Raw genomic sequence first — 115343 nt, forward strand, 5'->3', positions numbered from 1 at the left:
ACACTTCAATGGTAAGGAGGTGATCCAACCGCAGGTTCCCCTACGGTTACCTTGTTACGACTTCACCCCAGTCATGAATCACAAAGTGGTAAGCGCCCTCCCGAAGGTTAAGCTACCTACTTCTTTTGCAACCCACTCCCATGGTGTGACGGGCGGTGTGTACAAGGCCCGGGAACGTATTCACCGTAGCATTCTGATCTACGATTACTAGCGATTCCGACTTCATGGAGTCGAGTTGCAGACTCCAATCCGGACTACGACGTACTTTATGAGTTCCGCTTGCTCTCGCGAGGTCGCTTCTCTTTGTATACGCCATTGTAGCACGTGTGTAGCCCTACTCGTAAGGGCCATGATGACTTGACGTCATCCCCACCTTCCTCCGGTTTATCACCGGCAGTCTCCTTTGAGTTCCCGACCGAATCGCTGGCAACAAAGGATAAGGGTTGCGCTCGTTGCGGGACTTAACCCAACATTTCACAACACGAGCTGACGACAGCCATGCAGCACCTGTCTCAGAGTTCCCGAAGGCACCAAAGCATCTCTGCTAAGTTCTCTGGATGTCAAGAGTAGGTAAGGTTCTTCGCGTTGCATCGAATTAAACCACATGCTCCACCGCTTGTGCGGGCCCCCGTCAATTCATTTGAGTTTTAACCTTGCGGCCGTACTCCCCAGGCGGTCGATTTAACGCGTTAGCTCCGGAAGCCACTCCTCAAGGGAACAACCTCCAAATCGACATCGTTTACAGCGTGGACTACCAGGGTATCTAATCCTGTTTGCTCCCCACGCTTTCGCACCTGAGCGTCAGTCTTTGTCCAGGGGGCCGCCTTCGCCACCGGTATTCCTCCACATCTCTACGCATTTCACCGCTACACATGGAATTCTACCCCCCTCTACAAGACTCTAGCTGACCAGTCTTAGATGCCATTCCCAGGTTAAGCCCGGGGATTTCACATCTAACTTAATCAACCGCCTGCGTGCGCTTTACGCCCAGTAATTCCGATTAACGCTTGCACCCTCCGTATTACCGCGGCTGCTGGCACGGAGTTAGCCGGTGCTTCTTCTGTTGGTAACGTCAATCGTTGATGATATTAGCATCAACGCCTTCCTCCCAACTGAAAGTACTTTACAACCCTAAGGCCTTCTTCATACACGCGGCATGGCTGCATCAGGCTTGCGCCCATTGTGCAATATTCCCCACTGCTGCCTCCCGTAGGAGTCTGGGCCGTGTCTCAGTCCCAGTGTGGCTGATCATCCTCTCAGACCAGCTAGGGATCGTCGCCTTGGTGAGCCATTACCTCACCAACTAGCTAATCCCATATGGGTTCATCCGATAGCGCAAGGACCGAAGTTCCCCTGCTTTGCTCCTAAGAGATTATGCGGTATTAGCTACCGTTTCCAGTAGTTATCCCCCTCTATCGGGCAGATCCCCATACATTACTCACCCGTCCGCCGCTCGTCAGCGAGAAGCAAGCTTCCCCTGTTACCGCTCGACTTGCATGTGTTAGGCCTGCCGCCAGCGTTCAATCTGAGCCATGATCAAACTCTTCAATTAAAAAGCTTGATGCTCAAAGAATGTTACTGTCGTTTGATTTCCGAAGAAACCAAATTACCTATTAGTTCATATATATGAATTAACGTGTTAGTCACTCTTCAAGACTTAAAATCAAATATTTTTTTGATAGTGTCCTGTGAGTGCCCACACAGATTGTCTGATAAATTGTTAAAGAGCGGTGCGACTTAATCTTTTGATTATCGACTTTAGGTCGTTGTCGCGAGGTGTCGTATACTACGTTTTTTATTTAGAAAGTCAAGCGATTATTTTCAACTATTTTCTTTCTTCACCTCTGTTATCACGGGGCTTCGAGGTTTTCTTCGAGCCGGTTTGTCGTGACAACGGATGCGCATTATAGGGAGCTCGAAAAATCTCGCAAGTGTTTTTTGAATATTTTTATTCAACCGTTTCCTTTTTAAACAAATCGTGCAAAACAACCACGATTCGTTTAAATATCGAGCTAGAGATTATCAAATTCAGTTGCGAAAGCCGCAACATTATCCCAATTGGTATATTCAATTTCTGTATTTGGGTCGGTTGGTCCGTCTGTCATTTTCATAATGAGCCGGATCATCACTCTATCAAACCATTTATAGCGAGGGTAAAACAGCGCGCCTGCAAAAACAGACTTCACGGTAGGCTGCCATGGACACTTCTCTAAGAACTTACGAGTATAGGCATTCGTCTCAACGGTATTCTTGCCTTCTTTTCTTGCTGTAAGGTTAACGGCAAAGAACCCCGTTTTCATCGAATTAAGCTGAGTCTGATGGGTTGTGGCAAAACGTACTAACTGCTTATTGAAATGTCCATAACGAATAGAAGCTCCCACTAGCACCTTTTCGTAAGCAAATAAGTTAAAGCTTTTATCTGAATTCAAATCACGAATATCACACTCACGCCCAGCGCGACGTAATTGATCTGCCATTTTAAGTATGATTTTTTTGGTTTGCCCATCGGTGCTTGAGTGCAAAAGTAGATAACTCATTTTTATTCCTAATCGTTACTATCTATATACGTTAGCGGCGCAGCTATATTACTCACGCCAGAAAGTAGGGGTCAGTAATACTAATAAAGTAAACACTTCCAAACGACCAAACAGCATCGTGACAACTAAAATCCATTTACCTGCAGGATTCATTGTCGTGAAGTTATCAGCAACAGTACCTAAGCCAGGGCCTAAGTTATTCAACGTTGTCGCAATCGCTGAGAATGCAGAAAACTCATCCACCCCAGTGGCGATTAAAAGCAGCAAGCTAACCACGAAAACTAAAGCATAAGCAGAGAAGAATCCCCAGACAGCTTCAATGATCCTTTCTGGCAGCGCCCTTTGTCCTAATTTAATGGTATAGACCGCATTAGGATGCACTAATCGTTTTAACTCTCGGGAACCTTGCAGGAACAGTAAAAGGATACGAATCACTTTTAATCCCCCACCCGTTGACCCTGCACAACCACCGACAAACGCCGCACATAGTAGAAGCATTGGCAAGAACAGCGGCCAGCCAGAAAAACTGTCAGTGGTGAAACCCGCAGTGGTCGCCATCGAGACCACTTGGAAAAAGGCTTGATCCAACGTTTGCCCAAAGCCAGCATATACGGAGTGATACATCAGCACCGCGGTACAGATCACGACTAGAACAAACTGGAAACTGATGAACATTCTAAATTCAGGGTCGCGCCAATAAATTCCGAGGCTTCTTCCCGTTAAAACCGCAAAGTGCAAGCCAAAGTTACAACCCGAGATAATTAGAAACACGCCAATAATGGTATTAATGGCAGGACTATTAAAGTAGCCTATGCTGGCATCATGAGTAGAAAACCCACCGATCGCGATGGTTGAAAAACTGTGTGATATCGCATCGAACACATCCATACCGGCGATCCATAATGCAATCGCACACGCGATAGTTAGCAACACATAAATAAGCCAAAGGGTTTTTGCCGTTTCCGCAATTCGCGGACGCATTTTGTTATCTTTTAATGGCCCCGGCATCTCTGCACGATAGAGCTGCATCCCCCCGACACCTAAGAGAGGCAAAATCGCGACGGCGAGTACAATGATCCCCATCCCTCCAAGCCATTGCAGCATCTGCCGATAGAATAAGATCGCTTTCGGAAGAGAGTCTAATCCCGTCAGAGTTGTTGCACCGGTGGTTGTTAGCCCAGAAAAGGACTCAAAGAAGGCATCTGTAACAGATAAATTGGGTTTTTCAGAGAAGATAAACGGCAGTGCCCCGACACTCCCTAGCACCGTCCAAAACAGAACAACAATTAAAAAACCTTCTTTTGCTTTTAATTCATGTCGACTATTTCGCGTAGGCAGCCATAAAAAAAGCCCAATCAGCAACGCCGTTATAAAAGTTTGACTGAATGCTCGTCCCGCACCATCGCGATATATCAGTGCGACAATACCAGGTATGACCATAGTAAAAGAGAAGATAATGACGAGTAACCCGACAATACGAGTTATTGCGCGAAAATGCATTCGGCCGGTTCCTTGCTATGCTGTTTGCTCTTGTGACGGTTCTAAGAGAGTAACTTCCCCACGACTGATATCACGTAATTTATCATTGACCTCCTGCTCACAAGTAGCAGGAATAGAAATTTGCAAAGATACAGACTCATTATAATCACTGAGCAATATAGTACCATTTACCTGAGCTAATAATTGCTCAACTCCATTGATAAGTGAGTAATCACATACCACATTGAAGATTTTTTGAGGGACTTTAGTTTGTGTTGGGAGCAACTTCAGCGCCTGCTGAACCCCACTGCCATAAGCACGGACTAACCCACCCGTACCTAGCTTTATTCCACCAAAATAACGCACAACAACGCAAGTGATCTCACCTAAGTTGCTACCTAATAGCTGCGCCATAATGGGTTTACCTGCCGTTCCCGTAGGCTCTCCATCATCGGAAAAACCTAATTGCTGGGAATCATCAGGTCGCCCCGCAACAAATGCCCAGCAATGGTGCCGGGCATCGGGGTATTGCGCTTTAATCGATTGAATATAATCTTTCGCAGCGTCAATACCCTCGGTATGAGCGATATAAGTAATAAAACGGCTTTTTTTGATCTCTTCCGAAAAAGAGATCGTTTCTGCCGGAATTGAGTACGCTTTCATTACGGTAAATGCAAATCTCGAGTCATATTTTCAATATGGTTATGATGGATAACGATATTATCTTCAATTCGAATACCACCGTAAGGTTTGAAGTGCTCGATTTTATCCCAATTAAAGTGCTGACTGAACTCCCCTGTACGCCAGGCAGAAAGCAAGGACTCAATAAAGTAAAGACCCGGTTCGATAGTTAACACCATTCTTGGTTCCAAAATACGAGTACAGCGTAAGAATGGATACATTTTCGGCGCTGCTAAATGAGTACCGTCTTCATCCTGCATAAAACCTGCTACATCATGAACTTGCAAACCTAATGGATGACCTAATCCGTGTGGTAAAAATGGTGTTGTTAAACCATTTTCAACCATAGCATCTTCGCTAATCCCTTTCACAATTCCATGCTTAGTAAGTAATTTCGCAATACGGTGATGCATATCTACATGGTAATCGGTATAACGCACGCCAGCTTTAATTGAAGCGATCAAAGCGAGTTGTTCTGTATTCAAATCTGCAACTAATTCTGCAAATTCACTTTTGTTCTTAGCGGCATAAGTACGAGTAATATCAGCGGCATAACCGTTATACTCAGCACCAGCATCAATCAAGAAGCTACGTAATTCACTCGGAGCCGTTTGCTGTAATTTAGTGTAGTGAAGCACGGCTGCATTTTCATTTAAAGCTACAATGTTACCGTAAGGCACATTCGTATCACGATGCCCTGTCGCTTCTAAATAGCTAATATTAATATCAAACTCACTTGCCCCAGCTTGAAAAGCTTCGAAAGCTGATAAGTGACCATTCACCGCCATTTTTTGGGCTTCGCGCATGCAGTACAGCTCATAGTCTGTCTTATATGAACGGTGATAGTGATAATAATCGAGTACAGGTTTTGGGTTGATATTGTGTGTCGAAATACCTAAAGATTCGGCTTTGTTTGCAGAGGAGCCGATATAAGCTAGATGCTCTTTCGGTAAATTCGCTAAAAAGCCTTTAATTTCATCCGCATTTTTCAGATGAATAAGCTCAACTTCTTTCGTCCAGAAGCTAGTTGGTAAAGGTTCAACGCTATGCCAATAATCAACTGGTGAGTAAAACCATAACTTCGGTTTATTCACTCCATCGACTAATAACCAAGAATGCGGGACGTCCGTCACTGGAACCCATGCTTTGAAATGTGGATTCACTTTAAATGGGTAGTCACTATCATCGAGGAAAATGCGAATTGGCTCTCCTGAATGAATCAAGATGGCATCTAATTTACTGCGTTGCAAAACTTGCTGAGTCGTTTTTTGTAGCGTTTTAATATGTTCTGCGTAGAGTCCAGCCAGTTTTTCCATTTTGTTCAACCTTTCAGTATTAGTTAGAAAAATCAAGCTTATCACGTTCTGCTAATAACGTGTATGCACTCAATGACAAGATAAGATTAATACATTGATTATTAATAGAAATATCATTTTCACCTTGTGTTATTTACCTTAATTCCTGTGAGCCGCCTTCCAGTTTTGTTATTAATCATTTGCATTTAATTAACATTATCGTCACACTGATTTTCATCTGGTCATACCAGATAAGACCGCCACATAAAGGAGAACAGCATGCTTTATCAAAGTGAGACAATCTCTATTCAATGGTTGAAAAAAGGTATTGCAGAACTGGTGTTTAACTCATCAGGACCAATCAATAAATTGGATACTCATACCGTCGCTTCACTTGATGAAGCAGTTGCAGTACTCGAACAACAAAGCGATTTACAAGGCGTTATTTTGCGCTCAGATAAACCCGCTTTTATTGTTGGCGCAGATATTAAAGAATTTTTATCTCTATTCGAAGCATCCAAAGAAACCCTCAGTGACTGGCTTGGTTACGCGAATAGTATATTTAATCGCCTTGAAGATCTCCCTGTTCCAACTATTAGCGCAATTAATGGTTATGCCCTAGGCGGTGGATGTGAGTGTGTACTCGCTACCGATTTTAGAATTGCGTCACCCGATGCCAGAATTGGCTTACCTGAAACAAAGTTAGGAATTATGCCTGGCTTTGGCGGATCAGTCCGTTTGCCTCGACTTATTGGTCTTGATAGCGCTCTGGAAATTATCACTGCGGGTAAAGATGTTAGTGGATCTCAAGCATTGAAACTCGGTTTAGTGGATGCGATTGTCGAAACTGAAAAATTACCACAGGCAGCCTTGCACATCATCGAACAAGCTATTTCTGGCGTATTAAATTGGCGTCAAGCACGGCAGCCAAAACTTGAGCCGCTAAAACTTAGCGCACTAGAGCAAGCAATGAGCTTTAACGTTGCTAAAGGTATGGTCTATCAAGTTGCTGGAAAACACTATCCAGCACCAATGAGTGCAGTCAATACTATCGAGAAAGCTGCAAACTGCACTCGAGATGAAGCACTGAAACATGAAACTGCTGCTTTCGTCCCGCTGGCTCATAGTGATGTTGCTCGTGCATTAGTTAGCGTTTTTCTGAATGATCAACAGGTTAAATCGACCAGTAAAAAAATCGCAGGTTCCTCTACTGCACCGGCACACGCAGCTGTACTGGGTGCAGGCATTATGGGTGGAGGTATTGCTTATCAATCTGCGAGCAAGGGTGTTCCCGTTCTGATGAAGGATATCAATGAGAAATCCTTAGATTTAGGTATTGATGAAGCTAGAAAGCTGCTTAATGGTCAATTTGAACGAGGAAAAATCACTGCAGATAATATGGCAACAACCTTAGCCTCTATCCATCCGTCTTTATCTTATGCTGGCATTGATAATTCTCAGGTGATCGTTGAAGCTGTCGTTGAAAACCCTAAAATAAAAGCCGCCGTGTTATCCGAAGTGGAATCACTAATCACATCAGAGACTATACTGGCTTCAAATACTTCAACTATTCCAATCACTGAACTAGCGAACTCTCTTAGACGCCCAGAAAACTTCTGTGGTATGCATTTTTTCAATCCTGTTCATCGCATGCCTTTGGTCGAAATTATTCGAGGTGAAAAAACCAGTGATGCCACCATCGCTAAAGTGGTTGCTTATGCGAATAAAATGGGAAAAACCCCTATTGTTGTAAATGACTGCCCTGGCTTTTTCGTTAACCGCGTTCTTTTCCCTTATTTCGCTGGGTTTAACTTATTACTTCAAGATGGCGCCGATTTTAGAGAAATCGATAAAGTCATGGAAAAAGAATTTGGTTGGCCAATGGGGCCGGCTTATCTACTTGATGTTGTCGGGATTGATACCGCATTTCATGCAGAGCAAGTCATGGCTCAAGGATTTCCGCAAAGAATGCAAAAAGTCGGTAAGAACGCCATCGATATTATGTTTGAACAACAACGTTTTGGTCAGAAAAATGGCAAAGGCTTTTATCAATATGAAAAAGATAAAAAAGGAAAACCAAAGAAAATTGATGACCCAAAAACCGATGAATTATTAAGTTCGATTCGCCAAAGTAAGCGTTCATTTACTAAAGATGAAATTATTGCTCGAATGATGGCGCCAATGGTGAACGAAGTGGTTCGCTGCCTTGAAGAAGGCATTATACACAGCCCTTCAGATGCCGATATTGCGCTAGTTTATGGACTTGGTTTCCCGCCATTCCGCGGAGGTGTTTTCTGCTATCTTGATACACTCGGTAGCCAGTCTTATGTCAAAACTGCGGAGTCCTACTCCCATTTAAGCCCGCTTTATCAAGTTCCAAATGGATTGAAAGAAAAAGCGGCCACTAACGCCAGATACTATCCGCAGCCACCGGTTGTGGCTATTGATGTTAAAAAAGTTGCGAGAGGTTAATCCTATGGAAAATGTCTTCATTATTGATGGTATACGCACACCAATGGGCCGTTCCAAAGGCGGTGTATTTCGTCATGTAAGAGCAGAAGACCTCTCTGCACACCTGATGAATGCAATTTTTGAACGCAATCCCAATGCGAAAAAGAAAGAGTTGGATGACATTATTTGGGGATGTGTTCAGCAAACCTTAGAGCAAGGTTTTAACATCGCAAAAAATGCCGCTTTATTGACTGATATTCCTCATACAGTTCCTGCGGTCACGGTCAATCGCCTATGTGGTTCTTCGATGCAAGCCATTCATGACGCAAGCCGTTTCATTATGACTGGAGATGCACATTCCGTTTTGATTGGAGGTGTTGAGCATATGGGTCATGTTCCAATGACTCACGGTATTGATTTCAATCCAAAGCTCACATTACGCGTAGCAAAAGCCTCTGGAGCCATGGGTTTAACTGCCGAAATGCTCGCCAAAATGTATAAAATCAGTCGCGAAGAACAAGATGCCTTTGCATTGAGATCTCACCAACGCGCGGCAGCGGCAACTAAGAATGGTAAATTTAGCCGTGAAATCGTTCCGATTTCAGGACATGACGCTGATGGCAATCTTATTTCAATCAACTATGACGAAGTCATCCGTTTTGATGCCAATTTGGAAGGACTTGCTGCATTAAGACCCGCTTTCGACCCTGTCAGTGGTACCGTGACCGCAGGTAATTCGTCAGCACTGTCCGATGGTGCTTCAGCCATGCTACTTGCCAGTGCGTCTTATGCCAAACTGCATGGATTGAAACCTCGTGCAAAAATTCGCGCCATGGCCGTGGTTGGTTGCGATCCTTCAATCATGGGTTTTGGGCCAGTTCCTGCCACTGAATTAGCATTAAAGCGTGCGGGGCTGACGTTGAATGATATTGATATTATTGAACTTAATGAAGCTTTCGCGGCTCAGTCTATTGCTTGCCTAAAAGGGCTGCAAATTTCAGAAAGCCAAGTGGATCAGAAAGTGAATTTAAGTGGTGGAGCAATCGCTTTAGGGCACCCTCTCGGTTGCTCTGGCGCAAGGATCACAACTGCGTTACTTAATCAGTTAGAACAACATGATAAGCAGTTTGGTTTAGCTACAATGTGTATTGGATTTGGGCAAGGCATCGCCACAATTATCGAAAGAGTCTAATTCATTTTGCCGTTACATTGTCGTATCTTGCAATGTTCCCGCCTAGTCAGGGGCGGGATTTTTTTATCCACGAACCAGCTCAGTGAAATCAATCAATCAACCAATCAACCAATCAACCAATCAACCAATCAACCAATCAACCAATCAACCAGAATATTGAATACAACTCAGTCCATCCCCTAAATAGTTCAGGTCACAGGTAGGCGGCAAGTAAAGCTATCCCTTGAGCATACTGGAGTATGTGATAGGGTAGCTTTATGAAGCTAACACCCCTGTGGCTTGAAATATGACGGGGATACTCAAATCACAAAAAGTCGAAGGCATCGCCGAACAACTGGGTGGACTTTGCCCCCCTCTCATTACAAAACCTATCCCGCGCAATCTTCGCCATCTCAAAACGACCCGCAATATAAATATCATGCCCAGATAAGTCACCGAAATCTTCTAGCACGGTACTCAAAACAGTTCCTGTTCTTCCACGCCAATTTTCATCCGGTTGCTCGACAACAGGAACCACTTTCAGATTAGGATAACGCTCACTAATAGCCTGCAATTCACCGAGGTCATACAAATGCTCTAACTGGCGACCGCCCCAATAGAAAGTAATATCCCGTTGAGGGTTTTCAGCCAAAGCAGCCAATAGAATAGAATGGGTATAAGAGAAGCCGGTACCGCCTGCGATCAAGATCATCGGGTTTTGGCTATTTTCGCGGAACCACGCTTTACCGTGAGGAATATCAATATCAATACGTTGCTGTTCTAAAATGCGATCCATCACCGCCATAGCGTATAAATTAAATTCCGACGCGCCAATATGCAGTTCGATAGATTGATTATTTTCGGGAGTAGAAGCCATAGAGAATGGTCGTTTGTCTCTTTCATCCATAACGACCATAAGATATTGACCCGCTTTAAAATGAAAAGGTCCGTCTGGCAACAAAATAACCCGATAAACTGTATCCGTGATAGATTCAACAGATGTGACTTTACAGCTCAAAGTTGCCATGATTTTCCTCTTACTTTTCAATAATATTTAACTGTTCCCAGATATCATCTACGCGGGATTTGACACTCTGCGTCATGACAATAGGGCGTCCCCATTCACGGTTGGTTTCTCCCGGCCATTTATTGGTCGCATCCATTCCCATTTTGGAACCAAGCCCAGAAATCGGTGATGCAAAATCGAGATAATCAATCGGCGTGTTTTCCATCATGACAGTATCACGAGCAGGATCCATACGTGTTGTGATGGCCCAAATAACATCTTTCCAATCACGAGCATTGATATCATCATCACAAACAATCACGAACTTCGTATACATAAATTGGCGCAGGTAAGACCAGACGCCCATCATTACTCTTTTTGCGTGTCCTGCATACTGTTTTTTCATGGTAACAACCGCCAGACGATAGGAACAACCTTCTGGTGGCAAATAGAAATCCACAATTTCAGGGAACTGCTTTTGCAAAATAGGCACTAAAACTTCGTTCAGCGCTTCCCCTAATACTGCAGGTTCATCTGGTGGACGGCCTGTATAGGTAGAGTGATAAATCGCATCGCGACGTTGAGTCACATGAGTCACAGTAAATACTGGGAAGTCATCAATCTCGTTATAATAACCAGTGTGGTCACCGTAAGGGCCTTCTGGTGCCATTTCGCCCGGTTCAATATATCCTTCAAGGATAATTTCCGCCCCTGCAGGAACCTCTAAGTCGTTAGAAATACACTTTACGACTTCCGTTTTATTGCCTCGGAGTAACCCAGCAAAAGCATATTCAGATAGCGTATCAGGAACTGGTGTCACTGCGCCTAAAATCGTTGCGGGGTCAGCACCTAGCGCCACAGCGACTGGGAATCGTTCACCTGGATGTGCCTGACACCACTCCTGGAAATCCAGCGCACCACCACGATGAGATAACCAACGCATAATAACTTTATTTTTGCCAAGGACTTGCTGGCGATAGATACCTAAATTTTGGCGTTCTTTATGGGGACCTTTAGTGACCGTTAAACCCCAAGTAATCAGTGGCGCAGCATCTTCCGGCCAGCAATGCATAACGGGGATCTTAGTCAGATCAACATCATCACCTGCCCAAATTTCTTCCTGACAAGGCGCTGAGCTTAAGCGTTTAGCTGGCATATTCAGCACTTGTTTGAATTTCGGCAACTTGTCCATTAAGTCACGAAAACCCTTAGGAGGATCCGGTTCTTTCAAGAAAGCGAGCAACTTACCCACATCATGTAAGGCTTTAATATCTTCTTGCCCCATTCCCATAGCAACGCGCTTGGTTGTACCAAACAAGTTACACAGAACGGGCATATTATAGCCTTTAGGGTTTTCGAATAGTAAGGCTGGTCCCCCTGCTCTTAGTGTACGATCTGCGATTTCAGTCATTTCCAAATAAGGGTCGACTTCCATCGTAATGCGTTTTAGTTCGCCTTGCTTTTCAAGCTGCGCGATGAAATCTCTAAGGTCACGGTATTTCATTATCTTCTTTTACTATTACAGGGGGAACCTCATTATAAGGTTCCCAGCCAAGGTTACAAGTTGCTGTTAAACATACTTAATAATCAATATCTTCAGATTAAGTATATCACTTTACTTGCAATCAAACGGAACATAATCCTTTAATGATACGGTATCAAATTGCTCAGGGAATGTTTTGTTGTGCTGAAACAGCTTGAAACCTTCATTTTTACCACTGAAGTAGCTTAATTCATTTCCTTTGATCTGTAATCCGCTACCTTCGCGTAACGCGACAACAACTTCATGAGGGTTAATAACACAGAATTCTTGTAAGCGCTCATCTCGTGTTTCACCCATATGCCCAGAAATATGCGCATCGATATAATGTGGGTTAATTTGCATTGGAAACAGCCCTAAAGACGGCATGATAACCGCATTGCTCACAGGCATATCATTCGTTGTACGAATACTTGGGGTCGCCACGTTACAACCCGCACTCCAACCAATGTAAGGTACACCGCGTTCACGTACTGCACGTTGGATAGCAACAATTAAGCCATTCTCATGCAAGCATTTGTTTGACCACCATGTATTACCGCCACTCACAAGAATACATTCTGCTTGTTCGATGGCTTCGACTGGGCTTTCAAAATGTTCAATCGAAGTTACCTTAATGCCTAAAGCATCGCTTAACTGCTCTGCACGCTCATCGTGAGAACCACGTAAAACAGCATAAGGCACTAATACTGCTGACTTAATCTGTTTACGTTCAATCATTTCGCTAATTCTTGGTAATGCGTAACTTAGCCATACAGGGTTGCCGGAAAGTTTGCCATTACTCAGTAAAAAGATATCCATGGTGTCTCCTACAAAAAGTGTATTAACTGCTATGTTTATTGTGTATCTAATTTCGTAACTATCGAATTAATCTATACTTGTGTAGATGAATAATATTGTGCAACTCATCATTAGTCACATTCTTATGCCTTAATTTGTTATCATGAGCATAAATTTGTTGGATGGGATCAAAAAATGGAAAAATGGTATTTGCTGTATTGCAAACGAGGGCAACTGGATAGAGCGGTTGAGCACTTAACTCGACAGCATGTGACTTGTATGACTCCAATGACTGAAATGGAGAAAGTCGTTCGAGGCAAGCGCACAGTTATTACTGAAGCGTTATTCCCCAATTACCTGTTTGTGAAATTCGACCATGAGCAAATTCATACAACCACCATCCAATCTACACGCGGTGTCAGCCACTTTATTCGCTTTGGCGCATTACCGGCTGAAGTTCCTGAAGAGATAATTGAACTCATACAACAAACGCCCGTCAGCCATACTCAATCACCGGATCTCCCCTCTCAGGGAGATAGTGTTGTCATTACTGAAGGTATTTTTGCCGGCGTTAAGGCCATCTTCAATGAACCAAATGGTGAGTCGCGCTCAATCCTCTTGCTTAACATCTTAAATACCACTGTCGCAAAAGTCATTGATAATACGCAATTTAGAAAAGAGTCTGAATAAGTTTTTCACGATATGTTTGCTTCAAACTGGCATAAAAAAAGCCCATCGATTGAATGGGCTTTTTATTTCACAATAATGTTGTCACCGTGATTATTCTTCAGGCTCTTCTTCTTCGTCATCACCTCTACGTCGACCTTTGCCAACATAGAAATTAGACAGTAATACCCCAAGCTCAAACAGCAAATACATCGGTACTGCAAGTAGAGTTTGTGATAAAACATCTGGCGGAGTCAGGAACATCCCGACAATAAACGCACCCACTAAGATATATGGACGTTTACGTCTAAGTGATTCTGGAGTCGTTACGCCAGTCCAGCATAGTAAAATAATCGCAATTGGTACTTCAAACGCAGCCCCGAATGCCATGAACAATGTCATGACAAAACTGAGGTATTTGCTGATATCAGGTATAAAGTTAACACTTTCTGGTGTTGTTTTTACAAAAAAACCAAAAGCTAACGGGAATACCACAAAGTAAGCAAAAGCCATTCCTAAATAAAATAGGAAGCTACTTGATACCAGTAACGGCAGCATTAATCGACGTTCATGCTTATACAGCGCAGGCGCGATAAATGCCCAGACCTGGTACAAAATGACGGGTATCGAAACAAATACAGATACCATCATGGTTAGTTTAATCGGAGTAAAAAACGTCGATGCTACGTCTGTCGCACTCATTTGAGAACCAACAGGCAGCTTATCAATCAAAGGCGCAGCAACAAGGCGATAAATATCATTTGAAAAATAAGCGAGCGCCGCAAAGACGATTAATACCGTAATCAAACAGTTTAGTAGCCGCTTTCTTAGTTCAATCAGGTGGCTAATAAGTGGTTGAGCATCATTGACAGCCATGTGTTATTTTTCACTTTCTGTTTGATTGGAGTTTGTTACTTTAGCATCGAGTGGCTTAGAGTCTGTTGGTGTTGCTGAAGCAGGTTTTTCTTCAACAACGGCAGCCATCTTAGCAGCATACTCAGGATCAGGATCTGACTCTTGAGTTTGCGAAGAACTAGCATGGGATTCCTTTACCGCAGCATCGTAGTTTTCTGTGATCTCTTTTGCTTTGTTCAACTCAGATTGGACATCATTGGTTGTTGCCTGATAACCACTTTGTAAAGACAAAGCAGCATGACGCAGGTCATCCATCGACTTTTTAAGTTCCGGAGAAAGAGTTTCCAAACCCGCCTTCTCTTCAACTTTTTTAAGAGTCTCTTGCAGTTCTTGCAATTTCAGTTCTTGTGATAGCTCATTCTGGACATTAGCAGCCATAGAGCGCATAGCACGAATCCAACCAGCAACAGTTCTCACTGCCACTGGTAGACGTTGGGGGCCTAATACCACAAGACCGATGATCGCAACTAGCAGTAGTTCACTAAAACCTATGTCAAACACGGTTTATCCCTGCTCTTTATTTTTGCTCTCAACTGGGCTGTCTTTTTTCTCAGGAGCCTGTTGTTCAGTGATGTTTTTCGGTGCAAAATCAGCATCTTGCTTCTCTTGCTCTGCTTTCGCTTTTGCAGCTTCATCATCGCTCATTGCTTTTTTGAAGCCCTTAAGTGATTCGCCCAGATCAGAACCTAAAGAACGTAATTTCTTGGTGCCGAAAATTAAAATGATAAGCAAAGCAATGATAATTAATTGCCAAGGACTACCGAAAGCAGCCATTGCAAAAGTTGATTCCATTGTTAATACCTCTATAGTTTTGGGATCAATTGTAACTAACTCTATTATATACAACCAACGCTAAATACGGAAATGATCACAGCCTTATAAACTTGTCGCAAAACAAAGTCTACTTAATTATCCTCTCCTTTACACCAACCTACAAGCCACGACAATGCACCTACAGCCATAAATGCTGCTGCAATTCGGGTTAAGTCAGAAATAAAGAATAAGCTACCACAAAGAATAAAGGTCGCCCCAATTCCTAATAGGTACTGTGATTTACGTTGTTTAGTGCGTTGGTGCTTTAACTCTTGTGTAAGCTGTTCAATATTGGACTGCAAGAAACGGTGCTGCTTTAATGCCCCATAGATCAAATCAGGGATTTCTGGCATTTTCTCTGCCCAATATGGCGCTTTTTCCTTTAACGCTTTGGTAATAGCCGGAATACCCACTTGGCTATGGATCCAATCCTCTAAGAATGGTTTTGCTGTTTTCCATAAATCCAACTGCGGGTATAACTGACGACCAAGACCTTCAACGTACAATAAGGTTTTCTGCAATAACACCAATTGCGGCTGAACTTCCATATTAAATCGACGAGCGGTATTGAACAGATTCAATAACACATGCCCAAATGAAATCTCAGCTAATGGCTTTTCAAAGATAGGCTCACAAACGGTGCGAATAGCAAACTCAAAATCTTCAACATTAGTATCTGGCGGAACCCAACCAGAATCCACATGCAATTCAGCGACTTTACGATAGTCACGATTAAAGAAGGCAATAAAGTTTTCAGCTAAATAGCGCTTATCTTCTTTGTTAAGCGAACCCACGATCCCACAATCAATACCAATGTAGAGCGGATCTTCTGGATGATCGTAACTAACAAAAATGTTGCCCGGGTGCATATCTGCGTGGAAGAAACTGTCACGAAATACTTGAGTAAAGAAGACTTTTACGCCCCGCTCTGCCAGTAATTTCATGTTCGTACCTTGCGCTTCTAATGCCGCAATATCCGAAACAGGAATACCGTAGATACGCTCCATGACCATCACGTTTTCACGGCAATAATCAGGGTAAACTTCTGGGATATACAGCATAGAGCTGTTTTCAAAGTTGCGTCTTAACTGGATAGCGTTAGCAGATTCGCGAAGAAGATTTAGCTCATCAATCAAGGTTTTCTCGTACTCGCGCACAACTTCTTTAGGACGTAAACGTCGTCCATCAGGAAGAAGAGGAACCCAATTGGCAATACGGTACATCAGCTTAATGTCCGCTTTGATGACAGGCAAAATATCAGGGCGAATAACTTTCAAAACAACATCTTTGCCATTTTCTTTCAATGTTGCAGTATGAACTTGGGCGATCGATGCAGAGGCAAGAGCCTGCTCATCAAAGTTATCAAACCACTGCTCTAATGGACCACCGAGTGACTCTTCAATATAACGACGGGCTAATTTACCATCGAAACTCGCCACTTTGTCTTGTAACAATGACAATTGATCAGCAATTGCAGGAGGGAATAAATCTCGGCGGGTCGAAAGCATTTGACCAAATTTTATCCAAACCGGTCCTAATTCTTGCAATGCTAAACGTAACCGTTCACCAAGATCTTTATCTTTGTGTTTATTTTTGATCCAGAAAAAACCTAACCGCCCGATTCTTAAAGGCAATGTCAGCTTAATTTTAGGGATCAGCTCATCTAGTCCATAAGAGAGAAATACCCGAATAATGAAGTAAAGACGTTTTATTTCACCGGGAGTCATTCTTCTCCTCCAACTGATTGAGTCGTTGTTCTAACTGACTCATTGAATTTGAAACCTGCTCAACTTCATCGCTAAAGTGCACTAATTCCAACTGACTTGGTGCCATTTTCCACTCTTCCAGAATAATGTCTTTAACGTATGTTTTTTGACGACTAACTAATCGAGAAGCGAGGCAAGCTCCTTTACCCAACACTTTACTGATGCCTTCTGCCGCAATATCACCAATATAAGGCGATAAATAATGAGCTGGGTTCCAGATAGCTAAATCCAGTAATGAAGACCAGTGTTGAACAATTTGCATATCGCCTTCAATCACAATGTCGCCATTATTGATAAGTTGTGAAAGCTGCTGCTTATCTTTCAACTTAATCAACGTAAACAGTGACGTTTTGATAGTGCAATCTGCAGGTTCCTGCCATTCACTTAATACATCTACATGATTTTCAGCAAAAATAAGTGTCAGAGTTTTATTCAGCTCTTTAAGCTCAATTCCCATCACTTTACCTGCTAAACGCATTCTTGCAGGTTGCAGGACTTTTTCCTTGAACAACATATGGTTCAAGGAGGTTTCCATTAATGCCGTCATCAAGGAATATAAAACAGTATTAGGATTTTCAATATGCGCTGATGGTGCTTCCATCTTAGAATTTAAACCCTTTATGTAATGCAACAATACCACCGGTCATATTGTCATAAGAGACTTGCTCAAAACCTGCGTTTTCCATCATCCCTTTCAAGGTTTCTTGATTTGGGTGCATACGGATAGATTCAGCGAGGTAACGATAGCTTTCAGGATCATTCACAATCACTTGACCGATACGCGGTAAAATATGGAATGAGTAAGCATCGTAAGCTTTGTTCAGTGGTTCAAGAATTGGTTTAGAGAACTCAAGCACTAACAGGCGTCCACCCGGCTTCAATACACGGAACATGGAGCGTAATGCTTTATCTTTATCGGTGACGTTACGTAAACCAAAAGAGATGGTAATACAGTCAAAATAGTTATCAGGGAATGGCAACTCTTCTGCGTTAGCTTGTACGTAATTAACATTACCAACAATGCCTAAATCGCGCAGTTTCTCGCGTCCCATTTTTAACATTGAATCGTTAATATCTGCGAGAACCACTTCACCTTTTTCACCCACAAGGCGAGAGAATTTTGCAGTGAGGTCACCAGTTCCACCAGCAAGGTCAAGTACGCGTTGATTACGACGCACACCACTCGCTTCGATTGTGAAACGTTTCCAGATACGATGAATACCAAAAGACATTAAGTCATTCATCAGGTCATATTTAGAGGCTACAGAGTGAAAAACATTTGCTACTAGGCCAGCTTTTTCTTCTTTCTCTACAGTACGGAAACCAAAATCGATGGTTTCTTTTGTTGGTTCGGTCATTTCTATTATGCCTGTTAATCGTTCAAACTTTTTTGTGAAGTGTACCAGCCTTTGAGTGAAAACCCTATTATAACTCTAAGATTCCGCACAATTAGACTTGTCAGCCCGCTCAGCTAGCTGAGGGTCTATAGATTGCTTAACTTCCACACCTAACTCTTTAAAACTTTCCGCTTGAGCAAGCAAATTACCTCGGCCTTCAGCAAGGCGCTTCATTGCTGAAGAATAAGTGTGATTTGCTTTCTCTAAACTCGAGCCCAATACCTGCATATCATCAATAAATAAACGCAGCTTATCGTACATTTTAGCGGCTCTATCTGCGATTTCTTGAGCATTTTGCTCTTGCCGTTCATAGCGCCATAAATTATTAATGGTACGCACTGCCACCAGCAAGGTGGATGGGCAAACCAACATGATATTCAGTTTTAATCCTTCATCAAGTAGTTCAGGCGCTTCTTTTAATGCTAATAAATACGCAGGCTCAATCGGAATAAACATGAGCACATAATCTAAAGAGCGAACTCCCGGTAATTGATGGTAGTCCTTGCGACTGAGCATTTTCATATGGTTACGAATGGAAGCCACATGCTCTTTTATGCCTTGCTGCTGCTGTTCTGGGTCATCACTATTAAAATAGTGTTCATAAGCCACCAGCGACATTTTCGCATCGACCACCACATCCTTGCCTTCAGGAAGATGGATAATCACATCGGGTTGGTATCGGCTATTGAAGCCGGTGTTGATACTCACCTGAGTTTCAAATTCACTGCCTTTTCGCAGCCCTGAAACTTCTAAAATCCGCGTTAAAATCGTTTCCCCCCAGTTCCCTTGGATTTTGTTATCTCCTTTTAGGGCTCGAGTTAAGTTGACCGCTTCTTTGGTCATTTGATTATTTAACTGCTGTAATTGGCGGATTTCATAAGTGAGTGTATGGCGCTCTTTGGCTTCTTCGCCATAGCTTTGCTGCACTTGTTGGCGAAACCCTTCAAGTTGCTCACGAAACGGTGACAGCATAGCCATTAAATTTTTCTGATGTTGTTCGGATGCTCGACGTTCGTTCTGCTCAAAAATACGATTAGCTAGATTTTCGAACTGAGCCGTAAGGCGCTGCTCGCTATTTTGTAAAATCCGTTGTTTTTCTTCATTGGCAAGTTGCGTCTGTTCAAAGCGGGTCATCACTTCCCGCAGCTCTGCTTCTTGTTCGCGGTTAATATCTCGCTGTGTACGTAGCTCCTGATCGAGCCTGTCACATTCCTCTTTCCACAGCGCTAAATGCACATTTTTTTCATCACTCGCCGCCAATTGGCGGTATACCTCTTGTAGCTCTCGCTCTTTTCCCGCTATTTTTTGGACAATAGAAAACCAGACCGCTAAACCGCCGACCAAAATGCCACTTAAGGCGCCAATAATTGCATATAAAAGAGAGGTATCCACGAATCAATCCTTACTTTTTAAAATCTAGAGTAAGGTAATGGGATACTGTATAAGTGTCCAGAGGTAAATCTCCCAACGGCTACTTTTTGCGAGCGGCTTCGCAGCTTATCCCATCCAGCTCGCAAACCAACGTAAACCAAGCGCACCGGGGGCTAAAATACCAAATGCCCAAATCATCGCAGAGGCTAAGTTAGCGACTTGGAAATGTCGTTGCCGCATTTCACAAATCCCTGCAACAAGCGGTACCACCGCGCGTAATGGTCCAAAGAATCGACCGAAGAATATTCCCCAAACGCCCCACTTCTCAAAGAATCGATGTCCTTTGTCGATCATTTCAGGATTGCGGGAAATTGGCCACATTTCACGAACTTTTTCTTTATAGTGAAAACCAAACCAATAAGAGACCCAATCCCCAAAAAATGCACCTAATGCAGCGGCTAACCAAATCGGGAAAAAGGCAATTTCACTTTCACCAATCAATGCGCCCAGACCAAGTAAAATAACGGTCGCAGGGAGTAATAACGATAAAAACGCGAGGGATTCACCAAACGCAAGAATGAAAACAATAGGGATCGCCCACACTTCATGAGCGCGAGTAAATTCTGTAATGGCCGTGACAATTTCATTAATACTCAAGGGCGAATTCCTACAGTTTAAGATTGATTTGTTAACTATAAGTCGACTAAGTAACTATTATTCAGCTAAGTAAACATATTATAGTTCTTGGAAGTAAATAAAGTTGCAACAAAACTGACGCGTTGCAACTTCAATTCCGCAGAGGTTTATTCGAGGAAGTAACTTTGAAGTACACCGCGCTGAGCGTTATCTAAACCAAAGTCTTTTTCTAGCCAGTTATCCACGCTTCCATAGTTATTTTCTATGCTTTTCAATGCAGTTTGTAAAAACTCTTCACGAACAGAAAATACATACTCGAATTTTTTCACCACATTTTCACTCATGGTCTTGGAAAATTCTTCGAGTAAATGGTTACGAAATGGCGCTAACGTCTCGTTCGTTAAAAGGTAATCATCCATCACAGTATTCACATCTGCGCCCAGCGCAAACAGCACGAGAGCCGAGCCAACCCCTGTCCGGTCTTTACCCACAGCACAGTGTTGCACAAGCCCACCTTTTTCTGGCTGCTTCAACATGTTCACTAATTGGTGATAAGCGGCATTGTTCAACGGAAGCAACTCATAGAGGCGGAACATAAAGGCTTGAGGATCAAACTGTTCCAGCACTTCAGGAGTGAGTTTATCAAGGTTTGCACTCACTTCTTTTGCCAGCGGGTTTGCAGGGGCATGCACATAATGAGCACCACTCCACACCACATCTGGTTTATCTAAAATTTCAGCTTCATCGCGATAATCGATAATTTGGAAAAGGTTTTGTGACTGTAAGACTTTTTCATCATCTTGGGTTAAGCGGTCGAGCGCCCCAGAACGAAATAAAACACCGGGCTTTATTTTTCCGCCATTGGACAGTTTTTTTCCCCCTAAATCACGAAAGTTAATTCCACCGGTTAAAGGCAGCACAGAGGGGTGAAGGTAAGGTTTGGTTGACATACGTTTTCCCTTTTTAGCTCTGTCATTGCTCAAACTAAAAATAAACGAAATCATCAATTACTTGTAATTTGAGTAACTTAAGAAGCTTCTATTAATTGTTTTAAATGACAATAACAGATTCATAGATGAAGGGAATAAGAAAAACGCGAGAAAATAAATTTAGCGCTGATCATTTAGAGATACAAGAATATTTAAGATACATGGGTATAAGGATGATAACTGAACCCGTTTACCGAAAATCCACAACCGAGTGAAATCAGTAAACGGGTCAGCTAATTAGGATTACAGCAGGCGGCGAGCAGCTTCGACAACGATGCTCAGAACATTACCTTCTGTTTTTTTCAGTAGCGCTTCATTTGGAATTTCTTGCTGAGTACGGTTTACGATAACCCCAGCCACCATACCCGCACGCAGGCCTTGGCTTGCACACATAGTTAACAGTGTTGCTGATTCCATTTCATAGTTCATCACGCCCATGTCTTGCCACTCTTTCATTGAGCCTCTGAAATGGCGCATTACGCGACCTGTGTAGGTGTCGTAACGTTCTTGACCTGGGTAGAAGGTATCGGAAGATGCGGTAATACCGACGTGTACGGTTGCACCCGCTTCTGTCGCCGCAGCATACAGCGCATTAGTACAAGTGAAGTCAGCGACTGCTGGGAATTCCAGTGGTGCAAAGTGCTGGCTTGCGCCATCTAAACGAACAGCACCTGTGGTGACAAGTACATCACCCACATTGATGTTTTCTTGGATTGCACCTGTTGTACCAATACGTAAGAAAGTACGGATACCTAACTGAGCCAGTTCTTCAACTGCGATAGAGGTTGATGGACCACCAATACCGGTTGAGCAGACAATCACAGCTTTGCCATCAAGCTCGCCACGCCATGAGGTGAATTCGCGTAATGAAGCCAGATGTACAGGGTTGTCCATCAGACGTGCAATTTTTTCAACACGGTTAGGATCCCCAGGAACAATAGCAACGGTTGCACCCTGTAAGTCACTCTTTTTTAAACCTAAGTGGAAAACGTCAGACATATCAAACTCCTTTACACAATGGCATCATTGAATTAGTACATTATTGTCAATATAGCGCTTAGCTTTGATTAATTTAGTGACCAATATCTACTTTAATGGAAACAGATTCACTTGAATTTCATTAAAACGAGATCACGATCACAAATAAGTCTTATTGAGATGAATGTGAATAATGAGATACACCCAGTATAGATGAATGTTTGTGATTATCGAAAGAAAGCGCCCGAATGGGCGCTTTTATTAGGCAGAAGAAAAAAACACTATAATATCAATATGCTAAATTTACAGCACGACATCAAGGATCAAGACCCCAACCAACCCGATAGCCCAAGCTATTGTTGTTGGAATAGACCAAACAATCATTTGTTGTTTAACGTCTTTGATCCCCATCATTCTGTTCACCACCCAGTAAAGGCTGTCGTTAAAGTAACCGAAGAACAGAGATCCCATCGTTGCCGCTTGGGCCGCAACTAATAAGTTGATATCAGGAATTTGGCTAATGATTGGCGCAGAAATCGAAGCTGCGGTGATCATTGCTACCGTTCCTGACCCTTGAATTAAACGCACTAATGTCGCGATAATAAACGGGATTAATACAGGTGTAATCGGTAAATTCGCGACATGCTCCGCAAGAATTGTTCCCGTTCCGCTGTCACGCAATACTGCGCCTAATGCTCCACCAGCACCGGTTACAAGCAAGATGATACCCGCCGCTTGCAAACCTTCTTCCATACGGTCGATAACTTCTTCTTTCGACGCTTTTGGCATTAACGTATAAACCGAAATCAGGACGCTAATGGATAAGGCGATAATCGGTGCCCCTAAGAATTGGAATGATTGGAAATACCAGTTATCATCCATGCCTTGGAATGCGGCAGTTTTCAGTAATAATCCGTTGATAGCATTAATAAAAATCAACAGAATTGGCGTGATGATTGGTAACAATGATAAGAATAAGCTTGGTAATGGTTTGTTGGCTTTTTCTTCCATGTAACGCGCATGCACTTCTTTTAAATCTTCGCTGCCCGTTTCATCTGGCATGAATTCAGGGTATTTAGTTCCCAACCATTTGGCGTAGAACACAATCCCGATGACACACGGCACTGCCAGCGTCATACCCGCTAAAATCATGGCACCAACGTCAACCCCGAAGATCCCGGCAACACCGAGAGGACCTGGAGTTGGCGGCACAGTATGATGGGTAACAACTAAACCACCCGCCAATGCAACACCAAGAGTTAAAATACTGCGTTTTCCATTCTTCGCTAACGCTTTTGCCAGCGGATACAAAATGACGAATGCAGAGTCTACAAAGATAGGAATACTGACAATATAACCGGTAATTGCCAGCGCCCACTCTTCGCGTTTTTTACCTAACCATTTGATAAAACTATAAGCTATCTGCTCAGCAGCACCGGACACTTCCAGCACCCTTCCCATCATTACCCCGAGACCGATAACAATACCAATGCTACCGAGGGTCGAACCAAAGCCCTTTGTAATAACGGTGACGGTTTCCGCCGCAGTTAATCCCCCTGATAACCCTGCGATTGCAGCCGCAATCAACATCGCTAACAAGGCGTGAACCCGCGTTCGCAATACTAAAAAGATAAGGACAAATATGGCCACCGCGAGGCCAATAATAGGAATATAGGACATTATTTAATCTCCTATTTTGCACAGCCGTGGTGCTTAATGAAGGAACGGATCGCATCGCTAAATGACCCATCAGCTTTAAAACCTAAATCCAGTGCACGGCGAATATCGAATTTACCCGGCCAGCTTGCCACAATGCGGTTGACGGCTTCATCAGGCTCAAAACGAATTAAATCAACCGCTTGTTGACCAGCGACATCACGCAGGGCATCAATCATCTCTTGCACTGTCACGGTGATCCCCGGCAGGTTCACAGTACGTGAAAGACCAAATTTCTCTGCTGGAATTGAAACCGCATGGATGAAGTTGTTGATCACCGTTTCTGGGCTAGATAACCATAACGCCAACTCTGGAGACACTGGGCAAACACTCTCAATCCCATTTAGAGGCTCTCGGATAATGCCGCTAGCAAAAGAAGATGCTGCTTTATTCGGGACTCCAGGGCGAATACTAATGGTAGGTAAGCGCATCACGCGTCCATCCACATAGCCTTTACGGGAATAGTCGTTCACCATCAATTCACACATGGCTTTTTGAGCACCATAAGAAGATTGCGGGTTAACAACACACAAGTCGGTGATCACATCGGGTAATTCACCGCCAAATACCGCAAGGGAGCTGGTGAATAAAAACTTGATGGCAGGGTTTTTCGCGCGAGCGACTTCAAGCAATTGGCGAGTCGCATCGAAATTCACTTTCATGCCTAAGTTAAAATCACTTTCAGCATGGCTACTGACAATCGCCGCAAGGTGGAATACCACGTCAGTTTGCGCATCAATCAGCTTATCTGCGGCTTCTGGCTGGGTTAAGTCTAATGCAACGCAACTCACACGAGGGTCTTCAATAGGCGATGTAGGGCATTGAATATCCGCTAAAACGAGCTGGTTAAATTTTAATCCTTGGTTGTTTTTAAGCAAAGCAGCGGCTAGCTGCTGGCCCAGAAAACCTGCGCCACCAGTAATAATAACTTTCATTGTCATTCTCCTTGCTATAACCCTGCCGGGTTATGCATCAGTAGGTAAGATGTTTTTTATGTATTTATTAAATGAAGTTTTATGTTTTTTTCGAGTATCCGTTGCACCACATCAGACGGTAAATGTTGGTCACAAATGATGTCGTGCAATTGATCTAATGGGCAGACACGGAACATACCGTATTTACCGAATTTACTGCTATCTGAAACCAGTACACACCGACGAGCGACATCCAATAACGTTTGTTTTATTTGGACTTTTTCCTCATGCGGTGTGGAAACCCCATGTTGCAAGTCCCATGAGCTGGTACTAATAAACGCAATATCCACGTTTAGTGTTTGCAACATAGCGGCCGCCGTATTGCCAACACAGGAATGGTTGCGTTTATCAACCTGCCCACCAGTGTGGTACAGGTTAAGTTGTGATTTATTCATCAAATACTGCATGATGGAAAAATCATTGGTCACGATAGTGAGATTAAAACGCTCACCCAATACGCGGGCAATTTCAAACGTGGTGGTGCCTGCATCGAGGTAAACCACCTGACCATCTTCAACTAGTGAACTGGCAAATTGACCGATTTCGCGTTTCGTTTGATGATGAAGTCTTGCCTTTTCGCTCCACGGTAGCTCTTGGCGTAACACATCATTTAACCGAACACCACCACTAATTCCGACAACCTTCCCTTCCTCTTCCAACATGCGAATATCACGTCGAACCGTCATATGAGAGACATTCATTAAACCCACTAAGTCATTGATAGACACAGTTTGGTGCTCATAGACATAGCGATAAATAAAATCACGACGTTCGGAAGGGATCATTCGGTTCTCCTAGGAATTAGCTTGCTTTAGCCAGCCTAAACCGTCTTCGGTGCGTCCTGCTGGGTGGTATTCACATCCCAGCCAGCCTTCATATCCCATTTCATCGAGTTGATTAAAAATCCATGGATAATTGACTTCACCGCTATCAGGTTCATGGCGAAAAGGTACTGATGCTATCTGAATATGACTAAATTTACCCCAAAGACGCTCAATTGTTTTCAATAAGTCACCTTCCATAATCTGGCAGTGATACAAGTCCAATTGAATAAACACGTTTTCGCGATTGATTTCAGGTAACAGCGCTTCAGCCTGCTTTTGGGTCGTTAAGAAATACCCTGGCATATCGCGGGTATTAATCGGCTCGATAAGCACACGAATTCCGTGCTCAGCCATCACATCCGCTGCATGCTGTATATTCTTAATAAAACACGTTTTTTGCTCTTCAGGTGTGAATTTCTCATCCACTTTACCCGCCATGGCATGCACTTGTTTACAGCCTAATGCTAAAGCGTATTTCAGGGCAGTTTGTACCCCTTGAGCGAACTCGGCTTCACGACCAGGAATAGACGCCATTCCACGCTCGCCAGCGCCCCAATTCCCCGCAGGCATATTAAATAATGCTTGGGTAAGTTGATGTTTTTTCAATTCACCCGCAATAACATCCGCATCTTCTTCATAAGGGAAAAGATACTCAACGCCCTTAAAACCAGCCTGAGCGGCACGTTCAAAGCGTTGAATAAACGGAACTTCGTTAAACATCATACTGAGATTTGCTGCAAATTTAGCCATGTCTATCGCCTCATTTCTGTGGATAACGGCTTTCGAGCTCATGAACCTGCTCTTGCGTTAACGTGGTGAAGCCGTGTGGGCGCAATGTAATGTATAGGCGCGCGGTATCTTCTAATTCTTCCGCATTGAAAAACGCCTGCCTTAAGGTTTTTCCGCCAACAACAGGGCCGTGGTTAGAGAGTAAAATCGCATTATGATGAGGTGCTAATTTTGCGATTTCTTCACCAATACGGTCATCACCCGGTGGTAAATATTCAATCAAAGGTAATTTGCCCACACGCATCACGTAATAAGGTGTGATCGGTGGTAAACAGTTTGCGGTATCTAAATTCGGCAAACAGGATAGAGCCGTTAGCCAAGGTGAATGCAGATGAACCACCGCTTGGCAATCTGGACGCTGCAAATACATTGCCATATGCATGGAAACTTCTTTTGTTGGTTTGTCACCATCAATCCAGTTACCTTGCGCATCGAGCTTGCTCAGGCGCTCAGGATCTAAATCGCCAAAGCTCGAGTTAGTCGGGGTGACAATAATACAGCCATCCGGCAAGCGTGCGCTGATATTGCCCGCACCACCGCTGCTGTATCCGCGATTAAACATTGACTTCGCCCAATCCACTAACTCTTGGCGTAGCGCCTTTTCATTACTCATTAACCATCTCCTGTGCTAACTGGAAGAAATTCTCTTGACCAAAATTGCCTGATTTCAGTGCTAACCAGTTACCGCTTGCTAAGTCTTGTACCCAAGGCACACCCGGCGCGATAGGTGAGCCAATACTTAATTGTTCAGTTCCAAGGCTTTGAACTACTTTTCCAGACGTTTCGCCGCCCGCGATAATAAAAGTGTTATAACCTTGCTGCTGAAGTAACGTCACTACTTGCCCAAACACATTTTCTACCGCGGTACTCGATAATGCGGCACCGTATTTTTCCTGCGTTTGCTTCAATAACTCTGGTGGTTGGGTGGCATATAACAAAGGCGCTAACCCAGTGATTTTCTGGTCTTTAACCCATTGTGCCAATACGGTTGCATAGTCTGAATTATTGATGCATTCACCCACATCTAGCGCTTTGCTAGGTGCAACTTGCTGATAGCTTTGTACTTGTTTGTTGGTCATTAGAGAGCAGCTTCCCGATAGAATGACCGTTTTTCTGTCTTTCCCTGTCGGCTTACTGCCACGGCTTTCCCCTTGTCCCCAAGCCACTTGGCTATCAATATTCGCAAGGGCAGCCCCCAATCCTGACCCGCCCGTTAATAAAGGCAGTGATTGCGAAGCCTGAGCAATAGGCAGTAAATCATCCATCGTGAAGCTATCCATAACCGCATAACTGATACCCTGCTGGCGTAGCTGTTCTAACTGTTCAGTGATGGCGGCGCTGCCCTTTTGCACTGTCGCAAGATTAATCAGCCCTGCTTTACCGGCTGACTGTTTTTCCATTAGACGCATTAGGTTGGCATCAGTCATTGGTGTGACTGGGTGGTGCTGCATTCCACTTTCATTGAGCAATTGACCATTAACAAACAGGTGCCCATGTACCACGGTTCGACCGTTAACGGGCAATGCAGGGCATACTAATGATAATGACGTACCCAGCTGCTTCATCAGTGCATCGGTTACTGGACCAATGTTGCCTTTCTCTGTTGAATCAAAGGTTGAGCAATATTTAAAGAAAATCTGCTGACATTTCGCTGATTCTTTCAGCCAGCGACATGCATTTACCGAGGCACTAATGGCTTCATCTACAGGACAAGAACGGCTTTTCAAGCTCACCACAATGGCATCCACATCTTGAGGGATTGGAGTGTTTTCATTCGGCTCATTCAGTAGCTGCACCACTTTCCAGCCGTTTTGCACCATAAAGCCTGCAATATCTGTCGCGCCGGTAAAATCATCAGCAATCACACCTAATTTCACTGTCATGCCTTTTTCTCCGGTAAAGTAATGCCCTTAAAGGTTTTGATAACGGCGCTATCATCCTGTAAACCAAAACCTTCATTGCTGGCTGAGATAAACATTTGATGCGCCGTTGCTGCCAATGGCAGTGGGAAATTCAGCGCTTTTCCGGTTTGCATCACCAAACCGAGATCTTTCACAAAAATATCGACTGACGATTTAGGGGTATAGTCTCCATCAAGCACATGCTGCATACGGTTCTCAAACATCCATGAGTTGCCAGCTGCATGGGTGACGATGTCATACATCACATCTAAATCGATGCCCGCTTTTGCCGCCAGCGCCATACTTTCCGCTGCAACCGCAATATGTACCCCCGCCAATAGCTGGTGGATAGTTTTCACTGTGGAGCCAAGACCGATTTCATCTCCGACACGATAGAGACGCTCTGAAATTGCATCAAACACCGTAGAAAGCTGAGCGAATAGCTTAGGGGAACCCGATGCCATAACGGTCAGTTTACCTTCTACCGCTTTAATCGCTCCGCCAGATATAGGCGCATCGACTAATGGAAGCTGGTATTCAGCAAGGCGCTGCGCGATCTGTTTTGTCTGCTCCGCAGCCAGTGTGCTGTGCAACACAATGACAGTATTTGGACGAAGCTTCTCTACCAGTGGCTTCTCACCACCAAATAAAATCGCCTCAACCTGCCGACCATTGACGACCACCATAAGTAGCGCGTCTAGCTGTTGTGCATACTGCGCGGCATCTTGCCCTGTGGCTTGCGCCCCATATTCGAGTAGCGCCTCGCATGCCTGTGGATTTAAATCAAACCCATAGGTTGGGATCTTATTTCTTATTAGTGATTGCGCGATCCCCATCCCCATCGAACCCAGACCAATAACGCCAACATGGTTAACGGTATTTTTCATCTAGCCCCCTGATGTTGTCAGTTCCAACAAATGATAAATTCTGGTGAATACGGTTAGTTTTGGTAAACACTGTGAATTCTGGTGAATATTGTGAATTTTCACATAACCAAATTCACAAACACATGACTACCATCACACTAAAGATAATATAAATTTTAAACAATTAATTATTAATGTATTGATATATATGAATTTTTATATTTAACATTCTTATACTAACCTTCACAAGAAAGTGTGATAAAAATTGTGACCGATTTGGTTGTTTTCTGATCTGCTGGTTTTTATACCTATTAAATTCCCTCTTTGTCTCTGATTTTCATTGACCTGTTGAGTAAATTCCCCAAAATAGCCGCCTATTATTTTTTGTAAAATGTTCCATACTTGGTATTGAACGCATCAATTACGTTATCGAGGAGTCAAAATGGGTCTGTTTGATCAAGTGTTAGGCATGGTTGCAGGCGATAAAATGCAACAGTTTCAATCTGTTATTGATTGGGTTGAAAATCAAGGCGGGCTCTCAGGTGTCGTCGATAAATTTAACACTGAAGGCTTAGGCGGGATCGTTTCATCATGGGTTGCTGAAGGTGAAAATTTGCCAGTTAATGCTAGCCAGTTAATGCAAGTTTTCGGTGATTCAGGGATCCAAGAACTCGCTCAACGCGTTGGTTTAGATCCACAGCAAGCAACAGATATGGTCGCTAAATATTTACCGACTATCGTAGATAGCGCGAGCCCGAATGGTGTGCTACCAGAAAATATCGATTTAGCCTCAATTGGCATGAACTTACTGAAACAAAAACTGTTCGGTTAAGCCCAGTCTTTGGCACAAATAAAAGCCCACTTTACTTTAAAGTGGGCTTTTTACTAAACTAACCCGTTACTAGCTTTGATACTCATTTCGCAGTTTTTTCGCCGCTTCCACCATGTTTGCCAGTGCTTGGCGAGTCTCCGTCCATCCGCGGGTTTTTAAACCGCAATCTGGATTCACCCATAAACGCTCCACTGGCACTCGCTGTGCAGCCTTACGTAATAGCGCTACAATCCACTCTACATTTGGAACGTTAGGCGAGTGAATATCATAAACCCCCGGACCAATTTCATTTGGGTAATCAAAATCTTCGAATGCATCTAATAAATCCATATCCGAGCGCGAGGTTTCAATGGTGATAACATCAGCATCCAGCGCAGCAATCGAATCCATGATGTCATTAAACTCGCAATAACACATATGGGTGTGAATTTGCGTCTTATCATCGGCGATGGCTGCACTTAATTTAAAGGCATCCACCGCCCAAGTCAGATAGTCATTCCATTCATCGCGACGCAGCGGTAACCCTTCACGTAACGCTGGCTCATCAATCTGAATAATGCCAATACCCGCTTTTTGTAAATCATCCACTTCGTCACGCAATGCCAGCGCAATTTGCTTGGCTATCGTTTCACGGCTGGCATCTTCCCGAGGGAATGACCAACACAGGATGGTCACCGGACCTGTCAGCATTCCTTTCACCGGTTTATCCGTCAACGACTGCGCATACTTGGCCCACTCCACTGTAATGGCTTCTGGGCGGCTAATGTCACCAATAATCACCGGTGGCTTCACACAGCGAGAACCGTAACTCTGTACCCAACCATTTTGCGTAAAGACATAACCATCAAAGTGTTCACCGAAGTATTCCACCATATCATTTCGCTCAGCTTCACCATGCACGAGGACATCAATATCCAGCAGCTCCTGCTCCTTGATAGCTTGTTTGATGTGCTCACTGATACTGGTGCGGTAATTCAGTTGGTCTACATTCCCTTTTTTGAAATCAAGGCGCAAAGAACGAATTTCACTGGTCTGCGGGAAAGAGCCGATTGTCGTGGTTGGCCACAATGGCAGATTAAAACGTTGGCGCTGAAGTTCAGCACGCTCTACATAAGGGCGAGTACGCTCGGTATCTTTCGCGTTAATTGCCGCTAAGCGCTGAGCGACCTGTGCATTATTGACTCGAGAAGAGGTGCGTCGAGCACGAATTGGTGCACTATAGGTTTCTAACGCTGCGATATTTTCTGCCGTTGGTTGATTGAGTGTTTTCGTCAATAGCGCCAGTTCTTCACATTTTTGCAGCGCAAATGCAAACCAGCTTTTCACTTCGGCATCCAGACGCGTTTCATCATTTAAATCAATTGGGCTATGCAGTAGCGAGCAAGATGAACCAATCCACAGAGTGCGCTCTCCTAGCAGCGGTTTCACCCGTTGGAATTTCTCGCCTAAATCCCCTTTCCATACGTTGCGGCCATTAATTAATCCGAGCGAAAGCACCCAGTCCGCAGGAAGCGCTTGATGCAATGCTGCGATATCATCCTTACCCGCAACCACATCCACATGCAGTCCTTGCACTGGCAGTTGTTTGATGACATCCAAGTGATGGCTAATACCGTCAAAATAGGTGGTTAACAGTAAGTTAGTTTTACCTGCGAGGGATTGATACGCTTGTTGGTAAGCATTCTGCCATTCAATAGGTAAATCGAGTACCAGTGCTGGCTCGTCAATTTGCACCCATTCCACGCCTTTTTCAGCCAGTCGAGCAAGAATTTCTTGGTAAGCAGGCAGCAGATCCTTCAGCAAGGATAGGCGGTCAAAGGCTGGTCCCTTCACTTTTCCTAACCACAGGTAGGTAATTGGACCAATGACGACAGGTTTAACGTTATGACCGAGTTTTAATGCTTCGTCGACTTCGTCAAACAGTTGATTCCACGACAGTTTAAATTCTTGTCCTTGCTGGAATTCTGGCACGATATAGTGATAGTTAGTATTAAACCATTTCGTCATTTCCCCCGCTGCCGCTGGCTTGCCTGTTGGCGCACGACCCCGAGCTACACGAAATAAGGTATCTAAATCGACAGAGCCATCTTCATTTTGATGACGCGGTGGAACGTTTCCTAGTAATAAACTAGTGGTTAAAACTTGGTCATACCATGCAAAGTCACCGACGGGTAGCAGGTCTACACCTGCATTTTTTTGTTGCTCCCAGTGACGAACACGTAGTTGGTAACCTGTTTCAAGAAGTGCAGATTGGTCAATTTTGCCTGCCCAATAATCTTCTTGTGCACGTTTGAGTTCTCTTTTCAGACCGACACGTGGAAAACCAAGTGTATGATTTATAACAGACATATTGACCCCTTAAAATATTTAGCCGTCTAGATGTTTACACATCTATAATCAACAGGTACTGTATAAAGCACAAGCGCAAATTATTCATCGTCTACTTGAAGGTTTCTCATGATCGAATTAAAACATTTAAAAACGTTGCAGGCGCTCAGCCAATACGGATCATTAGCTGCCACTGCGACGCACCTGCACCAGACTCAGTCTGCGCTATCTCACCAATTCAGTGATTTAGAGCATCGCTTAGGCTACAAACTGTTTGTTCGTAAAACTCAGCCCGTCCATTTCACGCCGCAAGGGGAAGTTCTCCTGCAATTAGCGCAACGTATTTTGCCAATGGTGAAAGATGCCATTCGTGTCTGCAATGAACCGACGGTCAGTACGCTACGTATCGCGATTGAATGCCACAGCTGTATTCAGTGGCTGACCCCTGCATTGCAACAGTTTAGACAAGCATGGCCACAAGTGACCGTAGATTTTAAATCTGGCGTGACCTTTGACCCGCAACCGGAGTTACTTTCGCGAGAATTAGATATCGTGATGACCTCTGATATTCTTGCGGATCAAGATTTGCACTACACGCCGATGTTTGATTATGAAGTGAAACTGGTCGTGGCGAATGATCACCCTTTAGCTAAAAAACCGTTAATTGAGCCTCATGATCTTGCCAAAGAGACATTGCTGATTTATCCAGTTCAGCGTCAACGTTTTGATATCTGGCGTCATTTCTTACAGCCAGCCGGTGTTTCACCTAACATTAAAACCGTCGACAATACGCTGATTTTAATTCAGATGGTGGCGGCTAAAATGGGGATTGCGGCACTGCCACACTGGGCGGTGGATTCCTTTGAAAAGCAAGGTTTGATTACGACGAAAACGTTAGGAAGTGGGTTATGGAGCCGACTGTACGCTGCATGTCGTGAAGGAGAACAGCGCCAGCCAGCCATTGAAACATTTACCAATACCGCTACTGATCACGCGGTGGAGAATTTGTCTTACGTGAAGCCGGTGCGAGGATCCAGCGCTTATGCACCCACAGAGACGCAATTATCAGGCTCGACCCCATGGTGAAACTGAGCCAATTAGGATGTTGCTGCCAAATGGCAAAGTTCACTAATAAACCTGCTGGAACCATCATGTTATTCATTATCGCGAGGGTTCCGGCATCCACTTTCGTCGCACCATAGTTCCACAGAAAATAGCCTATCCCCGATGCAACCACACCCAACCAGAGTAAAACTATCCATTGAGCTTGGCTTGTCGGCACCATCGCCTTATTCCCAAACAGTAGCCATCCCATCAAGGCAATCAACGTCGCCCCGAGATAGAACCATGAAAAGGCTTGATGCTGGGGAATCGGGTGCACTTCCATTAAGCGCTTATAGCCTACTTGCCCAAGTGCAAAGAAGATGTTGGCGAGCTGTACAAACATCAATCCAATCCAAAATGATTCGCTGAGGTGGTCATAACGAATAATGGCAGCACCAATCACGGCTAATATCGAGCTAAACAGGTAGCCTTTACGTAGGCGTTGGCGCTCTAAGAGATCGTAAATTAACGTGACATACAGCGGGGTTAATACCGTAAATAGCAAAAATTCTGCCACGCTCAGGTATTTATAGGCTTGGAAAACAAAGTAATACATGATCCCCAGCTGGCAAGCGCCCACCAGCATATACAGTGAGATCACTTTGGCACTGAAGTTACGCCAACGCAGGAAAGGTAGGAATACCAGAGAAGCTAAACTCACGCGGATAAGCACAGACAACCAGCTATCCACCTGCCCTGCGAGGTATTCCCCCATTAAACTAAAAGACGCTGCCCAGAGCAGCGTCGTGAAAACGAGTAACCACATTGTTGTTCACTCTCAAGCACAATGATTTAACAAACAAGATGCCTGTAGAATACTCGTTTTTTCGTTTTAATGCTCTTTTTCAATCAGCACGGCTTCTAATAAATCCAAATCCACCAGCAAGCTTTGCAAGGTTTCATTACTGATTTTCCGTGTTGCACGTAAGTGATAGAGCTCACCGCGTTCTGCACGTAGCGCCGTTAAACGAAAACGCCGTTCAAGATCTTCAATCTGCAAGTTGTGTTCCATCTCGTCTTGGTCGGCGGTTCGACGACGTAAATGACCAATCACCCTTGTCGCGACCTCGTTGATGTCTTCCGAGTCTAATTGCTCTTCCACATCCGCAGATAAACGCTCTTGCATCTTGTTCAAGCTGACAATTGCCACTTCAGCCATTGCTGCTTTCGCCATACGGATTTCGTTAATATCCGCCTCTTTATCCCCCACTTTAAAATTGCGCAGCAGGAGTGGTAACGCCACAACGCCCGCAAAAATGGAGAATAAAATAACCCCAGCGGCGATAAATACTAGCTGGTACCTTGCAGGGAACGGAGAACCATCGGTTAAAAACAGTGGCACCGAGAGCACACCGGCTAAGGTAATCGCCCCGCGAACCCCAGCAAACGACGCTAACCACAATTCACGGACGGTATAGCTCGCGAACTGTAATGGGCGTTTTTTCAGGAACAGACGGCTGAATCTCTTCATCAACCATAACCAGCAGAAACGTAAAATCAGCAAGGCAAAATAGATGATAACGACCGCGGTAAACAGCATCCAGGTTTCGACGCTTGGGTCGAGTTCTGCTTGAATAACCGATGTTTCCCAAATCCCCGGTAATTGCAGACCGAGCATAATGAACACTAAGCCGTTAAAGACAAACTCTAACATCGACCAAACGCTATCAGCACGTAAACGCATCGCCAAAGGCGCATTGCGGATAACGCCGGATTTGGTGATAGTCATACCCGCAGCAACCGCTGCCAAAATACCTGAAAAACCGATATGTTCCGCAATCATGTAAGAGGCAAATGGTAACAGCAGCATGAAGACGATTTGCGTTGCTGGGTCATCCCCACTCCAGCGGCTCATTAAGCGCAGAGACTTGCTGTATAACCATGTAACAGCAACACCTGCCAACAAACCACCGACTGCGACTTTAAAGAATTCGATTGTGACGCCCGATACGCTGAAGACCATCGTTCCCATAGCAATCGCCACGGCGAACTTCAACGCCACCAGACCGGAAGCATCGTTCATCAATGCTTCCCCTTCGAGTACGCTCATCATGCGTTTGGGAATTCGCCCTTTCCCGACGATAGAGGACAATGCCACCGCATCTGTTGGGGAAAGTACAGCAGCCAGCGCAAAGGCGGCAATAAGCGGGATACCAGGCATCAGCCAGTAAATCAAATAACCAATCCCGATAACGGTTACCAATACTAGCACTAATACCAGAATGAAAATTTCTCGTCCATTCTGGAAAAATTCACGGGTAGGAGTTTTCCAACCATCGACGAATAACAGCGGTGGAATCAACAGAACCATAAAGAGTTCAGGGTCAAAAGAGACGTGTAACCCAAACTGAGGCCACGCTAATAATGCACCGATAGCAATTTGAATAAGAGGAAGGGGAATACGGATGGGAATGACTTTCGTCACCACACCAGAAACAGAGACAGCCAAGATCAAAATAAGAATAGTAAAGAAAATTTCCATGTTGCCCTTACTTATTAACTAATGCATACCCTAAATATCGCAGCTTAAAGTATAACGGGAGAACCCAAAATTTGCCTGCCGCCGCATAGTAAGAGATAGCACCGTCCAGACCATGAGATTTTCAGTCAAGGCAGCCACTGGTTAAAAATAGGCATTTTCACTTCATTTACCGCCTTAGCACTATTCTATCCTTAACAGGCTATCTGACGGGAAAATAATTTGGACTTTAGAACGAATCGCAACAATCCGTTAAAGGGCGACAGCAGCTGCCGCCCTATCATTAGAATTACCTTTAGATAGCGAGGTCGGCAGCATAAAACGCTACCAGCAGAACTGCGATAACTACGCTACCAATATTCAGTTTACGCCACTCACCCGCACAAATACGCCCGATAACCAGTGATGCGAAACCTAACATAATACCGGTGACGATATTACAGGTTAATACGATGAATACCGCACACAGTAAACCTGACATCGAATCCACAAAATCATCGAAATCTAATTTCGAGACATTGCTCAGCATCAGCAGACCCACATACATCAGCGCTGGTGCTGTTGCATAGGCAGGTACCAGATAAGATAATGGCGATAAGAATAAGATAAATAAGAATAAAACACCAACAACTACGGCGGTTAAACCTGTACGGCCGCCTGCTGCAGTTCCTGCTGCGGATTCAATATATACCGCAGCGGGTGATGCGCCGATCGCCCCAGCAAAAATGCTGCTGACAGAGTCAGCGGTTAATGCTTTTCCACCATCGATAATCTGACCGTCTTTATCCAGCAAGTTCGCTTGACCCGCAACAGCGCGGATAGTCCCTGTTGCATCAAAAACTGCTGTCATCACTAATGCCAGAACACTTGGCAGAACCGCCGCTTGAAGTGCGCCCATGATATCCATACTGAACATCAGCGCTAAACCATCTTCACCGAATGAAGGCAGTTTAAAGAAACCTTGGTATTTAACGGCTGGGTCGAAAATCAAACCAATAATCGAAATCGCGATAATGACTAATAACACCCCACCTGGTACACGGCGTTTTTCTAAACCGAAAATTACCGCTAAACCAATCAGAGACATTAAAACAGGGAATGAAGTGAATTCACCCAACGCAACAGGTAAACCTGCATTTGGGTTTTTAACCACTAAGCCAACGCCCGTTGCTGCTATCAACAATAAAAACAGACCGATACCAATACCCGTACCGTGAGCCACGCCCATTGGCATGTTACGTAAAATCCAACTACGGATACCTGTCACAGAGATAATGGTGAATAAACACCCCATTAAGAATACGGCACCCAGCGCAACTGGAATACTAATATGTTGCCCTAACACCAAGCTAAAGGCAGTAAACGCGGTTAATGAGATTGCACAGCCAATTGCCATTGGCAGATTCGCCCATAACCCCATTAATAAAGAACCGAAACCTGCCACTAAACAGGTTGCGATAAACACAGCAGTAGGTGGAAAGCCTGCTTGTCCTAACATACCCGGCACCACGATGACAGAATAAACCATCGCTAAGAATGTCGTTAATCCCGCAATGATTTCGCGGCGCACTGATGAGCCACGCGCTGTGATCTTAAAATATGAATCCAATTTGCAATTGGATGAAGCCTGTTGGCCTGCCATGGTATACCTCTGCTATTAATTTTAGAAAATTCTATGTCACTATTTTTGCTAAGTTTTTTATAAGCATTTATTCATTTTTGCTTGATAACTTAGCGAATATCACCTCAAACTGAAACTCACGTAAACGATTACCTTTTTGATAAATGTTCACTGAACCGAGATAACTGGTGAACAGAATGACTCTCTAGGAACAGTGCGCAAACGTTTGGCTTTTAGAACAAAGTGAGGCGAATTGTGAAGAGCGTAATTATCGTTCGAAAGGGGGGAATTGATCAAGTGTTTTATGGCTGGCCATTTTTTAACCATGAACCATAAAAACTGTGTCATATTCTTACAATCTTCCATAAAAGTCAGTCATATTCCGTTCTATATACTCTTTGTTTAAATATACGCGTGAGAGTGTTGCTAAAATCCCCACTAATATTGAGTTTTTAATAAATAGTCTGTTTATGAACATATTTACTTTCTAATACTAATTAAATAACTCATTTCCCTGGTGATTATTTTTATAAATATATTTTTTAATAATACTTAACACTCGCTATAAATATTATGTCAACCATTACAGCCTCAATTAAAACAATACCAAAAAGTGCCTTAATACTTTTTGCTGTATTTTTACTGATTTATCTCCTTCCCGGGATTTATGGGCATAGTCCATGGAAGCAGGATGAAAACTACAGTTTTGGTATTATTCAAACGATGTATGAAACGGGTAATTGGCTGGTTCCTACCAATGCGGGTGAGCCTTTTATGGAAAAACCGCCATTCTATTATTGGACGGCGACGGTTTTTGCTCATTTATTATCGGGAGTGATGCCGTTATACGATGCCGCACGCAGTGCGAGCTTATTTTTTTCTATTATTAATTTTTCATTTTTTATTTTATTAGCTCGTCGCTTTTTTAAATCCGACAGCTTTTCTGATGCCCGTATTTGGATAGCCTTTGCACTGTATGTTTGTGCACCAGGAATATTACGTCACACCCATGAAATGTTCACCGATGTTTCGTTAATTACAGGGGCAACTATCGGTTTATATGGCTTATTAGGGTTAATTCAGCAACAAAAAATTACCGCGTCCGCCTTCTGGCTGTGCCTTGGCACCATTATCACCACCTTATCTAAAGGCGTGTTTATTCCCGGCGTTCTGTGGATCAGCCTATTTTTGGCACCTGTATTTCTTATTCAATGCCGATCTAAACAGTTTTGGCTACCCGCACTATTCGCGGGTTTGGTTGCCCTCATTGCAATTCTACCTTGGCCAGTCATGCTGTATGTACAGCATCCCGAGCTGTTCGTGACTTGGTTTTGGGAAAATAACATTGGTCGCTTCCTTGGATTCTCCGTTGAGAAGTTAGGGGCTAAAGCCAATTTCACGCGTATTCCTTCTGCAGTCGCATTTTTTGCGCTTCCTGCTGGGCTACTGGCAACTGCCTATTTTTTACGTCATCCGCTCAGACGCCTGCGTGATCATAATGAATATTTGATTGCCATATTTCCTGTCCTTGGCGTGGTATTCTTGCAAATGTCTGCCAGTGGGCGAGCGCTCTATTTACTGCCCTTTATTGCTCCGATGGCGCTCCTCGCTGTACAGGCTCTTGGCTGGTTTTCAGAGAAAGTCTTAAACGCATTCGCACGCTTCGCCGCCTTCTTCTGGTCTGGGGTAATTCTCTTTCTGTGGGCTTGCTACGCTATCGTATTAACGGGTCATCACGCCCAATGGTTGCCTGTTTTTGGTCGTTGGCTACCTCTTGATTACCAAATGCATTTTTCTGTATTTGCGTTGATAGCGGGTATTTTTATTACCTGTTTTTGGTTCTTCCGCAATCATCTTATTTCCTCATCAAGCAGCGCTTTCCAAGCGATAAGAAACTGGTCACTGGGAATGGTGAGTGTGTGGAGCATTATTCTCACATTATTTGTTGGTTGGATTGATTATTCAAAAGGCTACGAAGGGGTTTTCCTGGATCTTCGACATCATTTAGAAGGGCAATTTACCCAAAATGACTGCATGGCTTCCGAAAACCTTGGGGAATCAGAAGCGCCGATGCTCTATTACTACACCGGTATTTTGCATCAAAGACAGATGGAATTTGAAAAACCACAACAGTGCCGATGGCTGATTGTATTATCCAAAGAAATTCAACCCGCTCCTGAAGACATGGAATTGTTTTGGTCAAATCATCGTCCTGATGAATTTCGCGAAAATTTAGTGGTTTATCGAGTAATAGAATAGTTGGTTGCGAATAAAAATCCCCGAGACAAAACTCGGGGATTTTTTAATACATTGGTGATAAAAAGACGTTACTGAGCTTGTTGCTCAATGGCTTGAGCACCATATTTTTCACGGGTAAACCATAAAAATAGCCCCGCTATTCCAATCAATAATATTGGCAGACCTGATGGCGAAATCGCCGTTGCAGCCCCTGCCAATAACGGACCAGAAAGGTTACCTATACCCCATAACATTGCCGCTGCGGCGTTGGCAATAATCAGCTCATTCCCTCTGAAGTATTGACCAATCTGCACTAAAGCGATGGTGTAAATGGCGCCAGCTGTCGCCCCCAACACAAACAATAAAACCCAGATAAAGTAAGTGTGAGTAATTAAGAATGGCAGCAGCATGCTGGCTCCTAACGTCACCACGCCACAAATACGATACAATTTTTCGCGATTCATATGATCAGCTAACCAACCAAACGGCATCTGCATAATCGCATCTCCTGCCAAAATTGCACTGATCATCATCGCCGCAACCGCCTCGGTATGCCCCATGCCCATCCCGTAAATTGGGAACATCGACAAGATAGTGCCATCGAAAAAAGCAAAAAATAGGATTCCGGCACAAATTCCAGGGGCAACTTTCACGAATTGCACAATTGAAAAGTTAGATTCTGACGCCGTTTCTGCGAGCCTATCTCCCACTTTCTGATCCATCAGTAGGAATAAAGCCACAGAAATTAAGTGAATCAAGGTACAAATAAACAGAGGCGATTTATCTTCCACACCGTAATAGGCAATAAATGACGGACCTAATAATTGGCTCACAGTAAATACCGTCGTGTAAATAGCCAATATCCGCCCTCTCTTGTTTTCAGGGGATAATTCGTTGATCCACGTTTCCCCCAAACAAATCATCACACCACTTGCAAGTCCCGTAATCAACCGCAAAGGGAAAAGTAGCCATAAAGGCAATGAACTTAGTAGTGGCAGTAAGCTAATGGCGGAGATCACCGTCGCGATTAACATAGCTTTGCGCTTTCCACACCACTTCACAATATGCTGTACCACAGGGGCAATCAAAAACATTCCCAAGGCAGGAGCCGCAGAGATAATGCCAATGTACAATTCACTCACACCAAAATTATTCAGTCGCAGCGCCACCATCGGGATACTGAGACCAATCACGATGCCGATAACGGCAATGCTGGTTGTAATCGTAAAAATAGCAAAAGAAGCAGAACGTCGAAAATGTTGAAAACTCGAATTAGCAGGGCTCATTTTTGTATTAATCTGCTCAATTAGGATTAATTGTCAGATATAAACTCCGAAAAGATATTATTTATTTGAAATAAAACACTGTGACACATTCAGCCATTAGAATAATACAAATTAAATTATATCATGAATTTATTCAACAAAATAACACACTGAAAAAACAATAAATCTTATTTTTATAACTGTGTATTTAAAAAATAATTTTTAGATTATTTTTCCATTTATTCGCATTCGGCAAAATATTATTTTCATAATATCGGGTTTCTGACATTTCATATTTAAGATGTTAGAATTGGCAGCAGAAATGAGAATTTATAAAAATAATATTGTGGAAGACAGTGTCGTGGAAAATAAAATAAATATAAAAATTGGCCAGAAAGTACGTCTGTTGCGTCAGGCGAGAAACCTTTCTCTGAGTGAGCTTTCCCACTTATCAGGGATCTCCAAAGCCGCTCTTTCTAAGTTGGAATCAGGGGATTCAAACCCGCGCATCGACACCTTAGAGTCCATTGCAGCTGCGCTACGTTTTCCGCTCAGTGACTTATTTACACGCCAAAATGAATCTTATCCCTATTTGGTGAAGGCCACACAGCTTGAAGGCGATTATTTAGAGCAATTTAAATTCCGTATCAGTATGGGAAACGTCTCTGAAATTTGGCAACTCAGTATGAAACGAGGTGCAATTATTAACAGCCCCGCGCATATGGTCGGCACCCATGAACACATTATGGTACACGCGGGCTCCCTTATGCTGCGCTTAGACGATGAGCAAAATGTCGTTCTTGAGGCTGGAGATTTTTACGCTTTCAGCGGAGACTTTCCTCACGCTTACTTATGTATTGAGGGGGATGTACACGCCACCGTCGTGATGACCTATTCACATTTGAGTGATGGAGTTTAATAAGTCAGCCCACAATCCTTGTAGGCTGACCACATTCATTCAGAATTACTGCAAATAATCCTGCATGGTTTCAAACACACGCAAGTCATCGCTAAAACGAACTTCGCGGACGTCTTCCAATTTCTCAACTTGGTTGACCATCTGCGATAAACGCTCATCTTTCTGAACTAATAACCAAATTCGGCTTTCGTCCTTATCTTTAATTGGCATACATAGGATACCATCCACGTTAAAGGCCCGACGTGCAAACAACCCACAAATATGTGACATGACGCCCGGATGGTTGCGAACAATTAATTCTAAGGCGATTGGGTGATGTTCAAATACCATAATTACGCTCCGATCATATCAATATTAGCGGCACCAGGAGGAACCATTGGATATACCTTCTGATTGACATCAATCAGGGCATGAATTAAGCAAGGTCCTTTAGTGTTCATAATCGCTTCCAGCGCCATTTCAGGGTCGGATTCATTATTTAAATCGCACGTTTGGAAACCAAACCCAGAGGCAATTTTAATAAAGTCGGTCTGATACGGGTAAGCTGCTGCAAAGATACGATTCTCAAAAAACAGATCTTGCTGCTGATGAACCATGCCCAGTGCTTGGTTGTTCATTAAAACTATCTTAATGTTTAATTGATGCTCCGCCGCCGTCGCCAGTTCCTGAATATTCATCATCAAGCTACCATCACCAGAGAAACAAACGATGGTTTTATCTGGGTGAGCCAATGCCGCGCCAATGGCTGCCGGTAAACCAAAGCCCATGGTGCCCAAACCACCGGATGTTAACCATTGGCGAGGTCGTGATAATGGGTAAGCTTGCGCCGCCCACATTTGATGTTGCCCAACATCCGTTGTAACAATCGCCTCTTCCCCTGCTGCGCGTGCGGTGGCTAATACCAAACCATAATGATCTAATGGATCATCCGCATTGGCTAAATTCAGCGGATAATTATTTTTCAGATCATTAACTTGCTGAACCCACTCTTGACGATCATTGCGCTCAACTAATGGCAGCAACAGCTCCAAAATTTGTCCCGCATCCGCATGGATAGCAATGTCTGGACGTTTGATTTTACTGATTTCCGCTTTATCGATATCAACATGAATAATTTTGGCATTCGGGCAGAATTTTTCCGCTTTACCAATGGCGCGGTCATCAAAGCGAGCACCGATAACAATCAGTAAATCAGACTCTTCCATGATCATGTTCGTGCTACGTGCCGCATGCATACCCAACATGCCCAAATACAGCGGGTGACGCATTGGGATCGTTCCCAACGCCATCAAGGTCATTGTCGTTGGTAAAGAGGCTTTTTCCGCAAAAGCGATAGCCGTCGCGGTTGAATCTGAGCTAATCACCCCTCCACCGAAATAGAGTACAGGACGCTTCGCACGGTTGATCATTTCCGCCGCTTGGATTACTTTTTCCATATCAAAACTTGGGGCTTTATCTTTCGGTAAAATCTCTGGCAGCGCATCTAACTCAATGGTCGCAGTCTGTACATCTTTTGGAATATCAATCCAAACAGGTCCTGGACGCCCAGACTCAGCAATACGAAATGCTTCGCAGATAACACGAGGTAGGTCTTCAATGCTGCGTACCAAATAGTTGTGTTTCGTAATTGGAATTGAAATACCGTAAGTATCAACTTCCTGAAACGCATCGGTACCAATCATCGAAGATGGCACTTGCGCAGTGATGCATACCAGTGGAATTGAATCCAGCTTAGCATCCGCAATGGCTGTCACTAGGTTAGTGGCACCAGGACCGCTTGAGGAAATACACACCGCTGCTTTGCCTGTGCTACGTGCAATTCCCTGTGCAATAAAACCCGCACCTTGCTCGTGACGCGCCAGTATGTGGCGAATTTTTTTGCTTTGCCCCAGCGCATCATAAAATGGCAATGCAGCCCCACCAGGGATACCAGAAACGATGGTAATGCCATGTTTTTCCAACAAATGGACTATCAATTCTGCGCCTGTAAAACAGTTTTTTTGTGGTGATGTTGTGCCCGACTCGCTCATAATTTTTTATTCCTTCACTAGCCTGCGGATCCGAGTTTTAGGTCATAAAAAAACCCCGCTCGGTTTGCGCCGGCGGGGTTTCTAAATCGCGTGATTTGTTCCCGTTACGGCGCTAAGCCCACGACCACCACCACACGCACGACTACCGCGGCTAGTGGCGCGGTAAGTAGTAGGTTTGAACGGTTAGCAGTCATTTTCACGAGAGTTTCCTGTAATTTAATTCTGTCTGATTTAGCTAAAATCCATATTTAATGAATTTCTTGTTTAGCTAAAGTCTGTCTGATTTTTCATTTTTGTGTTTGCTGCATCTAAGAAACCATAAAACCCTAACCTTCACAACCCTTTTTTTCGTTTTTCTTGGTTGTGGATTTCAAATGAGAGGCATATCACAGAATGTTGTTGAGTTGTGATAATTTGAGTTGAATTTGCTCATAAAAAATTAAAGCCCTTAAAATTAAGGGCCTTAATCGATGATTTTGATTTTCTAATTTAGAAATTAGAATGGGATATCGTCATCAAAATCCATTGGTGGTTCATTGGTTTGTGGCGCTGGTGAACGCGCTGGAGCTGCGCCGCCGCCACTGAATTGTTGTGCTGCTTGTGGCTGTTGTGGTTGACCCCAACCGCCTTGACCGCCACTTTGACCTTGTGATGGTGCATCGCCGCCGCGACCACCCAGCATTTGCATTGAACCGCCGATATTCACCACAACTTCGGTGGTGTAGCGATCTTGACCGCTTTGGTCTTGCCATTTACGGGTTTGCAATGAACCTTCGATATAAACTTGTGAACCTTTTTTCAGGTATTCACCAGCAACTTCGGCTAATTTACCGAAAATCACAACACGGTGCCATTCGGTTTTTTCACGCATTTCACCGGTTTGCTTGTCACGCCAACTTTCAGAAGTTGCCAGAGTCAGGTTAGCGACAGCTCCGCCGTTAGGCATATAACGGATTTCTGGATCTTGTCCTAAGTTACCGATAAGAATTACTTTATTTACGCCTCTGGTGGCCATTTATTACTCCTGATGCATTGAATTTTTAATCTCTGGACTGACCGTGAAGTTTACCACGACCTATCTGTATTGCACCATAAATTGAGATTGCTGATGAGAAGTTGCGAAGCGCTTTCCAAATTTAAGTGAAATCTGCATTACTGATTTTTAGTATAGACGCTAATTATTGGCGTCACAGATAAGTTGCTATCAGTCCCCTATGGAATGAAATATAAAGAGCACATATACTGTATATCCATTCAGCAAATTTTGTGCAATACTAAATCGTTTATTAATACTGGCTCGTTAATTAAGACTACCAAGTTCATTTTTGTTCACTATCAATTCATTCGGGAAGTGGTAAATGGAGAATATCGAAGTCCGCGGCGCACGCACGCATAACCTAAAAAATATCAATCTCATCATCCCCCGAGACAAGCTGATAGTTATTACAGGGCTATCTGGTTCAGGGAAGTCTTCCCTTGCCTTTGATACCCTCTATGCTGAAGGTCAGCGTCGTTATGTTGAGTCACTATCCGCGTATGCTCGTCAATTCCTTTCTTTAATGGAAAAGCCGGATGTTGACCATATCGAAGGGCTGTCGCCTGCTATCTCCATTGAACAGAAATCCACTTCTCATAACCCACGTTCAACGGTTGGGACCATCACCGAGATCCATGACTACCTGCGTCTATTGTTTGCCCGTGTAGGTGAGCCACGCTGCCCTGATCATGATATTCCGCTTGCGGCACAAACCGTTAGCCAGATGGTGGATAACGTCCTCGCACAGCCGACCGATCGCCGCATGATGCTGCTGGCTCCGGTCGTAAAAGAACGTAAAGGTGAGCACGTTAAGTTACTCGATAACTTAGCGAGCCAAGGGTATATTCGCGCCCGTATTGATGGTGAAGTTTGTGATTTATCCGATCCACCAAAACTCGAGTTACAGAAAAAACATACCATTGAAGTCGTGGTTGACCGTTTCAAAGTACGCGACGATATCGCCCAGCGTCTTGCAGAATCCTTTGAAACTGCACTCGAGTTATCTGGCGGCACCGCTGTTGTCGCTGATATGGATGACTCAAAAGCCGAAGAATTAGTGTTCTCTGCTAACTTTGCGTGCCCTGTTTGTGGCTATAGTATGATGGAGTTAGAGCCACGCCTGTTCTCATTCAACAACCCAGCAGGGGCTTGCCCAAGCTGCGACGGCTTAGGGGTTCAGCAATTTTTTGATCCTGAGCGTGTGATTCAAAATCCCGAAATTTCCCTTGCGGGCGGGGCTATTCGCGGCTGGGATCGTCGTAATTTCTATTATTTTCAGATGCTAATGTCATTGGGCGAACACTATAAGTTTGATGTTGAAGCCCCCTATGACTCACTCAGCCCAGCTATTCAAAAAGTAATTTTGTATGGTTCAGGCAAAGAAACTATTGAATTCAAATATCGTAATGATCGCGGAGATATTACCGTACGCCACCATCCGTTCGAAGGTGTGCTTAACAATATGGAACGCCGTTATAAAGAAACGGAATCCACCGCGGTGCGCGAAGAGTTAGCAAAATACATTAGCAACCGCCCTTGTGTGACTTGCTCCGGAACCCGTCTGCGTAAAGAAGCTCGCTTTGTGTTTGTGGAAAATACCACCCTGCCTGAAATTGCAGATTACAGCATCGGTCATGCAATGGAGTTTTTCCAAAACTTAAAACTCAGTGGGCAACGCGCCAAGATTGCCGAAAAAATCCTGAAAGAGATCAGCGACCGTCTGAAGTTCTTAGTGAATGTGGGACTCAATTACTTAAGCCTTTCACGCTCCGCAGAAACATTATCCGGCGGTGAGGCCCAGCGTATCCGTCTAGCAAGCCAAATCGGTGCGGGTCTGGTCGGTGTGATGTATGTGCTGGATGAACCGTCTATCGGGCTCCACCAGCGCGATAATGACCGATTACTGGAAACCCTGATTCACCTACGTAACTTAGGGAACACCGTGATTGTGGTTGAGCACGATGAAGATGCGATCCGCGCTGCTGACCATGTGATTGATATTGGTCCAGGTGCCGGTGTTCACGGTGGTCAAATTGTGGCGCAAGGTACATTGGAAGATATCGTTGCTAACCCAGAATCCTTAACGGGTAAATTCTTAAGTGGTGAGCGCAAGATTGATATCCCACAAATGCGGGTTCCATTTAATAAAGATAAAGTGTTGACGGTGATGGGCGCAACAGGCAACAACCTGAAGAATGTCACCCTGAATATTCCTGTTGGCTTATTTACATGTATTACAGGGGTTTCTGGTTCCGGTAAATCCACGCTCATCAACGATACGCTATTTCCAATTGCTCAGCGCCAGTTAAATGGGGCAACAGTGATTAACCCTGCGCCGTATACCAATGTCGAAGGTTTAGAGCATTTCGATAAAGTGATCGATATCGACCAAAGCCCTATTGGACGCACCCCACGTTCGAACCCAGCCACTTATACGGGTATCTTTACGCCAATTCGTGAGCTGTTCGCGGGTGTACCAGAATCACGGACTCGCGGCTATAACCCAGGGCGTTTCAGCTTTAACGTGAAAGGCGGTCGTTGTGAAGCCTGCCAAGGGGATGGTGTAATTAAGGTGGAAATGCACTTCCTGCCCGATGTCTATGTGCCGTGTGACCAATGTAAGGGCAAGCGCTATAACCGCGAAACCTTAGAAATCAAATACAAAGGTAAAAGCATTCATGAAGTGTTGGATATGACCATCGAAGAGTCCCGCGAATTCTTTGATGCCGTGCCTGCGCTAGCGCGTAAGCTGCAAACGCTGATGGATGCGGGTCTCTCCTACATTCGCTTAGGTCAATCTGCGACAACCTTATCTGGCGGTGAAGCCCAGCGCGTAAAATTAGCTCGCGAGTTGTCTAAACGCGGCACCGGACAGACCATCTATATCTTGGATGAGCCAACCACCGGATTGCACTTTGCCGATATCCAGCAACTGCTTGTTGTCTTGCACCAATTGCGTGATCAAGGCAATACCATCGTCGTCATCGAGCATAACTTGGATGTGATCAAAACGGCAGACTGGATTGTTGACCTAGGCCCAGAAGGTGGTAGCGGTGGAGGTGAGATTTTAATTTCAGGTACCCCTGAGCAAGTGGCTGAGTGTGAAAAATCCCATACTGCGCGTTTCTTGAAGCCTATCTTAGCGCGTGGCTACTGAGTTAACTGAAGTAAAAATAGTTAACAGAAACCGCCAATCAAAATAGAAAAAGGGGAACTCAGTTCCCCTTTTTAATGCTTATATAACCGTTCGTTACTAACGATTACTGGCTAACTGCCGCGAACGCTTCCACGATACGCTTCACGTTATGACGGTTTACACCTGCCATACACACGCGACCTGTTCCAACTAAATAAACCGCAAACTCATCTTTCAGACGGTCAACTTGTTGTTGAGAAAAACCCGTGTAGCTAAACATACCGCGCTGTTTTAACAAGTGGTCGAAGTTTTTGTTTGGTAGTGCTTTTTTCAGCTCATCCACCAAAACAGTACGCATATCTAAAATACGCAAACGCATCTCTTCCACTTCGTCCAGCCATTTGGCTTTTTGTTGGCTATCAGTCAGTACTGCCGCAACAATTTTTGCGCCGTTAGACGGTGGGCTTGAATACAGACGACGGACACCCGCTTTCAATTGACCCAACACGCGGTCGCGCTCATCTTTATCTTTACAGATAACAGATAAACCACCCGCACGTTCACCGTAGATACCAAAGATTTTCGAGAATGAATTGCTGACGAATACTGGCAGACCCGCTTTTACCATCGTGCGAATTGCATAAGCATCTTCATCGATACCTTCCGCAAAACCTTGATATGCGATATCTAAGAATGGGATCAATTTGTGTTCAAGTGCCACTTTCGTCACTTCATCCCACTGAGCTGGGGTTAAATCCGAGCCGGTTGGGTTATGGCAGCAAGGGTGCATTAAGATGATGCTGTTCTCTGGTAACTTCTTGAAGGTTTCCAGCATTTCATCAAATTTAACCCCTTTGGTTTTTTCATCGAAATAAGGGTAGTAATGCACTTTCGTGCCTGCGCCAGAGAAGATAGAGGCGTGGTTTTCCCATGTTGGGTTACTGCACCAGACTTCTGAATTCGGGAAATAATGGTGTAAAAAATCAGCCCCAATTTTCAGTGCGCCAGAACCACCGATGGTTTGTACGGTAGCAATACGCTCTTGAGCAATTAGCGGACAATCTTCACCGAACACCAATTTTTGTAATTCAGTACGGTAATCTTTCAAACCTTCCATTGGCAGATAAAGCGATGCACTTGCCGGAAGTTTTCTCAGTGCAGCTTTCGCTGTGCCGACGGTTTCCAGCTCAGGGGTTTTCCCCTCTGCATCATAATAAAGACCAATACTCAGGTTAATTTTGCCTTCACGAGTATCTTTATTAAATTCATCCATCAGCGACAAAATTGGGTCGCCCGGATAAGCATCAACATGTTGGTACACAGGATATCTCCTACTTGTAGGTTTTCTTTATTACTTTTGTCTTGTGAAAATAACCCTTTAAAACCTATTCGTCTACATATTCCATTGCGACTCGTGAGGTCAATTTCGTCAAAAGCTCATAGTTAATGATGCCTGTTTGTGTGGCAATTTCTTCCACAGGCAGAGCATTTCCCCATAGAATGACGTCATCCCCCACTTTATCGGTGGCATCTGGTCCTAAATCCACGACGGTCATGTCCATGGAAATTCGTCCAATAATCGGCACTTTTCGCCCATTTACTAGAACGGGTGTTCCTGATGGTACGTTACGCGGATAACCATCTCCATAACCAATCGCTACCACCCCAAGGCGGGTATTGCGTTCACTGCACCATGTTTCGCCGTAGCCAACACACTGCCCTACCGAATGCTCTCTCACTGCAATTAGGCTGGATTTTAAAGTCATGACGGGTAATAAACCAAAGCTTGCAGCGCTTTTGCCTTCTTGCGGTGAGGCGCCATACATCATAATGCCGGGGCGAACCCAGTCATAATGGGCTTCTGGCCATAAAAGGATCCCCGCGGATGCCGCGATGGATTTTTCACCCGGTTTATCAGAGACAAACTGTTGGAAGCATTCGATTTGTTTTTTGGTGGTTGGGAGTTCAGGCGCATCGGCCTGACAGAAGTGGCTGACAATGTTGATAGGTAAATCCACGTTGCTACAGCTTTGAAGACGTTGGTAAAAACTTTCCGCATGCTGAGGAAGTACGCCAAGGCGATGCATGCCAGTATCGAGTTTCATCCATACTTTGATTTTTTTAGCGAGCTGGGCATTTTCCAGCATTTCCAGTTGTTCAATGCAGTGGATCACCGTATCGATGTTGTATTCCACCATCAACTGCAAATCGGATTTTTCGAAGAAACCTTCTAATAAAACAATCGGTTTTGTCACGCCTTGATGTCGAAGCAGCAGGGCTTCATTTAAACGCGCCACCCCAAAACCGTCGACAATTCCTTGAATTTCGGTGCCAACTCCAATTAATCCATGACCATAAGCGTTTGCTTTAACAACTGCAATCAGACGGCTATTCGGCGCCAATTCTCTCACGCGTTGCAGGTTGTGTCGCAGAGCGCGGCGGTTTATTAATGCGGTTGCCGCTTTCATTTCTTCCTCTTAATTATTCATTTTAAAATTTAACTTATTTAGTCTTCAGTCTTCAGTCTTCAGTCTTCAATCTTCAATTTTCAATTTTCAATTTTCTATAAGCTCTAAATAATTCGCACTGTGGCTAGGCGGCAAGAGAAGCTAAGCCTGGGGAGCATACAAAAGTATGTGACTCAGGTTAGCGAACGCAGCCAACAACGCCACAGTGTGAAGTATGACGAGATTACTCGTCGTCATAAGCCGGGCCGGCGTAGTTATCAAACCTCGACCACTGCCCATTAAACGTCAGCCTCACCGTCCCTATCGGACCATTACGTTGTTTACCTAAAATAATTTCTGCGACCCCTTTGAGGTCGCTGTTATCGTGATAGACCTCGTCACGATAGATAAACATGATTAAGTCGGCATCTTGCTCGATGGAGCCTGATTCACGTAAGTCGGAGTTTACTGGGCGTTTGTCTGCACGTTGCTCCAAGCTACGGTTTAGCTGAGAAAGCGCCACCACTGGTACGTTTAATTCTTTCGCTAACGCTTTGAGGGAACGGGAAATTTCGGCGATTTCTAATGTACGGTTATCCGACAACGCTGGCACACGCATTAACTGAAGGTAGTCGATCATAATCAGGCTTAGCCCCCCGTGTTCGCGGTAAATTCGGCGAGCACGAGAACGCACTTCCGTTGGCGTTAACCCCGATGAGTCATCAATGTACATATTGCGTTTTTCCATCAATATGCCCATGGTGCTCGAAATTCGTGCCCAATCCTCATCATCAAGCTGCCCCGTACGAATACGGGTTTGGTCTACGCGAGACAGTGATGCGAGCATACGCATCATGATCTGGTTGCCGGGCATCTCCAAACTGAAGATAAGTACTGGTTTTTCTTCAGTCATCGCCGCATTTTCACACAAGTTCATCGCAAAGGTGGTTTTACCCATGGATGGACGCGCGGCAACAATAATTAAATCTGAGCCTTGTAACCCTGCGGTTTTCTTATCTAAATCTTGATAACCCGTAGAAACACCGGTGACACCATCATGAGGCTGCTGATAAAGCTGTTCTATTTTCTCAACGGTTTCCGACAAAATCGCTTCAATCCCTTTCGGACCTTCATCTTTATTCGCGCGAGATTCTGCGATTTGGAAAACTTTGGTTTCTGCGAAATCGAGTAAATCTTCGCTACTGCGACCTTGTGGGTCATACCCTGCATCAGCAATATCATTGGCGACAGAGATCATATCGCGAACAATGGCACGTTCGCGCACGATGTCCGCATAAGCGTTAATGTTCGCCGCACTTGGGGTATTTTTCGATAATTCCGCTAAGTAAGCAAAGCCTCCGACGCTGTCCAATTCTCCTTGCTGTTCAAGGGATTCTGACAGGGTGATCAAGTCAATAGGCTTACCCTGCTCAAGCAGGATCTGCATTTGTGCAAAGATTGTGCGGTGAGGACGACTAAAAAAGTCAGCTGACGTGACACGCTCAGAGACCGTGTCCCAGCGTTCGTTGTCTAACATCAGTCCCCCCAATACAGACTGTTCCGCTTCGATAGAGTGCGGCGGAAGTTTTAAACCTTCCATTTGCTGATCGCGCGGTGGGTTTGTCTTGTAATCTGAGGAGGGTTTTTTAGCCATACTTGAAATATCCACGTCTATAATTAACCAACAGTTAGTATACGCCAATCTTAGGTGTCATGTGGCGTCTTTATTGTTATCTGCACAAGATATTATTGCAGGCACAATCTTAACACAGCGCACAAACCGATAATTCTTCTCAGTAAAGCATCGCGTTATGATGGGGCAATTGATACTGTTAATAAAAACAAACTCACTCATTGGAGATGATCATGGCAAAACGTATTGAATTTTCGCAACATGGTGGTCCTGAAGTCCTCAATTTTGTCGACTATTCCCCGAATGCGCCGGCTGAAAACGAAATCCAAATCGAAAACCGTGCAATTGGTATTAACTTTATTGATACCTATGTACGCAGTGGACTGTATCCAGTTGCAAGTTTGCCATGTGGACTCGGCACCGAAGCGGCGGGTGTCGTGGTTAAAACTGGCTCCCAAGTCACCGGTTTCAAACCAGGTGATCGCGTAGTTTATGCACAAGGTCCGCTAGGCGCATACAGTGAAGTTCATAATGTACCTGTCAATGCCGTGGCACACTTACCCGATGGTATCACTTTCGAACAAGCAGCTGCCTGTTCGCTTAAAGGCATGACCGTTTACTATCTGCTCAATCAAACCTATCAAGTTCAAAAAGATGAAGTTTTCTTATTTCACGCTGCCGCGGGTGGTGTTGGTCTGATTGCTTGCCAATGGGCAAAAGCGTTAGGCGCGAAAATGATTGGTACCGTTGGCTCTGAAGAGAAAGCGCAGCGTGCGAAAGCCGCAGGGGCGTGGGAAGTCATCAATTACCAAACCGAAAACATCGCTGAACGCGTAAAAGAAATCACTCACGGTGAAAAAGTGAATGTGGTGTATGACTCTGTAGGTCAAGCGACTTGGCTCGCTTCTTTAGATTCACTGAAACGTCGCGGTTTAATGGTGAGCTTTGGTAATGCTTCTGGCGCCGTAACTGGGGTTAACTTAGGGATCTTAAATCAAAAAGGCTCTCTGTATGTGACCCGCCCATCATTAGGCGGCTATGTCACTAACAGAGAAGAGTTAGACCAAGCCAGCAACGCCCTGTTTGATATGATTTTAAGTGGCAAAGTGAATGTGGATGTGCCGGCATCTCAAATTTTTGCGCTGAAAGATGCCCAAAAGGCGCACCAAACATTAGAACAACGTAAGACTCAAGGCTCAAGCTTGCTCATTCCTTAATTCATAAAAAAGCGCCAGCTATCAATAACTGGCGCTTTTAAAATTCTAACAACGGTAATTTTTACTCACTTCCGTTGCACTAAATAATTACTTCAGTTGCACGAATTAATAGTGCCCTTTGCGTGCTTGCTGCTCTTTGTAGATCTGCTGGTTCTCTTTAATGGTGTTTAACACTGTTCCCTCATAGGGATCTTGCTTTGGTGGTTCTCGCATCTGCCCATCTGACCCCGAACATCCAGCAACTAACAGCAGCAAAGAGGTTGCTATTAATATTTTCATCTGCTTCTTCCTCATTCATTAATGAGTTTTATCATAGCATGCAGATAATCCTACTCAGCCCGCATCAGCCAAAATCGCAATTTCATTTAAGTAATATTTACTCGCCACGGGTCACAAACGCGAGCGCTTGTTCAACCACTGATAAGTCAGCACCCTGTTTATGGGCATTTTCGCTTAAGTGGCGACGCCATTGACGAGCCCCCGGAATTCCTTGGAAAATCCCTAAAATATGGCGAGTCATATGCCCTAAATAAGCCCCGTTAGACAGCTCTTTTTCGATGTATGGATACATGCTACGGACAGCAGCAACGCTATCGACAATGGGCATTGTTTCATCAAACAATTGATTATCTACCGCGGTTAAGATTGATGGATTTTGATACGCTTCACGACCCACCATCACGCCATCTAAATGTTTTAGATGTTCTTTAGCTTCTTCGAGAGTTTTAACGCCCCCATTGATAGCCATGGTGAGATGCGGAAAATCACGTTTTAATTGGTATACGCGAGGGTAATCCAGTGGGGGAATTTCACGGTTTTCTTTTGGACTTAACCCTGATAACCACGCCTTGCGAGCATGGATAATAAACATGTCACAGTCCCCTTTTGTGGAGACGGTATCAATGAATTCACATAAAAATTCGTAGCTATCTTGCTCATCAATCCCAATGCGTGTTTTCACCGTTACAGGGATAGACACCACGTCACGCATCGCTTTGACACAATCTGCGACCAGCTGAGCATCCGCCATTAAACATGCACCAAAACGCCCGTTCTGTACGCGGTCTGATGGGCAACCAACGTTCAGGTTGATTTCATCGTAGCCACGCTCTTGCGCTAATTTTGCGCATTGCGCTAAAGCCGCGGGGTCACTGCCACCCAACTGCAAGGAAACGGGATGCTCTTCTTCGCTATAAGCAAGATAATCACCTTTGCCATAAATGATCGCGCCCGTCGTCACCATTTCGGTGTACAGCAACGTATTTTTCGTTAATAAGCGATGGAAATAACGGCAATGGCGGTCGGTCCAATCCAGCATAGGCGCAACCGAGAAGCGGTTAAGGTTTTTGTAACCACCTGTTGTTGATGGTGTATTTTGTTCTATCGTTTGATTTTGTTGCATGTTGGTCTTTTGGCGTTGATATCGAATTTAAGGCTTATGCTGTTGTGAAATAGCAAAAGAAAGCCGCATTTTAACAGCTGACTTTCTTTTGTCATAATAAACTGTGCTGGCCGTTTTCGAGGAGTTGGTGACGCCCTTGTTATCTATGATAAAAAAGGCGCTTCTGGCTTAGATTTTTTGAAGGGAAACTTGGCCGAACGTCATAAAAATCAGAGTACTACCTGCAACGCCGCGATAAACACCTTGTTGCTCATTTAACTCACAAGCCAATGCCGCCAACTGCCATGCATCATACTCTTCGATATCGCTCACACGGGAGGTCAGCAAACTATTATCTTGGCGCTCACCGTAAGCTTTAACCGCAATCGCATCTCGCATTAATGACTCATCAATGGAGCTATTCGCCCAGCCCCACATCCAGCTCCCCACATTTTGGTCATAAGTCCCAATGATTTGCACGGGTGCCGTCACCATTATATTGTCCGGTGCATGGAAAATAATGGTGCCTTCATCTTGATCCACCGACCAACTGGCTTCATCCAATTTCCAATTATCGCAATGGAACTGATTTTTCAATTCCAGAGAGTTCATGCTGCGTTCAATTAATGCCTCATAAGGCATCTGTTCTAATTCACTCTTCATGTTAAATACGATTCCATTAACCAATATTTTTCAGTGCGTCGATAACCATCTGCCAAAACTTGTCGCGGTCTAATTTCACGGCAACCTGGGTATGGCAATCCGCAGGAGCGGGATGTCGAAAATCTGCCACCGTCATGCCAAGAGTCAGCGTTCCCGTTAATTCGATGTCCACAGGAACTTTTTGGGTGGTCATTACTGATGGGTCTATCACATAGGCAACAGCGCAAGGATCATGCACTGGTGGCGCATCAAAACCCTGAGCTTGTTTGTACATTTTTCCGAAGAAATCCAGCAATTCGACAACAAACTGCGAGCATTTCGTGTCTATTTCGGCAATTTTCGCCACGACTTCTGGCGTTGCCAGTGCTTGGTGAGTGAGATCCAGACCAACCATCGTTAGCGGCCATTTTTCATTGAAAACAATATGGGCGGCTTCTGGATCTATTTTGATATTAAATTCTGCGACTGGACTCCAATTTCCCACATGGTAGCCACCGCCCATCAACACCACTTCTTTTACGCGTTCCACAATCCGAGGTTCTAGTCTTGCCGCTAACGCGATATTGGTCAGTGCCCCCGTAGGCACCAAAGTAATGGTTTTTGGTGGGTGGGACATAATCGTATCGATGATCAAATTCACCCCATGGCGCTCATCCAACGCTAGCGTTGGAGTTGGAAGCTCAGGACCATCCAACCCGGAATCCCCATGAATATCGGGCGCCACTTCCACTTCACGCACTAATGGACGCGCTGAACCCGCAGCAAAAGGAATGCCGCGAATATTCGCCATTTCAGCAATCGCACGGGCATTACGGGTGACTTTTTCGAGAGTTTGGTTGCCTGCAACCGTGGTGACGGCGAGTAAATCGATGTCTGGATTACCGTAAGCCAGTAGCATAGCGATGGCATCGTCATGCCCTGGGTCACAGTCTAAAATAATCTTTTTCGTCATAGGGTTGCCTTATCGTCAATCGGGATCCACATTTTGCGGATCCCAATTTAGCTATCTCATGCGGCAAAATCTATGCTCGATGTCTGAATACGGAGAAATTTATTTCAAAACATGCGCATACACTCGTTTTGGTCCATTTTCATTTTTTGAAATATAGACCCCTTGTAGCTCTGGTGCAAAGCCCGGCAAGGCGTTAATTCCCGCTTCCAGCGCTTTAAAATACTGAAGAACAGGCCCTGTCCAGACTTCCCCCGGTACCACACACAGCACGCCCGGCGGATAAGGTAACGCCCCTTCTGCGGCAATTCGCCCCTCTAACTCATCCAGTGGCAGTAATTCCACATTGCCGCGAATAAACTCCAGATGTGCCTGTTGTGGATTCATTTTCACTACAGGGAAATGCGCCTTGCGGAACATCTCTTTTTGTAGCTGTTTAATATTAAAATCCACGCTTAATTGATGCATTTCTTGGCACAATCGACGCAAAGTATACCCTTGATACTGTTCCTGATAACGCTGATACACGGATGGTAAAACGTCTTCAAATAATGCGTCTTCATCCAGAAGCTGCTCGAAACGTACTAAGTGAGAAACCAGCAATTCCAGCTTTTCACGTGATTCCGCTGGTGTTAGCAGGAATAAAATCGAGTTTAAATCGCATTTTTCAGGGATCACCTCATGTTCACGCAGGAAATGTGCCAAAATCGTCGCCGGAACCCCGAAAGACTCATACTCGCCGCTTTCTACATCAATCCCCGGCGTCGTCAGCATCAGCTTGCATGGGTCAACGAAATATTGGTCTTGCGCGTAACCCTCAAACGCATGCCAACGCTCTTTCGGAATGAAATTAAAGAAACGCTGCTCCGATGCAATTTGCTCTGTTGGGTATTCATGCCACGGCTTGCCATCCACTAACTCTGGCACAAACGGTCTAAAGTGGCGGCAGTGTTGAATAATGGATTTTCTGACCTCAATCCCTTGTCTCACACACTCCATCCACATCATTTCCCCCGCTTCCCCTTGGTGCATGCGCGCATTCACATCTAATGAAGCAAACAGTGGGTAAAACGGGCTGGTAGAGGCGTGCATCATAAACGCGTTATTCAGTTTCTTATGGGAAACAAAGCGCTCTTGGCCTTTGATATGGTTATCTTTTTTATGGATCTGCGAAGCCTGCGAAAAACCCGCCAACTGCTTATGAACAGATTGCGTCACCATGATACCGGGGTCATTCTCGTTCAGTTCCAGCAGCAACGGCGAGCATTGGCGCATCATCGGGATAAATTGTTCGTAACCCACCCACGCGGAATCAAACAGAATGTATTCGCAAAGGTGCCCAATCTTATCCACCACTTGCCTCGCGTTGTAGACTGTTCCGTCATAAGTCCCTAGCTGGATCACGGCAAGGCGGAACGGTTTTTCTGCCTGTGCTTTTTCCGGCATCACTTCGCTCACCGCGTTTCTTAAGTATTCTTCGGTAAAACAGTGGGCATCAATTCCACCAATAAATCCAAATGGATTTCGCGCTGTTTCCAAATAAACGGGTGTTGCCCCTGCTTGGATCAGGGCGCCATGATGGTTAGATTTATGGTTATTGCGGTCAAACAGCACTAAATCACCCGGTGTTAATAAGGCATTTAAGACCACTTTATTGGATGACGACGTGCCATTAAGCACAAAATAGGTTTTATCCGCATTGAACACTTTCGCCGCAAATTTTTGGGCTTCTTTTGCCGCACCTTCGTGGATCAGCAAATCCCCCATCGCCACATCAGCGTTACATAAATCAGTGCGAAAGAGATTTTCACCATAGAATTGGTAGAACTGTTCACCCGTTGGATGACGACGGAAAAATTGTCCACCTTGGTGTCCTGGGCAGGCAAACGTTACATTGTGACCCGCAGCATAATCCATCATTCGCGCAAAGAATGGCGGTAATAGCTGTTCAAGGTATTGGTTTGCAGCATCCTGTAATTGGCGGCTATTCTCTTCACGCGCAGCAGGCGCTGGCGGTAATAATGCGGTCAAATAGTCAGGCGTTGGTGCATTGTCTGGTAGCTGCTTGTCACTAATGACAAACAGCGGAATACTGAGTTTACTGTCTGCAACTCTCTTCCACAGCCCTTGGTTGGCATCTTGTTCAGAGAGCACAACCGCAGCGATATTATTTAACTGTGCATCGCGAATATCTACCCACTGGAATTGACCCGTAAAATAGATAGCGACCCCCTGGCTACATGCCACATTGATTTTCTTCATAGCAGTCTGGCTCTTGGTTAGCTGAGGTAAAGAGGGGCTCAATATACTTGATAGATACTGAGATTGAAATAGTCAGAATTAATGCAAAATTATTCAGTTTTGCCTAGAGTGAATATTTTTTATAACTTACTGGTTAATAGTATAAAAATTTCCGGATAACCTCACCGGATTTTTAGTCATAAACCATGAAAAATAGATTATTTGCAGATTAACCGACCGAAACAGACAATAATGACAGTGGATCAGTCGGTTAATTTTTCGAGACGACGAGGTTACTTGTTTCTTTCTACGTACAGAGTTTGAGATGGATATGCAAAGTCCGCATTATGACGCTTAACTATATCAATAATTTTCAAATAGACCGCTTGCTGCGCATCCAGCCATTCTGCCCATACGGTGGTTTTCGTAAAGCAGTACACCATAATATTTAGGGAAGAATCCGCAAACGCATCAAAATAGACCAGCAAGGTTTGCCCTGTATCGATATTTTCATCTTGCTTCAGCATGGTGCGAATATCGTCCACAATCGCGCTGACTTTGTCGGCATCTTCATAACGTAAACCGATTTCTGTTTTAATCCGTCGGTTAGTCATGCGCCCTGGGTTTTCAACACTAATGGAAGAAAATAGCGAGTTAGGAATATAAAGCGGACGATGGTCAAACGTAACAATCTTGGTGATCCGCCAGCCAATTTCGACGACCGTACCTTCAATATTTCTATCCGGCGAGCTGACCCAATCCCCAATATTAAACGGGCGGTCGAAATAGAGCATGATCCCTGAGAAAAAGTTACTCAGGATATCTTTACCCGCCATACCGATGGCGATACCGCCAATGCCCCCAAATGCCATTAATCCTGACAAACTCATGCCAAAATGTTCGCCAAATAACAGCATAATGATGACGATGACCGCAGTCTTAAATACTCGTGCAATAATCCGCGCGGAAGTCGGGTCACTGCCTTTTTTAATCTGTTTTTTCTCTAGGCGGTTAACCAACTGAAAGAATTTTCGCGTGATAATCAATGCTATCACCGATATGGCGACTAGATTAATCAGTGGTGTTGAAATAAAGGTTAAATCAAAGTCACTGGCTGCCATATCTACAGATTGAGCTGTCACCAACACCATCACGCACAGCACCATGGTTTGGATCACATGCACCAAAATGCTTTTTCGCTTATGTTTGTGCCGCTTGTGTAAAACTTCAAAAAGCAAATACAACGCTAAACAGACGGCAATGATGGTCATGCCAATGGCATATTTTTCAAGTAATGCTTCTATCATGTTTATTGCCCTAAACTGACATTGAAAACTAATTTGCTGTGTAAAATATAACACTCTAAATAGTGAGTGAATAACTGCTAAGATATCAATTATTCATTTAATTTTCTCAATAATTATCAATTACTTTTCAGGTAGTCTAATAATGAACAGTGTCTATTTCTCACCTAAAAAACAAGAAATTCAAAATGTTCTACTACTGAATCCTCATCAACGATATGACTATTTTATCGGCAAGGTTGCAGATTGGGAGCAAGTATGGACATTGGGTAACCATGAGGGTTTAGTCACGGCACAAGATGATAGCCAGCGTTTATTTTTACCTCTGTGGGTCGCAAAAGAGTATGCCGAATTATGCTTAACCGATGAATGGAGCAGATGTTACCCGCTTCCTATGACACTGGAACATTTAATGGCGGAAATATTACCTGACATGGCGAGCGCCAATATTAAAACGGCAATTATGATGCTACCTAATGGTAAGGGTACCCCGATATTTGATGCTCAGAGCGTGCTCGATGACTTACAAGAAGAGTGCCAGCAATATGAGTAAAAGGCTGCGCATTGGCAGCCTCATAAAAAACTAAAAAACAAAATTTACTGTTCAACACCCGTCGTCACGGTAAATTGACGGTTTTCCCCCGCCTCCAACCAAATCAGCGTTTGGTTATTTTTCGCAGCAATAAACCCTTCAGGGCGACAGGTTGCTGGTAACACGAATGCCCCCACTTTTTGATCGCCATTATATAAAATCCAGCGAGTCGCATAATTCAGTTCATTGGCTTTAAAGCGGGTTACAAAGGTATTACCCGCTGGCGAAGTCATCTTAAATTCAGGGTTTGCCGTGTATTGGCTCAAATTGTCCATAAAAAAGACAATTTCAGGGTCGCACATTTGCGGCTGATTCAGCTGATTGAGCGTCGCCTTGCCTGACTTGAGCGCTTGATTAAAATCGAGCCATTTTTGCGTTGGATGCACATGCCCCGGAATAGATTCACGCAGCTTAATCGCCTGCTCAGGAATATTCTGCGTTAAAGTACCATCGTCCACATAGGCATAGTTCATATGGCACATATATTGGAGCGGCATAGGTACTGATGCCAAGTTAGTGACGGACATATGAATGTCAAACAGCGCGCTATCGGTATGTAATTGCACAGACGGCGCGGCACGATAATGATGGCCAAAGCCCATCACATACTCATACTCGCCACACACTTTAAGGCTGTTTTCCGTCAATTCAAGCCATGCGCTATCCATTGGTGCGCAAGGCATTTCCCCGTGCAATGGGTGATTATCTTCTGGCGATGGGCAACCATTACTAATTAATCCAGAATGGAAGGCGAAGCAGCCATAGGTTTCAATCACAGTTGGAACAGGCTTAGGTTCTGAAAACATATTTTCCATTTTCAGATTTTGCCCGCAAAACTCAGCATCCCAAATCATCTGCCCTAAAAATGGCAAAATGGTTAAATGCCCCTGCGAGTTTTCAACACGCAGCCCTTGCACACCAGATTGATAGACAAATGCGGAAACGGAAAACTGGCTATTTTTCAGGATTAAGGTCGGTTTTTCCGTAAATAAGCGTTTATGTAACGGGATAATTGTGTTCATTGTCATACTCACGGTTTGAGGTAAAGATGGGTAGGCGTAGCGCCTACCCTGAGTCACAGTTAATTATTTGGCTTGTTGTTTAGCTTTAAAGCGACGTTCGCCAACGAAGTAAATGCCCACGTAGACGAAGCACAACATGGAAACTAAGAAAGAGAGTTGCAGAGAGTGAGTGATATCCGCGACATAGCCTTGGATAGCAGGTACAACTGCCGCACCAACAATCGCCATGACAATCACTGCACCCGCCATTTCAGTATGCTCGTTGTCGACGGTTTCCAAAGTGCCCGCATAGATAGTTGCCCAGCACGGTCCAAACAGGATGCTCACCAGTACTGCTGCATACACCGCAGTGAAGCTCGGCATAAAGGCCACATACACCAGGAACAGCACACCAATAATCGAATAGATAATCAGTACTTTATCCGCGTTAAAGCGAGTCATTAAGATGTTGGCAATAAACTTACCGATAAAGAAACAGGCAAAGCTGTAGACCATAAAGTTAGAGGCATCACGCTCGTTGATATCCCCCATTTCCAGCGCTAAACGGATGGTGAACGACCAAACGGCAACTTGCATTCCCACATATAAGAACTGGGCAATGATCCCTTTTCTAAAGCGACTGTTTTTAGCTAAATATTTTAAGGTATCCAGTGCAGAAGGACGTTTATGTTCCGCCGTTTCTGCCACTTTGCATTTCGGGAATTTAGTCAGTAAAAACAGGATCATCACAACAACCAATACCATGATCATATAACGGTATGGTTCAAGGGTGTTTTCCAGCATCGCTAAACGGAATTCATGGATTTGAGTCGCATCCATGTTTGCCATTTGATTTTGCAGGCTTTCCCCTTCAGAGAAGACCAAATATTTACCTAATAAGATCCCGCCTGCGGCACCAATTGGGTAGAAGGTTTGGCTGATGTTCAGACGCAGAGTCGCGTACTGTTTTGGACCAATCATCGAACTGTAAGTATTCGCTGCGGTTTCAAGGAAGCTTAAACCAATCGCGATAGCAAAAATCGCGGCTAAAAACATGGTGTAAGTCGCCATATGAGACGCAGGGAAGAACATGGAACAACCCGCGATATACAAAATAAGCCCGATCATAATCGCGTATTTATAACTGGTTTTTTTGATAACCAGTGAAGCTGGAATGGCAATCAAGAAGTAACCGCCATAGAACGCACTTTGCACTAATGCAGAGGCAAAGTTACTGAGTTCGAAAACGCTTTTAAACTGTGTGATTAAAATATCATTCAGTGCTGCTGCACATCCCCAGAGCGGGAATAAGCAGGAAAGTAGGATAAATTGGAATATAGGTGTCTTATTCAGGTACCCATCAGGTAACTGAGTTATATTTTTGATGTTCATATTAACCCTTAATAATTTTTATTATATTTTTAACCGGCTAAACGGGCTTTTTGCTCTAATGGCAACCTTCATTTCAACCGGCCATGCTCAACATCATTCAAATTCAGAGCAAATATTGTGGGTACAGGTAATGCTTCTGGTGCTTGAAAGATGATGCGTACTAATTATTCAACTGCACAAACTCACTGAACTGCTCGATGCTTGGGTAAGAAGATTGGGTGCCTTTTCCCGTTACGCTAAAGGCTGAAAACAGAACCGCTTTTTTCATCGCTTCTTCGATATTTCCGGTATGAACATAGTAATGAGAGAAACAACCAATGAATGCATCCCCTGCCCCGCTGGTATCAATCGCGTTCACTTTAATAGCGGGAATGAATAGCTCATTGTCGCGAGTCATCCATAGCGCACCTTTATCACCTAAAGTGACAATCAGATTTTTCAGGCCTTTGTCTAACAAGGATTGAGCCGCACGACGCACGTTATCCATGGTATCCACTGGCATATTGGTCAGAATTTCTAGCTCGGTTTCATTTGGTACAAAGAAATCACAACGGCATGCGTAATCTAAATCTAGTGCGCGTTGTGCTGGCGCTGGGTTAAGCAATACAGGGATGTTGTGCTTATTACCAAAGGCAATTGCGTGGTAAACCGTTTCCAGCTGCACTTCCAGCTGCAATACGATCAATTTACATTTTTTCAGATCTTCCGCAGCGCGGTCGATATCTTCAGGGGATAAAAACTTATTCGCCCCTTTGACAATCAAAATGCTGTTAGACGAATTTTGGTTAACGAAAATTGGCGCAACACCGCTTGAGGTACATGGCACTTTTTCTACATAACGCGTATTGATGCCGTAAGACTCAAGATTACGAATAGTGTTATCCGCAAAAATGTCGTCACCGACCTTAGTTAGCATAATCACTTTGGAGTTTAATTTTGCTGCGGCAACAGCTTGGTTTGCCCCTTTACCGCCACAACCGATTTTGAAGGCTGGAGCTTCGAGGGTTTCCCCTTCTTTAGGCATTTGATCAATGTAAGTGATCAAATCGACCATGTTTGAACCGATAACTGCTATATCCATAATGTCCCTCGTGTTAAATAAATCACATAATGATATAATCCTAACATTATCATGTTGCAAAAATATCATTTGTGATTAGGATCTCGAATAACGAATGATCAAGTGTTATATCTGCCACATTTCCTCATTCTTTGTTACCTATTCCACATCTATTCTGAAAAACTTCATATAGGAAGGTTTAAAATGCAAGATTTAGCGAAATATATTGATCACACTTTATTGGCTGCCAATGCAACAGTTAACGATATCAAAACGTTATGTGCAGAAGCCGCAGAGCATCACTTTGCCTCTGTGTGTGTTAACACTGGCTATGTGCCATTGGCAAGCGAATGTTTAAAAGATAGCGATGTGATGGTGTGCTGTGTTGTTGGTTTCCCATTAGGCGCATGTTTAACAGAAGCCAAAGCGTTTGAAGCTGCTGAAGCAGTACGCCGTGGTGCCGATGAAGTGGATATGGTCATCAACGTAGGCATGCTGAAAAGCGGTGATTTAGACTTTGTTCGCCAAGATATCGAAGCTGTTTTTGCGGCTTGTGGTAAGGCAACATTAAAGGTGATCCTCGAAACTTGCCTGTTAACTGATGAAGAAATCACACAGGTTTGTGAAATTTGCCGCACAATTAACGTTGGATTTGTGAAAACTTCAACAGGATTCAGTACAATGGGTGCCACTGAGCATCACGTCGCTTTAATGCGCAAAGTGGTTGGTAATGAAATTGGCGTCAAAGCATCCGGTGGCGTACGTACGCGTGAAACCGCAATTAAGATGATTGAAGCTGGTGCTAACCGCGTTGGTGCAAGTGCGAGTGTCGCTATTGTGACGGGAGAAAATACCACTCCAAGTGACTACTAAACAACGGGGCGCGGTTCGTCCGCGCCATCATAAAAAGGATTGCAGGGTGATAGAAACTAAACAAAAAGAACGCCTTCGCCGATTAAGTGAATGTATTAAACGTTCAGGACGCATTCATCTTAAAGAAGCCGCGAGAATACTCGAAGTCTCTGAAATGACCATTCGCCGAGATCTCAATGCGGACACCGAAGGTCCTATCCCAATGTCACTGCTTGGTGGCTATATTGTTTCTGTCACTCAACCTACCGCTTTAGCTCCTCACGAACCCCATGCCGATATTTTCACGCCAGATCAAACTGAAGACCTATATATTCCTAATTTAGCCGCCAGTATGGTCAGTGAAGACGATGTGATCTTTTTCGACAATGGCATCGAAATGGCGACCTTAATAGCCTTAATCCCAGAAGAAATTAGCTTTACCGGAATTTGTTATTCTCATAACGTTTTTCTCGCATTGAGCCAGAAAAAAAATGCCACGGCGCTACTGTGTGGTGGGGAATACCGCCCAAAAAGTGATTCTTTTTACAGCCCAACGCTGCCTTCGTTATTAGATTCCATTAACCCCAAAAAAGCGTTTATGTCCGCCACTGGGGTTCACAGTGCTTATGGGGTGACTTGCTATAATCTCGATGATTTACCGATGAAAAAGAAAGGCATGGAAAAATCTATCCGTAAGATTTTATTAGCACCTTACAATCTGTTTGATGAAGTGGCGACCGCCAATATGGGCGAACTATCCCAGTTTGATGTGATTGTCACAAATCGGCAACTCAGCGATGAGTATGAAACCTACTGCCGCAATGGGTTTGTGAAAGTGATTTATTAGTACAATATATCCCTTCTTCTTTATATGTCGATTTTTACAATAAAAATCGACATTTCATATCTATGTATCGATTGAGTCGACACAATTTTCCTATATGTATATTTTTCGTCAGTTTTTCGACACGTTTTCCTTATGCGTGTCGATTGCTTAAAAACTAAATCCGCACCGTCAAATAATCTTCCGCAATCTGCGTCTCAGGAAACTCAGCTTGGCACTCCGCCAGTAAACGCGGAATGTCATCCGACCCATAACGCCCACTGATATGCGTCGCAATAAACCGTTTTACTCCTGCTTGTTTGGCAAGTTGCGCCGCTTGTCGGGTAGAAGAATGCCCATGTTCATTGGCTTTCGCCTCTAGCGCCACTTCTAGCGTAGTTTCATGCACCATCACATCGGCATTTTTTGCCAATAACAACGCATCTGGCGTTGGGATGGTATCCCCAAACATCGCCACTACTTTACCTGCAACTGGCTCACCAAGGTAGTCAGCTCCATTCACGGTACGACCATCTTCTAGCTCAATCACTTCGCCCTTTTTCAGCGCCTGCATCCAAGGCCCGCGAGGGATCCCATCTTGCTCCAGTTTTTGCACATTTAGCGCCCCCGGTTTTGGATGTTCTTCAATACGATAGCCATAACATTCTACGCGGTGATCCAACCGATACGCAGTGACGATCATCTCCCCATCATCAAATAACTTACCTGCCTCAATTTCTACAATTTCAAGAGGATAAGTCATATAGGAGTCGCTCACTGATAAGACGGTTTCCACGTACTGTTTCAGCCCTTTTGGTCCATATAGCGTTAAGGGATCCGTCGTTCCCCCCATCGAGCGGCTACACAGCAATCCCGGTAAACCAAAAATATGGTCACCGTGTAAATGAGTAATAAAAATCTTCTCGATTTTGGGTGTTTTAAAGGGGCTGTTTAAGATTCGGTGCTGAGTGCCTTCGCCACAGTCAAAGAGCCAGTAGCTTTTACGGATACCGACTAAATTTAATATCATACTGGTGACATTGCGCTCTTTTGTTGGCACACCTGCGCTAGTACCCAAGAAAGTCAGCTCCATAATTCCTCTTCTATCTCTTTGTTTTTAAATTAAGAAAATACAATTCCAAACTTTTCCAAAATGGCTAACGTCGCTTTTTTGAGGGCTTTTTTATTGTTGCAATTTTCGTCGTGACCACGCGGGTAAAATTTATGGAATTCACAGCTATTCCAACTAGCAAGTTTAGTTTCTTTTTAAGTCAAATTAATTCACAAGCTCATACCTAGCTCCCTACTCCAAAATGGCCGCGTAAATTTTCGCCACTAGGAATCCATTGAATGAGTCCCTCTTTTTTAACCGTTAAACAAAAACTGGCTAACCGTTTTGTTATATTTACGGCTATTTGGTCGTCCGTCATTATGCCTGTTGTTCCAGCTTATGCAAAAATGTTGGATAACAAAGAGCTACCATCACTAGGTAGCGACCAGATCATCAACGAAGATAATACTGAGCGCTTAACCGCCGAGCACACTAAAACAATCGGAACCTTCTTTTCACAAAAGAAAACGATGAAGGATCTGTCTGAGATGGCGCAAGACTACGCGCGAAATAAAGTTGCCAGTGAAGCCACAAAAGAGATTGAACATTGGTTATCCAAAGCGGGTAATGTCAAACTCAATATCGATATTGATAAAAAGTTCTCCGTTAAAAACTCACAGTTTGACTGGCTGATCCCTTGGTATGACCAAGAGGAAATATTGCTATTCACCCAGCACAGCCTACATCGTTATGATGAACGATTTCATACCAATAATGGGATTGGCTTACGTCATTTCCATGAAAAAAGCACTATTGGTATGAATGCATTTATCGACCACGATTTTTCTCACGCCCATACTCGCGCAGGATTAGGAATTGAATATTGGCAAGACTACTTAAAATTAAATGCCAATAGCTATTTCGGTTTAACCGCATGGAAAAGCGCTCCAGAACTCAACCATGACTATAATACCAAACCCGCCCACGGCTGGGATATTCAAGTAGAAGGCTGGCTACCGGCTTATCCACACCTAGGTGGAAACTTAAAGTATGAGCAATACTATGGCGATAGCGTTGCCTTATTCGGAAAAACAAAACGTCAAAAAAACCCGAATGCCGCGACCATCGGTGCTAACTGGACGCCATTCCCATTATTAACATTAAATGCCAGCCATAAATTTAGCAGCGAAAAACAAGCCGAGACCCAAGCGAAACTTCAATTTACTTGGACTTTCGGTAAGAGCTTAGCCCACCATTTAGATCCAACTAAGGTCGCCGAGACACGCCGTCTTTCAGGTAACCGTTATGATTTTGTTGAACGCAATAATAATATTATTCTCAACTATCAAAAGAAAACCTTACTGCACCTGTCATTACCGACTAAAATCCAAGGGGAAACAGGACAATCCGTTCCACTAGTCAAATCTTTCACTGGTAAATATCCTCTCAAGCACATTGAGTGGCAAGCACCTGAGTTTTTAGCTGCAGGCGGCTCTATTAGCTCCACTGATCAAACGGCTACCCTGACTTTACCATCATATAAAACATCCAATACGGCAAAAGATACACAAAAGATAAATCGCTACCGTTTACAAGCAACTGCCTATGATATTAAAGGCAACGCCTCTCCTATTGCTGAAACCTTAATTGAAATTATTCATCCTGACATGCTCAGCATCAGCCCTAATGACGTGACCTTTCATGGTAAAGGTTTAGCTAATGGTCTTGATATTAATGCCCTTACCGCCATTGTCAGAGACCCTTTAGGTAATCCAGTTTCCAACGCAAAAGTCATGTTTATTTTACCCAATACACTCTCTCTCGCTTCCCAGAATATAAAAACTGCCACTAACTCCAGTACTCAGAACGGCCTACGTAAAAAAATGCAAGCGATGAAAGGAACAAAACCATTGGAGTACACCACGACAACAAATACGAAAGGCGAAGCTCGAGTACAATTCACTTCACAAATTGCAGGATCATACGAAATTAGTGCTTACACAGGTAATCAGCAACTCACGAAAGCTCAAGTCGTTTTCAAGCCTGATTCCACTCAAGCGCATATTTACAGTGTTATCGTCACCCGGGCTAAGGCTATAGCTGATGGTATTTCAACAAATTCAGTTCAAGCTTATATTACTGACAAAAATGGAAACCCTATTGCCAATCAGGAAGTTACCTTTGCAGCTACTCATGCAAAAATCGTCGATAAAGCAACAACGGATAAAAATGGTGTTGTTGAAGTTACACTCACTAGCTTAAAAGCCGGTCCAAGTGAAGTGACCATATCAGTCAATGGTCAGAGTGAGACCAAAGTCGTTGAGTTCCTTAGCGGAAAATTGGAGCAAGTTACTATCTTAGATGTACATAAAGTCTATGCAGGCAGAGAAAGCCAAGTGTCATTCCAATTATTGGATAGCCACGGCAATCCAATAATTGATGCCCAAAATGACATTACAGTCATCATTGACAAAAAACCAGCATCTGCCGCAATTAGGCATACTGATATCGATAATGGTATCTATGAGGCTAAAATTTCAGGACAACAATCAGGGAAGCATACGATCCAAGTTGTTCTGGATAAATTAATCTCACCTGAGCGAACATTTACCACACTTGGAGCTTCATCCATAAAATCAGCCAATACAGATGGTAGTGGTGCAGCAGGGGCATTAGGCGTCATTGCAAGCATTGAAATAGACATCAGCCCTAACCGGACTAATTTTAAATCTGGTGACAACCCGCTTATTATGGTCACGCTGAAAGATAGTTTTGGTAATGCAATTGAAAATGTGGATTTCAATAATATTCACCTTGGCAACACTAAAGGCAAAGATCTTGCTTGGCGCGATGAAGGGCACAGTGACTATATTGTCAATTTACCATTAACCACAGTTGGTGATATTGATATCACTGCCCATGTAAATGGAATATTTAGTCCGAAAACCATTTTGACGGTCAACCGCAATAGTGATATTTCAAATATTCAAAATGTCGTGGTGACACCAATCGATCCATCGGCCAATGCGGGGGATAAACCGGCATTAAAAGTTGAACTGACCGATAGCTACGGCAACTCTGTTAACGATATTAAGCAACTTGACGTGACAATTGCTGGAACAAAACTCACGCTGCCAGCCACCCAAAATCCGGATGGTAGCTACACCGTCACCCTGCCGGCACAGCACAGTGGAAATAAGCACATTCAGGTGTCGGTCAATGGTAAAGGCTCCAACCAAGCGACCATTACCGTACAAGCACCTTCTACCATCTCGTCGGTCCCAAATGGGCAATCCGGTGCACAAGGGGTGCTGGATACTGTTATCCTGAGCAGCAGCGCCCTCACCAACCTCAAATCCGGTGACTCACTGGCGTTAACCGTGACAGCAACCGATAGCTTTAATAACCCGTTAACTGGTTTGGCTTCAGCTATCACGTTGGCTCATGTCCAAACCGGCAATGTAACATGGACAGATAATCAAGACGGCACTTATACCGCGTCACTGGTATTAAACAAACTGGGCAGTGATACCCTGACGGCAACTGTAAATGCTATCGCTAGCCAAACCATTTCAATCACAGTGGAACCTAAATAAAGTAAAGCAATAACCACCGTAGAGTTACATGCCTAGCCCCCAATGATTACTACGGGGTAAAGCACAACGTTCACTCTTACTCTACGTGACAAACTTGCATTAACAATGCTTTACCCCTCCCCCGCTTCGGCGGGGATTTTTCTTATGGCTTTATATTTTCTGCGATATAGCACCTTCAAACTCCTGCTTTCACCCCATCCCAATCCAATCCAAATTTAGCTAAATACTTTCGCAGCCTATCTGCATCATTCGGTTGCTTTTTCTGTTGGCGAGACACCGCAAATAGAGTGCGCCCAGCTTCTGATAATGATGAAGATTTTCGGCACACATCCAGTACGGTGGCTAACTGCTGCTGTTCAAACAGGTCGATTTCCCCGACTTGCTTAGGTAGCTGTAGTTTAGATTTCGGCTGCCACTGCTGGCTTAAACGCTGAATTTCCTCCTCCACCACAGATTGCGTAATACGCCCACGTTCGGCGAAGGTTGCCATACGGGAAATTGAAGCGCCTAATTCACGGAAGTTGCCTCGCCATGCGGCTTTAGGGGAGCAAGCAAACTGAACATAGTGCTGACGTGCTTCTCTATCAAAACGGATTTGGCTCTGCTCTGCTTGGCAGAATTTTGCCAGTTCATAATCGATATTCGGCTCAATATCCTCACGGCGATCCGCCAGCCCTGGCAGCGCAAACGTCCACATATTAATACGGGCGAATAAATCTTCGCGGAATTTTCCCTCTTCCACCCACTCGGCAAGGTTGCGATGGGTGCCAGCTATCAACTGAAAATCACTTTGAATTTCACTGTCCGAACCAAATGGAAAAAAGCTTTTTTCTTCAATGGCTTTTAATAGCATTGCCTGCTCATCAAGCCCTAACTCGGCAATTTCATCCAAAAATAAAATGCCGCCGTCGGCCTCTTTCAGTAACCCTTGGCGTGGGTTAAGCGCGCCCGTAAATGCGCCCTTCACATGCCCAAATAACGTGGACATCGCATTATCGCCGCGCAAGGTGGCGCAGTTAATCTCCACAAAGCGACCTTTGACTTGATGGCGCCCTTGGCGTAACTGGTAAATTCGCCGAGCCAGAAATGATTTTCCTGCCCCCGTTGGACCATTGAGCAAAATCGGCGCTTTAGAGCGTAGTGCCACACGCTCGATTTGCTCAATCATGGTATTAAATGCCTGATTACGGGTGGCGATCCCCGCTTTTAAGAATGCCAACTGAGTTTGCTGCTGGCTATCAAAGCGGCTGGTGATTTGCGCATAACGGCTTAAATCAAGATCAATTTCCGCATACATACCCACAGGATCGGTTTCCCGTTCCCCGCGAGTCGGTGAAGTTTGGATCAATTTTGCGGGCAAATAGTGTGCTTCCGTCAGTAAGAACCAACAGATTTGTACCACGTGGGTGCCTGTCGTGATATGCACCAAATACTCTTCGTTTTCTGTATCGAAAGGGTAGTTCGCAGAAAAATCCAGCAGTGAAGTGTAGACCTCTTCAAAATCCCACGGATCCGCAATATCCACTTCACGCAGTATCACCTCAGTTTTCGGTGATGCCTGCTCAATATCTTCTTTCACCCGGCACGCGAGCGAGTAGTCGTTCACCTGATGAATTAGCTCAAAACGGTGAATATCTAAATCTGCTTGCTGGCACAGTCCCACAGTAGGACGCCATTTTTTCCAGCGATTGGCTTTTTTACCGCGTCTATCAAGCACAGTACCCAATACGCCAATAACCACTTTTCTTTTTTGATTCATATTTATAAATATTTATAAGTTACGATATAAAAATATATAAATAAGCATAAGTCATTCTGATAAACAATGGCACCGGAAAAATCATAAAAATAATTAAATGTTAATTATCAACTAATTAAAAATATTTAATGGCATTTTTAGAAAGTTGGCACGCATCTGGCAATAGTCTGACTGTCCACTACCGGAATTTGTCAGAACTTCAGTTCTACCGGTGCAGACATGGTGGCTAGCCCCACTTCATGGTCTGTATTCCGCCGTTGGTAAGACCTATCTGGTAATAGCATGCGCTATCGGGTTCGAGTCCCGACATTCAAAACCAAATGAATAAAACGTGGTTGCCGTTTCGCCACACAGTGTTATCCGAGTCATCGCACCGGGCATTGAGCAAAACAGTAGACAGCCGTATGGCGCTCGATTGTTTCCCTCCTCGCTTCGTCGATGATTTCGATAACACCTCAATAAATAAAAAGGAAAATAACAATGACAAAAATTAACGTGGCACAGGGATACATTGCACTGACTTCAAACAAAGGCGACTTCAAGCAACTGTTCGTGGCTGGCGAATATCGCCTTAATGATTGGTTTAATAAACTGACCGTTTCACTGTTTGAACTAAATAATGACCCAATTGAAGAGAAACTTGCTGAGCATTTACGCCTGTTTCACCCTGATTGGGTTGAAGAATACTGTGTGGATATCACTCTTGCAGATGATGAAATGGGTTTTGTGTATTTGCATAACAGCTTGAATGAAATTTTAGCGCCCGCGACGCGCCGACTGTACTGGAAAACGGGCAATACGTTGCACATCGAAACTCAATCGACGGACGATGTGGTTATCAACCCAACACTACTGGCGCGTTTGGCGGGTAAAAAACGCATCAAAGGTACCGATCTGGCGTTAATCAGCCAAGTTCCTGCATGGCATGTAGGTATCTTCAAATTAGATGGTGAAATTCAATCCATTTTACAGCCCGGCACTTACGGCTACTGGAAGATTTGCCGTAAACCTGAAGTCGACGTGATTGATACACGGTTACAGGCATTGGAAGTCAGCGGTCAGGAGATTTTGACCAAAGATAAAGTCACTTTGCGTGTTAACTTATCGGCAAACTGGCGCTATGCCGACATCCTGTTGGCGTTATCCAAATTGAGCCAACCGGTAGATTATTTATATCGCGAGCTGCAATTTGCCCTGCGTGAAATTATCGGCACACGCACCTTAGATGAACTGTTGGAAAACAAGCAGTTAATCGACCAGCTGATGATGGAGCATGTGGTACAAACCGCCCTCACCTTCGGTTTAGAAATCGATAGCATTGGCGTGAAAGACATTATTTTACCGGGAGACATGCGCACCATCTTGTCTCAGGTAGTAGAAGCCGAAAAATCAGCACAAGCCAACGTGATCCGTCGCCGTGAAGAAACTGCCGCCACGCGCTCACTGCTAAATACCGCCAAAGTGATGGAAAACAACCCCGTTGCCTTGCGTTTGAAAGAGCTCGAAACCTTAGAAAGTATTGCACATCGAATTGACCAAATTTCCGTTTATGGTGGATTGGATCAAGTATTAAACGGATTGGTAAAAATTAAGGAATAACAATGAATAACAATAACTTTAACCAAATTATGCAGCCCAATAGTGCGCCAGTAAAAATGTGGACTCACGGAGTCCCTGTTGACCCTGCGGCAGTGACCCAATTGCAAAACACCGCAAAAATGCCGTTTATCTTTAAACACCTCGCAGTGATGCCGGATGTGCATGTGGGTAAAGGTTCCACTATCGGGAGCGTGATCCCAACCAAAGGGGCGATTATCCCTGCGGCGGTTGGAGTGGATATTGGGTGTGGAATGATTGCGGTGCGTACATCATTAACTGCATCGGATTTACCCGATAGCCTGCAAAATATTCGTTTTGCCATTGAAGCGGCAGTACCTCATGGGCGAACCACTCATCGACACGGTCGAGATAAAGGCGCTTGGCATCGTGCCCCTGATATTGTGGATACCCACTGGGCGCAACTGGATGAAGAGTTCAAACGCATCTGCGATAAGTACCCGAAGCTACGTGGGACAAACCATTACAACCACTTAGGGACGCTGGGAACAGGGAACCACTTTATTGAGCTGTGTTTGGATGAGCAAGACCGCGTTTGGGTGATGCTACATAGCGGGTCTCGCGGAGTGGGAAATGCGATTGGTAACTTGTTTATTACCTTGGCGCAAAAAGATATGCAGCAACATATCGCCAATTTGCCAGACCGTGATTTGGCGTACTTTCAAGAGGGAAGCCAATATTTCAACGACTATATGGAAGCCGTAGGTTGGGCGCAGGATTTTGCCCGTCATAACCGTGAAGTGATGATGCATCGCGTGCTGGAAGCGCTGTCGAAAGAAATCACCAAACCGTTTATGACGCAGCAAGAAGCCGTAAACTGCCACCATAACTATGTGCAGAAAGAGCAGCATTTTGGTGAAGAAATTTTGGTGACTCGAAAAGGGGCAGTATCTGCCCAAAAAGGGCAAATGGGGATCATTCCAGGCTCAATGGGAGCCAAAAGCTTTATTGTTCGCGGTCTAGGAAACGAAGAGAGTTTTTGTTCATGTAGCCACGGCGCAGGACGCGTAATGAGCCGAACAGAAGCCAAAAAGCGTTTTTCCGTGAGCGACCAAAAGATAGCCACCGCCCATGTTGAATGCCGAAAAGATAGCGATGTAATCGATGAAATTCCAATGGCGTATAAAGACATTGATGCAGTGATGGCAGCCCAATCGTCGCTAGTGGAAATTGTGCATACATTACGCCAAGTGGTGTGTGTGAAGGGGTAATTTTCCCCAATTAGGAGTTCAAATGAAAAGTAACAGCATGGAAAAAATGAGTGATGGCGTATCCATGCTTATGCAAGAAAGGATACGTGAAACATTAAGCGAGATAGAACGCACTCACCAAGTCAAAATATTATTTGCCTGTGAATCCGGTAGTCGTGGTTGGGGATTTGCCTCACAAGACAGTGATTATGATGTGCGCTTTATCTATGTGCATTCCCTCGATTGGTATCTGACACTCGATAGAAAGCGTGATGTGATAGAAAAGCCGATTGACGACGAGCTAGATGTGTCTGGTTGGGAATTATCAAAAGCCTTAAAACTGATGCGTAATTCTAACCCCGCATTAATTGAATGGTTACAGTCGCCGATTGTTTATCATAAAGATGAGGACTTTTTTGCTCAGTTAGAATCATTGGCTGAACAATTTTACTCACCGTTAAAAGCGCGTTATCACTATCTTTCTATCAGTAAAAGGAACTTATACACTGATTTTAAGGGCGAAGAAGTGAAATTAAAAAAATACTTTTATATCTTACGGTCAGTATTAGCTTTGCGATGGATAGAGAACCATAAAAATATGCCACCGATGGCTTTTCGTGATTTAGTCGCGGCATGTGTCAGACAAAAGGATGTATTAACGGAAATTAATACGCTGCTAGAGATAAAAGGTCGAGGCAAAGAAAGCCTATATGGCGCGCGCAGACCCGCTATTGATGCCTTAATCCAAGAAACCATAGACAGCATGGAACGCTACCAATTTCCAGAACCGTCTTGTAAAGATAGTCGCCTGTTAGATGCGTTCTTACAGAAAACCATCTTAGAATTTAGTACTAAATAGCGTTTCCCGTTATCAAACAAAGGGCATCGATTTCGATGCCCTTTTCACTATTCCACGCTATTTATCGCCAATTCTCACTTTTTACCACAGAGAATTTCCCTGCCCCCAGTAACGCAATCGCCAGCGCACTCACAAAGAAATAAACGATGCTCTCAATCGCCCATGCCCCTGTTTTATCCAGTAAGAACGTTTTATCTAACCCCACCATTAACCATGCAACAATCATCGTGAACGCCACTAACAATGCAGATGGTCGGGTTAAAATACCCAACACAATGAAAATAGGAGCAACCACTTCACCCAAAATTGTGCCGTAAGCAATAAATTCAGGTAAACCATAAGAGGCTAACAACCCTTTGATGCCACTCGCACCTGTTAGCAGCTTGCTCATTCCGTGAAATAGCATTAACCCACCCACAGCTAAGCGCAACAGCAATTTTCCTGCATCTTCATGTGACAAACAACGATTGAAAAGTCCGACCATTTTGCACCCCATCTCTCTACGTTATGTTACTTATCATTATGGTTCAAAAATCAGAAATGAGAATTGTTTTAATTTTCATTTTATTCATCTATATCAAGGTAATTCTAGTTATTTTTAATCCACTATTTCTTATTCAAAAATAGCGTCTGTGCTCTCTTTTTTTGAACTAATTTTTTGAACCCAACGACTCAATGTGCAGTTCAATTGAAAAATATCCCATCAAAAAATTAACCACATAATTAACAAGATTAATCACTCAATAAATTTTTAATTAATTAAACAAAAATATTAGAAAAAGAATAATACTCTTTTTACTTGTTTAAATATTGAAGATAAATAGAAACAAAAAAATCCAGAATAAAAATAAAATAGAAACAAAATCACAAAATAAAATATTCCTTATATTATCTATACTTAACTAAGTAACATCACTCATTACAAGCAAAAATTCAGCACATTAAATAATAAAAAACAAAAAATACAAAATTTTAATCTGAAAATTTGAAATCATTGGATTTATAAACCCATTAATTCCACTTTACATATCTTGAAGATCTTTAAACCTTGTCTAAGCTTAAAAAGCTAGTTAATTCTGACTCGCAAAAAAAATCACTTATTTTAATTAATCGAGAACCTCGATGGGGTTAATTATGCCTAGACATATACTTTCTCTATCAATACTGTCCTTATCCGTGTTATCTGGCTCAGTAATTGCTGCCACAAATAGCCCTGGAGGTATTATTTCTTTCTCCGGTGCAATTAGTGATACTACCTGTACGATTAATGGTAATAACAGCGCTGATATGTCGATTGCTTTAGATCCGATTATATCTTCTGATGCAGGAACAACGGCAAGTACAGTTATTACAAAAAACCAAAAAGCCTTTGGGCTTACCTTTTCAAACTGTGCAATTGTTGGTGGAGGTACGCCAGCAGGGACATTAAAACTTCACTTCTCTTCAAGTAATATTTCGCCTTCAGGCCTGTATTTAATGAATACAACAGTGAACGAAAATGATCCGGCCGTTGCTCGTAACGTGGGCTTTAGCTTGTCACAGACTGGATCACCAACCGTTGCTATTCCATTAAATACGACCTTTGATACTCAGTTAACCGCAGCCAATACCACTTCAGCTGCTGGTGCAACATTGAACTTAATTGCTAGCTACTACAAAACAAATGCGACTGCCGCATCTGTCGGTGCGCTGCAATCAAACGTTGTTTATACCGTTTCATATCTATAACAATAAACTCAAGCTAGGTTCCTCTGAACCTAGCTTTTAGTGAGAATTTATTATGAAAATAAAATTATTATTCTTACTTCTTTTATTATTTTCTAAAGAAACATTTTCAAACGTTATTATTACAGGAACAAGGATTATATATCCAGAAGCTGCACAAAGCATGTCTGTGCAATTAACTAATAACAGTAACACACCGTCATTAGTTCAATCATGGATTGATGATGGTAATATAAACTCAACACCTGAAAATTCAGATGCACCGTTTTATCTTTATCCTCCTATTATCAAAGTAGAGGGTTTACAAGGTCAACAATTAAAAATTAAAAAAACAGATAGAAAACTTCCAGATAATGTTGAAAGTGTTTTTTATTTAAATGTCCTAGATATTCCTAAAGCGCCTGATTCAATGAAAGGGAAAAATGTCATTCAATTAGCAGCGCGTTCAAGAATAAAATTATTTTATCGACCTAATGGATTAACTGAATTACCTGAAAATATCACGGACAATATTAATTACCAGCTAAATAATAACGGTATTGTCGTGAATAATAACTCCCAATACCATTTTACTATTGCTGCTATTACAACGTCTGAAGATAAAAAAACAGCGCTTGTTGATTCAGAGATGGTTCCACCACACACATCTAAAACACTGCCTTTAAAAAAACAGTTAAAAAGTAGCAATCTTATTCTGACTTATGTTGATGATTATGGTGTTTTCAAATCTAAAAACCTTCAGCTTTAACAGAAGAAACCATCATGAAAAAAGAAAATTATCTCTACATCCTTATTTTAATAGGGCTACAGACTTATCTAAAAAATGCATTTGCAGATGAATTCGATACCTCCCTTTTGGTGGGTGAATCTGCAAAAGGAGATATTTCTCGTTTCTATTCTGATGGACAAATTCCAGCGGGCAAACAGCTTGCGGATATCTATGTTAATCAGGTTTGGAAAGGGCAGTTTGACATCAATGTTGAAGACAATGGTAAGCAGATCAGCCTTGCGCAAAGTGATGTCCCTAAGCTCGGTTTAAAAACCACACCTAACCAAGTAGATCAGCCTGAGAATAACGCATATGTTCAACTCAGCTCACTGGCACCCAATTTACATTACCAATTTAAAATCAGCGAATTACGACTAAACATTACCGTTCCACAAGTGTCGATTAAACAATCTGAATCTGGTTATGTCGATCCCAGCTTGTGGCAACATGGCGTACCCGCCATTATTTTTGCTTATAATACAAACTATTACACTTATAAAGAGAAGAAACACGAAAAGAGAAATAATGAGAATTTCTATGCCACCCTCAACTCGGGTGTCAATTTAGGTGCGTGGCAATTTCGTGATGAATCCAGTTATCGCTATTCATCCCATGGCTCGCAAAAATGGCGCAATAACACCCGCTATGTATACCGCCCAATCAGCCAGATTAATTCAGGGCTAAAGGCTGGCGATTTTTATACACCAACAGCGCTATTTAATAGCATTCGTATGCGAGGCATTATGCTCGCAACGGAAGTGGGCATGTTGCCAAACTCAAGCCAAAACTTTGTTCCTATTATTCGGGGCGTCGCACAAACCAACGCCTTAGTCACCGTTTATCAAAATGGGTATTTGGTCTATCAAGAAAACGTGCCGCCAGGAGAGTTCGCATTTAACGATATTCAACCTAGTGCGGGAAGCGGTGATTTATTGGTGGTAATACAAGAAGCCGATGGTCGAAAAGAGTCATTTTCTGTACCCTACTCCGCTGTACCAGACATGCTCAAAGAAGGTGTTTCCAACTATAACGTTCTTGCTGGGCAAGCAAAAATCGACAATACCTCATACCAACCTAAATTTATTCAAGGCGAATATCATTACGGCTTGAATAACTTGGTGACGCTCTATTCAGGCGCTCTACTCAGTGAGAAATATTATTCCGCCGTCATTGGAAGTGGTTGGAACTTTCGCTTTGGTGCTATCTCCGCGGACGTCACTCACGCCAAAACTCAATTGGATAGTGGAGATAAGAGTGGTCAAAGCTATCGTTTAACCTACAGTAAATTTATTGATGCCACTTCAACCAGTTTAACTCTCGCCACATACCGCTATTCCACTAGCGGCTACTATAGCTTTGTTGATTCAATTTACTCTCATGATAACTACAAAGCATGGCAGCGATATCAAGACCAAAATGCTAACCCAATTGGCAATAATAATAACAATTCAGATCTCTCGTTAAGCAACTTCGATGCCCTACGTGGCTCACGAGCGAAAAATACCTTCACCATTAACTTGAATCAGCAGCTTGGCAACGATTATGGCTCTGTTTTTGTTTCTGGAACTCATCGTGATTACTGGAACACTCACGGTAGTAGCCGAGAATATCAAGTCGGTTATGCCAATAACTACAACGACATTTCCTACAACGTATCCGTATCACGGGTGCGTAATTATGATAATAAAGAAGAAACTCGCGTTTATATGAATATCAGCGTTCCCATTAGCCTATTCGAAAAACGCGCTAACGTTAGCTTAGGTAGCTATTTTACTGATTCTCACTATGAACAAACGGCCTTGAGTGTCAGTGGCATCGCGGGGAAAGATAATCAAGTTAATTACACCGTAACAGGCACAAATCAGTCTGGGGGCAACAATGTCCTCGGTGGAAATATTACCTATAAACACCCTTACACCACATTATCCGGTTCTTATACCGAAGCGAATGATTATCGCCAGGCAGGATTAGGCGCCCGAGGTACCTTGGTCGCTATCCCTAACCATATCGCCTTATCGGGTGATACTGGAGATACCTACACCATCATTGATGCCCCAATGGCCAATAATATGATGGTAAATGACGATAAAACCACGCTAACCAATCAGCGAGGTGTGGTACTAGTGACCAACAGCACCCCTTATCGCGCTAACTCATATACCCTGTCTGATACCGAAAACACGGCAGGCGCTGAAGTCCTCGGAAATATGGCGAACATCAGCCCGTATCAAGGTGCAGTTAACTACATCAAATTAGAAACAGACACTCGACAAACCTTTATTTTACGAGGCGAGTTAGCCAATGGTCACAGCCTGCCATTCGGTACTGAAGTCGTTGATCCACAACAGCAAAATATAGGATATGTAGGGCAATCTGGCGTGCTGTACCTTAAGAGTGAACAGCTACCTTCAGCCTTGCACATCAAGCTGAAAGGGGAGAAAGAGTGCGTGATCCATCAACCGGTTAACACAATGGATAAAGGTAAAAACCGCTGTCAATAAAGGAAAATCCAATGAAAAAAACCACATTGGCACTATTATTTTCAAGTTTACTTGCCGTCAGCCAGTATGCTTCCGCTAACTGCCGACAAGCGTCAACCGTCACGGCATCCCCGATTGCTTTTAATTTATCAAACGATTTAACCAGCTCATCGACTGTCGTGACCAAAGACTCTCGAACCATATTTTCCGGTACATTTACTTGTACCAATAATGGATTACTCCCCAATGTCGTAGGTATTGCCTCACCATTTCAAGGTCGAAAAGCGACCGTGGGATTTAATGGGGGTAAGCAATTAGTCGAAGTCACCGTCACCCAATTAGAAAAAAATAATGTGTCAAACTTGTCCCCCGGTACCCACAATGCCAATGAACTCAATGTAAATTTCACCATGCAATTTACCCTAGTGACCGTCAAACCAAGCTCGAACTATATTGAAATTGCAGGAAGCACCGCAACCATTAACCCTGTTGTTTTTGCTTCGGATGCATCTACTTTAGGTCTTGTACAATGGCTTCTTGATGTGGTGGCTAGGCTCTTAGCATTTTTACTGGGATTTGTATGGACAACTCAGCCTGATGATATCTATTTACAACCCGTTCAAGTGACTTATAGCCCTATTACCACCACCTGTAATTTTTCAAACCAAGGTTTAGTGGTGACTCTGCCTCCCGTCAGCATCAGTACCGTCAAATCAGCAACGCGCGCAGGTTACACCCCCTTTAATCTCAACTTCACTTGCAGTGATTTTCTTGCGGGAGGCAACGCATCAAGGGATATCAATATTTTCTTATCCAGCAGCAGCTTACTCGCGGCGGATAAAACCACCATGAATAACACCGCCAGCCAAGGCGCTGCCGGTGTAGGTTTTAGACTCGTTATGGCGAGTAATCCTAATACGCCTATCACTCTATCCAATAGCGTGTCAGCACAAAGTACCGCAACGTCTATTTTCACTGTGGCAAAAGGAAGTCCCATTTCCCCATCATTTACCCTCAACATGGGAGCTTACTATTACCCTTATACCCCTGCCATCGTGACGCAAGGCCCTGTATCCAGCACCGCAACTGTGGTCATGTCATACAATTAGAAGGATGAGAAATGCAGTATATTCAAGGAATTATTTACGGTTTAATATTGCTTCTTCTTAGCTCACAAACGCACGCGAGCTTAATGCTCAAAAAAACGCGTCTGATTTACTTAAGCGACCAAAAATCTGCCAATATTCAAGCCATTAATGACAGTGAACACGCAAGCTTAGTCCAGAGTTGGATTGATGAGGGCAATATCCATTCCACCCCTGAAACGACAGAGGCACCGTTTATTGTGACCCCCCCGGTGACCAAAATCGCCGCTCATGATGGTACGCAATTACGGATTCGATTTATTGGTGGGGATTTACCACAAGATAGAGAATCCGTTTTTTACCTGAATGTACTTGATATTTCACCAAAACCTCAAAATAAAGAAGGAATGAATATTATCCAGCTGGCGCTACAAATTCGTATCAAAGTTTTTTATCGACCTGCAGCGCTTGCCAATGGCATAGAGTCGTTTATCAATAACGTGAGTGCGTTGCATTCCGAGAGTCAGCTTTCAATTAAAAATCCCACGCCTTATTTTTTGAATATTTCACAGCTCTATTATGAAAATAACCAAAATACCCCCATCGCGAAAAGCATTATGATCCCACCATATTCAACCGAAAAGCTAGAAGGAAGTCATCGGCAAAATGGCAAACTTATTGCAGTGTATATCAATGATCAAGGTAGCTTAGTCACCCATGCGTTAAGCGTAAATTAGATAACCGAACCTATCTGGCTCGGTTATTCATTTTTAAATATGGATTGTATAAAAACAGTAACGCAGCATAAATTCAGCAATCAAAGCACAAACGCAACCCACCACAAGAACATATTGGCTACGCCCAATCAGAACGCCCTGTGCCTCGTCTTTAATTCGGTAAAATGCCCCTATGCCGATAGCAACAATGGCAATAAACCCAACCACCCAACTGGCTAAACGCAGTGACCAAATTTGTTGATAAGCATTAATTGAATCAATGGGAAAAGTGACGGATTCATTGGTGTAAGCGGTTTCCAGCAAATAGTTTTCGTAGAATGGTTGATAAATCAAACGAACCACTAAGCTCACGCCCACCACCATCAATAATGCGAGCGCCCTATTTTGACCTTTATCTTTCAGGAAGAAGCTAACCAATAAATAGTACCCTGCCGCCCCTAGGGTCAACATCGCCCCATAAAACATCAGGTAGGTATTGTCATTCATCCACACTAACATGGAGGTATAACGGTAAATCGATCCCATCGCATACACATCACACAGCCCCGCGATAATCGCCAGCCCCAGTAACCCATAGGACAGGCGTTTTTTAAACCACATCCACAAAAAAGTGAGGCCCAAGAACGTAAAGTAAGTTGCCGTAAAAACCACTTCACGACTGAGCCAAGAGGAGAAAATGTTTAATAACGAATTAGGCGCATTAAGTGGCACTCCCAAGTGTGTAATGGAGGAGAGCAACCCCACTCCCGCTAGCACACAAGCGATAAATAAATAGCGCAGCAGAAAGCTCGAAGGAATATTTCCACCCAGAGTCGTCGCCAATCTTTTTGCACAAATCCCCAGCATCACGCTTAGCCCGATAGAGGCTTGCATCAACAAGGTAAATATCAATAGTGGCCATTCATTCATTTTTTCGCTCCTTGGATCACGGTATGACGCCCCGCCCCTTGGTGCGGGTGGATCACTAAATTAGGGTGAGTAATGGATGAGTCTGGCAGCCCTTTCACATCCGCTTGCGAACCAAACCGTTCGCGCAGCTCATCAATGGGACCAAACTGAATCGCACCGAGTGGGCACGTCGCCACACACACGGGAGTCTGCCCTTGCAGTTGTAAATCAATACAGAAATCGCACTTGGACATTTGCTTGGTTTCAGGATTCATCTGCGGTGCACCATATGGACACGACCATGCGCAAGTTCCGCACCCCACGCATTTATCCGTATTCACCATCACGATGCCATCCCCTTCACGCTTATGCATTGCCGTGGTTGGGCAGTTTTTCACGCACATTGGGTCAGCACAATGGTTACACGAAATAGACAAGGTATAGGCGAACACATTGTTCTCCCAGCTACCGCAGCCATTTTCGATAAATTCCCCACCCGTAATTTCGTAAACTCGACGAAATTTACGTCCAACTTCGAGATTGTTTTTATCTTTGCAGGACACCTGACACGCTTTACACCCTGAGCAGCGTGCCGAATCAATATAAAACCCGAGTTGTTTGTCGCTCACTGCGGGATAAACGTGGAATTTACTCATGCTTTTGCTACCTCCACCAATAAGGTTTGATGGGCATTACCGTGCGCCATTGCCGTACTGCGCGCTGACGTTAAAACGTTGGCGCATCCCCCTTGATCGACACCATTTTATCTGGCTGCCACCAGGCTCCCGCTTGTAGTGCCACCACTCCTGGCATGATCCGCGAGGTAATTTTGACGGGTACCATCGTAACCCCTCGATCGTTATGCACTTTCACGCGATCGTCCTCCGTAATCTGGCGGTGCTTCGCGTCGATCGGATTGATCCACAACTCTTGGCGCTGCACCTCTTGTAACCACGGGTTCGCAAATTGAGTGGAATTCGCGCGGTTGCGCCCTTTCCATGTAATCAATTGCAGCGGATATTGCTGCGTTAGAGCATCTTCAGGGCCTTCAATCGCAGGCACATAATGAGAGAGTGCGGGAATATCGCGGTCATTACGGTCATATAGACGTTTCGAAAAAATCTCGATTTTGCCCGATGGGGTTTCAAACGGGTTATTGGCTAAATCTTTAATATTTTTCTCAAATGCCACATGCCCCGTGTGGGGTTTATGTTTCAAAAGATGGCGGCGTTTAACCAGCAATTCATCAAAGGTGGGAATTCCATCTTCAGGACGTTTTTCATGAGCATCATTGACCAGATGTTCAATCCACTGCTTTTCCGTGCGCCCTTCACTGAATTTTTCACCCACACCCAATTTGTTTGCCACATCACAGAGCCATTCATAATCACTGCGGCGCTCAAATTCAGGTTCCACGACCTTTTCAGACAGAATAATGTAGTTCCCTGTACCCCATGTCCCGCCGACATTCCAGCGTTCTAAAAAGCTGGTTTCAGGCAGTAAGATGTCGGCATATTTGGCGCTTGGCGTCATATACAAATCACTGTAGACGATAAACTCAACCTTATTTTCATCCTCCAGCACTTTGGCGGCATGGCGAATATCGGGGTTCTGGTTCGTCATGTAATTTCCCGCAAGGGAAAAAATCATTTTGATTTCGGTATCCAGTTTTTCTGCATTTTTTAAGCCGTTATCCGGTGTGACTAGGCTGGCATCCTCACAGGCTTGTACCCAGTTAGTAATATTAATTTTCGCTTTAACGGGGTTTTCAAATAGGCTGGGACCCGCCAGTGTTTTACGAAGATCAGGCGTCACGGCCATGCCATAACCAGCAGCCCAACCCCCTTTCACACCGACGTTTCCCGTAATGGTTGCCAGCAATGTCGCACCACGCGCAGAGCGTTCTCCACAAATATGACGCTGAGGTCCCCACCCTTGCATCAAGGCAGCGGGTTTGGTTGTGGCATATTCACGAGCCAGTTGGCGAATGGTTTGCGCAGGCACTTTGGTGATGGGTTCCGCCCACTCAGGGGTCTTCACCACACCATCTTTTTTTCCCATCAAATAGGCGACTAAGGATTCATTCTCCGGTACACCATCAGGCATTTGGTGCTCATCAAAGCCAACGGTGTAGGTATCGATAAATACCTGATCATGCAGACCTTCGCTAATGATCACGTACATCATGGCATCCATCATGGCGTTATCGGTGGTAGGCAAAATCGGGATCCACTGATCCGCTAACGAAGACGCGGTATCGGAGTAGCGCGGATCCACCACAATAAATTTGGTGCCATTTTTCTTCATTTTTTGGAAGTAATGGTTGGTATGCCCGAAAATAGTCTCATTTGGGTTATGTCCCCATAAAATCACCAGCGGAGTCTCTTCCAATGTGTCTAACGTACTGCCACTCGCCGAGGTGCCATAAGTGTAGGGCGTCACTGCCATAGTGTTGCCGTTACTGACAGAGTGGTAATTTTCGAGAAATCCCCCCGTCAAATTAAACAGGCGGCGTAACATATTCGCCCCTGAAAAAATGCCGCCCGTCACCCCAGTACTTAGGCTGACAAATCGCGATGCAGGACCATATTGCTGGTTAATTCGCTGCATATTTTCAGCGATAAGCGTGGTGGCTTCTTCCCAGCTAATTCGTTCGAAATGCCCTTCACCGCGTTTGCCTACTCGCTTCATTGGGTATTTTAAGCGGTTCGGATGGTAGACAAATTTGCGATAGCTGCGTCCGCGCACACAAGCACGCATAATCGGCATCTCTTCATCAAGATCCCCGTCAGGACGTGTACTGATGCGCGTAACAACACCCTGCTTAACGTGGGCGCGAATATCACATTTTCCGCCGCAGTCAAAACTGCTGCATGTGGAAACCACTCGCTCACCGTCATTCGGTAAGGTGGTCGTAGGGATAATATTGGAGTTTTCTGGTGTTGAAGCGACCGTGTTCGTGGCAATAAATGGGACAGCCATGAGTGCAGAGCTGCCTTGAATAAACCGACGACGGGTCAATGGTTCAATCAGATGTTCACTCTGATCATTATAATTTTTCATGATAACTCTACCTCTGGCGTACATTAGGTTGCCGCGATAGCGTAAACATTTCCCACTGAGCCAACTTTTGAAAAACCGCCAAAGGCATTGGAATTTCAGCCAACCGCGTGAAACATGTGGTTATATCAATAAATTTTGCCTATATTCAGAAAATAATTCGTTATGTTTGAATTTCAGCCAATAAACGACGGTAACCAAAATTACAATGAGAAATATTCCACTGAGTACCATTGATAGTGTCGCTCGGGATGTTATCGCACTCGCGACAGATTACTTACCCAACGTGCTGTTGGATTCTCATAAGCATCGCCGCGCTCAATTCTTATATGGGGCAACGGGGCTAATTGAGGTGAGTACTGAAGATGGTGAGTGGGTTATTCCCCCCGACAGCGGCGTGTGGATCCCTGAGAATACAGCCCATGAAACACGGATGCTGAATGTCAGCACTCGCAGTTTATATATCGAACCTGCGGCTGCGCCCCGCCAAGGCAATCGATGCGAAGTTTTGCGCGTCACGCCTTTACTTCGCCAATTGCTATTAGAAGCGGTTGATGTGCCACTGGAATATGATCTTAACGGACGAGATGGCTCATTGATGCAGCTGATCCTCCATGAAGTGGCGCGCGCCGAGCCGCTACCATTCTTTGCCCCGATCCCGCGAGATGAAAGCCTCGCAGCCTTGTGCCGCGAATTTTTAAAATCACCGCAAATTACCTCGCTTCCCCAAGAGTGGGCTGCAAAACTGCACAAAAGCGACCGCTCATTTAGCCGCTTTTTTGGGGCGCAAACGGGTTTGTCATTTTCAGATTGGCGACAACAAGCCTGTTTACTGAGTGCCATTAGCCAAATTTCAGCAGGTAAATCGATCACTGAAGTGGCGTTTGATCTTGGTTACAACAATGTGGGTTCGTTCTCAACCATGTTTAAGAAATGGCTCGGACAAACCCCATCGAGTTTTATTCAGCGTATTGAGTCCTAACCTTAATCCAAGGTGGCAATCAGCCATGCAGAACCACGATAGTCACCCGCTTGGGCATTTTCCCCTTGCAGGTGGCTACTGATTTCGAACTCCTTCAGGCTGTGAATCTCCGCTTTGATCTCTTTACCGGATTCCCCCGTTTCAAGATCAGTGATCACCAAATCGCTGTAGATCGTATCGTTCGCCTCATTTTTCATCGGTAAGCGCTTTTGAGGGTCATCATCCTGCGTGTAATCCAAGCGTAACCGTACTTTAGTTGCCGATTGGAAGAGGCAACTGTAGGTGACTTGACCGCTAGCACGGTTGTCATAGTACAAGCTGTTTAACTGCCCATGGCGTAAATTTAATATCCCTTGCTCCCCGCTGCTAGTACTGGATGTGCATTTTGCACCGATATTAATTTGCGAAGCCGCCAAGCGTAATGGCACAGAAGATTCGTGAAGCGGCCAGCCATCATAAGGTGGCGCCACTTTTGGATTGGTAAATGCACGCACGTAACCCGCTAATGGCATTTCACTAATAATCAACTGCCCATCGATAATTTGCTCTTTGATATAAAACGTCATGATGATAGGAAAATGGTTATTAAATCGAGGAACCTCAAATTGTGTATCTGCATAAGACATTGAGCACACACCGGAGCTGCGGTTCGTCCATTCCATCATGTCGGATTGCACCGTCATCACGAGGTTGGCGTTCAACCGATACGCTTTGAGTCCTGCAATCGAAAACCCCGTTTCAGGCACATACATGAATAATCGATGAAACGCATTTGCTGGCAGAATTTGCGTGCTTGTACTTCCCCAGCGGCGCCCGACACACTTCACCATACCGGTCGGTTCCGCAAGGTTACTATCTACCACAAAAGGCTCTCCAACTTGATAATAATTTTGACCGTCAGATCCCCTATCAGGGTGATCCGCCAGCGTGCTGCTGTTATTCACGCGTATGGTATAGCCCGTATTAGGATCGATAATTTGTGCCGCATAATCTGCATGAGCCATCATCGCTGACAGTATTCCTCCGACTAAACAACCTGCCCGCGCTATGGATTTAATTGTCAACATATTGCTGTTCCCATTAGTGATAAGTGACTGAGATCATCATGGCCGACGTAAATCTTCCTGCGGGTAATTGGCTTAGTGGTCGAGTGTTCACCAACTTTGCTTGAAGATTAATACGGTGCTCCGTCGCGCTGATAGGTTGTGGTGTAATAGTTTGTATTTGATTGAGCTCTAAAGGAAATGTTAGTCCATCCGTGATATCAAAAAAATCGATCCCCAACCCTTTTGCGCTGGTGGATAAGATTTGGCGACCTTGGTACTCTTCCGTTCCATAACCTTTTGGGTTGAGTAACACCGACAACGTTTTTCTCCCTGAGCACCCACTGATATACACCGGAAAATCTTTGGTCAACGAAACCCCTGGCGCGCCATTAATTTCAACCACCCCAAAATTAATTTGCAGTGGTGAATCGTTATTTTCACTACGTACGTGGCAAGCAGGATCGACCATTGTCGCCACGACATCCACAAACACATCCCCATTAACCACCGGTGAGATAAATATCAGAAAACCCCACCAATACTTCCTGATTTTATTGATTTGCTTCACTATTTATACTCCACGGAAAATGTAGCCCAACCGGAGAAATTCCCTGTGCCAACGTAACCATAAGGAGGTTTGCGCGCTACCACACCAAAGGACAAAGATTGCTCATCATTCACCACTGCAACGCTGCCCACATCAATAGGCTCATCCCAATCAATGAGTTTATCTTTACTATCCATGATCCCCAGTACCACGCCGCTATCACCTTGAGTGATAAGGTAGTTATCCCCATCAATATTCACTAGCTGCGTTCCATGCCACGCTATCTTGATGAGCTTTCCCAGCTCCGCACGCTGGCAATGGTCAATTTCAATGGAAAACGGCGTGATAACGCTGGTCTCCCCCAGATTAAGAGACTCCATACGTAAATTTTCTAATTGAATCTCTTTTTTGACGGAACCTGCACTCACTTTGCAGGATAAATGCACTAACTCTCCGCTAAATTCCACATCCAGAAATTGCGCATTAGCTTGAGTCGAAAAGCTCCAGAAAAGGGGCGCTAGCAGCCACCAAAACAGGGTTACCTTACTCATAACTCACCTCCAGTCGCAGTGGATGCGCACTCTCAATCACAGAAGGAAGCTGAACGGGGTTATTTCCATCAATAAGTGCCACGGGGTAACGCACTGTTTCTTCCCCCGTTAACATATCCACCACGAGCAAAATTGCCGGTGTTTTTGCTCCATGTTTATTTTCACTGAATGCAACTCCTGCGCCGCAATGGGTCAACGTCAGCGTTTTCCCTACCGTTAAACCACACGGGGCATTGAATAGCGTGGCATTCACCAAAAACCAGCCCGCCTGTGAAGATTCATAATGGGATTCATTGGGTGGCACGCTGCCTAGAAATTCCTCTCCTTGCCCCCAAGCACTTACGGTCATTGTGATAATCCCGATAGCTAACCGGATAATATTCATCCTCATTCTCCCCTTTTATGCCTTGGTTCTATTACTGTTCCCCGGAGACTGTGCAGGTGTCTCCTTGGCAACGAAATACCAGTGTTGGCTTGCCGCCATAGTCATTGATGTAAGTGAGATAAGGGGTGGTCAGCGTGTGGCTGTTAATCTCGAATGTGGATTTAGGGGCGACCATAACAACCTCGAAGCTGCTCTCTTCCGACTGTTTCTTGCTATTCCCCACCCCAATCACCGTTAAGTTAAACGGCGTGGTGTTATTCAAACGGTAGCCTTTGGCCGTTTTTTGCAACGTAATGTTGTGCGCCCATTTGGTTTGAGAAGCTTCGAGGATTTTTTCAGGGCGATAGAACAATTTGACGCGGGATTGCAACGCAATTTGCAGTGTATTTTCTTCCGTGGATTTCGGCGGAACTTCACGCAAATTGAAATAGAAAACGGACTCTCTATCATCGGGTAATTGGCTTAATAATGGCGTTTTGCTCAAGCGCACTAGGCTGTGGCTATTGGCTTCTATCCGCTGTAATGGTGGCGTGGCAAGGATCGCGCCTTGAGTGAGTTTTTTACCTTGAAGGTCTTCAATCCAACTTTGCGCTAAATAGGCTTCTTCGGGATTATCATTCGCGATGCGCACGTTAATAGAATTTTCATTACCCGGAAAAACAATTCTCGTTCTATCCAGAGTCACCGCGCCATAAGAGGCTTGTGGTATTCCAATAAGCCCGCTTATCAATGCTGCAAAAATAGGTTTAAAATTCAACATAATCAACCTCATAGATTAAAGAGAATAAAAATTTCGTTATTTTTGACATGCCAGTTATTTTTGACATGGTAGTAACAGCATTGAAGAGGATGTGGTTAACCGGTCTGGCAACGTTATCTGACACTGTTTTTGGTTACGCCAATAAACCCACAACGCGGTATTCTTCTCGATCCCCACCAACCAGGTCACCCCTTCTTCTCCGACTATCCCAAGTTCTTGATTCACCTCATTACGCACACTGGCACCAAACGGTGGTTTTTTACCATCCGGTAAGGTGATCACTGAGAAGAGTTTTTCCCCTTTCATCACAGGGAAACTTCGATAGCCAATCGCGCCTTTTGTAAGCGTGATGTCGCTGGTGGCACTGAGCGCTTCAATGTTTTCAGGTAATTTGCTGGTGTTAATGGAAGCCGAGGATTTACGGTAACTATTCACATTTGGGATCACCGCTAAACCGAAGCGGTTGGTTTTTGTAACGCCATGATTCAGTGGTACGCCGCCAATATCTGAAGTTTCCACCATTAAGCGAGTATCACCGTGGGCAGAGCGATGCAGCGCGGCTCCCTTGGTCGTTATTGTGATCCCGCTATTAATCGATGCCCCAATACTGCGGTATTGATGAGGGACATAGCTGCCATTAATGGACACACTGGCATCCGAGAGGTCACGGGAATAAAAACCGCTCAAGCTCGTTTGGCTATCCACATCTTGCCCGTGGTTATACCCCATCGTTAGGCTGTAATTATCCCTCTCCCCATAACCGCTATATCCCACATTATGGTTATATTGATTCTTTTTATTGGAACGAGAGTACAACTCAGAAAACGTCAAGCTATGTCCGCTGTACAGCGGGATCGTCAAATAAAGGTTAATGGCATCATCTTCATAACCGTTACTTCGCTCCGTTCGCGTCGCGGAGATAGCAATATTGCCGCTATATTGGGAAAGGGAAGCAAAATTCAGGCTTGTATTGGCGTATAAACCGTACTGGGTTTGTGGGTCATCCTGCCAATAGGTGCTGTACTGGTAATTTAACGAGAAGTTAAAATCATCAAAATATTTATTTAAGTAGACTTGGTAATTTTCCTTGGTGGCTTGCGGTGAATGCCCAGTTCTGTCCTCATCCATATATTGCATTAACGTTCGATACTCTTTATCTGCAAAACGGTAGCCCGCAAAAGTAATATCGGTACGAAGATCCTCGAATGACTTCGCATAATTAAAACGGTAAGAGCGCCCCTGTAAGTGACCTTTATCGTCATCTGAATAATCAGCAAAAGATTGGGTAATATCCACCGCGACGGCCCCAAAAGAGAACAAGTCACGCCCAATCCCTAAAGCGGCACTTTGGTAATAGGCATTAAGTTGAGTTCCCCCATACAACGACCACGCATTTGATACACCATATGACAATTCACCACTAATGACGGGATCTCCCGTTAAATGTCGATTGTCATAACGTGTTTTCCCCAGCGCCGCTTTATAATTTACCCGACCCGGACGAGTTAAATAGGGCAGCGATGCAGTACTAAGACTAAATTTATTCTCTTCCCCATTTTCTTCACGTACCGTCACATCCAGCACACCACGGATCCCGCTATCAAGGGTTTGAATGCGAAAAGGTCCCGGTGGCACCGAAGTTTCTGAAATGATCCGATCCTGACTCCGAACGATCACAATGGCGTTAGTCTTTGCCACACCGATAATTTCAGGGGCATATCCCACCAATTTTGGCGGCAACATGCGATCATCACTTTCAATCGAAATACCCGTGTATTGCCAAGAATCAAACACGTCCGAGTAAAAATTATTTTCCCCGAGCGTGAGCAAAGCAGCGCTTTCTTTCAATGATCGAAAAGCATATAACCGACTGAAATCAAAGTTGTGTTTTTCTTGCGAATAACTGCCCCCATGTTGCTTTTGATAAGTCCCATTGAAGTCACCACGCAGCCGCCAAGCCCCAATGTTAATGCCCGATATTCCATTACCAGATAAGTAAACACGCTTGTCGCCATCGGTCTCTTTTGTGGCAGAAATATTCGCACTGTAGTCCACAAACAAACCATTGATCCCCTCTTCCCATAATTTTGGGGGAACCCAATAAGGATCACGATATTCCATCCACATTTGGGGAATGGTCATTTTTAGGGACATAGAAGGCAAGTCCACTTTGGTTTGTACCCCAGCCAGAGCCGAAAAATTCAAACATTTTTCATCATGAAATAATGTGACTTTTTCCTCCGCAGATTTTTTTAGTCCCATAAAATCCAGCAACTGAGGTGCCAGACACACTTGCTGAGAACCTACACTTTTTGTACTGTTATCATCAAAAACAGCAACATCTCGCGGCTCGCCTAAACGCTGACCGTTAACAAAAACAGTCAAAACATAGTCTCCAGGTGGAACATATCCCGCAACAGAGAACTGGCTCATATCAATGTTATTCATATCTTCGGCATCTAACACATCGGTATTAAATTCAGCAGCATAGCTATTGCCAATTCCCATACTTAGCGCCAATAAAATCGTCTGTCTTAGTTTGCTATGTTTGAACATCATGCTCTATACCATCCCAAATGCGACGAGTGTGCCCCTCTCGAAAATGACTTCGAGATCATGTTTATCTGCAATTTATTGATAATCGATAAAAAAACGGATTAACCCTTGATAGTTACCCGCTTGAATAGGTCGCCCAGTTAGCTCTAGACGTAAAAAGTACTGTAGATAGAGCGCTTTCCCTGATTTGTCTTGCCGTAATACATTATTTGCCAAAGGGTAATATTGCCCTGGAATCAATGTATTAAAACGGCTATCAAGGACAGAAACCCCAAGACCTTGTGATGCGCCTCTTAGTACAAATGCATCAATGTGTTCCGCTGTTTCCCCTGCAAATCGAATAGACCATGTTTTACTGTCGAGTAAAGAGTAAAGGCTTCCGCAGTCTCGTAACTCAATAATAAAAGGTTGGTTATGCTGCTCACGCTGCAACTTTGTACCAAGCAGGGGGATTGCCAAAGGTGAAAAATCAATCGTTTGAAATCTATTTTCAATTACAACCGAACACGGTGTAGCGATAACAATACCTTTCAATGTTGCGCTGCCATCAAGCTCTATTTTTTTATTCGCCGCCGCCCCCGAAATCATCAGGCACATCAGAATAGTTATCGTCATCAGTTGAGCTAATTGGCGAGTTACCCGTTGATAAACAATCACAATTGTCTCCCTCAACTTTCTCCTTCAACTCCGTATTGATACCGCCAGTTATTCACTGGCGGTAGACTCAGATGCTTACTGATAGGTAATTCGGAAGTTAGTTACGGCGCTAAACTTACCTTCAGCGACATCTTTTGTGGTATCAATAGCTTTAGCTAATGCTTTGAAGGTTAAGGTGTTATCCCCCTTCTTATTGATAATTCGCGATAAAATATCCTTAGCTTTGCCAAATTCAAAACCATCAATACCAATACCTACGTTGTTTACATTGCCCGGAGAAGTTGAAAGCAAAGTGTTACCCGCATCGGCGTAATTTTGCCCTGTAAAGACTAACTCCATGCTTTTCACTGCTGCTGACGCCCCTGTACCATCTTTGGTGTAATCTGAAAAATCACACCCTGTTAATTCAATATTAAAATTCACTTCAGCCGTTCTGCCATTCTCTAAACCACGGCGAGAAAGCTGACCAAAATCAATAGTTTGTTTTAACGATGGTTGTGCAATATTGCAGGGTGAAGTCACCACTGTACCGATAAAATTCACCGTACCTGTATTCTCTGCCATTACACTAAAAGAAGTCGCTGATGTTGCCAGCAGTGTAATGATTGCTAACTGATTAAGTTTCATATAATGACTTTCCTTTCGTTTAAAAATAGGAGAAACGCAATACACCATTAAATAATTAATGGAACAGAAAAACATTAAATAACAATTAGTTATATAATCACCAAAGAACATGTTAATTTAATTAATCATGATTAAAGATCATGTAAGGCTTTGAATTTTAATTTATCGTAATAGGAATATTTTGATTTTTTATCTTGAAATAAAAAATTATCTTGTAATTTTATCTCTGCTATTTCATCTGAATAGTTAGCAATAACTTTGAAAAAGAATTCAGACCAATCCTTACCTAATTTCTTTAATATGGCGTCAAGCGTTTCTATATTTACACTCGTAATACCACGTTCATAGCGAGATATTTGCTGTTGACTAATATGAAGCATACGCCCTAATTCCTCACCTGTTAATGAGCAATTAAGCCGTGCTTCCCGAATAAATAAACCAACTTCTTCACGTAATCGATATTTGTTTTTCATCATATTAAAACCAGTTTAAATAGCTTTAATTTCATTTACTCAAAGATAGCCAATTCATTGAGCAAATAGCGTAATAAAAAATGGATATATCCAAAGTGCAGGAAATTTAATTTATTAAAATATAGGTACAGGAAATAAATCTGTAAATACGTTTATATCGATCGAAAATATATGATTTAATAGTTAACACCTATCAAATTAACTTTATTGATCGTTTTAATATCTGAATTTGATTTATATAAAATTAAATATCAATAGGTTACACAAATAAGACTATATAATATAATTAGCTAGTAATTTAAATATTCACTTATCTTAATCATGATACCCCTTAAAAAAAACATTATTTCAATTTAAATAAAAGAAAATTATCCAATTATAAATATCGCATATAATAACTTATTTAAATTTATTAAAAATAAAAAATCAAGAATATCAAACATAAAAACTTAATATTTTAATGAGAAATAAAAATATACTTAAATAACTCATATTTTGTGTTTTATAAATTCATTCAATAAAACTTTAAATATAATTTAAATTCATCAAAATAAGTCATATTAATCATGATAAATTTTCCATTATCCATATCATGCTTAAACTATGCATATCGTGCACTTTTCATTTTCTAATATTAACTAGAATAAATTAATCCGTTAGGATAACAAAAAAAGGAGCCAATAATGACAACTCAGTTTTACAGCTACCAACCGCAACAAGGTCATGGGCTTCCCCATGATCCGATACCCTCATTAATTGGTCCACGCCCTATTGGCTGGATCTCCACATGCGATAAGCAAGGTAACACCAATCTTGCGCCCTATAGCTTCTTCAATATCTTTAATTATTCACCGCCCATTTTGGTCTTCTCGAGCGTTGGGAAAAAAGATTCCGTCACCAATGCAATCGAAACAGGTGAGTTCGTTTATAATCTTGCAACTCTTGAGCTTGGGCAGCAGGTCAATTCAAGCAGTGCAATGTTACCTCGTGGAGAAAGTGAGTTTGACCTTACTGGGCTTTCCACCTTACCGTCCACATTGATTACGCCTCCGCGCATCGCCCAAACGCCTGTTTCCATGGAGTGTGTAGTCACTGAATATCAGCAATTAAAACGCGCTGACGGTAGCCTATTGGATACGTGGATGATCATGGGAGAAGTGGTAATGGTGCATATCGATGAAGCTACCTTAGAGCAAGGCTTATATAACAGTGCTCGCCAAAAACCTTTGATGCGGGCAGGCGGACCTGCGGATTATTATTGAATTGAAGAGCAACAAAAACTCGAAATGTATCGCCCTAAATAACGTAAAAAGTCTTAGGCCAGTTTCTATCACACCGGCCTAAGATTCATTATTTGGGGACACAGGTATACACCCATGCAGGTGGAAAATTGCGATACACACGTTCTTTTGTGAATGAAAAATAACGCGAAAATAGCGGCTCACAACCTTGGGTATACTGAAATAACACCAATTTACCCTGATTCTTTAATAGGCTCTGACGCACCTGTTTTAATATTCGCATGCTGGTTTTTTTATTCAGGGACAGAAAAGGAATTCCTGAAATAATCAAATCATAATCACCCAATAAATATTCTGCTGAACATGGATTAACAGCCACTCTCGGGTCATCAATCTGATTTAAAATATCGATAAAATCACGATTAATTTCATAGAGATCTAAACGTGTTTGCGTCGTAATTTTGTTCACAATATAGCGAGTCATGACGCCGTTACCCGCACCAATCTCTGCAATTTGATGACATTGAGCCCAGTCAATATTGTCAATCATGGTATGACATAACCAACGAGATGATGGGAACACCGTTCCCATCGAAGCTGGTGATGTAATGAAATTCTTAACGTAGAGCTGGTAATGATTTTTATGAGAAAAAAACGATTCCGCCATGCTTCCTCCTGAATCAAAAATACCTTTTCTATTTCCTTAAATTGATGCTCCACATTCACCGCAAAAATTGGCATTTGGGTCTACGGCACTTTTGCATTGTCGGCATCTTATTTTTTGGATGTTTTGTCCGTGTGAAAAATAGTTGTCTTCGCCTCGACCATCATTGTGCTGATAACTCCCGCCATGCTTACCTCGAGAACCATGCTTGGAACTGCTGCCATGCCCTGAATGACCCCGATATTGGTTATCGCGTTTCGAGTTATAGCGATTTCTGCCGAGGTTAAATAACCAGCTGAAAATTGACATAATAAATATCCTCCACTGTTATTCTTGTCCCGAGTATAAACCTTAGACTTAACTCCAGAGACAACAGTAAAACTGAATAATTACAATAAAAAACCATTTATTACGTAAACTGAATATCGCTATTTTTTCATGACACACGCGGGTGAATGAGACAAAGCTTTCCTTAGGATTTGAGCAGTGAAGTTCCATAAGAATTATCAATCACACATAGCCACTTACCGTCGATGAGTTTAAATACGTAGGTGGCATCTCGCACAGTATTAAACGGCGTACCATCTTGCATTTGCGCACTCAAAATAGTTTCAGCTAAGACTAAGGCGCAATCTTCACCAAAAATAACTTTTACCGTACCTTGAGACACTTGCAGGCTGTGATTAAAAAATTCAGCGATAGCAGAAAATGCTTTCTTTAGGTTCTCTTTTCCATGGACATGTAAACCGTCTTTCACCACTAACGAGCCATTCTCAGAATAAAAATCCATTAAATAGCTGAAATTTTCTTCTGTGATGGCGCGATCTGCGCTGGCAATTAGGGCTTCAAGTTCTTGCGTGTGTTTTTGAGTATTGTCGAAAAGATTCATAGAGGGCTCCTTGTTGAATACTAACCAGACAAGGACAAAAAACCCGCCTTATCTGGCGGGTTGAGGATGTAGCAAACTCCCACCAGTTAAGTGATGGTCATCATAATAATGAGGTGAGCTACATGCTGTGACATAATTTTTTCCTGAATATAATTAGAGATTACATTATCAGCAATAAAATTTTTTTCAATGAGTATATAAAAAGGGCTTAAGTTACCTTAAGCCCTTTAGTCGTAAATTAGAAACTAGTGTTTTGAACTCTTATGGTGATTTAATGTTTCTTCTTTTAAATCAAGCTCATCACGTAAGCGATGGTACACTCGCTCATTGATATTTTTCCCTTTACGCATTTGATATAACGCTTCCCGCTTCGCCTTCAGAGCCGAATCTGACATCGAACGTTCCATCTCGATCATCCGATGTAAATCAAACACATCTGACTCTGTTTCATCCGTATTATCTAAACGACGACCATAAATTTCTAACAGCTGAGCACCCACTTCGGTACGCATCGCAATTTCATCCATATCATCAGAAGGGTGGTTCATCAGCTCACGAATATGTGCCATTGCTGCTTCATTGAGTGCCAGACGAGCGCGAATTTCATCGTTATCATAAGGTAAATCTTGCACTAAACCTTTGGTTAAAATCGGCAAGGCGATGCTGGCAATTAACAGCGAACACAGGATCACCCCCATCGCGAGGAAGATAGCCACATCACGGTTAGGGAATAATGATCCATCGGGCATTAAGAATGGCAACGTTAAAATACCGGCTAACGTAATTGCCCCGCGAACTCCCGCCGTTGCCATCACCGCCATCATGCGAATACGTACTTCATCCGCTTGCTTTCCACGACGACGATTGTGGAAAACTGTCAGGGTCATTGATATCCATACCCAAGCAAAACGCAGTGCACCTAATGCAATGGTGATAACGGCAACATACACAAACAGCATCCAAGGATGGCTAGCACCTGCAGCTTCGGCCACCTGAGGCAAATTGGTCCACATCCCTGGTAGCTGCTCACCCAGTAGAATAAAGATCATGCCGTTCAAACCTGTTTGTACCGTGTCCCAAACTGCCTTACTTTGCATTCGAGTCGCCGCTTGCATACGCCCTGCAATTTTTTCGTAGTGCATCGCAATACCCGCAACAACGGCAGCAAGGATTCCGGAAACATGTAAATGTTCAGCCAGAAGATACGCGGTAAAAGGCATTAACAGGCTGATCATAATTTGGATAGCTGGTTCTTCACCTGTGCGCTTGACTAAGAATTGGTTTAACCAGCCAATTGCCCATGCGACTAATAAACCAATCACTATCCCACCAAATGCCACCAGCACAAATTGCCCCGCAGCAGATGCCAGAGAGAACTCCCCTGTCAGCGCAGCCACAACCGCAAAGCTAAAGCATACTAAGCCCGTCGCATCATTGAGTAGAGATTCCCCTTCAAGAATGTGCGCCATACGCGATGGTAGTGGCGAATTCACTGTCATTGCAGATACCGACACAGGGTCAGTTGGGGAAAGGATAGCTGCCAGTGCAAAGGCAACCGCCAGTGAAATCGTTGGGATCAGCCAATGGATAAAGAAGCCCATCCCAATAACGGTGACGACCACTAAGCCAATCGCCAATGACATAATTGGCTTAATTTCTTGGAATAAGGCTTCTTTTGGAATTCGCCATCCATCAAGAAATAGCAATGGAGGAATAAATAAAAAGAGAAAAAGATGTGGTTCGAATTCCACTGTAAATCCGTAGAACGATAAGGCAGCCCCTAACGCTATCTGGATAATTGGCAATGGAATGATGTCTTTAAGTAATCGGGAAACAAATACGCTCACGATGACTGCAAGTAAAAAAACGAGTACAAGTGTCACTACTGACATTGAGTGCTCCATAATGGTTTATCTTAGTTATCTGCATTGCAGTAAATAGATAAATCAAATCAATGTAAAGCATCAATTTATTACCAAATAAAAAAACAAAATAAATCAAAAACTACGATAGCAATCATTGTGTTACAGGATATTACTTAATTTCCAATACATTACATATCCATTCAATATACTCGTGTTTTATAAGGATTTAATCTATTCTTCTGGTATAAACCCTTATCACTCATCAAAAACGGATAATTCCGAGTATTTTAATGCAACTTATCTATTTGATTTCTGGGCTATGTCTATCAATTAATTCTTGTAAAACCTGCTTGAGCATTTTGCTTTTGCGAACACCAAGAGGCGCTAAAACCTGCCTTTCATGCTCTTCCGCTGCAATCAATAACCCTTCGACCAGCTCGACACCACTAGAAGTCACACTCACTAAAGTCACACGGCGGTCACTTCCTGTATGGTTATTGTGACGGATGACATGCCCTTGCTGTTCCAATCGTTGTAATACCCGCGTGATTGTTGGTTGCTTGCTGACTGTTTTTTGCGACAGCTCAGTGATCCCCATCGAACCATTATTGGCCAATGTAGAAAGCACTCGCCACTCCAACACCGATAGCCCATTGGCTTCTACAACCGCATGAAATTCAGATGAAACTAGCATCCATGCCTGCCCCAAAAGAGCAGGCAGGTAATTATCAACGAAGACTTTCGATTCAGGCATCAATTCCTCTTTTCTGGCTTCTGGTTTTATGACATTAGAAGCTAGCAGAGTAGCAGAAGGAAATCGAACTCTTAACATAATTTAACTAAAATCTTCCGCTAAGTAGTGAGCCAAAACCATCCACTCGCGTATCAAGTCCCAATTTTTTTAGCATCATGTAAGTTGTTGCCACAGACGAAGACAATACTGGTAAGCCCACTCTATCTTCGATAAGTTGAATCGACGGTAATGACGGCATTTGCACGCAAGCTGATGCCACAATCGCATCCACATTGGTATTTAGCTTTCTGGTGATTTCCACTGGTGCTAATGGGTTTTGTCTCCCCACCTCGAGGTTATCGGGGATCTCCAATGAGATGCTATCAACCACTTCAATACCTTCATGTTCAATATAGTCGATAACCATTTGCGTTAATGGCTTCATATACGGCGTCAAAATCGACACTTTTTTCGCGCCAATGGCATGCAGCCCTTCGACTAATGCCCCTGCACTAGTGACAACCGGCGCTGGATGCCCATTATCTATGGTGCATTGATGGAGGCGTTTTTGCGAAACTCGGTGATACCCCTTCCCCATGCTCATAATGGCAACCAAGCAGGCATACCCTAATACATCGACATCGGCGTCTGACAGTTCAATAGCACAGCGGTCACTGTCTGAGTCCATTTTGGCAAGCTCATCCTTAGTCACTTTCTGCATACGCATACGGCTAGAGTGGAATGTGAAACGCTCTGCAAACATCGCTTCACGGGCGCGTAATATAGCCGGAATTTCAGTTTCCATGGTGGTATTAGATGAAGGCACAATCTGCCCAATACGAAACGTACGCGCTAAGCTCATAGCCCTTTCTCCACTGAAGAGTCATCCGATTCAGCAAACTGATTAAGTTCATCGACATCTTGCCCACCATGATGGAAACGAGCAGCCGTTAATGGGCGACGATTAACCTGTAAGTCAAAGATATCAAAGCGATTATAGTGCCCTGTAATATCATGCATTTGGCGTGGTTGAATACAGCGATTCAAATCAATTTCAGCGTAAACAATGCCTTCTTTATCAATCAATGGTTCCCCAATTACTCGTCCATCAGGACCAATAATGCCGGAAAATGCGCTATTTGGACGCGCAAGCAACTCACGGGATTCGGGATGCGACGCCGCCATGGCTTCAACGATTTCTTCAGAGACTGTCGAACAAGAAATGATGGTAAATACTTTACCTTCAAAGCAATGAGCAGAGGCACGTAAACGAATCGCATCCGCCATGTCATAGTCTTTTGGTGCCACTGGCAGTGCAATATAACTGGCAATATGAACCAACTCACCTTGAGCCAGCAACGAGAAACGTGCCAATGTATTGGTGTTTTCGCCACATGCCAACGCCCCTAAAGGACCAATGCTGGTTTGGTGAACTTTCAGCGAGGAGGCATCCCCATTTGCCCACGTCAATTTTTCCGCCCACGTTGGGACTAATTTACGGTGACGTCCTAAAATTTTACCTTCATCAGAAATCGTCACTAACGTGTTGTATAACGTGGCAATTCCGTTCGGATTGCGCTCATTCACCCCCACAACCACGTTGATATGGTGACGAGCGGCGGCTTGGGCGATTTTTTTAATTTCAGGTCCAGGGACTTCAATGGCAGATTTGCACAGTTTTTCAAACCAAGGGCTGCCATCAATCGGGTTCATTACCCAACTCCAATACGGGTAGCCAGAGACAAACACTTCAGGAAATGCCACTAATTTGGCACCATTATCCGCTGCTTCTTCAATCAACCGACACACTTTATCAACGGTAGCATCGGTATCGAGGAATACAGGGGCGGCCTGTACAGCCGCTGCCTTAAATTGAGGTAGATTCAACATGTTAGTATCTCCCTTGAGTTATACCGCAACCACTGGGTGGCGTAACTCACCGATTTTTTCGACATACGCTTCAATTACATCACCCGGCCATACCCACTCTTGTGGGGAACGACCCGCACCAACCCCTTCAGGTGTGCCCGTTGCGATAATATCCCCCGGTTCCAACGTAATGCCTTTGCTGATATCAGCAATCAACGCATTCACATTGAACAGCATATGGCGAGTATTGGAGTCTTGCTTGGTTACACCGTTAACTTTCAAACTCAGGTTTAGTGAGTGAGGATCAGGAATTTCATCGGCAGTCACAATGCAAGGACCGAATGGGGCGTAGGTATCCTGCCCTTTAGAGTAAATCCATTGACCTGCACGGCGACAATCACGTGCACTCATATCAATCATTAAGCTATAACCGAACACATAGTTCAGGGCATCTGCTTCAGAAACCCCTTTAGCACGCGTCCCCATGATCACCGCCAACTCCACTTCCCAATCTAATTGCTGAGTAATTTGGCTGTTATGTTCAATCGCATCACCCGGTCCAATCACCGTTGTTGGCGGCTTAGAAAAGATAACCGGCTCTTTTGGTAGATCTTTAGAGGTATCCAGAGTACGGCTCGACTCAGCAACGTGCTCAACATAGTTCAGACCGATCCCAAAAATGTTTTTTCTTGGGCGTGGAATTGGCGCTAAAATTTTTACATTCTGTACTGGCCATGCAGTTCCCGCAGGAAATTGCCCTTTATGTGCGTTTAATAATTCAGTACCTGCACGGATCCCTTGTGGACCTAACTCAATAAAATCCAACATATTATCAGGGAGATATTGACCATTCTGTTCCGCTAATCTCGCTAAATCCACGACTTGCTCGTTAGCAATCGCCCCTAAACGTGCTGCTGCGGTAACATCTGAACGGTAAGTAATAAGACGCATAATTTTTCTCCTTGAGTCAGGTCTCAGACCTAACTGAAATCTTCACGTAAACAATTAAAATAAGTAATCGGAACAAATAGTTAGAATAAAAACTTAGCTAATCACTTTTTGATGCCCATCATTGTCCACAAGCGCCTCTTCATAATAGAGACCAAGAGAGTGCATCACTGGCAAGTCGTTAAAACAGAACAGGCACGCATCTTCGCTCTGGGATGTATTCACATGTTCGTGGAACATCCATGATGGCACACAGAAAATATCTCTCTCTTGCCAGTCAAAGCGCTGTCCATTAATAATCGAATACCCTTTTCCTTTCGCCACTTGGTAGATAAAACTGCCCGTATGACGATGAGCTTTACCGACAAATCCAGGGCGTAATAACTGCATACTAGCCCCAATCGTTGGCATCACTGGCCCGCCGGTTAATGGGTTGGTGTAATTCATTAATACATCATCAAATACTGAGCCATCCGTTACTTTTGCGGCGCGTTGCAGCGCTTCATAAGTGGGTCCCCACTGGTATTTGAATAATGGCGAATAGGGCTTATCCCATCCCACATGGTGCGGACGTAACGCAGTCGCTCCCCACATGCCAACGGGATAATCAATTGGACGAGTTTGTGCTTGATGCAAATCGGGGTGAACTTTGTAGAAACCCGCTTCCATTGCATTGACTAATGGAATATCTAAACCATCTTGCCAAATACACGGTAATCCACCTTCTTCCACACCATGTTCATGCCAAGTACCATTTGGTGTCAGCACAAAATCATTAGCTTCTAAAATCATTTTTTGCCCTTCCACAATGGTGTAGGCGCCGCGCCCTTCCATGATGAAACGCAATGCTGATGATGAATGTGCGTGAGCCGAAGCGGCTTCTCCCGGATGCATCACCTGTAAACCGGAATACAACCAACCCACTGCCGCTGCCACATCTTGACGACCAGGGTTGTTTAAGTAGATAACACGGCGACCTGCTTTTTCCGGAGTCACCAAATCCACCGAACGCAAAACATGCTCACGTAAATCTTGGTAACGCCATAACACAGGCACAGATTGAGATTTTGGCTGCCACGGCTCAATTTTGTTGGCAACCGTCCACAATGCGCCCGTTTTGAGTTCATCTAACTGTTTGTAATACGCCAACAATTCTGGTGTATCTTCCACATCTGCGCGTCCTGCGACATTTTCTCTGTATTGGTCATGGGACTGAATCGTCATGGTGTTTCCCCCTCTCGCATTTACGCCATTAACGGCTTTTCGATTGTTGGATTAATTGTTGGCGACCATACTCATAAGGTGCTGGCCACGAGACTGAATTCCACCCAAAGCGAGCACACTCATGGAGTAACCAAGCAGGGTCGGCAAGAAGTGGTCGAGAGAGCGCACAAAGATCTGCTCGCCCTGACGCGATAATGCTATTCACTTGATCCGCATCAGTGATCGCACCAACGGCAATTACCGGCACCGATCCTTCATTGCGAATACGATCCGCCATTGGGGTTTGGTACATACGCCCATAAACAGGCTGTTGAAGAGGGGATACTTCGCCAGATGAGCAGTCGATAATATCTGCGCCCGCTTGATGAAGTGCCTGCCCAATTAATACCGCCTCATCGACTGTTGTGCCGCCGTCAACCCAATCTGTCGCAGAGATACGCACAGACAGTGGCTTATCCTCAGACCATACTTTTCTGACCGCGCTCACTACCGCTAGCGGGAAACGCAGACGATTTTCTAAAGACCCACCAAACCCATCGGTACGCTGGTTAGTTAACGGAGAAATAAAGCTTGATAGCAGATAACCATGCCCAGCTTGCAACTCTAACCAATCAAAACCGGCTTGATCCGCGCGTTTTGCTGCCGCCACAAACTGGTCGATAATCTTTGCCATTTGGGCTTCGGTTAGCTCAGTGGGCGTCTGTGAAATTGAAGGTAAATAAGGTAATGGTGATGCGGAAACTAATGGCCAATTACCTTGTTTCATTGGATGGTTTTCTTGCTCCCAACCGCGCTGTGTTGAGCCTCGACGCCCAGCATGTCCTAGTTGGATCCCAATTTTCGCATCCGTTTTTTGGTGTACAAATTGCGTCACATTTTTCCATGCCGCCACTTGCGCATCATTCCAAATTCCCGGGCAGCCTGTCGTGACTCGCGCTTCAGGAGAAATTGCCGTCATTTCCGTCATAATCAGGCTAGCCCCACCTAATGCGCGGCTACCGATATGTACCAGATGGAAATCACTGACTAGCCCATCAGTTGCGCAATACAGCAACGTTGGAGACGCTATCACACGGTTTTTCAGTTCCACATTTCGCAAGCGAAATGGCGTCAACATCGGGGCGACTTTTTGATTAGCCACCTGCGCTGGTAAACCCGATTTTTCGGCAAACCAGTTTTCATAGTGAGTTAACCAGTTACCATCACGCACACGTAAATTTTCATGAGAAATGCGCTGAGAACGAGTTAATAAAGAGTAAGCAAACTGCTCAGGATCGAGGTTTTCATAGCGCTGCACGTTTTCAAACCACTCGGTTGAGTTACGCGCCGCATTCTGGATTTTTAGCACTTCGACACTGCGAACTTTTTGGTAGTGCTCAAGTCCCTTGCGCAAATCTCCTTGAGTCGCTTTCAAGCTTTCGCACAGCTCAATCGCATCTTCTAGAGCCAATTTAGTTCCTGAACCAATAGAGAAGTGGGCGGTATGAGCGGCATCCCCCATCAGCACCACAGGAACCTCCTTGCGGCTTGTTGGTTGTGTCCAGTGCACCCAGTTATCACAAATCACGCGAGGGAATCGAATCCAAATCGCGGCACCACGTAAGTGTGCTGCATTGGCAATCAGTTTTTCACCATCCAGCCATGGGGCAAATAACTTTTCACAGTAAGCAATCCCATCTTCCTGAGACATTTGGTCGATACCTGCTTTCAACCAAGTCTCTTCCGTGGTTTCTACGATAAATGTGGATAACCCTTCTTGAAATTGATACGCGTGAACTTGGAACCAACCGTGTTCATTTTCTGCGAACAAGAAGGTAAATGCGTCGAAAATCTTTTTCGTACCTAGCCAAACAAAACGGCAACGGCGTTGGTCGATATCGGGTTTGAAGATATTTTCATAGCGAGTACGTACTGCGCTATTGATCCCGTCCGATGCAATCACTAGATCCGCATCATATTGGCGTGCAATTTCTTGGTCATCCGCCACTTGGGTTTCAAATACCAATTCCACCCCCACTTCAAGGCAGCGATCTTGCAAGATATTGAGGAGCTTTTTACGCCCAATACCGATGAATCCATGCCCGCCACTGCGGTTACAGCTACCTTTAAAGTGAATGTCGATATCATCCCAATGGCTAAATTCAGCGCTGATCGTTTCTGCTGAGACTGGGTCTGCTTTGCGCAAGTTACTTAATGTGGCATCCGAAAATACCACGCCCCAACCGAAGGTGTCATAAGGGCGGTTACGTTCAACGACCACCACACGGTTGCTTGGGTTTTGCAGTTTCATCAGCAACCCGAAATAAAGCCCAGCGGGACCGCCGCCGATACAAACGATATTCATGGAGTTTCTCCTTTATTACGTTGTGCCATTACACCGGTTGCTGCTGGGTTAAGGCGCTATACAGTGCTTCAGGGATAGGAATAGCCTGATGCGTAATCAATGATGTAGTGACATAGGTTTGCGTCACTTCCATGCGTAACTCGCCATCAAGGCTGGTACAGCGTTGACGTAAAGTCAGTGATTTACCGCCAATGCGTTCGACATGCAGCTCAAGCTGAACGTCATCCCCCATACGGCTAATCGCTTTAAAATCCGCCTCTAAATGCACTGTGGGCAAACCAAAACGTTGATCGAGGATGTACCCTGCAAATCCTTCAGGGAGTAATTCATCAAACCAACGCTCAATGAGATTGTTAAACATCACGAAATATTGTGGGTAAAACACGATCCCAGCAGGATCACATTCTGAAAAACTGATCCGATGGTTTCGAGAAAATGTCAGTAAACTCATGATGCTATCCTTATTCCATCGCCAAACGCTGACGGCATTTTTTCAACTCATTACCATGTTCATCCGCCAGCGCCGCTTCACGTAATTCACGTAAATTTATCGGTGCTAGCTGGCTACCATGACGTTCAACAATTTCCATCAAAACTTGGAAATTGCGCAATCCACGAGCATGGGTGTCGCTATACCCCTTAACCACTCTCTGACATTGCGCAATTTCGGTTGCCAAAGCAGGGTTACTGCTTGCGGCTTGCGCCACAGTGGCTAGCCATTTTTCAATACGATTATTTTCAAGCTGATAACGCAGCGTTGAGCGGCGCCCTCTGCGCCATGCGGCTAGCACGTATAACTGTAAGAATCCCCATAAGGAACTGGTAGTGATTGTTCGTCCCCTTTGCGTCAATTTGCGAACGGCTTTGTGTACCCAATGTGGTTTCATCAACCAATTGCCTAAATTTTTGGGAAGCGTTTCGCAAATCTCTTCGATTCTTGGATGCATAAATTCATTGATGTCGAGCAATTGGTTATCTTTCGCTTGGACTTCACTGCGTACTCGGGCAAAACGGCTATCACGAATTTTTAAGTCCGCAACGCGAATGGTGTCTTCATAGGACATCCATAGCGCTAAGTGGCGTACTAACGCACGCTGTAAACGCGGGTCATCACCGCCTTTTTGCGCAAATAGCCCTTGCAATCGATTGAGGTACGTCTCGGCATATGCAGGGTCTTGATAATCAACCAGCCGACGAACACCTTCGGTCGCAAGGTAGTGAACATGGTCAGGAAACTGACTTTCAATCCGAGAAAGGAGAGCTGCTACATGTTTGTTTTTTGGTGTTTTTTCTACCGCTTTTGCAGATTCTGCTTGATAAGCCTCTTCAGGCTGAGCCGCTTTTTCAGCACCCAATGCAAATGCTCGCAAACTCGGTTTCACGCCAACGCCACCACGAACGATGGTTTCTTCAAATTGTTCACGGCTAAAGGGCAGAACCCCCGAACCAAACAGCGCACCGAACAACACGGCGCTGATCACGCTGCCACTCTCTTGCGCAGCTTGTGCCATATCAAAATGCACAAACTGGCGGGCGGCTTGCCCCGCATGACGGATCAACGCTTGGCTATCCACTCGCCCATCCCCCATTGCCGATTTTTCTGCGATGGAATAAACCCGATGGGTCGAACTAATCAGCGTGGTACGCTCCGCGGTCACAAAACCACGTTGTACTGCACGCCCAGCCTCCATCAGCTCTGAAGCCAACACCACATCCACATCACCGGGCATTGGCATTAACGCTAAAACAGGTGAAGGGGTCTGCGGGTTATCAGCACCAGGGAATAATTCAACATAATAAATTGTTGCCCCTGTACGCTGCGCCACTCCTGGCACAGAAGTAGTTTGCGCAAAATAACCGTTATCTTCGCCAAGATTGACAATCCAGTCAGCGAGAACGCCACCACCTTCTCCGCCCATCGCAAGGATGGCGATTTTGATCGGCTGTAAGGCCATTAGCGATTGAGAGGTCATTAACGGTTGAGAAGTCATTAAAGATTGAGCCATGTGCCCCCCTAGAAACTCAGTTGTTCACGGCGGCGTGCATCACGACGCTGCAAGAAACCAATAAACCAACCGCGAACACGGTGGCGCAATTTGTCCCAGCCATTTGGGTTGGTAATAATCTGAGCTTTAAAGAATGAAGGGCACAGCACTGCGGCATGGGAAACCTCACCGCACAGTCCACAGCCTACGCAGCTATCCATCACTGTCGCGACAGGGTCTGTACGTAAAGGATCTGGGTTAGGTTTGATTGATAACGATGGGCAACCCGATAAACGAATACAGGAGTGGTCTCCCGTGCAAGTGTCTGAATCAACGCCAAAACGTTCACGGACAACTCGCTTGCCTGCTGAAACGTCATCACGAACTTTTTTCTTTTCGCGGCGTTGTTTGTTCAACATACATTCGCTTTGCGCAATTAACACTTTAGGACCGCTTTCTGTCGTCGTCAGTGCCTCACGCAGCGTATTCGTCATGGCTTTTAAATCATAGGTACGCTTGATGGTTTTTACCCAATTAACTCCAACGCCTTTAACTGCTTTTTCAATCTCATGCCCAGTGCTGCGGGTAGAATTTAGCGCCGTTGACGATAAAATATCTTGCCCACCGGTTGCAGAGGTATAACTGTTATCAACAACAATGGTTAAGTTATCGCTACGGTTAAATACACTGTTAGCAATACCGCTGGTTAACCCGTTGTGCCAAAAACCGCCATCGCCCATCACAGAAATCGCTCGTTTGCCCGCTTTGGCATTTAACGCAGCAGCACCCGCGCCACCAAGCCCGTATCCCATCGTCGTGTTACCGAGGTTAAATGGCGGCAGAATAGAGAATAAATGGCAGCCAATATCCGCACTCACATGGTGTTCACCCAGTTCACGCTCAATTAGCTTCATTGCAGTAAAAATGGGACGTTCAGGGCAGCCCGTACAAAATCCAGGTGGGCGTGCATGCACCGTTTCATTCAGAGTCGGTTCCGCCGCATTCACATATTCAGGTAGGTCATCATCGGCTTTGACAGCCGCGACATTAATAGTTGGAATACGAATCTGATTTGCAGCCGCTTTCACTTGTGGCTCAATTTTGCCATAACGTTCGAAAAATGAGCGCAGCCCTGCTAATACCGTTGCGGTGTTATATTCTCCCGCCATCGGCAGCATATCTTTACCGTGTAGCGCCACGTCAATATTGCGTTGACGTAAAATATTTGCCACGTTTTGCTCAACGAAATTCGGTTGCCCTTCTTCTAAAACTAAAATAGCTTTTTTATTGCGACAAAAACGTTCAAATTCGTCATCAATCAACGGGTAAGCCACATTCATGACATACAACGGGATTTTGCTATTACCAAAAACGTCGGCTAGACCAATTTGGTTTAATGCGCGGATCAGCGTGTTGTAGTTACCACCTTGTAAGGCGATCCCCACATCTTCGGCATCTTCCGCAAAAAATTCGTTGAGTTCACGTTCTTGAATAAATTTGATGGCAGCAGGCCAGCGAGCCTCAATTTTTTCTTTTTCATGTAAAAAACTGGCTGGCGGTAACACGATGCGGCTCACGTCGCGAGTTGGGTTCTCTAGCGCGTCTTTGACCGTAAATTTTGGATATTGATTATCAGAGCATGTGAACTGCCCATGAACATGGCAAGAGCGAATACGCATTTGCAGCATAACTGGGGTATTACTGGCTTCGGAAAGATCAAAACCATCTTTAACTGCTTGAACGATGCAAGGTAAATTAGGGCGTGGGTCGAGTAGCCACATTTGGGATTTCATGGCAAATGCGTGGCTACGTTCCTGCATGATGGAGGAGCCTTCGCCGTAATCTTCACCGACGATGATCAACGCACCACCCAGTACACCTCCAGAGGCTAAGTTTGCTAATGCATCTGAAGCCACGTTAGTACCTACGGTTGCTTTGAATGTCACTGCACCACGTAAAGGATAATTAACCGATGCGGCCAGAGTCGCGGCAGCAGTGGCTTCACTGGCGCTATTTTCGAAACGAATACCGTATTCCGATAGGATATCCTGCGCATCTGCCAGCACATCCATTAAATGGGAGATGGGAGCGCCTTGATAGCCTGCCACATAGGAAACCCCTGATTCGAGTAACGCTTTCGTAACGGCAAGTATCCCTTCACCGCTGAAGACTTCGCCTTCACCCTGCCGTAATTTTTGAACTTCTTGAACAAACGAGCGCTCAGCCATTTTAACCTCACCAGTCAACGTCAGCACGTTGTTATCTTTTTTGTGTTTCTTTCTTGTATCTCATTTGTTAATAAATGGTCAATCCATGATTAATCATGCATATTAGATTTTTGCAGAGACTGGATAAGAGGTGCATAGAGCGGACAAAATCATTGTAAAACAATGAAAAAATGTCATAAAAATGGACAATGGATAAGAATCTTCGCCAAAGAAAGCTGTGGCTAACTTTCCTAATGAATCAACGAATAATCCTAATTATCACTTACAAATAGAAGGGTATTAGAGTATTCCTCTAATAAAAAATGAAATGCCACCATAGATAACTTTTTGCTTAATCAATAGGTAGGTGAATATACAAAACAATATGAAAAATCATATATTTATAACTAAAAATTAATAAGAATAACTTTATTTTTTAGTTTGTTATAGAAATCACATTCAGTGAATTCTCTCTATTTTTTTGCAGTATCTGGATAGTTTTTGCACAAATATGGCTAGGTAAGCAAATTCCTTTATGCTATGTTCGAAGCGTAATTGGTTAAAATTTGTTTAATAAAATGTTAATAAAATCAACCTGTGTAATAAGTCGAAGATAATAAAAAAATAACAATGAGATATCGAAATATCCCATAGTGACCCTCGAGGATCCTAGCTTATCGCGACACTCGCTAGGCAACCTATCAAGGTCACAGTGTTTACTTTGGAGGCACCTCCTTATGTTGAGCAATTCATGGCCTTACGCACCTGCACCTCAGATAGAGAACCAACTCTGTTCTTCTGAGCGATTATTATTCAGTTCTGCTGATCCTGAAGAGATTAAATCTATGGTGGGGCGTGTGATGAAGCCTCATCAATTTCAGTTACTTAACCAGCATCAGCGTCTTGATGCTCGCATGCATTACATTCCAATGGGGGATATTTCTCTCAGCCGGCTACGCTATGGGGCAGATGTCGCTATCACCCCTGGACAACTGGAAGATTTTTTTCTGGTGCAAATGCCATTATCAGGTAGTGCAATTATCGAAAGTGGCGGGAAAACTTTAGAATCCACACCACAAATGGCTTCTTTGCTTAGCCCAGAAGAGTCTACGGTGATGCGTTGGAACAGTGACAATGACCAATTTATGCTACGAATTTCTCGTTCTTTATTAGAGCGTACGTTAGTTGGGCAGCTTGGGCATACCTTAGAGAAACCATTAGTTTTTGAATTAGGGTTTGCTTGGCAGTCTTGTATTGCATGGCGTACGTTGATGAATTATTTGGTTGAATGCGCTACACGTACACCTGATTTACTGCAGCATAAACTGATAACCACCCAAGTAGAGCAGTTGGTTTCTGTTACCCTACTTTCCACCCACCAGCATAATTATTTAGAAGATTCGGGTATGCGCCGAGCCACCATTCGCCCGCGTCATGTGCGCCGCGTTCAAGAGTACCTCGAAGCACACGCCCATGAACCGATTACCGTTGAACAACTCGCCCATATTGCTGGCGTCAGTTTGCGCAGCTTATATGCCGGTTTTAAAGAGTTTTTAGATATTAGCCCGATGCAATATTTACGTGATTTGCGTATGGAGCGAGTTAGAGCCGAATTGATGTCAGGGGAAGCCACCAGCGTGACTGGCGTGGCACTACGCTGGGGATTCGCCCACATGGGACGGTTTAGCGCAGAATATAAGCAACGCTATGGAGAGAGCCCAAGCCAAAGTATGAAAAAAGCGTAAATTCATGTAGTAAAACCAGTCTAGATTAAAATGACCGTATGGCTGATTAGCAAGCTGTACGGTCATTTTTTCATATATGGAAGACTCGACTATCACCTGAAAATGAAAATAGGTAATAGGAATTATGTACTTCAATATCAGCAGTCTTTCGGCTGCCAATATTGAAATAAAGGGATTAAAACGGAATAGACGCTTTGAGGTAAATTTGTGAACCTTCAGGACGGTTTTTCACAGAAAAATCCTTCTCCCACTTCGCCGTAAATAGCCAACCTTGTGGGTTTGCATAACGGATTGAAGGACCGACTGCGAAGGCTTGAGCCTTACCTTGCGCTGAGTTTGGACCACTGTCATTGGTGGTTTGCATAAATCCATAACCCCCAACACCCGCGACCCAGCCATTACCAAAGCCCCAGCCTAATGCATAATCGGCGTGGAATGCTTGCCCTGAACGCGTGTCCGTATCATTGTTACGGAAGTTAAAGTCATACATCATTTTTAAATCCGCATTCACCCCGACAAGAGGAATGTAGCTGATTGCCCACACCGGCTGTAATACCCAGTAATTTTTCCCTAAACTTGATGGGTCGGTTTTACTGTATTTTCCGGTTGGCGCGTAAGCATCCAGCCCTAAGACATAATGCAAGTCAGCGGAAGGATGGAAACCGAGTGCGGGACCAAAAGTAATATCCCCGAGTCCACGACTGGTTTCTTTATTCCCCGCAGCCTTCGCCGTCACATCCAACAAAGGAAGGATGGTATGAAACGCTAAATCGCCACCAAACACTTTTTGGTCAGTTACCCAGATAAAACGTGGTGCGAGTACGTTCACATTCACACTAAACCCGGGGATTGGAATTTTATCGCCTTTGTTGTCGCGAACACTGTCATAGTGGGCATTTCCACCATAGACCAACACATGGACACCTTGCGGTGGCAGTGCGCCAGACATAAAGTTTTCTAGCCCATCAGGGTAGATCCCAAGACCGCCCCCTTCTGTTGCGACAGCACCAAATGACAGTGCACCCAAGCACGAGCCGACGAGCAGCTTATTCACCATTTCTTTATTCATCATTTACCTGCCGCTGTAGTGGTTTTATGATATTTTTTATATGTTTACTTGTATGTTTGCTGTGTTTGTCTTGCCTTGAATTGATTCAGACCCATTCTCTATTACCGCGTTTTCTTCGCTGCTAATTTCTCAGCAACTAAATACCCAGAGCCCCCGCCAAGACCGGGACCCGGATGGGTTGATGCCCCAATATGGAACAGATTTTTGACTGCTGTTTGATGCGCTTTGGTCTGCCCTGAAGCGGCAAACGGTCGCAACCAAAAGAATTGATCTGGCGAACAGGTTCCTGAGTAAGGATCCCCCCCCACCAGATTGCAGTTATAACGCTCAAGATCGGCTGGGGAAATTGCTTTACGACCGACTATCAAATCAGACACCCCCGGCATCACCATTTCCAAACGCTGCTGAATGCGATCGGCAACTGCTTCACGCACCGCATCATTCCAACGGCCATCTTCAGGGATCGCAATTTCTCCCGCTGCATCCCCTTTAAGATAGCGAGGCAGTTCCTGCATTTGTATCCACAAGATCCACCCGCCTTCAGGGGCACGACTTGGGTCTAATGTGGTCGGTTGACCGATCCCAAACGTCGGGCGATCAGGTAGATAGCCATTATTGGCTTGCGTGACAGATAAGCACACTTGTTCCATGCTCTCTGTGAAATGAACCAACGGCACATTCAGTAATTCAGGGTTGCACCATGGCGGCGGCGCGCTTAGCGCAAAATGGATTTGCATCCCACCGCGACCATAACGATAACCTTTCGCCCGCTGCTTCACTTGTGGTGAAACCTCATCAAGCAAGCCGCCATATAACTGGGTTGGCGTTACGTTGCACACCACACTTTCACTCGCAGGGATAAACTGCCCATTCACACGAACCCCTGTGGCACGGCTATTTTTACCGCTGCCTTGTGTAATGATCTTCTCCACATGGGCGTTGGTACGTAACTCACCACCATGTTGCTCAATCACTTTGGCAAACGCATCGACAATCCGATAGCTGCCACCTTTGACAACGGGCATGCCACCCGCCACAACCGCGGCAAACGTCAGTTTACCAATCAGCGCCGAGCT

Annotated in this window: 98 protein-coding genes, 1 rRNA gene and 1 pseudogene (1 of these 100 running past the window's edge); 24 read left to right on the forward strand and 76 right to left on the reverse strand. The window is 44.1% G+C overall.

What is annotated here, in order from left to right; genetic code table 11:
- Positions 1–12: 12 nt before the first annotated feature.
- The 5 genes from GKR61_RS11895 to pepQ form a co-directional block, all read right to left on the reverse strand.
- Positions 13–1552, reverse strand: a 16S ribosomal RNA gene (locus tag GKR61_RS11895).
- Between the two features lie 460 nt (positions 1553–2012).
- A complete protein-coding gene (hemG, locus tag GKR61_RS11900) occupies positions 2013–2537 on the reverse strand; it encodes a menaquinone-dependent protoporphyrinogen IX dehydrogenase (RefSeq protein WP_036954913.1) in 525 nt (174 codons plus the stop codon).
- A gap of 48 nt (positions 2538–2585) precedes the next feature.
- Positions 2586–4037: a Trk system potassium transporter TrkH gene (gene trkH, locus GKR61_RS11905; RefSeq protein ID WP_108479348.1), complete on the reverse strand. Its 1452-nt coding sequence runs from the start codon at positions 4035–4037 to the stop codon at positions 2586–2588.
- 15 nt (positions 4038–4052) lie between these two features.
- Positions 4053–4679 carry an IMPACT family protein gene (locus tag GKR61_RS11910; RefSeq protein WP_036954919.1) on the reverse strand — a complete coding sequence of 209 codons (627 nt, stop codon included), beginning with the start codon at positions 4677–4679 and terminating at the stop codon, positions 4053–4055.
- Positions 4679–6013, reverse strand: coding sequence for a Xaa-Pro dipeptidase (gene pepQ / locus GKR61_RS11915; RefSeq protein ID WP_036954921.1), 1335 nt, complete (start codon positions 6011–6013; stop codon positions 4679–4681). Before pepQ ends, GKR61_RS11910 begins: the two co-directional genes overlap by 1 nt.
- A 258-nt stretch (positions 6014–6271) precedes the next feature.
- Here pepQ and fadB point away from each other — a divergent pair, with 258 nt between their 5' ends.
- Together fadB and fadA are read left to right on the forward strand one after the other, a co-directional pair.
- Positions 6272–8464, forward strand: a complete 2193-nt coding sequence (gene fadB / locus GKR61_RS11920; RefSeq protein ID WP_154599621.1) for a fatty acid oxidation complex subunit alpha FadB — start codon at positions 6272–6274, stop codon at positions 8462–8464.
- A gap of 4 nt (positions 8465–8468) precedes the next feature.
- Positions 8469–9635, forward strand: coding sequence for an acetyl-CoA C-acyltransferase FadA (gene fadA, locus GKR61_RS11925; RefSeq protein WP_154599622.1), 1167 nt, complete (start codon positions 8469–8471; stop codon positions 9633–9635).
- 304 nt (positions 9636–9939) lie between these two features.
- Here fadA and fre read toward each other — a convergent pair whose 3' ends face one another.
- From fre to pepE, 3 genes are all read right to left on the reverse strand, one after another.
- Entirely contained in the window at positions 9940–10641 is a 702-nt protein-coding gene (gene fre / locus GKR61_RS11930) for an NAD(P)H-flavin reductase (protein WP_036954929.1), read from the reverse strand.
- A 10-nt stretch (positions 10642–10651) separates the two neighbouring features.
- On the reverse strand, positions 10652–12124 hold the full coding sequence (gene ubiD / locus GKR61_RS11935; RefSeq protein ID WP_006658346.1) for a 4-hydroxy-3-polyprenylbenzoate decarboxylase: 1473 nt from the start codon (positions 12122–12124) through the stop codon (positions 10652–10654).
- A 111-nt stretch (positions 12125–12235) separates the two neighbouring features.
- Positions 12236–12961: a dipeptidase PepE gene (gene pepE, locus GKR61_RS11940; RefSeq protein ID WP_154639809.1), complete on the reverse strand. Its 726-nt coding sequence runs from the start codon at positions 12959–12961 to the stop codon at positions 12236–12238.
- Positions 12962–13135: 174 nt separating this feature from the next.
- Here pepE and rfaH point away from each other — a divergent pair, with 174 nt between their 5' ends.
- The gene (gene rfaH, locus GKR61_RS11945; RefSeq protein WP_036954935.1) at positions 13136–13630 is read left to right on the forward strand and encodes a transcription/translation regulatory transformer protein RfaH; all 495 of its coding nucleotides are present in this window, start codon (positions 13136–13138) and stop codon (positions 13628–13630) included.
- Positions 13631–13720: 90 nt separating this feature from the next.
- On the opposite strand, the gene tatC is transcribed toward rfaH, so the two are convergent.
- From tatC to ltnD, 17 genes are all read right to left on the reverse strand, one after another.
- Positions 13721–14482: a Sec-independent protein translocase subunit TatC gene (gene tatC, locus GKR61_RS11950; RefSeq protein ID WP_036954937.1), complete on the reverse strand. Its 762-nt coding sequence runs from the start codon at positions 14480–14482 to the stop codon at positions 13721–13723.
- Positions 14483–14485: 3 nt separating this feature from the next.
- Entirely contained in the window at positions 14486–15022 is a 537-nt protein-coding gene (tatB, locus tag GKR61_RS11955) for a Sec-independent protein translocase protein TatB (protein WP_036954940.1), read from the reverse strand.
- Positions 15023–15025: 3 nt separating this feature from the next.
- A complete protein-coding gene (gene tatA / locus GKR61_RS11960; RefSeq protein WP_036954943.1) occupies positions 15026–15313 on the reverse strand; it encodes a twin-arginine translocase TatA/TatE family subunit in 288 nt (95 codons plus the stop codon).
- A 113-nt stretch (positions 15314–15426) separates the two neighbouring features.
- Positions 15427–17061, reverse strand: a complete 1635-nt coding sequence (ubiB, locus tag GKR61_RS11965; protein WP_132497142.1) for a ubiquinone biosynthesis regulatory protein kinase UbiB — start codon at positions 17059–17061, stop codon at positions 15427–15429.
- Complete coding sequence (locus tag GKR61_RS11970) at positions 17048–17701, reverse strand: ubiquinone biosynthesis accessory factor UbiJ (protein ID WP_036954948.1); 654 nt, start codon at positions 17699–17701, stop codon at positions 17048–17050. Before GKR61_RS11970 ends, ubiB begins: the two co-directional genes overlap by 14 nt.
- A 1-nt stretch (position 17702) precedes the next feature.
- The gene (gene ubiE, locus GKR61_RS11975) at positions 17703–18458 is read right to left on the reverse strand and encodes a bifunctional demethylmenaquinone methyltransferase/2-methoxy-6-polyprenyl-1,4-benzoquinol methylase UbiE (protein ID WP_036954951.1); all 756 of its coding nucleotides are present in this window, start codon (positions 18456–18458) and stop codon (positions 17703–17705) included.
- 75 nt (positions 18459–18533) lie between these two features.
- Positions 18534–19889 carry a DNA recombination protein RmuC gene (gene rmuC, locus GKR61_RS11980; protein ID WP_051422791.1) on the reverse strand — a complete coding sequence of 452 codons (1356 nt, stop codon included), beginning with the start codon at positions 19887–19889 and terminating at the stop codon, positions 18534–18536.
- A 105-nt stretch (positions 19890–19994) separates the two neighbouring features.
- Positions 19995–20525, reverse strand: coding sequence for a DedA family protein (locus GKR61_RS11985; protein WP_154599624.1), 531 nt, complete (start codon positions 20523–20525; stop codon positions 19995–19997).
- A gap of 146 nt (positions 20526–20671) precedes the next feature.
- A complete protein-coding gene (locus GKR61_RS11990; RefSeq protein ID WP_036954957.1) occupies positions 20672–21454 on the reverse strand; it encodes a tyrosine-protein phosphatase in 783 nt (260 codons plus the stop codon).
- A 282-nt stretch (positions 21455–21736) separates the two neighbouring features.
- A complete protein-coding gene (gene udp, locus GKR61_RS11995) occupies positions 21737–22492 on the reverse strand; it encodes a uridine phosphorylase (RefSeq protein WP_006658334.1) in 756 nt (251 codons plus the stop codon).
- Positions 22493–22774: 282 nt separating this feature from the next.
- Positions 22775–24151 carry a GntP family permease gene (locus GKR61_RS12000; RefSeq protein ID WP_036954960.1) on the reverse strand — a complete coding sequence of 459 codons (1377 nt, stop codon included), beginning with the start codon at positions 24149–24151 and terminating at the stop codon, positions 22775–22777.
- An 11-nt stretch (positions 24152–24162) separates the two neighbouring features.
- A complete protein-coding gene (gene denD, locus GKR61_RS12005) occupies positions 24163–25122 on the reverse strand; it encodes a D-erythronate dehydrogenase (protein ID WP_036954963.1) in 960 nt (319 codons plus the stop codon).
- Positions 25123–25178: 56 nt separating this feature from the next.
- Positions 25179–25946 carry a DeoR/GlpR family DNA-binding transcription regulator gene (locus GKR61_RS12010; protein WP_154599625.1) on the reverse strand — a complete coding sequence of 256 codons (768 nt, stop codon included), beginning with the start codon at positions 25944–25946 and terminating at the stop codon, positions 25179–25181.
- A 9-nt stretch (positions 25947–25955) separates the two neighbouring features.
- Complete coding sequence (gene otnI, locus GKR61_RS12015; RefSeq protein WP_036954971.1) at positions 25956–26735, reverse strand: 2-oxo-tetronate isomerase; 780 nt, start codon at positions 26733–26735, stop codon at positions 25956–25958.
- 10 nt (positions 26736–26745) lie between these two features.
- Positions 26746–27387, reverse strand: coding sequence for a 3-oxo-tetronate 4-phosphate decarboxylase (gene otnC / locus GKR61_RS12020; protein WP_036954976.1), 642 nt, complete (start codon positions 27385–27387; stop codon positions 26746–26748).
- A complete protein-coding gene (gene otnK / locus GKR61_RS12025; protein WP_154599626.1) occupies positions 27380–28657 on the reverse strand; it encodes a 3-oxo-tetronate kinase in 1278 nt (425 codons plus the stop codon). The genes otnC and otnK overlap by 8 nt, the downstream gene beginning before the upstream one ends.
- The gene (ltnD, locus tag GKR61_RS12030) at positions 28654–29562 is read right to left on the reverse strand and encodes an L-threonate dehydrogenase (protein ID WP_154599627.1); all 909 of its coding nucleotides are present in this window, start codon (positions 29560–29562) and stop codon (positions 28654–28656) included. Before ltnD ends, otnK begins: the two co-directional genes overlap by 4 nt.
- A gap of 421 nt (positions 29563–29983) precedes the next feature.
- Between ltnD and GKR61_RS12035 the strand changes: the two genes are divergently transcribed.
- A complete protein-coding gene (locus GKR61_RS12035) occupies positions 29984–30373 on the forward strand; it encodes a YidB family protein (protein ID WP_154599628.1) in 390 nt (129 codons plus the stop codon).
- Positions 30374–30442: 69 nt separating this feature from the next.
- Here the strand turns inward: GKR61_RS12035 and metE are convergent, their stop codons facing one another.
- Positions 30443–32722 (reverse strand): 5-methyltetrahydropteroyltriglutamate--homocysteine S-methyltransferase, encoded by a 2280-nt coding sequence (gene metE / locus GKR61_RS12040; RefSeq protein ID WP_154599629.1) that lies wholly within the window; start codon positions 32720–32722, stop codon positions 30443–30445.
- Between the two features lie 108 nt (positions 32723–32830).
- Here metE and metR point away from each other — a divergent pair, with 108 nt between their 5' ends.
- The gene (gene metR, locus GKR61_RS12045) at positions 32831–33787 is read left to right on the forward strand and encodes an HTH-type transcriptional regulator MetR (protein WP_036954997.1); all 957 of its coding nucleotides are present in this window, start codon (positions 32831–32833) and stop codon (positions 33785–33787) included.
- Here metR and GKR61_RS12050 read toward each other — a convergent pair.
- The 3 genes from GKR61_RS12050 to GKR61_RS12060 all read right to left on the reverse strand — a co-directional run bounded on the left by GKR61_RS12050 (position 33684) and on the right by GKR61_RS12060 (position 37926).
- Positions 33684–34571 carry a carboxylate/amino acid/amine transporter gene (locus GKR61_RS12050; protein WP_036983738.1) on the reverse strand — a complete coding sequence of 296 codons (888 nt, stop codon included), beginning with the start codon at positions 34569–34571 and terminating at the stop codon, positions 33684–33686. The two genes, metR and GKR61_RS12050, sit on opposite strands and share 104 nt — an antisense overlap.
- Positions 34572–34637: 66 nt before the next feature.
- Complete coding sequence (locus tag GKR61_RS12055) at positions 34638–36287, reverse strand: Na+/H+ antiporter (RefSeq protein ID WP_036955001.1); 1650 nt, start codon at positions 36285–36287, stop codon at positions 34638–34640.
- Positions 36288–36579: 292 nt separating this feature from the next.
- Complete coding sequence (locus GKR61_RS12060) at positions 36580–37926, reverse strand: NCS2 family permease (RefSeq protein ID WP_036955005.1); 1347 nt, start codon at positions 37924–37926, stop codon at positions 36580–36582.
- A 552-nt stretch (positions 37927–38478) separates the two neighbouring features.
- On the opposite strand from GKR61_RS12060, the gene GKR61_RS12065 reads away from it, so the two are divergent.
- On the forward strand, positions 38479–40164 hold the full coding sequence (locus GKR61_RS12065) for an ArnT family glycosyltransferase (protein WP_154599630.1): 1686 nt from the start codon (positions 38479–38481) through the stop codon (positions 40162–40164).
- Positions 40165–40232: 68 nt separating this feature from the next.
- Here GKR61_RS12065 and GKR61_RS12070 read toward each other — a convergent pair whose 3' ends face one another.
- Positions 40233–41429: an MFS transporter gene (locus tag GKR61_RS12070; RefSeq protein ID WP_154599631.1), complete on the reverse strand. Its 1197-nt coding sequence runs from the start codon at positions 41427–41429 to the stop codon at positions 40233–40235.
- A 340-nt stretch (positions 41430–41769) separates the two neighbouring features.
- On the opposite strand from GKR61_RS12070, the gene GKR61_RS12075 reads away from it, so the two are divergent.
- Positions 41770–42327, forward strand: a complete 558-nt coding sequence (locus GKR61_RS12075) for a helix-turn-helix domain-containing protein (RefSeq protein WP_036955464.1) — start codon at positions 41770–41772, stop codon at positions 42325–42327.
- A gap of 45 nt (positions 42328–42372) precedes the next feature.
- On the opposite strand, the gene ilvN is transcribed toward GKR61_RS12075, so the two are convergent.
- The 4 genes from ilvN to GKR61_RS12095 all read right to left on the reverse strand — a co-directional run bounded on the left by ilvN (position 42373) and on the right by GKR61_RS12095 (position 45372).
- Positions 42373–42657 (reverse strand): acetolactate synthase small subunit, encoded by a 285-nt coding sequence (gene ilvN, locus GKR61_RS12080; protein WP_108479335.1) that lies wholly within the window; start codon positions 42655–42657, stop codon positions 42373–42375.
- A 2-nt stretch (positions 42658–42659) separates the two neighbouring features.
- Positions 42660–44357, reverse strand: coding sequence for an acetolactate synthase large subunit (ilvB, locus tag GKR61_RS12085; RefSeq protein ID WP_036955019.1), 1698 nt, complete (start codon positions 44355–44357; stop codon positions 42660–42662).
- 104 nt (positions 44358–44461) lie between these two features.
- Positions 44462–44551 (reverse strand): ilvB operon leader peptide IvbL, encoded by a 90-nt coding sequence (ivbL, locus tag GKR61_RS12090; protein ID WP_108479355.1) that lies wholly within the window; start codon positions 44549–44551, stop codon positions 44462–44464.
- A gap of 302 nt (positions 44552–44853) precedes the next feature.
- Positions 44854–45372: a single-stranded DNA-binding protein gene (locus GKR61_RS12095; protein WP_036955024.1), complete on the reverse strand. Its 519-nt coding sequence runs from the start codon at positions 45370–45372 to the stop codon at positions 44854–44856.
- A 343-nt stretch (positions 45373–45715) separates the two neighbouring features.
- Between GKR61_RS12095 and uvrA the strand changes: the two genes are divergently transcribed.
- Entirely contained in the window at positions 45716–48550 is a 2835-nt protein-coding gene (gene uvrA / locus GKR61_RS12100; RefSeq protein WP_154639810.1) for an excinuclease ABC subunit UvrA, read from the forward strand.
- Between the two features lie 103 nt (positions 48551–48653).
- Here the strand turns inward: uvrA and GKR61_RS12105 are convergent, their stop codons facing one another.
- From GKR61_RS12105 to dnaB, 3 genes are all read right to left on the reverse strand, one after another.
- Positions 48654–49850 carry an amino acid aminotransferase gene (locus GKR61_RS12105; protein ID WP_036955033.1) on the reverse strand — a complete coding sequence of 399 codons (1197 nt, stop codon included), beginning with the start codon at positions 49848–49850 and terminating at the stop codon, positions 48654–48656.
- Between the two features lie 64 nt (positions 49851–49914).
- Positions 49915–50997 (reverse strand): alanine racemase, encoded by a 1083-nt coding sequence (gene alr, locus GKR61_RS12110; protein ID WP_154599633.1) that lies wholly within the window; start codon positions 50995–50997, stop codon positions 49915–49917.
- A gap of 223 nt (positions 50998–51220) precedes the next feature.
- Positions 51221–52630, reverse strand: coding sequence for a replicative DNA helicase (gene dnaB / locus GKR61_RS12115; RefSeq protein WP_036955040.1), 1410 nt, complete (start codon positions 52628–52630; stop codon positions 51221–51223).
- Between the two features lie 212 nt (positions 52631–52842).
- Between dnaB and GKR61_RS12120 the strand changes: the two genes are divergently transcribed.
- A complete protein-coding gene (locus GKR61_RS12120) occupies positions 52843–53826 on the forward strand; it encodes a quinone oxidoreductase (protein ID WP_154599634.1) in 984 nt (327 codons plus the stop codon).
- Between the two features lie 105 nt (positions 53827–53931).
- On the opposite strand, the gene GKR61_RS17605 is transcribed toward GKR61_RS12120, so the two are convergent.
- The 6 genes from GKR61_RS17605 to GKR61_RS12145 all read right to left on the reverse strand — a co-directional run bounded on the left by GKR61_RS17605 (position 53932) and on the right by GKR61_RS12145 (position 60367).
- A complete protein-coding gene (locus tag GKR61_RS17605; RefSeq protein ID WP_195848387.1) occupies positions 53932–54105 on the reverse strand; it encodes a hypothetical protein in 174 nt (57 codons plus the stop codon).
- 97 nt (positions 54106–54202) lie between these two features.
- Positions 54203–55228: a tRNA dihydrouridine(20/20a) synthase DusA gene (gene dusA, locus GKR61_RS12125; RefSeq protein ID WP_036955045.1), complete on the reverse strand. Its 1026-nt coding sequence runs from the start codon at positions 55226–55228 to the stop codon at positions 54203–54205.
- A gap of 168 nt (positions 55229–55396) precedes the next feature.
- Positions 55397–55870 (reverse strand): DUF6882 domain-containing protein, encoded by a 474-nt coding sequence (locus GKR61_RS12130; RefSeq protein WP_036955048.1) that lies wholly within the window; start codon positions 55868–55870, stop codon positions 55397–55399.
- A 16-nt stretch (positions 55871–55886) separates the two neighbouring features.
- Complete coding sequence (gene uriH, locus GKR61_RS12135) at positions 55887–56822, reverse strand: uridine-preferring nucleoside hydrolase UriH (protein WP_036955049.1); 936 nt, start codon at positions 56820–56822, stop codon at positions 55887–55889.
- Between the two features lie 99 nt (positions 56823–56921).
- Positions 56922–59081, reverse strand: a complete 2160-nt coding sequence (locus tag GKR61_RS12140; protein WP_154639811.1) for an ornithine decarboxylase — start codon at positions 59079–59081, stop codon at positions 56922–56924.
- 272 nt (positions 59082–59353) lie between these two features.
- Entirely contained in the window at positions 59354–60367 is a 1014-nt protein-coding gene (locus tag GKR61_RS12145; protein ID WP_036955051.1) for a mechanosensitive ion channel family protein, read from the reverse strand.
- A 142-nt stretch (positions 60368–60509) separates the two neighbouring features.
- Between GKR61_RS12145 and GKR61_RS12150 the strand changes: the two genes are divergently transcribed.
- Positions 60510–60917: a DUF2750 domain-containing protein gene (locus GKR61_RS12150; protein WP_154599637.1), complete on the forward strand. Its 408-nt coding sequence runs from the start codon at positions 60510–60512 to the stop codon at positions 60915–60917.
- A gap of 44 nt (positions 60918–60961) precedes the next feature.
- On the opposite strand, the gene GKR61_RS12155 is transcribed toward GKR61_RS12150, so the two are convergent.
- The 3 genes from GKR61_RS12155 to rbsK form a co-directional block, all read right to left on the reverse strand.
- Positions 60962–61978 (reverse strand): aldose 1-epimerase family protein, encoded by a 1017-nt coding sequence (locus tag GKR61_RS12155; RefSeq protein ID WP_195848050.1) that lies wholly within the window; start codon positions 61976–61978, stop codon positions 60962–60964.
- A gap of 63 nt (positions 61979–62041) precedes the next feature.
- The gene (gene fucP / locus GKR61_RS12160; protein ID WP_108479327.1) at positions 62042–63349 is read right to left on the reverse strand and encodes an L-fucose:H+ symporter permease; all 1308 of its coding nucleotides are present in this window, start codon (positions 63347–63349) and stop codon (positions 62042–62044) included.
- 160 nt (positions 63350–63509) lie between these two features.
- Complete coding sequence (gene rbsK / locus GKR61_RS12165) at positions 63510–64430, reverse strand: ribokinase (protein WP_154599639.1); 921 nt, start codon at positions 64428–64430, stop codon at positions 63510–63512.
- Between the two features lie 183 nt (positions 64431–64613).
- On the opposite strand from rbsK, the gene deoC reads away from it, so the two are divergent.
- Together deoC and GKR61_RS12175 are read left to right on the forward strand one after the other, a co-directional pair.
- Positions 64614–65282, forward strand: coding sequence for a deoxyribose-phosphate aldolase (gene deoC / locus GKR61_RS12170; RefSeq protein ID WP_036955058.1), 669 nt, complete (start codon positions 64614–64616; stop codon positions 65280–65282).
- A gap of 46 nt (positions 65283–65328) precedes the next feature.
- The gene (locus tag GKR61_RS12175; RefSeq protein WP_036955059.1) at positions 65329–66108 is read left to right on the forward strand and encodes a DeoR family transcriptional regulator; all 780 of its coding nucleotides are present in this window, start codon (positions 65329–65331) and stop codon (positions 66106–66108) included.
- 154 nt (positions 66109–66262) lie between these two features.
- Here GKR61_RS12175 and rnz read toward each other — a convergent pair whose 3' ends face one another.
- Entirely contained in the window at positions 66263–67177 is a 915-nt protein-coding gene (rnz, locus tag GKR61_RS12180; RefSeq protein ID WP_108479326.1) for a ribonuclease Z, read from the reverse strand.
- 257 nt (positions 67178–67434) lie between these two features.
- Here rnz and GKR61_RS12185 point away from each other — a divergent pair, with 257 nt between their 5' ends.
- Positions 67435–70731, forward strand: a complete 3297-nt coding sequence (locus GKR61_RS12185; RefSeq protein ID WP_154599640.1) for an inverse autotransporter beta domain-containing protein — start codon at positions 67435–67437, stop codon at positions 70729–70731.
- A gap of 175 nt (positions 70732–70906) precedes the next feature.
- On the opposite strand, the gene rtcR is transcribed toward GKR61_RS12185, so the two are convergent.
- Positions 70907–72490 carry an RNA repair transcriptional activator RtcR gene (rtcR, locus tag GKR61_RS12190; protein WP_036955160.1) on the reverse strand — a complete coding sequence of 528 codons (1584 nt, stop codon included), beginning with the start codon at positions 72488–72490 and terminating at the stop codon, positions 70907–70909.
- A 480-nt stretch (positions 72491–72970) separates the two neighbouring features.
- Between rtcR and GKR61_RS12195 the strand changes: the two genes are divergently transcribed.
- The 3 genes from GKR61_RS12195 to GKR61_RS12205 are packed head-to-tail and all read left to right on the forward strand — an operon-like array spanning position 72971 to position 76156.
- Positions 72971–74089 (forward strand): slipin family protein, encoded by a 1119-nt coding sequence (locus GKR61_RS12195; protein ID WP_154599641.1) that lies wholly within the window; start codon positions 72971–72973, stop codon positions 74087–74089.
- A 2-nt stretch (positions 74090–74091) separates the two neighbouring features.
- On the forward strand, positions 74092–75318 hold the full coding sequence (locus tag GKR61_RS12200) for an RtcB family protein (RefSeq protein WP_006663311.1): 1227 nt from the start codon (positions 74092–74094) through the stop codon (positions 75316–75318).
- 22 nt (positions 75319–75340) lie between these two features.
- A complete protein-coding gene (locus GKR61_RS12205; protein WP_410431325.1) occupies positions 75341–76156 on the forward strand; it encodes a nucleotidyltransferase domain-containing protein in 816 nt (271 codons plus the stop codon).
- Positions 76157–76217: 61 nt separating this feature from the next.
- Here GKR61_RS12205 and GKR61_RS12210 read toward each other — a convergent pair whose 3' ends face one another.
- A complete protein-coding gene (locus tag GKR61_RS12210) occupies positions 76218–76640 on the reverse strand; it encodes a DoxX family protein (protein ID WP_036955165.1) in 423 nt (140 codons plus the stop codon).
- Between the two features lie 650 nt (positions 76641–77290).
- Between GKR61_RS12210 and GKR61_RS12215 the strand changes: the two genes are divergently transcribed.
- The 5 genes from GKR61_RS12215 to GKR61_RS12235 are packed head-to-tail and all read left to right on the forward strand — an operon-like array spanning position 77291 to position 82952.
- On the forward strand, positions 77291–77884 hold the full coding sequence (locus tag GKR61_RS12215) for a fimbrial protein (protein ID WP_006663314.1): 594 nt from the start codon (positions 77291–77293) through the stop codon (positions 77882–77884).
- A gap of 52 nt (positions 77885–77936) precedes the next feature.
- The gene (locus GKR61_RS12220) at positions 77937–78629 is read left to right on the forward strand and encodes a fimbrial biogenesis chaperone (protein WP_154639812.1); all 693 of its coding nucleotides are present in this window, start codon (positions 77937–77939) and stop codon (positions 78627–78629) included.
- 14 nt (positions 78630–78643) lie between these two features.
- On the forward strand, positions 78644–81151 hold the full coding sequence (locus tag GKR61_RS12225; protein WP_036955171.1) for a fimbria/pilus outer membrane usher protein: 2508 nt from the start codon (positions 78644–78646) through the stop codon (positions 81149–81151).
- A gap of 11 nt (positions 81152–81162) precedes the next feature.
- A complete protein-coding gene (locus GKR61_RS12230) occupies positions 81163–82239 on the forward strand; it encodes a fimbrial protein (protein WP_036955173.1) in 1077 nt (358 codons plus the stop codon).
- Positions 82240–82250: 11 nt separating this feature from the next.
- Positions 82251–82952 (forward strand): fimbrial biogenesis chaperone, encoded by a 702-nt coding sequence (locus GKR61_RS12235; protein WP_036955175.1) that lies wholly within the window; start codon positions 82251–82253, stop codon positions 82950–82952.
- A gap of 33 nt (positions 82953–82985) precedes the next feature.
- Here the strand turns inward: GKR61_RS12235 and GKR61_RS12240 are convergent, their stop codons facing one another.
- The 3 genes and pseudogenes from GKR61_RS12240 to GKR61_RS12250 form a co-directional block, all read right to left on the reverse strand.
- Complete coding sequence (locus GKR61_RS12240) at positions 82986–83861, reverse strand: dimethyl sulfoxide reductase anchor subunit family protein (protein ID WP_036955178.1); 876 nt, start codon at positions 83859–83861, stop codon at positions 82986–82988.
- On the reverse strand, positions 83858–84496 hold the full coding sequence (locus GKR61_RS12245) for a DMSO/selenate family reductase complex B subunit (protein ID WP_036955182.1): 639 nt from the start codon (positions 84494–84496) through the stop codon (positions 83858–83860). Before GKR61_RS12245 ends, GKR61_RS12240 begins: the two co-directional genes overlap by 4 nt.
- Positions 84493–86903 (reverse strand): annotated as a pseudogene (locus GKR61_RS12250) (DMSO/selenate family reductase complex A subunit). Before GKR61_RS12250 ends, GKR61_RS12245 begins: the two are co-directional and overlap by 4 nt.
- Positions 86904–87108: 205 nt before the next feature.
- On the opposite strand from GKR61_RS12250, the gene GKR61_RS12255 reads away from it, so the two are divergent.
- Positions 87109–87882: an AraC family transcriptional regulator gene (locus GKR61_RS12255; protein ID WP_036955189.1), complete on the forward strand. Its 774-nt coding sequence runs from the start codon at positions 87109–87111 to the stop codon at positions 87880–87882.
- Between the two features lie 2 nt (positions 87883–87884).
- Here the strand turns inward: GKR61_RS12255 and GKR61_RS12260 are convergent, their stop codons facing one another.
- The 9 genes from GKR61_RS12260 to GKR61_RS12300 all read right to left on the reverse strand — a co-directional run bounded on the left by GKR61_RS12260 (position 87885) and on the right by GKR61_RS12300 (position 95487).
- Positions 87885–88949 carry an adhesin gene (locus GKR61_RS12260; protein WP_154639813.1) on the reverse strand — a complete coding sequence of 355 codons (1065 nt, stop codon included), beginning with the start codon at positions 88947–88949 and terminating at the stop codon, positions 87885–87887.
- A gap of 13 nt (positions 88950–88962) precedes the next feature.
- A complete protein-coding gene (locus tag GKR61_RS12265) occupies positions 88963–89496 on the reverse strand; it encodes a fimbrial protein (RefSeq protein WP_036955195.1) in 534 nt (177 codons plus the stop codon).
- Complete coding sequence (locus tag GKR61_RS12270) at positions 89496–90026, reverse strand: fimbrial protein (RefSeq protein WP_154599644.1); 531 nt, start codon at positions 90024–90026, stop codon at positions 89496–89498. Before GKR61_RS12270 ends, GKR61_RS12265 begins: the two co-directional genes overlap by 1 nt.
- Positions 90019–90411, reverse strand: coding sequence for a hypothetical protein (locus GKR61_RS12275; protein WP_154599645.1), 393 nt, complete (start codon positions 90409–90411; stop codon positions 90019–90021). The genes GKR61_RS12270 and GKR61_RS12275 overlap by 8 nt, the downstream gene beginning before the upstream one ends.
- Positions 90412–90442: 31 nt before the next feature.
- Positions 90443–91171, reverse strand: a complete 729-nt coding sequence (locus GKR61_RS12280) for a fimbria/pilus periplasmic chaperone (protein WP_154599646.1) — start codon at positions 91169–91171, stop codon at positions 90443–90445.
- Positions 91172–91225: 54 nt separating this feature from the next.
- Positions 91226–93730: a fimbria/pilus outer membrane usher protein gene (locus tag GKR61_RS12285; RefSeq protein WP_154599647.1), complete on the reverse strand. Its 2505-nt coding sequence runs from the start codon at positions 93728–93730 to the stop codon at positions 91226–91228.
- Positions 93731–93802: 72 nt separating this feature from the next.
- Positions 93803–94384 (reverse strand): fimbrial protein, encoded by a 582-nt coding sequence (locus tag GKR61_RS12290; protein WP_442959313.1) that lies wholly within the window; start codon positions 94382–94384, stop codon positions 93803–93805.
- A 75-nt stretch (positions 94385–94459) separates the two neighbouring features.
- Positions 94460–95011, reverse strand: coding sequence for a fimbrial protein (locus GKR61_RS12295; protein ID WP_036955218.1), 552 nt, complete (start codon positions 95009–95011; stop codon positions 94460–94462).
- Positions 95012–95142: 131 nt separating this feature from the next.
- Positions 95143–95487, reverse strand: coding sequence for a helix-turn-helix domain-containing protein (locus GKR61_RS12300; protein WP_036955222.1), 345 nt, complete (start codon positions 95485–95487; stop codon positions 95143–95145).
- A gap of 680 nt (positions 95488–96167) precedes the next feature.
- Between GKR61_RS12300 and GKR61_RS12305 the strand changes: the two genes are divergently transcribed.
- Positions 96168–96746 carry a flavin reductase family protein gene (locus GKR61_RS12305; RefSeq protein ID WP_154639814.1) on the forward strand — a complete coding sequence of 193 codons (579 nt, stop codon included), beginning with the start codon at positions 96168–96170 and terminating at the stop codon, positions 96744–96746.
- An 88-nt stretch (positions 96747–96834) separates the two neighbouring features.
- Here GKR61_RS12305 and GKR61_RS12310 read toward each other — a convergent pair whose 3' ends face one another.
- The 13 genes from GKR61_RS12310 to GKR61_RS12370 all read right to left on the reverse strand — a co-directional run bounded on the left by GKR61_RS12310 (position 96835) and on the right by GKR61_RS12370 (position 111474).
- The gene (locus GKR61_RS12310; RefSeq protein WP_154599648.1) at positions 96835–97392 is read right to left on the reverse strand and encodes a class I SAM-dependent methyltransferase; all 558 of its coding nucleotides are present in this window, start codon (positions 97390–97392) and stop codon (positions 96835–96837) included.
- Between the two features lie 36 nt (positions 97393–97428).
- The gene (locus GKR61_RS12315) at positions 97429–97698 is read right to left on the reverse strand and encodes a zinc ribbon domain-containing protein (RefSeq protein WP_154609802.1); all 270 of its coding nucleotides are present in this window, start codon (positions 97696–97698) and stop codon (positions 97429–97431) included.
- A gap of 163 nt (positions 97699–97861) precedes the next feature.
- Positions 97862–98278, reverse strand: a complete 417-nt coding sequence (locus GKR61_RS12320) for a YybH family protein (protein ID WP_036955236.1) — start codon at positions 98276–98278, stop codon at positions 97862–97864.
- Positions 98279–98523: 245 nt separating this feature from the next.
- Complete coding sequence (locus GKR61_RS12325; protein WP_036955239.1) at positions 98524–100170, reverse strand: Na+/H+ antiporter; 1647 nt, start codon at positions 100168–100170, stop codon at positions 98524–98526.
- 274 nt (positions 100171–100444) lie between these two features.
- On the reverse strand, positions 100445–100897 hold the full coding sequence (locus tag GKR61_RS12330; protein WP_036955244.1) for a MarR family winged helix-turn-helix transcriptional regulator: 453 nt from the start codon (positions 100895–100897) through the stop codon (positions 100445–100447).
- 85 nt (positions 100898–100982) lie between these two features.
- A complete protein-coding gene (locus GKR61_RS12335; RefSeq protein WP_036955248.1) occupies positions 100983–101738 on the reverse strand; it encodes a maleate cis-trans isomerase family protein in 756 nt (251 codons plus the stop codon).
- Positions 101735–102766, reverse strand: a complete 1032-nt coding sequence (locus GKR61_RS12340) for a carbon-nitrogen hydrolase family protein (RefSeq protein ID WP_036955252.1) — start codon at positions 102764–102766, stop codon at positions 101735–101737. The genes GKR61_RS12335 and GKR61_RS12340 overlap by 4 nt, the downstream gene beginning before the upstream one ends.
- Positions 102767–102784: 18 nt before the next feature.
- Positions 102785–103696, reverse strand: a complete 912-nt coding sequence (locus tag GKR61_RS12345; protein ID WP_036955256.1) for a fumarylacetoacetate hydrolase family protein — start codon at positions 103694–103696, stop codon at positions 102785–102787.
- 93 nt (positions 103697–103789) lie between these two features.
- Positions 103790–104917, reverse strand: a complete 1128-nt coding sequence (locus GKR61_RS12350) for a cupin domain-containing protein (RefSeq protein ID WP_036955260.1) — start codon at positions 104915–104917, stop codon at positions 103790–103792.
- Positions 104918–104945: 28 nt separating this feature from the next.
- Positions 104946–107261: a bifunctional salicylyl-CoA 5-hydroxylase/oxidoreductase gene (locus GKR61_RS12355; protein ID WP_154599650.1), complete on the reverse strand. Its 2316-nt coding sequence runs from the start codon at positions 107259–107261 to the stop codon at positions 104946–104948.
- A 28-nt stretch (positions 107262–107289) separates the two neighbouring features.
- Complete coding sequence (locus tag GKR61_RS12360) at positions 107290–107712, reverse strand: acyl-CoA thioesterase (protein WP_036955269.1); 423 nt, start codon at positions 107710–107712, stop codon at positions 107290–107292.
- A 10-nt stretch (positions 107713–107722) separates the two neighbouring features.
- Positions 107723–109267: an indolepyruvate oxidoreductase subunit beta family protein gene (locus tag GKR61_RS12365; protein ID WP_230083159.1), complete on the reverse strand. Its 1545-nt coding sequence runs from the start codon at positions 109265–109267 to the stop codon at positions 107723–107725.
- Positions 109268–109275: 8 nt separating this feature from the next.
- Positions 109276–111474 (reverse strand): thiamine pyrophosphate-dependent enzyme, encoded by a 2199-nt coding sequence (locus GKR61_RS12370; protein ID WP_036955520.1) that lies wholly within the window; start codon positions 111472–111474, stop codon positions 109276–109278.
- Between the two features lie 716 nt (positions 111475–112190).
- Here GKR61_RS12370 and GKR61_RS12375 point away from each other — a divergent pair.
- Entirely contained in the window at positions 112191–113198 is a 1008-nt protein-coding gene (locus GKR61_RS12375; protein ID WP_036955273.1) for an AraC family transcriptional regulator, read from the forward strand.
- Between the two features lie 175 nt (positions 113199–113373).
- Here GKR61_RS12375 and GKR61_RS12380 read toward each other — a convergent pair whose 3' ends face one another.
- The gene (locus GKR61_RS12380) at positions 113374–114270 is read right to left on the reverse strand and encodes a SphA family protein (RefSeq protein ID WP_154599651.1); all 897 of its coding nucleotides are present in this window, start codon (positions 114268–114270) and stop codon (positions 113374–113376) included.
- A gap of 98 nt (positions 114271–114368) precedes the next feature.
- A protein-coding gene (locus GKR61_RS12385) for a phytoene desaturase family protein (RefSeq protein ID WP_154599652.1) crosses the window boundary here: on the reverse strand, positions 114369–115343 show its 3' portion. The gene runs 639 nt beyond the window's last position; only the last 975 of its 1614 coding nucleotides appear in the window; its start codon lies beyond the right edge, outside the window; it ends in the stop codon at positions 114369–114371.

Origin of the sequence: Providencia sp. wls1916 (genome assembly GCF_009706585.1) — a bacterium.
Lineage (GTDB): Bacteria > Pseudomonadota > Gammaproteobacteria > Enterobacterales > Enterobacteriaceae > Providencia > Providencia lanzhouensis.

Bases quoted from the DNA above. Each gene is read 5' to 3' on its own strand.
- hemG (WP_036954913.1), bottom strand. From the start codon at position 2,537: ATGAGTTATCTACTTTTGCACTCAAGCACCGATGGGCAAACCAAAAAA.
- trkH (WP_108479348.1), bottom strand. From the start codon at position 4,037: ATGCATTTTCGCGCAATAACTCGTATTGTCGGGTTACTCGTCATTATC.
- GKR61_RS11910 (WP_036954919.1), bottom strand. From the start codon at position 4,679: ATGAAAGCGTACTCAATTCCGGCAGAAACGATCTCTTTTTCGGAAGAG.
- pepQ (WP_036954921.1), bottom strand. From the start codon at position 6,013: ATGGAAAAACTGGCTGGACTCTACGCAGAACATATTAAAACGCTACAA.
- fadB (WP_154599621.1), top strand. From the start codon at position 6,272: ATGCTTTATCAAAGTGAGACAATCTCTATTCAATGGTTGAAAAAAGGT.
- fadA (WP_154599622.1), top strand. From the start codon at position 8,469: ATGGAAAATGTCTTCATTATTGATGGTATACGCACACCAATGGGCCGT.
- fre (WP_036954929.1), bottom strand. From the start codon at position 10,641: ATGGCAACTTTGAGCTGTAAAGTCACATCTGTTGAATCTATCACGGAT.
- ubiD (WP_006658346.1), bottom strand. From the start codon at position 12,124: ATGAAATACCGTGACCTTAGAGATTTCATCGCGCAGCTTGAAAAGCAA.
- pepE (WP_154639809.1), bottom strand. From the start codon at position 12,961: ATGGATATCTTTTTACTGAGTAATGGCAAACTTTCCGGCAACCCTGTA.
- rfaH (WP_036954935.1), top strand. From the start codon at position 13,136: ATGGAAAAATGGTATTTGCTGTATTGCAAACGAGGGCAACTGGATAGA.
- tatC (WP_036954937.1), bottom strand. From the start codon at position 14,482: ATGGCTGTCAATGATGCTCAACCACTTATTAGCCACCTGATTGAACTA.
- tatA (WP_036954943.1), bottom strand. From the start codon at position 15,313: ATGGAATCAACTTTTGCAATGGCTGCTTTCGGTAGTCCTTGGCAATTA.
- ubiB (WP_132497142.1), bottom strand. From the start codon at position 17,061: ATGACTCCCGGTGAAATAAAACGTCTTTACTTCATTATTCGGGTATTT.
- GKR61_RS11970 (WP_036954948.1), bottom strand. From the start codon at position 17,701: ATGGAAGCACCATCAGCGCATATTGAAAATCCTAATACTGTTTTATAT.
- ubiE (WP_036954951.1), bottom strand. From the start codon at position 18,458: ATGACCGAACCAACAAAAGAAACCATCGATTTTGGTTTCCGTACTGTA.
- GKR61_RS11990 (WP_036954957.1), bottom strand. From the start codon at position 21,454: ATGTCAACCAAACCTTACCTTCACCCCTCTGTGCTGCCTTTAACCGGT.
- udp (WP_006658334.1), bottom strand. From the start codon at position 22,492: ATGTCTGACGTTTTCCACTTAGGTTTAAAAAAGAGTGACTTACAGGGT.
- GKR61_RS12000 (WP_036954960.1), bottom strand. From the start codon at position 24,151: ATGTCCTATATTCCTATTATTGGCCTCGCGGTGGCCATATTTGTCCTT.
- denD (WP_036954963.1), bottom strand. From the start codon at position 25,122: ATGAAAGTTATTATTACTGGTGGCGCAGGTTTTCTGGGCCAGCAGCTA.
- GKR61_RS12010 (WP_154599625.1), bottom strand. From the start codon at position 25,946: ATGATCCCTTCCGAACGTCGTGATTTTATTTATCGCTATGTCTATGAG.
- otnI (WP_036954971.1), bottom strand. From the start codon at position 26,735: ATGGCTAAATTTGCAGCAAATCTCAGTATGATGTTTAACGAAGTTCCG.
- otnC (WP_036954976.1), bottom strand. From the start codon at position 27,387: ATGAGTAATGAAAAGGCGCTACGCCAAGAGTTAGTGGATTGGGCGAAG.
- otnK (WP_154599626.1), bottom strand. From the start codon at position 28,657: ATGACAGTGAAATTAGGTGTGATTGCTGATGATTTTACCGGCGCGACA.
- ltnD (WP_154599627.1), bottom strand. From the start codon at position 29,562: ATGAAAAATACCGTTAACCATGTTGGCGTTATTGGTCTGGGTTCGATG.
- GKR61_RS12035 (WP_154599628.1), top strand. From the start codon at position 29,984: ATGGGTCTGTTTGATCAAGTGTTAGGCATGGTTGCAGGCGATAAAATG.
- metE (WP_154599629.1), bottom strand. From the start codon at position 32,722: ATGTCTGTTATAAATCATACACTTGGTTTTCCACGTGTCGGTCTGAAA.
- metR (WP_036954997.1), top strand. From the start codon at position 32,831: ATGATCGAATTAAAACATTTAAAAACGTTGCAGGCGCTCAGCCAATAC.
- GKR61_RS12050 (WP_036983738.1), bottom strand. From the start codon at position 34,571: ATGTGGTTACTCGTTTTCACGACGCTGCTCTGGGCAGCGTCTTTTAGT.
- GKR61_RS12055 (WP_036955001.1), bottom strand. From the start codon at position 36,287: ATGGAAATTTTCTTTACTATTCTTATTTTGATCTTGGCTGTCTCTGTT.
- GKR61_RS12060 (WP_036955005.1), bottom strand. From the start codon at position 37,926: ATGGCAGGCCAACAGGCTTCATCCAATTGCAAATTGGATTCATATTTT.
- GKR61_RS12065 (WP_154599630.1), top strand. From the start codon at position 38,479: ATGTCAACCATTACAGCCTCAATTAAAACAATACCAAAAAGTGCCTTA.
- GKR61_RS12070 (WP_154599631.1), bottom strand. From the start codon at position 41,429: ATGAGCCCTGCTAATTCGAGTTTTCAACATTTTCGACGTTCTGCTTCT.
- ilvN (WP_108479335.1), bottom strand. From the start codon at position 42,657: ATGGTATTTGAACATCACCCAATCGCCTTAGAATTAATTGTTCGCAAC.
- ilvB (WP_036955019.1), bottom strand. From the start codon at position 44,357: ATGAGCGAGTCGGGCACAACATCACCACAAAAAAACTGTTTTACAGGC.
- ivbL (WP_108479355.1), bottom strand. From the start codon at position 44,551: ATGACTGCTAACCGTTCAAACCTACTACTTACCGCGCCACTAGCCGCG.
- GKR61_RS12095 (WP_036955024.1), bottom strand. From the start codon at position 45,372: ATGGCCACCAGAGGCGTAAATAAAGTAATTCTTATCGGTAACTTAGGA.
- uvrA (WP_154639810.1), top strand. From the start codon at position 45,716: ATGGAGAATATCGAAGTCCGCGGCGCACGCACGCATAACCTAAAAAAT.
- alr (WP_154599633.1), bottom strand. From the start codon at position 50,997: ATGAAAGCGGCAACCGCATTAATAAACCGCCGCGCTCTGCGACACAAC.
- dnaB (WP_036955040.1), bottom strand. From the start codon at position 52,630: ATGGCTAAAAAACCCTCCTCAGATTACAAGACAAACCCACCGCGCGAT.
- GKR61_RS12120 (WP_154599634.1), top strand. From the start codon at position 52,843: ATGGCAAAACGTATTGAATTTTCGCAACATGGTGGTCCTGAAGTCCTC.
- GKR61_RS17605 (WP_195848387.1), bottom strand. From the start codon at position 54,105: ATGAAAATATTAATAGCAACCTCTTTGCTGCTGTTAGTTGCTGGATGT.
- dusA (WP_036955045.1), bottom strand. From the start codon at position 55,228: ATGCAACAAAATCAAACGATAGAACAAAATACACCATCAACAACAGGT.
- GKR61_RS12130 (WP_036955048.1), bottom strand. From the start codon at position 55,870: ATGAAGAGTGAATTAGAACAGATGCCTTATGAGGCATTAATTGAACGC.
- uriH (WP_036955049.1), bottom strand. From the start codon at position 56,822: ATGACGAAAAAGATTATTTTAGACTGTGACCCAGGGCATGACGATGCC.
- GKR61_RS12140 (WP_154639811.1), bottom strand. From the start codon at position 59,081: ATGAAGAAAATCAATGTGGCATGTAGCCAGGGGGTCGCTATCTATTTT.
- GKR61_RS12145 (WP_036955051.1), bottom strand. From the start codon at position 60,367: ATGATAGAAGCATTACTTGAAAAATATGCCATTGGCATGACCATCATT.
- GKR61_RS12150 (WP_154599637.1), top strand. From the start codon at position 60,510: ATGAACAGTGTCTATTTCTCACCTAAAAAACAAGAAATTCAAAATGTT.
- GKR61_RS12155 (WP_195848050.1), bottom strand. From the start codon at position 61,978: ATGAACACAATTATCCCGTTACATAAACGCTTATTTACGGAAAAACCG.
- fucP (WP_108479327.1), bottom strand. From the start codon at position 63,349: ATGAACATCAAAAATATAACTCAGTTACCTGATGGGTACCTGAATAAG.
- rbsK (WP_154599639.1), bottom strand. From the start codon at position 64,430: ATGGATATAGCAGTTATCGGTTCAAACATGGTCGATTTGATCACTTAC.
- deoC (WP_036955058.1), top strand. From the start codon at position 64,614: ATGCAAGATTTAGCGAAATATATTGATCACACTTTATTGGCTGCCAAT.
- rnz (WP_108479326.1), bottom strand. From the start codon at position 67,177: ATGGAGCTGACTTTCTTGGGTACTAGCGCAGGTGTGCCAACAAAAGAG.
- GKR61_RS12185 (WP_154599640.1), top strand. From the start codon at position 67,435: ATGAGTCCCTCTTTTTTAACCGTTAAACAAAAACTGGCTAACCGTTTT.
- rtcR (WP_036955160.1), bottom strand. From the start codon at position 72,490: ATGAATCAAAAAAGAAAAGTGGTTATTGGCGTATTGGGTACTGTGCTT.
- GKR61_RS12195 (WP_154599641.1), top strand. From the start codon at position 72,971: ATGACAAAAATTAACGTGGCACAGGGATACATTGCACTGACTTCAAAC.
- GKR61_RS12200 (WP_006663311.1), top strand. From the start codon at position 74,092: ATGAATAACAATAACTTTAACCAAATTATGCAGCCCAATAGTGCGCCA.
- GKR61_RS12205 (WP_410431325.1), top strand. From the start codon at position 75,341: ATGAAAAGTAACAGCATGGAAAAAATGAGTGATGGCGTATCCATGCTT.
- GKR61_RS12210 (WP_036955165.1), bottom strand. From the start codon at position 76,640: ATGGTCGGACTTTTCAATCGTTGTTTGTCACATGAAGATGCAGGAAAA.
- GKR61_RS12215 (WP_006663314.1), top strand. From the start codon at position 77,291: ATGCCTAGACATATACTTTCTCTATCAATACTGTCCTTATCCGTGTTA.
- GKR61_RS12220 (WP_154639812.1), top strand. From the start codon at position 77,937: ATGAAAATAAAATTATTATTCTTACTTCTTTTATTATTTTCTAAAGAA.
- GKR61_RS12225 (WP_036955171.1), top strand. From the start codon at position 78,644: ATGAAAAAAGAAAATTATCTCTACATCCTTATTTTAATAGGGCTACAG.
- GKR61_RS12230 (WP_036955173.1), top strand. From the start codon at position 81,163: ATGAAAAAAACCACATTGGCACTATTATTTTCAAGTTTACTTGCCGTC.
- GKR61_RS12235 (WP_036955175.1), top strand. From the start codon at position 82,251: ATGCAGTATATTCAAGGAATTATTTACGGTTTAATATTGCTTCTTCTT.
- GKR61_RS12240 (WP_036955178.1), bottom strand. From the start codon at position 83,861: ATGAATGAATGGCCACTATTGATATTTACCTTGTTGATGCAAGCCTCT.
- GKR61_RS12245 (WP_036955182.1), bottom strand. From the start codon at position 84,496: ATGAGTAAATTCCACGTTTATCCCGCAGTGAGCGACAAACAACTCGGG.
- GKR61_RS12255 (WP_036955189.1), top strand. From the start codon at position 87,109: ATGAGAAATATTCCACTGAGTACCATTGATAGTGTCGCTCGGGATGTT.
- GKR61_RS12260 (WP_154639813.1), bottom strand. From the start codon at position 88,949: ATGTTGACAATTAAATCCATAGCGCGGGCAGGTTGTTTAGTCGGAGGA.
- GKR61_RS12270 (WP_154599644.1), bottom strand. From the start codon at position 90,026: ATGAGTAAGGTAACCCTGTTTTGGTGGCTGCTAGCGCCCCTTTTCTGG.
- GKR61_RS12275 (WP_154599645.1), bottom strand. From the start codon at position 90,411: ATGAATATTATCCGGTTAGCTATCGGGATTATCACAATGACCGTAAGT.
- GKR61_RS12280 (WP_154599646.1), bottom strand. From the start codon at position 91,171: ATGTTGAATTTTAAACCTATTTTTGCAGCATTGATAAGCGGGCTTATT.
- GKR61_RS12285 (WP_154599647.1), bottom strand. From the start codon at position 93,730: ATGATGTTCAAACATAGCAAACTAAGACAGACGATTTTATTGGCGCTA.
- GKR61_RS12295 (WP_036955218.1), bottom strand. From the start codon at position 95,011: ATGAAACTTAATCAGTTAGCAATCATTACACTGCTGGCAACATCAGCG.
- GKR61_RS12300 (WP_036955222.1), bottom strand. From the start codon at position 95,487: ATGATGAAAAACAAATATCGATTACGTGAAGAAGTTGGTTTATTTATT.
- GKR61_RS12305 (WP_154639814.1), top strand. From the start codon at position 96,168: ATGACAACTCAGTTTTACAGCTACCAACCGCAACAAGGTCATGGGCTT.
- GKR61_RS12310 (WP_154599648.1), bottom strand. From the start codon at position 97,392: ATGGCGGAATCGTTTTTTTCTCATAAAAATCATTACCAGCTCTACGTT.
- GKR61_RS12315 (WP_154609802.1), bottom strand. From the start codon at position 97,698: ATGTCAATTTTCAGCTGGTTATTTAACCTCGGCAGAAATCGCTATAAC.
- GKR61_RS12320 (WP_036955236.1), bottom strand. From the start codon at position 98,278: ATGAATCTTTTCGACAATACTCAAAAACACACGCAAGAACTTGAAGCC.
- GKR61_RS12325 (WP_036955239.1), bottom strand. From the start codon at position 100,170: ATGTCAGTAGTGACACTTGTACTCGTTTTTTTACTTGCAGTCATCGTG.
- GKR61_RS12330 (WP_036955244.1), bottom strand. From the start codon at position 100,897: ATGCCTGAATCGAAAGTCTTCGTTGATAATTACCTGCCTGCTCTTTTG.
- GKR61_RS12335 (WP_036955248.1), bottom strand. From the start codon at position 101,738: ATGAGCTTAGCGCGTACGTTTCGTATTGGGCAGATTGTGCCTTCATCT.
- GKR61_RS12340 (WP_036955252.1), bottom strand. From the start codon at position 102,766: ATGTTGAATCTACCTCAATTTAAGGCAGCGGCTGTACAGGCCGCCCCT.
- GKR61_RS12345 (WP_036955256.1), bottom strand. From the start codon at position 103,696: ATGCGTCTTATTACTTACCGTTCAGATGTTACCGCAGCAGCACGTTTA.
- GKR61_RS12350 (WP_036955260.1), bottom strand. From the start codon at position 104,917: ATGACGATTCAGTCCCATGACCAATACAGAGAAAATGTCGCAGGACGC.
- GKR61_RS12355 (WP_154599650.1), bottom strand. From the start codon at position 107,261: ATGAATATCGTTTGTATCGGCGGCGGTCCCGCTGGGCTTTATTTCGGG.
- GKR61_RS12360 (WP_036955269.1), bottom strand. From the start codon at position 107,712: ATGAGTTTACTGACATTTTCTCGAAACCATCGGATCAGTTTTTCAGAA.
- GKR61_RS12365 (WP_230083159.1), bottom strand. From the start codon at position 109,267: ATGGCTCAATCTTTAATGACTTCTCAACCGTTAATGACCTCTCAATCG.
- GKR61_RS12370 (WP_036955520.1), bottom strand. From the start codon at position 111,474: ATGGCTGAGCGCTCGTTTGTTCAAGAAGTTCAAAAATTACGGCAGGGT.
- GKR61_RS12375 (WP_036955273.1), top strand. From the start codon at position 112,191: ATGTTGAGCAATTCATGGCCTTACGCACCTGCACCTCAGATAGAGAAC.
- GKR61_RS12380 (WP_154599651.1), bottom strand. From the start codon at position 114,270: ATGATGAATAAAGAAATGGTGAATAAGCTGCTCGTCGGCTCGTGCTTG.